This is a genomic window from candidate division KSB1 bacterium (assembly GCA_034521575.1).
Classification (GTDB): domain Bacteria; phylum Zhuqueibacterota; class Zhuqueibacteria; order Residuimicrobiales; family Krinioviventaceae; genus JAXHMJ01.
In genome coordinates this window covers 576716-692058 of record JAXHMJ010000003.1, presented here as the reverse complement: position 1 = coordinate 692058, position 115343 = coordinate 576716, and the positions used below count along the sequence as shown (strand labels likewise).

The window sequence follows — 115343 nt, the reverse complement described above, 5'->3', positions numbered from 1 at the left end:
TGTTTAAACCCAAAATCGATATCCTTGACCCGCACTTGCAGGCATTCGGAAAGCCGCAGTCCGCTACCATAGAGCAGCATGGCCATGATCCGGTTCATGCCTTCCAGATGGTTCAAGACAGATTTTGCTTCTTCACCAGTAAACACCACAGGCAGCCTTTTCGGCTTTTTGGCCCATGTGATGTCGAGTTCTCCAACATCCTGTTTTAGAATATATTTATATAAAAATATTATTGCGCACAGGGCCTGGTTTTGAGTTGATGACGACACGTTTTCCCGTACTGCAAGATGCGTTAAATACTGATTAATCTCTGATTCGCCCAATTTTCCTGGATGTTGAAGGTTATGATATTTGATATACTTTACGATCCAGTTTACATACGTTCGTTCCGTCCGCAAACTATAATGGCGCGCACGCAACACACCCCTCACCTGATCCAGGAGTTTCGGTTGGTTTTGCCCTGTGGATGTGTTCAACCCCAAAGACTGCCCCGCTTTTTTGAGTTTGATTTATTAATTATATTGATTTTTTTGTATACATGCAAGAAAAAAAGTATAAAGTGGTCAAGTAACCTTATAACCCCTATTGTGGACACACTGAAACAGGGTAGAGTAAAACGATGATTGAGAGCGGCAACGATTGGAAAAAAACTGTACTCTGCTCCTTTCATTTGTCGCACCATTGAAAATTGTACGACAAGGGTATGATTCTGACGCACTACAATCCCATCCGGCACGTTGTGAAAACAGAGGGGGGAGCGGAAGACAGGCAGCCGAGCGGCCGGCCGGCGTTTCTCAGACGGACGGTAAACCGGCCCGCGGGGGTGCGGGGATTGAAACTTGTAGCATCCGCTGCGTAATTCGATCGTACCGCGATGGTGAGGCCGGTTTAGCGAGGCGGTGCCCGCCCCGCTCAGACTATCAACTCCAGGCAGTATTGTCAAGAGGCGGGCAGCCTGGCTGCAGCGAGGGGGAGACCTCCCCCTCCTGAACGGGTTTATAATGAAACAACATAAAACTCCCCACTAATACAATTTATAGCAAAATAGTATGGTTGTTGCCTGTACTGACCAACAGAAGGAGGCGCTTTATGAAAGTTTTGATTTTTTTACTGTTGATATTACCATTTAAAAGGGTATTGGAATTTTGACACGGGAAGCGGTTACGATATATTTGATCAAACCGGCAATAACTTGATTTATCTGTTAATTTTGAAAACCGGAAACCATGTTGCCAGGCAAAAGCTGACACTATTAAACCAACAGAACCTGTTATACAATCAAGCAATCCAAAAGCATGGGAATTAAACACTTTCAGAAAACGCACAACCAAACTTGGGGTCTTTAGTGCCCAGCTCGGGATAATGTGCAGCCGGCTTGAAATGCCCCACTCGGAACATCTAAAGAGTTTGCACTTTGAGCCGGCATGCAGTAACTATTCGCCCTTTTTCAGGGTCAGGAGCAACGCGATTGCTATAAGCGCCAGATTGCTGCAAGCACGCGAATACGCCTCGGGTGAAACGCCCAGAATGCGCCCCGACAACAGCACTGATACCACAGCCAGCACAAATGCCAGCGCAGACAAACCGATGAGCAGCCAGGTTAGAATTTTCATCATCCACCTCTCGTGTTTAGGTTTTGGTTAAATGACTATTCGAACGCATCTCCCGCCGCTTTCCGATCATTGGGCTTCCGGTTCAGGACCTAAGGGAAATATTACAAACGCAGTCATGACTCTATCGCCTGCGTCAAAATTTCAGTGAGCTGTGTTTCATTTAATTTGACGGGATTTCCCTGCATGCTGCTGGATTTTTGCGATTGCTTGACCAGTTTGGGAATATCGTTTTTTTGCAGACCGAATTCAGCAAGCCCGCCAATCTGCAGGTCATTGGTAAGGTCGTGGAGCCAATCGGGGACATCCGCTGCCCGCGCATGCGAATCACCGGTGAGAATTTCGGCAATGTCATCATATCGAAGCATAACCTCTTTGAGGGAGGGATCATTTTTAACCGCTTCAATATTCATGCGCGTCACCAGGGGCAAAAGTCGCGCACAAATCATTCCATGCGGCGCATCCAGATACCCGCCCACGGGCCCGGCAAATCCGTGCACTGCGCCCAGCTTGGAATTGGCAAGCGCAAGTCCGCCGAATAAACTGGCGACGCACATGTCCTCGCGCGCCTGCAGGTCATCTCCATTCAGGTAAACGTTGCGCAACGATCCGGCAGCACGGAGCAATCCTTCTTTGCAAATTCCATCCGTCAGCGGATTGGCTTTGTGAGAAACATACGGTTCGATCAGCTGAGTCAAAGCATCCATACCTGTGCTGGCGGTCACGTTTTTAGGCACAGTGAGGGTGAGAACCGGGTCCACCAGAGCGATATCGGGGATCATCCAATTGTGACGCAGACTCACCTTGACTTTATGTTTCTGACTTTTGAGAACGGCATTTTTTGTCACTTCCGAACCTGTACCGGCCGTGGTTGGTATTGCGATATAAGGCAAAGGAGCGTGTTGCAGTTTCTTTCCGCCGCCTATGACTTCGAGATAATCTAAAACACGTCCCGGATGCGTGGCCAGAGCAGCCAGCGCTTTACCGGTGTCGATGACACTCCCCCCGCCGGCCCCGAGTACCACATCAGGTTTTAAATCTCGCAACTGAGTTAAAATATCTTCAATCAGCTCAACAGTGGGTTCTCCCTGCACGCCGGTGCGCGTGACCTTTATGCTGCGTTTCTGCAATTCGGTCACAAGCGGTTCAACCCTGGAATAGCTGCCGCCACTGACCATAAACACCGAATCCCCGAATTCCGATACATAATCCGCTATTTTAGTATATGAATACAGTCCGAATATAATTCGTCCTGCCGTTGCGAATCCAAAATCCATAGCCATCCTCTTTCATCAAACATGAATATTTTTGGTCTGATCCCCGCCGCTGCTTTCCCATCCCTCATCAGCCGGAAACACATTGTTGTACTTTACCGCATAGCGGGGTTCCTGCATCATATCCTTCACCGTTTCGCGCCAGGTTTGATAATGCTCGGTCTCTTTGTGTTTGGCGCTGTCATTTTCCGTGTAATAGACTTCCAGCAAAACAAAATGTGTGGGATCGTCCTGCTGCTGCAGCACATCAAAACGGGCAATGCCGGGTTCGTGTAAGCTATGATGTGCATTGTGTACTGTGGCGGTTTTAAAAGCCTCTATCTGACCCTGTTTGATATGGACATGTACTTTGGCAATAAACATATATCCTCCTCTTGAAAACACAGATTCTTACGCATCTCATTTCTATAGAGTAACACCATTTTTCCCGCAGAACATCCTGGAAAATAGAGTCGCGGCAATTTATCTCATTCGATCATGCGCTTGAGCAAAGAGACCCTCCTCTGAGGAGATTTCACCATGATCAGAGGCGTTTCACGGCGTATGGCCCGGCTCGATGGTTTCATCCTCTGCCTGAAATTATTATTGTATATACATGAGCTTCAAAGTCCGTGAAACAGTCCTGTTTTGCGTCGAGGTGTTCATCCTCACAAGATAGACACCACTGGCAGGCACCCTGCCCTGTTCGTTCAATCCGTTCCATACAATCCGGTGTTCACCTGCGGCCTGCTCTTCCTGAAGCAGAGTTTTGACTGCCTGCCCCCGGGTATTATAGATCACAATATGAACATCGGATGGCTGAGGCAGCTTATAGTGTATCTCGGTCGATGCATTAAAAGGATTGGGAAAAGCCGGATACAGTCTGAACTCTTTGGGAGTTTTGCATTCTTGCGCGATTCCGGTGCGCTCCACAGGCAGCTGAATGATGATACTGTCCTGGTTTTCAGTGACATATACATTACTCAGTGTATAGACCACCTCACTCACATCGACTGTAATATCATAAATGCCTTGAAACGCCGCTGTAATGAATGCTCCCTGATCATCCGTGACTCCGGCGGCGCGTGTGGACCAGTCCTGTTTGACAAGCGTTGTATATTGATTAAAAAGACCGGTGTTTGTCCAATCCTCTTTAAAAAGCGCCGAGTTTGGCGATTGCATTTCCGGTTGCCAGAATCCGGACAATTCAAAACGCTGCACGGCCGGATGACTGAATACAGCAATCATAAAATCCCGCAAATAGTTTTGTTGCATTTTTTGATCATCGATATCAATGGAAACATTGACAATTTGTATCGGCAGACCGGTGGTTTGCAATGCATCTAAAATGGACAGAACACGGGGGATAGGCGTAAGGACCTGACCGAATTGACACTGCAAAGCGATTGCATCGACAGGCGCTTGCTGTTCTTCCAAAACATCCACCAGGCGCAGAAGATTATCCTTTATATATTCATTGCCGTCAAAGGTCAGAACGCCGCTCTCATTGAGACATAATTTTGCATCCGGTGCCTGACGGTGCACATAAGCAAACCATTCGGCAATGACATCATCACCAAGCACATCCATTACATCATGATACCGATAGGGTTCGTTAACAACATCCCATTGACGCACTGCAAACCCACTGCCCTGATGAACCACCTCGTAAAGATGTGACATCAATTCATCCCGCAGGTCAAACGGGCTGTATTTGAGGGTTTCAATAAACGACGGCATCTGCTCCCAACCGGGGGTGAGCAAAGCATGGCCTTTGGACGGAATGTTATTTGTATCGAGCCATCGGGCCATGGCTCGATAGGTCTGCCGCGCTTCCTCGGAACTGGTCCATCCCCAATCATCCGTATTTCCGCCCCAGTGAAACGGTGTTGTTGCGCAGTTGAACAGTGAATCCAGCGCTGCAGCATACAAAGTGGCATCCTCATTATCATCCAGAACCACATCGTCAATAAAAACGCCAAAATCAAACAGATGCCGCGCCATTTTCATATTGACACCGGCTTTGGAAATCGGCAATCCGTTCTTGTTGTGTACAATAACGGTGACCTCTTTGCGCTGCTGATTAATTCTGGCCAGAGCATCCTGTTTCCAGTCCATTTCCGTCTCGTAAGTGAAAACAGTCGGGGGCGGCAGCTCTTCTTCCTGTATGGATGCTCCTAGATTAAATCCGATCCAGCCGCCGATCCGCAGCTGCTGCGGCGAAAAAGCCAGCGACAGATGCTGATAAAGCGCTCCGGCTGGAAAATGTTCCTGGGCGCGGATATAAAAATGACAACGCTGCCAGTCATCCGTTGCAGTTAGCTGCATTTCATGCTGTACGCTCGAATCCGCGGATTTTATGGTTTGCAGCAAGGCTTTGCCGCGTCCACCGTGTCCATCAACCCGACGCAGATATATAATATAAAACAAAATATCGTTTTCCTGAACCGGAACCTCATTCGACGGAGACACAAGGCTCACCGAGTCCGGATTTTCAGTTGCCGTGTGAATAAAAGCGGCATGAGCCAGGGAAAAAACCACATCCCGTCAGTTGGTCAGTAATTCGTGATTGAATCCGCAGGTCCTGCATGGATTGAATAGTCGGCCAGATCAGAACCATCATACAACAGTTCCGGTGACCCCGGAAGCAGGTCACGCTCCGAGTCTGCATAGGTTGAAAAATCCGGATCTACACTCTGGGCAAATAACACAAGCGGAAAAAACAAAAGACAGACAGTTTTATTCATCAATATGCCTCCGATAATCATATTTTTAAAAAATATGATATTTAGTCTTGCTTTTCTAAAAAAAAACGTTATTATTAAATAGAAACAAGCGGTCACAAATGCGAAACGCATTCTTAAGGTAAAGCAAAAAAGTCTTAAATTCAATTGTAAAGGCCGATTGAACCGGTCTATTTCTGACTTGGATTAAACATGTCCTATTCAATCATCGCTGTTGTCATCTATTTGATATTCATTGGATTAGCACATATCCAAACTCCAGATTCCTATGACTGGAAACGCTATCCGGTCGGTCGTCTTTCTGCGCGAACCTATAAAAATTACTGGATACTGATGCTGGGCAACACGCTGTTTTCAGTGATATTTCTGACAGGCATGACATGGAAATTTTTAAACGGAACAATCGACTGGATGGAACAATTGCCGATCGCCTTTTTCGCATTTTCGATTTTTATGAGTTCATTCTTTCGCCCGAATCCGGTATCCAGCGGGCATTATTTTCCCGACCGGCGCGATACGCTGCACAATCTGTTCATTCTGCTGGCCGGTATTTCGTTTCTCATTGGTATCCTTGTTCACTTTGTATCTGTTCCGGATATTACTCAAAAGCTTGTTCATTTCTCTTTTTTAGTTGTACTCAGCATCGCGTTTCTTTCTCATGGTATTTTCACCCGGTTCAGCGGGGTTGTACAGCGTGTCATCCTGCTGATCAGCTGTGCATGGCTGCTATTCTTTTATTAGAAACCATTATCTCATCATTCGCCACGATTTAGGAGACTTGTGACAAACACTACAGAATATCCAGGCAAACAGCCGGCTCCTCTATACCGATGGTCTGTTCTCTTTTTCATCAGTATGGCCATGTTTGGCAATTATTATGTGTTCGACAGCATCAGCCCGCTGGCCGATGTACTGAAAACCCAATTAAACTTTTCCGATGCCAACATCGGTTTACTGAACGCAATATACAGTTTCCCCAACATCATCATGGTGTTGGTGGGCGGATATATCATCGACCGAATCGGCGCGCGCAAAGCCTCGCTTATTTTTTCTGTTCTCTGTCTCGTTGGCGCGGCCATTACCACACTGAAAGGCAGCCTGCCTCTCATGGCTGCCGGACGCCTTGTATTCGGCCTGGGCGCCGAATCTTTGATCGTCGGCATTACCACAGTCATTGCCAAATGGTTCAAAGGCAAAGAGTCGTCTTTGGCCTTTGGGCTTAATCTTAACCCTGTCCCGGCTGGGTACATTCTCTGCGCTGAATTCCCCTTTACTTTGCCCGATCCTTGTACGACCACTGGCAGCATCCGCTGTTTCTGTCAACCGGTGCGGCTGTCATTTCGGTAATCGCGGTGATTGTCTATTATTCTCTGGAAATCAAGGCGGAAAAACAGTATGGCTCGGAGACCCTGAAGAAGTAGATAAAATACGTTTAAGGATATCCTGGAATTAAATCCGGCATTCTGGTATATCAGCCTGCTCTGCGTCACCTTTTATTCAGCCATATTCCCGTTTCAGACATTTGCTGTCAAATTTTTCCAGGATTATCACGGCCTGACCCGGGAAATGGCGGGCTTTACCTCCAGTATTATCACCTTTGCGTCCATGATCGGAACTCCCATTTTCGGTTATATGATCGATCGAATTGGCAAGCGCGCATCTCTGATGATGTGGGGTTCGGTCTTGCTGGTTCCGGTTTATCTGATGCTGGTGTATACACCCATCCATCCGCTTGTGCCGATGGTGATCATGGGCATTTCATTCTGTCTGATTCCCGCCGCGATGTGGCCTTCCGTGGCCCTGGTGGTACGCGAAGGCAAACTGGGAACGGCCTACGGATTAATGACCATGATTCAGAATATCGGATTGTTCGGATTCAATCTCATGATCGGATTCGCCAATGACATTTCAGGCGGGTATACGGCCGGTATGTGGATTTTCTCTGTGCTCGGTTTCGCGGGTATGCTGTTCGCCTGGCTGTTGAAACGCTCGGACGCCAAACACAATGACTCGCGCCTGGAAGTCATGACGGTTTAGAACAGGTTTCCAACGGACATGTATATTGCCAGTTCTTCATAAGCCGAGCGTCCCAGGCTGAGTGAATAAACGGCATCCTTTTTCCAGCGAACGTTAAAGGAACATCCATAAGCTGTATGCAATTCAAAATCCCCGTTATATTTCATCCACACCCGGCCGCTGTCCAGGAACGGCTGGACGTAAAAAGTAAAAGGCTGACGCAGCAACATCAGGCTGAACAATTCGGCGCGCAGCTCAACATTCATCAAAAATTTATGAGGGCCTACAAATAAAAATCGGGGAACCCCTCGCAAACTGGTGGCCCCACCCAGCCCCTGATGCAGTTCGTAAGATCCTGCCAGTACATTCATCGCGTAAAACGGTGGATTTCCAGGCATCGTTTCAAGCAAAACCCGCTGTGCATACACCAGTCCGGGAAACAACTGCCAATAACGTCGGTCTGTGAGTGTGAAACGTCCGTAATTATAATCACTCCCCCACAACGGATGCGACGCCGCGAGCAGACATTCCGTCCACACCCCGGCGGACGGTGTGGCTTCAGCATCGCGTGTATCATAGACCAGGCCGAGGCGCAAATAATTGCCAAAGCCGCCGTCGATTCCTCGGGGTGCATCCCGGTATAGTTTAGACGCTCTATCCGGTTGCGGCACTCTGATATACTGCAATCCGGCGCCTGCCAATACACGCGTATTCCGCACCGGAGCCGGCCATTGAATATCGGCTGTCAAATAAGTCCAGTCGCGTTTGTAGGTATAAAACTGTTCATCAACAAAAGCGGGCGCATCCGGATCGATCAGATTTTGATTGTACTGATTCTGATTACCCAGCCCCACATAATCATCAGCAAGATAACGATTAAATGATGCATACGCGGTCAGACGCGTTCGGTTGCCCAGCGCATGCATTTGATCCCAGAACAGACTCAATTTTTTGCGCCCCACAGTCGAGGCCTCAGCTTCGATGATTGCATTCCAGTTGTAGGGAGATATTTGTCCGTCGCCGTATTGAAACAACATAACGGAAAGTCCGCCTGAAAATCCTTCACCGTCCTTATAAGTAACCGAGGGATATCCTATAAAATTCAATCCGGTCAACGTTTCTTCAGCCGCGCCTGAAAGCGGCAGCATCACCGCGAATCCCAGGCCGATTAAAAAGAACCGCAGCCGGCTCATCCTGCATCTCTCGATGCACCTCAATAACCAAAGGATCACATCATTCATACAATCACACCTCAATTGCCGTAAAATAATGGTAAACATCATACACCGGCTTTTACTTGAATATTACAGAAAAATCCCGCCATTCGCAACCGCTTTCTTTTTGACCTGTACCGGACAATCACCCTATGAGTGAAAAATGGTTTTTATTTTTAACAAAAATTTGTTAAACTATAGCTTGTAACTTCATTGGTTTAACGATTTCCAAATACTCTTAAAACACGGATACGACAAGAAATATGAAAAGAACCTGTTTTTGTATCATTTTGCTCCTGATTTGTAATTCACTTTTTGCTGTCGAACTTGAACCGGTTAGAATCAGCGATTACAGGTCCAAAACAATCAAACGCAGTTTATACTCGATCCGGCTGAATACTCCGGCTCTGGATACAGCATTGTTTGTCCGTAAAGTGCGCGGACTCGATATCAAAGCCCTAAAACCGGTATCGGATCACGAACTGCTCATAATATTCCGCATTGATTCCGGATTTACAGATTTCGATGCCCATCAAATTGCATTAATCGACAGCAGTGGACAAGAACAAAGCATCGCAACGCTGAATGTGTTTTATGACCGGCCGCCGGTCATTGACTCGCTACAGGTACGGAGTTCCGGGCCCACAGCCGGTGATACCCTCACCCTGTCAGGCGGACGAACCACGCTTGCTGTCATGCACCTGTATGGCACCGGATTATTTAAACACACACAGATTGCATTCGATGATCCGGCTGTGCGCGTCAAGCAGGATGCCGGCTGGCGCCGGGTCCAGGCGCCTGATTTGATGCAGATCGGACTGGAAATCGATAATCAGGATGTTCAAATCGGCAAGAAACGATTCCGCGTCAAAAACGAATACGCGATGGAAGGATTCGGCAGCCTGTTCATCAAAGCGGCTCGCCGCCCTCATATCATCTCCAAAATCGAGGGGTTTACAGCAGATGGAACCGTGCGCAACATCACGCTGCACGGAACCCGTTTTCGGCCGGGCATTCAGGCCCGATTGCTGCCCAGGCAGGGAATGGTTCAGGTTGAAACCAGCACCCCGCAGTCAGTGAATCTCTCGCTTCACCTGCCTGTCATGGAGCAGAGCAAAAGTTTTCAGCTGGTGTTGATCAATCCGGATGGTCAGGCGGATACCACCTCTTACTTTACCGTGCGCACGCCGCCTCTTTCGCATGCCCGCATCTCACCGTTGAACGTTGAAACCATATTCCCCGGCAAACGCATTCATGTGCTTGTACATGTGGACACACGCGCGGGGCGCACACTCAATCCCGGAACAGCCTATGATATCAATATAGAAGGCGACCGGTTTCCGGTGTTGCGAGTGGTCAATGACAGCACCTGCGAAGCAGTCATTCAGATATCCAGCGATCAGACAGCGCTGTTATGGGATCAGCATGTATTCACCGTGCAGCCGGCAGATGCCGCTCCCCAATGGCGCGGCACCATAAAGAGTCAAGCGACGCCGAAAATTACCTATACATCCCCCAACCGCACCCTGCATCCTAATGATACCCTGACGATGGTGATCAAAGGAAAACACCTGTCAGATGCTATCGTGCTGATCGAAGAACCGGATATCGTTTTTGATATTACAGAAAATCGGGGAGATCTCGTAAGGCTGCAGGTTCGGGCCGGAGAGCACGTCGAACCCGGCGCTTATCCTCTGGAACTGCGGAAAAATGGAGTATCGTTCCGGTTTCCCGACTATCATCTCACGGTCAAACCGTGGCAGCCGTTTGAACAGTATATCAAACTGCACGTAAATTCAACGGGCATTCATTCCCTCGAGCCCAAAATTACAATCAATTCCAGCGATGTTCCCCGACTGATTATCAATACCGGGGATATTCGCAAAAACCTGGGTGTGCAAAAGCTGCTGATCCATGGCGTACTTTTGGATTCATTGCATACCATCCGGGCAAAATCGGTTACAAACGGGAATATGACGCTCAAACCGGCTTCCGGCACGCAACAATGGCGATGGCGCTCAAACAAGCGCCTGCGACCGGGCGACCGCATCGAGATCACGATATCGAATCCGGGCGGCCGAAATAAAAGAATAATCACTTGTGTTATACAAGCAAAATGGTATGAAAATGTTCACGGCAGTACGTCTTTTGTACTGGCAAAGCTTCCATTTGGCGGCAAACATAAAACCCAACTGCTGAATTCCATTGCCCTGGGTGTCAGCTATCAGCCGTTTGCGAGTAAAGAATTTATAGAATTTGACGGTTCGTTTATCATCGGCAACAGACAGACAAACGATAAGAATGCAGTGCATGTCGGCTTCGGTCTCAGCAGTATCTTTTGGCAGCATGTACAGTTGGGTATGGGAACGAATTTAACGGGACATTCATTCAGTACTTTGTATATGTTTGTCGGAACCCGATTTAAAGTGGCGCTGCCGTTTTAGGAATGAATCGAGGATAGCAATATGGATACAATCAAACATATTCTGGTTCCCAGTGACTTTTCGCAACATGCAGAACAAGCCGCGCTGCACGCTATGGCTGTCGCCTCCCGGTTTGGCGCGAAAATCACTTTTCTGCATATTGTAACCGTGTATGACAACGATCCGAATGCACCGCAGGATTTTTTTCCGGATATCGAAAACTTTTACAAACAGCTGGAAACACGCGCGGATGAAAAATTTCAACAGACCATCGCAACCTATGTGCAGCAAGGACTGCAGACAGAACGGGTGATTCAACGCGGCTTTTCTCCCTATGAAGAGATTTTGACCTATGCAGAAGAGCATGCCGTTGATCTGATCGCCATGGGCACACACGGACGCAAATCATTTGCTCATTTTTTGATGGGGTCGGTCACTGAAAAAATCGTTCACCATGCAGCATGCCCGGTTCTGTGCACACATATCGACGAACAGGAACCGCAACCCATCAAGCCTTATGAACGCATCCTGGTGCCGGTTGATTTTTCGGAACAGAGCAAACGCGCCCTGCGCGCCGCAAAATTGCTGCTGGCTGAAAACGGACGGCTTGATCTGCTGCATGTCATCGAGGACCATATCCATCCCGCGTACTATACATCGGAAACCCATTCGCTGCTGGAGTTTCTACCCAATTTGCACGAACGCGCAGAATCAAGCATTCAGAGAATGGTCCAGGACTATGCCAGTGATATTAAAACAGAAATCACGATTGCGGATGGACATATCGCAAAAGCAATTACAAATTTTGTCCCCGAACATAATTCTGATCTGATCGTAATGGGAACCCATGGTTTGAACGCGTTGGAACAAATTTTCATTGGAAGTGTTGCAAATAAAGTAATTCGAAAGGCATCATGCCCTGTCATGACTGTTAAATAGAGGAATATCATGAACTGTTGTGAAGACATACTGAACAAGTTGTGCGATGAAGTGGCGGAGGATATTGATTCAGAACTCTGCCAGGAAGTGAAAAAGCATTTGCAGGAATGTGAGACCTGCTGCAAAGAGTTTGAAAGCGTCAAGGATACCGTGCATTTGTTTCAATGTCTGGAAAAATCCAGGGTGCCGGATGACATTCACAAACGACTGTTAACCGTACTGAACCTGAACAAATCGGAATCATAAGATTTGACCGGAGCATGCGATGAAACCTTTGACGGCCCGACAAAAACAGGTACTGGATATTATCATTCAATTTATCCGCGAATACAGATTTCCGCCGACTCTGAAGGAAATCACAGATCTGTTGGGCGCATCATCGCGAAACACGGCGGTCAAGCATGTACAGGCTCTGACGAAAAAAGGTTATCTGCATTGGGAAAAAAACAAAGCCCGGAGCATCCGGATACTGGATTCCGGCGGGCAGGAATCAGATAAAACCCAGGTAAGTCTGCCCCTGGTGGGGTCTGTAACCGCCGGATCTCCCATGTTGTCCGAAGAAAACATTGAACGCCATATCACCATTCCCCGACATTTCATTCGCACTCTGGATAAGCATTTTTTACTCAAGGTGCAGGGCGAAAGCATGAAAAACGCAGGCATCCTGGAAAACGATCTGGTCATTGTTCGTTCACAAACCCAGGCCGGCACCGGGGATATCATTGTGGCTCTGCTGGGAAATGAAACCACCGTAAAGCGGCTGGAAAAATCAAATGGAAATTTATATTTAAAGGCGGAGAATCCAGCGTTTTCAGATATTCACCCCACCGGCGAATGGAGTATACAGGGCCGGGTTGTGGGGCTATTGCGGGAGCATATCACCTGATTGTACAGAATGGTATCCGCAGCTTTTTCCCAACCGCAACATGTTTCAAAACCGTGATATCCGCATCTTGTCAACATCAAAATTAAAGCAGAATTATTCAAAACATGGAGTTTAATATGTCAGGATCAAATGAATGGAATTTACATCAAGACCGGCTGTTTAAATCCAATGCGCAGGAGCGCAATATTGCCCGGGAACTGTATGATATGGCAAAAGAATTACCGCTGCTTTGTCCGCACGGACACGTTAACCCGCAACTGTTTGCTGAAAACATTCCGTTTCCGGATCCCACAGAGCTGCTGATCATACCCGACCATTATTTATTTCGTATGCTGTATTCCCAGGGCATTTCCATGCAATCGCTGGGCATACCCCGCATTGACGGCGGTGCGACTGAAACCGATCACCGAAAAATATGGCAAACCTTTGCCGATCATTTTACCTGTTCCGGGGCACGCCCACCGGGTTCTGGCTGAAATCCGAACTGATTGATGTGCTGAACGTCCAGGAACCGCTGAATTCGGAAAACGCCATGGCCATTTACGATCACATCAAGGACGAGCTGGCAAAACCGGAAAACCTGCCGCGCGCCATGTTTGAGCGCTTTAATATTGAAGTGCTGAGCACAACGGATTCACCCATCGATACTTTAAAAGCACATCAAAAAATCCGGGAAAGCAACTGGAACGGCAGAGTGGTGCCGGCGTTTCGTCCGGACAATGTCACGGATTTCGGTTACAAGAACTGGCAGGACAATATCAAACAGCTAAAAACGGTGAGCGGTATCGACTGTTCGTCTTACAAAGGCTTTATTCAGGCCCTGGAACAGCGCCGCGAGTTTTTCAAGTCCATGGGCGCCACCAGCACCGATCACGGCGTCACCACCCCGTATACCGTAGAATTGAGTGACAACGAAGCGGAAACGCTGTACAGCAAGGCGCTGCAGGGCAAGGCCACACCGGACGACGCGCAGCAGTTTACCGGACACATGCTGATGCAAATGGCGCGTATGAGTGTGGAGGATGGTCTGGTCATGCAGATCCACGCCGGGGTATTCCGCAATCACAATCCGCAAATTTTTGAACAATTCGGAGCGGACAAGGGCGCGGATATTCCCATGGCTACGGATTTTGTGCATAATTTAAAGCCCCTATTGGACAAATTCGGCAATCATCCTTCACTGCGGGTGATCCTGTTCACCATTGATGAAACCCCGTATTCGCGTGAACTGGCGCCGCTGGCAGGCCATTATCCCATTTTGCGCCTGGGTCCGGCCTGGTGGTTCCATGACAGCCGCGAAGGCATGATTCGTTATCGGCGTTTGATGACAGAAACCGCGGGCTTTTACAACGGGGTCGGCTTTATCGACGACACCCGCGCCTTTCCGTCCATTCCCGCACGCCATGATGTGGCCCGCCGCATCGACGCGCGCTATCTGGCGGAACTGGTGGCGGAACACGTCATGGATATGCAGGATGCGCGTCAACTGATCCAGGATTTGGCTTATAATCTTGCCAAAGAAAACTATAAACTGTAAGCGCAACCGACCCGGAGTATCCTATGCAAAAGTGGTTCATCATCATATATTGTTGTTGTATTTCAATTCTATTCGCTAAATCCGATACTAACGCCGGCATTGAAAAACGTATTCAGACTCTTTTGGACGGTATGAGCCTTGAAGAAAAAATCGGACAAATGAGTCAGATCAGCATGCACGCTACTGATATACCCGATCCGATCCGGGACGCAGTGGCTGCCGGCCGTCTGGGTTCCGTGCTGAACGCCGGAAATTTGGAGACCAAGCAGGAATTGCAAAAAATTGCGGTGCAGGAATCGCCGTCCGGTATACCGCTCATTTTCGGCCGCGACGTGATTCACGGTTATCAAACCGTACTCCCCATTCCCCTGGGACAGTCCTGTTCCTGGAACCCGGATCTCATAGAACTGGGCGCGCGCATGGCAGCTGCGGAAGCCTCGGCCAACGGAGTGCACTGGACGTTTGCGCCCATGATCGATATCACCCGGGACCCGCGCTGGGGACGTATTGCTGAAACCTGCGGTGAAGATCCGTATCTGACCAGCGTACTGGCGCGCGCCATGGTGCGCGGTTTTCAATCCGATAATCTGAGCGCTGCGGATGCCCTGGCCGCCTGCGCCAAACATTACGTCGGTTACGGCGCCGCCATCGGCGGACGCGATTACAATACCACGCTTATCCCGGAGCGGCAGTACGCGCAATATTTATCTGCCGTCCTTTCATGCTGCTGTTGACGAAGGCATAGCCACTCTGATGAGCGCGTTCAACGATCTCAACGGCATTCCCGCCAGCGGCAATCATTTCACGCTGACCCAAATCCTGCGCGACGAATGGGAGTTTGACGGCTTTGTCGTCAGCGACTGGGAATCCATGGAGGAAATGATTGATCACGGATTCTGCAAAGATATGCAGAGCGTTGCCTATAAATCCGTGACGGCCGGTGTGGATATGGAAATGGTCAGTGATGCTTATTGGACTGAACTCAAAGGTTTGGTGGAACAAGGTGTGGTTTCCGAGGAGCTTGTCGATGAACGCGTCGCCAATATATTGCGTATCAAACTGCGCAAGGGTTTGTTTGACCGTGCGTTTACGCAAAATGACCGGCAGGATGTCATTCTGAGCGAACCGCATCTGCAGCTGACCCGCAAACTCGCGCAGCAAAGTTTTGTGCTATTGAAAAACCGGGACCACACTTTGCCGCTCTCCGATTCTCTTTCCATTGCTATGATTGGGCCCCTGGCGGATGCGCCCCGCGATCAGATGGGCACCTGGGCTATGGACGGACGCGTCGACCGGGTCGTCACCCCGCGACAGGCGTTTCAGGAACGATTGGAGAATGATCGTTTTCATTATGCACCCGGTCTGAGCAGCAGCCGCGATACCTCGCACGCCGAATTTGATGTGGCGGTGACGGCCGCCGAACAGAGTGATGCGGTGGTCATGATCCTGGGCGAAGAGCAAATTCTTTCAGGAGAAGCCAAGAGCCGCGCCTTTCTGGACCTGCCGGGCGCACAGGCTGAGCTGTTTGCGGCCGTGGCAAAAACCGGCAAACCGGTCATCACGGTAATTATGGCGGGGCGTCCGCTTACGTTCGCCGCTATTGCCGAAAAATCCGACGCCGTGCTGTACGCCTGGCATCCCGGAACCCTGGGCGGTCCGGCGCTCGCCGATGTGCTGTTCGGCGATGTCTCACCCTCCGGTAAGCTGACCACCACTTTTCCACGAACCGTGGGGCAGATCCCCATCTATTACAATCACCGCAGCACGGGACGACCGCCGCTCGAATCAGAATTGGGCATTCCCACAGGAACGCCTCAGGATCCACGCAATTTTAGAAGCGACTATCTGGATGTGGATTTTACGCCGGCCTATCCATTCGGATACGGGTTGAGTTATACAAGCTTTCGGTATGATAATCTTGTTCTTTCATCGCCAAGTATGTCCAAAACGGAACAGATTATCATATCGGCCGAAATTACCAATACCGGTTCCATGCCCGGCACAGAGATCGTACAATTGTATATCCAGGACCGGTACGGCAGCATTACCCGGCCGGTGCGTGAACTGAAAGGCTTTCAGCGCGTCACTTTGAATCCCGGTGAATCACAGACTGTGAGTTTTGAATTGAACGCTGAACAGTGCAGTTTTTACGCTATGGACAACACCCCCATTATAGAGCCCGGTACATTTAGCATCTGGGTCGCCAAAGATGCGGCATCCGGATTAAAGGGTTCGTTCCGGATCACCGAAAAATGATCTTTTTAATAAATTGAATGGTATTGTTTTCATCCGGGAGTGAAAAAATCGGCTCTATAACGTTTTGAGTGGGTAAATGTTAAACGCAGAAGCTTAGAGATGCAAAAAAGTCAAAGAGAAAACTGTCTATTTAATTTTTAATTATCTTTTCGTGAATTGATTATCGAAACATTGCACGCAGAGGCGCGAAAGGTCGCAGAGGGAAAAAAACACAAGTGCTCAATAATTAAATGGAATTAAATAAAATTTAGGCCAATAAATATTCCCAACTATTCGAAAATAAATTGGTTTACTCTTGTTTTTCTCTGCGTTCTCGGCGAACTCGGCGTTTCATTTTTTCAGCTGCTATCTTACATCAATCCAATGCAGAGCCCGCGGAGGACGCGGAGTGCCGCAGAGGATTTTGAGGTAAAGTGGTTTTCTTTGCTGTGTTTATCATGTATCGCTCTGTTCTAATAGATGATTATTAAAATTGCTCAACAATAAAGATCAAGCAACACTAGATGATTTTTTGCATTTTGCACTGCTTCCTCGTTTAAAAATTTATTACCCACTCGATTTGTTATAGAGCCAAAAAATCGAAAACGCAAGATCATTGAAAAATCAATCATCCTTTATGCTGCAAATTAATCAAAAGGGATGAAATCATTTTTCATCCAGTCTGCCGTCCGCCGGACGCCCTCTTCAAGGTCCACGTTAGCTGTCCAGTTCAAATGGTGTTTCGCGGCCGATGAATCCAAAGTCAAAGTCTCGACATCAATCTTGCGTCCTTTTTCATAATGCACCGTCGGGGTCCGGTTCAATGTCTTTGCGATGGTTTCTATCAGCTCATTCAGGCTGACTGCGTGCGGACCGGACAAATTCAAGATTCTGTTTCTGCATGAATCGGAAAAAAGGGCTGCCGTCAAGGCCTCGATCAAATCATCAATATAGAAATAATCGCGTACAATGTTTCCGTCTCCCCAGATGTGAATCGGTTTGCCGGTCAACGCATTGTAGGTAAACACGGTAACCGCTCCCTGGCGGCGATTCGGATTTTGAAACGGACCAAAGGGCACCGAGGGTCGGAAAATCGTATATTCAATGGAGTAAAGATACGCATACATCTGCAGATATTTTTCCACCGTGAGCTTGGAAATACCATAGGCGTTAATCGGATTGGTGGCATGCGATTCGATGATCGGCAGCTGCTGCGGCACGCCGTACACGGTGCCGCCGGAAGAGGCATAAATGATGCGCTCGACCTTGGAGTGCACGCAGGCGTCAAACAGGGTCAGGGATGAATGCACATTGACATTGACATCTTCAAGCGGATCACGGGTTGCTGTTTCGTGAATCGTTCCCCAAGCCAGGTGATAAATCAACTCTATGGAATGATCAATAATAATTTTTCGCAAAAGATTACTATCCCGCAAATCGCCCTGAATAAACCGGACTCTTTGCGGTAATTCCATAAAGCGGGGCGGAGCAATATCATACAGAGTGATTTCATATTGCTCCATCTGCGACAATCGGGATATCAAATTGGCCCCGATAAATCCACTGCCGCCGGTGACCAGTATTTTTTTCATGGTTTATCGCCTGAATTGTTTATTTTCACTTGTTTTACAAAGACCAGGCAATTTAATGAAATAAAACCCCATTGTCAATTGATATCATCAGGCACGGGGGGTCTGTCAGACCCGGAGTGATAAAATCTGACTTGTCCTCATGAAAAAATAGGAAAAACAGAAAATCATTATTATATTTAATCCGGATTTATATTGGTATCAAGACTGAAACTCACGGAGAACATGATGTCAGAGTTACAAATTTCGATCGTGATCCCTGTCTATGCAAGCATGGACTGCCTAAAAACTCTGGCGCAGCGATTGAAGGATGTATTAAATCCCCTGAAACGGCGTTATGAAATTATACTCGTCAATGATTGCAGTCCGGATAAAAGCTGGGAAACCATTCTCGGTTTATGTCAGGAAAATCCCTCTATCATGGGTGTGAACTTGCGCAGAAATTTCGGCCAGCACAATGCGGTGATGGCCGGACTGCAGTACGCATCCGGGGAATCGATTGTGATTATGGATGACGATCTGCAGCATGATCCGGTGCACATTCCGGATTTGATTCATAAACTCGAAAAAGGATACGATGTCTGTTACGGGCGATATACGCGGAAAAAGCATTCCTGGTTTAAAAATTTCGGCAGCTGGTTCAATGACAAGGTCGCCAATATCATTCTGAAAAAACCCAAAGACATTTATCTATCCTCGTTCAAAGCGTTAAAAGGCGATGTGGCGGCTGAAATTTTGAAATATGACGGACCCTATCCTTATGTGGACGGACTGATATTCCGGGTGACCCGAAATATCACGCAGATTGATATCGTACATCATGAACGCTTTTCGGGCAAAGGCAACTACACACTCGGGAAATCATTGAATTTATGGCTCAAACTGGCCACCAATTTTTCTATTTTTCCGCTGAGGATCGCAACGTTTTTGGGGTTTTTATCTTCAGGAATTGGATTTCTTTTAGGCCTCTATTATATCATCCTGCATCTCATCGGTATTCAGACGCCGGCCGGCTGGTCGTCGCTTATTGTGGCGGTTCTCTTTATCGGCGGCATTCAACTGGTTTCTCTGGGCATCATCGGCGAATATGTCGGACGTCTTTTCCTGCACAAGAGCGGAGAACCTCAATATACGATTAATCAGGTGATCCATCATTCAAACGAGTAGCCTGGTTTGTTAACATATCATCGGAGTCTAGCATGAAGCGGAGCATTCTTTTGCTGGATCAGCCGGATTGACAGGATCAAAAGCCAAAGCAGAAATCCTGAAAATAAAAACATCAATCCTTCAATCACACCGAGGCATCATGACGCTTTGTTTTGAATTGTGCCGCGACCCCTCGTCTCAAAGCACTGGGGAATGTATTCTGTCCGGGAATACGGGCACTGGACACAGAGTGTCCGGGCTGCATTCCGCCAAGAGATTTCAAACGGTTTTCCACCACATCCTGTGTCCAACTGTCAAAATGTTTGCAGTTGGCGCAGCGGTATGAGGTGTGGAAATAATAGACATTGATTTTATCGAGCGATGTTGCGTCATCCCCGGCAAAACCTGTAGTCATCTAACCCAAAAGCAGCAATAGCATCATTTGTTTCATGGTAACCTCCTGAATGGTGAACTCGTGTTTTGTTTTCAAACTAATGCGAACCGGCATGATCGTTCAAACAACGACATCTTTTTTGCCAGTTTCTCTTTCATTCTCACCTCTTGTCTTTCTTTTATGCATCTCTGTCCAGTGCGTCCGGCAGGGTCTCGACAAAGGCGCGGATCTCGTCGCGCACCCGGCGATAAATCTCCAGTTTTTTCTCCTCGCTATCCACCGACTTGGACAGAAACGGCGGATCGTCAAAGCTTTTATGAACACGCTTGATGTTTCCGGGAAACACGGGACAGCTTTCACGCGCGTTATCGCAGACGGTCACCACGGCATCAAACGAAATATGCATCAGATCATCCACATGCGTGGACGCGTGACTGGAGATATCCACGCCGGCTTCCCGCATCACGCGCACGGCATCCGGATTCAGACCGTGCGTCTCAATCCCGGCGGACCAGACATCGATTTGATCGGACTTTAAAGCGCGCGTCCAGCCTTCGGCCATTTGACTGCGGCAGGAATTGCCGGTGCACAGGAAAAGTAGTTTTAACTTATCCATTTGTGTTTCCTTTTAATTTTTTATATAATCCGGATAATTGGGTTCGATAGATATTTCGAAAATCCGCCTCAGATTCTCCCAGCGGCTTGACCGGAATCAGGTCAACGACCTCATCATACGACAGCCCGGCATCGTACATCAGCTGCAGGGTATTTTCCAGCATCGCTTTGATACCATCGACCGTTTCCTTTTCAGTCATACCGAATTCCAGGGCGAGTTTGTGAAGCTCATTCAACTGCGGCCACAAATACGTCGGGCCCATCGCCGTGACAATAGCATACGCCTCAAGTTTTTCTTCTTCAACCTGCGGACACTCTCCCAAAACATCGAACAGGTGCAAAAGCTGCTTTTTAACCGTCCCGTCAACAGAGTTTGAAAACCACATCGGATTAAACCCGGCGTTGATATAACTTGCTGCTGACGGAATCATACGCACCAGCTTGTTATAACCGTTCAACAACCCGCTTATCTTTTCTGCCGTGAACACCGGCGCCAGCGATACAACCGCTTTTGCCCGGGAAACGGATTCTGCAATGTCCGGCAGTACATTTTTCAACACGGGCGGATGCACGGCCAAAAACACGATATCCTGTCCTGCTGCTTCCGTGTTCGAGCCAGTCGTTACATTCAAAACAGAATAAGCATGGGTCAATTTTTTTAACGCTATAGTGTCCGGATCGCTGACCACAATATGATCAACGTTAACATCTCTGTTTTTCATCGCCTGCAAGAAAACACTTGTGATACGGCCGCCGCCGATAAATCCCAAACTTTTCATGGTTAAATCCTCCTGTTGATTGATAGATAGGCTTAATTGCCGATCATGTCTTTCAACTCGGTATTGCCCGGAATTTTGCCGGAGACTTTGACGTTGCCGTCCACCACCAGCGCCGGGGTCATCATCACGCCAAAGCTGATGATGTCGTTCATATCCTCAACTTTGCTCAGTTCATATTCAATACCGAGTTCATCCGCAGCCTGACGCGCCGCTTGTTCCAGTTTTCGGCATTTCGGGCAGCCGGTGCCTAATATTTGTAGTTTTTTCATTATACCTCCAGAATCAAAAGTCATAAAAAAGTTCAACGTTTAAAGGTTCGACTGTTCAACTCTTGAACAATTAAACCTTTCAACGCTCATCCAGCCATGATTCCGCCATAGATCAGACCTGATATCGTGGCCATCACGACGACCAACAGCACAAACACCGTGGTTTTCTGTGTGCCGATGACACTGCGGATGACCAGCATGTTGGGCAGGGACAATGCCGGACCTGCGAGCAGCAGCGCCAGCGCCGGACCGTCGCCCATGCCGTTGGCCATCAGACCCTGCAGAATCGGAACTTCGGTCAGGGTGGCAAAGTACATAAACGCGCCGACAATGGACGCGAAAAAGTTTGAAAACAGCGAGTTGCCGCCCACCAGCGAGGCGATCCAGCGCGACGGGATCAGTCCGTCAGCGCCCTCGGGAGACCCGAGAAGCAGCCCGGCCACCAGCACACCCGCGCCCAGCAGCGGCAAAATCTGTTTGGCAAAATCCCAGGTGGACGACATCCACTCCGAGCCTTCACCCTGCTGTCGGCTGAGAAGCACGGCCACGGCGAAAATCGCAGCCGAAAACGGGATCAACGGATTCCCCGGGGAAATCACAGCGGTCAGAACAGTGACTGCTGCCGCCAAACCTACATGTTTCCAGCTCAGTTTCAGCACCGTAACCAGGGCAATCGCCAGCAGCACGCCGAATCCGCCGGTAATTATCCACTTTTGTGACCAGATGGCATGCCACAATCCGGATGACGCTACAGGACGTCCCCAGTTGGCAAACACCAGAATGCCGATCAGGGTGACAAACAGAAACAGCGTCTGAATCAGCGGACGCGTCTCTTCCGGTTCCGGCATCACCGCCTGAGCCGCCGCTTTTTCCGCTTCTTCTTTGCGATAGATCAAATGCATCAACAGTCCGATGACCACACTAAACAGCACCGCGCCGATCACTCGCGCCACACCCAGTTCAAATCCGAGAATACGAGCCGTTAAAATGATCGCCAGGATATTGATCGCCGGGCCGGAATACAAAAACGCGACCGCCGGGCCAATGCCCGCCCCGCGTCGATAAATCCCGGTAAACAACGGCAGAATCGTACAGGAACACACCGCCAGTACCGTGCCGCTCACCGAAGCCACCAGATACGCCAGCCATTTTTTCGCACGGGCGCCAAAATATTTGATCACCGCAGCCTGACTGACAAATACACCGATGACTCCGGCGATGAAAAACGCCGGAAGCAGGCACAGAATCACATGCTCGCGCGCGTACCATTTGGCCAGCGCCAGAGATTCGTGAACCGCCTGTTGAAAGCGGCTCTGCTCCACCGGCAAAAAATAGGCGGCCAGAAACAGACCGACCATCCATAGCAGAGGTTTATATTGATTTTTCCAGTTCATGAGTATTCACTTTCCGTGTTATCGAATTGTTTTTCCGCACAGGCCGGCACAGGTCAACCCGATCCGTGGTCTGCATGTTTCTGCGATCCTGATCCACAACCGGATCATCATTGATCCATTCCCGCATCAACGGCAGCAGTTGCTTGATGTACTGCTGCTGCGCAGCCCGATTCAGGTGATAGTTCACCCATTTTCCGTCCTTTTGCTCGAAACTCAGTCCGGCATCCGTCAGAATATGCAAATGCTTTGACGTTGTGGACGCAGCCAGTCCCAGAATTTCGGTGATTTCACACACGCACAGGGGACGCGCTTCCAGCATTTTCAGGATACGTACCCGGTTTTTGTCCGAGAGCGCCTTGAATAGTTGTACGAGTTGTTCCATAGCAGCCTTTTCATTTCGTTAAATTTCGAAAAATAAGTATCCTTTTTCGGAATGTCAAGTCATTTCTCAACAGTGATAACAGCTTTTAAAGCGATTTTTATAACGATCTGATTTCTACAATAATAAAGACAAGCTTTTTATTTTATATAGGTTAACAAATTTATCCGGTGAATTTGTCAGATTATACCTTTTGTTTATTCATGCAATTTTGCAGGAAACCAATGGGTGGTTTTATTGGCAATCCTGACAAGTGTCAACATAACAGGGACTTCTACCAAAACCCCTACTATTGTCGCGAGAGCGACCGGTGAAGTCGCTCCGAAAAGCGAGATGGCAACTGCAACCGCCAACTCGAAAAAATTCGACGCGCCTATCATACCTGCGGGCGCCGCAATATTATGCGGCAGTTTTAATAATTTCGCTGCTGTATAGGCAATAAAAAATATCAAAAATGTTTGAATGGTAAGCGGAATCGCTATGAGTAAAATATGCAGCGGATTCTTTAAAATAATATCACCTTGAAAAGAAAAGATTATTATCAATGTCAACAAAAGCCCGCCTATGGTAATATTGTTGAATTTTGGAATAAATGAATGATTAAAATAATCCAAACCTTTTCTTTTTATTACATTAATCCGAGTGGCAATTCCTGCCGTCAGAGGGATTACGACAAAAAGAACTACAGATAATATCAGCGTTATCCATGGGACGGCAACACCGCCCACACCCAGTAAAAAAGCCACAATCGGAGTAAACGCAATTAAAATAATCAAATCATTAGTCGCTACCTGCACTACTGTATAGGCGGGATGTCCTTTTGTTAAATGACTCCACACAAAAACCATTGCCGTACACGGAGCGGCGCCCAGTAATACTGCCCCTGCCAGATAATCTTTGGCCAGGTCAGGTGGAATGATAGCCTTAAATACCACATAAAAGAAAAATGCGGCTATTCCAAACATCGTAAACGGCTTGATCAACCAATTCGTAATCCATGTTACCAAAAGACCTTTGGGGCTTTTACCCACATTTTTGATGCTTTGAAAATCGACCTTCATCATCATGGGATAAATCATCAACCAGATAAGAATGGCTATGGGAATAGACACCTGAGCATATTCAAATTTGCCAAGAAACTCCGGTATAACAGGAAGAAACTTTCCTATTATAATACCTATCGCCATACAAACAACAACCCAAACGGTTAAATATCTTTCAAAAAATCCAATACCTGTTTTATTACTCATCTTCTCTAGTCTCCTCCTTTGGAATTAACAATACTGAACTATTGGCATGTCGTACAATATTATGGCTGATGCTGCCAACGAACAAGTCGCCAATAAAGCCTCTGCCGTGGGTTCCGGCAACGATTAGTGCCGGTTTGATTTCATCTGCATATTTTAAGATTTCGTTTGCGGGTTTTCCATAGACAACTTTGGTGTTGACTTTTGTATCACTAATCTTTAAAAGTCTTTCTTTTAATTCATCAAGGCGCTTATAATCAATATTATCATATTCTTTTAAAAGTTCTTTGCTAGCTTTAGCTAACGACACCATATCCTGGATGTGAATCAGAGTTACTTTTTTGGCTCCACTTTTTACCAATTTCTCCATATAAAGAAAGGCCTTGTCAGCATGTTCAGAAAAATCAGTTGCATATAATATTGAAGAATGAAAATCCTCACATGACGACGCCAATACACACTGATTCTCTTTTTCATTTTTAGAATTTTCAACTTTCAATCTGACAAGTAATAATGGCTTGGTAATATGATGAATAAGGTCACCTGCCAGAGACCCAAGAGTAATTTCATGCAATAGACTGTGACCTAAAGATGGGACCATAACAGCATCACAATTGTATTCTTTTATCAAACGATTTATTTCAACATGAGCTGTCCCGAAAACTTTTTCGGTTCTTACTTTGAAACCCTGTTTTTCCAGAACACTTTTTTGCTCTTCAAGTATACCATCAACACTTTCAATATCTTCAGCAAGCGCTAATGAGGTGGCTTCAAGTGTTTTAAGACATTCGGTTAAAATAATTTCCTTAGCGCCAAGAGGGATTAATCCTTGGGCACATTTGATCACTTCGTTTGACGCTTTAGAAAGATCGGTGGCTATTATAACTTTCGAAAACATAATAAAATCTCCTAATTATTATCTTTGCAATTTTCCGGCTCTTGTGTTCTTTCAAACTTGAGGCAATATCTCGACAAACGCCCGGATATCGTCCCGCACCCGGCAATAAATCTCAATCTCTTCTCTCTCTGTTTTCGCGAATTTGCCAGATACGGCGGATCTTTGAAACTCTTGTGAATTTTGCTGGCATTCTCAATGGTGATCAATTAATCAGCAGTCATAATAAAAAATGGATCGACTCGAGTCGCCCTGACAATAGGCAAAATACTTGCTGATAACGAAATCGCGAGAGATTATTAAACCTTACACGACATACATGGGTACTGGAAGCACGGGCATCTCCGCCATGATTCCCCCAAAATATACCCGATTAATCCGTCTGCAACTCTGAGTATGATAGCGACAAGATTTGAGGCGAATTGACTGTTTTGCTGCAACATTTCCTCAAACGCTAATTTTCTGATTTTCACGGCTATTCCCTTTTTACCTGGGCCCGCAACAGCCGCTTCCCGCAGTGCAAGCAACCAATCCGTTAATTAAGGTGTCTTTGGTGATGTTTCCTGAATAAACCCCGCCGATCTGACCGGGTGGCACAACGAGAGCTACGGTGGCTTTTTGTAAATTCTTATCCAATTTGCATTGATTTAAAAAATCAGTTATCGTTGCATCCAGTGGATTCTGCTGAATGATATCGACAAAGCCGTTCAACCGTTTATCCGCAGCAAAATCTTCCGCAGCCTGGGTCGCTTGATCATTAAAGGCGGTGTTATCATTTTTTAGTAATACCAATGCCACTCTGTTTGATTGCACCGTTTTTAATAATTTCATCATCAATTCAGAGACGATTGCCTGCTCGAGCCGTTCCCGGCTGATTTGCTGTAATGGAAAACCGCCAGTAACTGCCCCATTCGGCGCAAAAACAAGCAGCAGCGGCAAAGGAGCGCGGTCGACACCGTATTCTTTAATGATATCGGCTTCTTTTAAATCCGTGGTCAGCGCTTTGTAGACCTGAATTTCTTTGGATGATCTGGTTTGAAAATTGGTAACAATATCATCCATTTCCTGCAGCGAAGCATCTTTTTGATTATAAAAAATCAGCGCCAGGTACTGATGATTTTGCTGCGCCATTTCAATCGCTTTGGCGGCATTCGTGGCGCTTTCGTTCGGTGCAGCCATGGCATTTTGAACCAGGACACTTTTTTGCCCGGATATTTCAGTCGTTTTCGCATTTCCATTATTCGGACTGTCGCTTTTTGAACAGAACATCAATACTGAGCTGACGCCGAACATGAAAATCAGCCAGATGAAAAGTTTTATTTTTTTAAAAATCGGACAAGCTTTCATTGGTTCACTCCTTATAATTAACAATTTAACTGGCAGCGCTTGGGGGAAACATAACTTGCTATCCACAGCATCCGGAGCCCGAATTGGGACCGCAACCGCCGGACGATTTAAATGCGGCATTGGCGCTTCCACTCCCTGACTTGAAAAAATTAACACTATTGAAAAGTTGAACCGTGTCTGTCGCTCCACATTTGGGGCAAACAGCTTCAAGTCCGTTCTCTTTTTGACTCATGGAAGCGGATATTTCGAATTTAATGCTGCAATTGAGACAACCATATTCATACGTTGGCATAATATCTCCATCCTATTTTTGTGAAATATTGTTGATTTTTGTTTTGACCATATCAATCGCTTGCTGAACCGTCGGCGCACCCATAGAAACAACTTGATCATCGACAGTAATAATCGGGATAACACCCCAGCCAAACGATCGGGTGAGCTCTAATATTTTTCGATGCGCTTTCATATCCGCGCCGTTTTTCACATTCAACGTTTCTACTGGAATTTCCAGCGCGGTTTCAAGCCCATCCTTAAGCATTTGAAGCTGCTCGTCTGTTTGTCCGATTGCTCCGCAGCAGGTGGAATCAGCGCCGCAGGGAAACTCCTGGGGCATTGAAAAAATACTTACATTGTGCTGTGACATATTAATTACCTCCTAAAACAAGTTAAATAGATATCCTGCAATTACGCAGCCGAAAAAACTGACGCCTAACAGATAGAATGCGGCGACCGTAACAAGATAAAACAATTCTTTCCGGTTTGATTTTTTGTAAAGAGTTTTTTTTGACCGTTGATTGTTTGCGGGCCATCCAACGGGATGGTTGTTTTGATTACTCATTGAATGGTTCCTCATTATCAATCAACATTTATTTTTTTTCTGCAATAAATTGTCCAATTCTTCAGCAGCCACTGAACCGATGGTACAAAGGTCATTTTCCCGCAAGTTCAATCGTTTTTGTAAATACTGCCAGTCCTGCTCAAACTGTGTGTCATTCAAAAAACTGCGCAGAAAAACAAACAATTGGCTGTTTACGGGATTTTCGTTAACCAGAAAATAATAGTTCCACTTTCCCTGTTTTTCACTATTAATAAAACTTTGATGTTTCAGCAATGACAGATGTCTGGAAACCTGGTACTGGGGCATGCTTAAGGCGTCCGTAAGTTCACATACGCATAACGGCTTTTTTGACTGGATAAAAAGATTTAACAGCCGCAGCCGGGTTTCATCAGACAACGCCTTGAATAATTCGCTTTTTTTCACTTTTCTATTCTTGTATTTTTATATGCTCATATGCCTATATGTGCATATATTAATAAATAAAATCTTAAGAATCAAGAATTATTTCATTTTTGTTCAACCTCACTTTAACATCAGCGCTGCCTCTGCAACTCGTTTGCCCAGATTTTTGGCGCTGGTCATGCCGAATTCATCTTTGGTAATGTCATCACTGCCGTCGTTCCACAAGGTGGCGCCTTGAAACGCGCCTGGTTTGCCGCCGACGATTACAGCTTCATGGCAGAGCATGGCCGTTTGAATCTGCTGAACCGCCAATTCCTGGCCTCCGTTCCGGTAACCGCCCACCGACAGCGCGCCAACGGCATTGTTCGCCAGTTGCAATGTCGGTTTTCGCAGCGCGCCCAGCCGCTCCAAAAACGCCGCGCACAGCGAACTCATATTTCTGAAATAAACCGGTGTGCCGATGATAATGCCGCCAAGATTCGGCGATTTAAACGACGGCAGAATCAACTCAAAATCATCCATAACGTTTTGTCCATCGGCCTGCGGTTTCCACCCGGCTATATCCTTGCCGCCCAGGTCGATCATTTCAGTAGTTATTTTGGCATCAACGCTTTGGGCGGCATCCAGCGCCGCCTGCATTGAAGTGGCGGTCGTTTTCCCTTTGCGCGGGCTGCACGCCACGCCAACAATTAAAATCTCGTTTTCAGCGGAATAAACATTCTTTGCTGCTGTGCCGACCAGCGCTGCGGCGCCGGCAGCTTTGATAAAATGTCTTCGACTTGATGACATGATGCTCCTCCTTGTTTTATTGTATGTTGCAGGTCTCTATTATTATCACGCGGTTTTTGTTGATTGAATGGCATTTTTGATTATTTGCGTATAAAATGTGACCAGCGTTCCCATCAAAATAAATAATAGCGCAACATCAAAAACGCTATAAGCGAATCGATTCACTTCGACCAGGCCCGGAATTTTGACCAACATCAATACACCGGAAACAAACAGGACAATAAACGTCGTGACCAACTCGTTTATCCAGAGCCGTTGTTTGCTTTTTTCCGATTTGTTTTGCATCACATTTCGCAACCGATAGACAAGAGCCAGAATGCCGGCCAGCAAAATGACCATAGCAATGGCAAAGTGATTGCTGTCCAGCCAAAAACGCGACGGCAGAATAAAATGAACCAATTGACGGTCGCTCATCATCAACAGCACGGCCACGCTGAGGAATACGACCAGGAGCATCGGCACGTAGGCTAAGATTTTCGGCATGGGATGCGGCCCGTAAATCCAGCGCAAAACAAATTCCCCTGCCAGGACCAGCGGAATCATCAGCAGCAGAAACAAGCCAATGTAAAGCACAGGCTTGAGCCAGGTTTCCCGCCAGATGCCGATGAATGCGCTGAACGACGTCATTTCCATCTCTTTCGATGATGTGTTTTCTTTTGGCGACAGGTAACGATAGAGCGGCGCCGGTGAGCACCAGGAACCGCCGTAATTTCCGGGGGACGACACCCATAGACACCGTTCCACTTGCGCCGAGGCCGGCTCCTCACCGGCGCCCTGAGTAAAGTGATAACCCTGCGTGATCAGGTCGTAATCGTGACAGTCCGCGCCCCCGCACGTTTGCCGGGGGGAATACGGTTTGTCCGCGTTCACGCCCTGAACCGGATTGATGATGGCGCCACTTTCATCCCGTAGAAAAAACGGCGGACACACCGCGTCGACAGATGACTGTTCCGCCGCCATCGCTCCGATAATGATCAAGAGGCTAAAAAGAATCAACAAAATTTTACGATATGTCTGTTCGGTTCCATATCTCCTCCAAACTGTTCTGAAATGATTGATACGCACTGATCAGATTGAGACGGTTCAAAAATGTCATAGCCTGCAATATCGGCATTCAATTAGACGGAAATTCCGCGTTCTCAAGCTTGAAAATATCCTGCTCGGTTAATCCCGCACGATGCGGCTGCCTTGCCATGTCATGCAACGTCCGATATTCCGGGAGTTTGCCAACGCTCATCAAGACGTTATCCAGGAAAATCATTGGGTAGGCATTATCGCCCAGAGCGTTCACGGCCAGCGAGGCAAGCTTGTCGAATTTGACATCAGACTCTGTTTTATCAATGACATTCATCTCTATATTCTTGTCACTCTTGAACCAATTCTCTAATGAAATTCGAACCATATCAGTCGGTAATGTTTTACAGCAGGTTTTTAATCCGCCGTTTAAAAGAACGATTATCTTCATGCAATCTCCTGTACCTTTTGCAGCCAGCACTGAGACGCCATTTGCACCGGATCCCAGGGACTGGAAAGCGGCGGCGTATAGCTTAAATCCAGATTGTTTAAATCTTCAACCTTTATATTTTGATACAAGGCGGCTGCCACAATATCAATCCGTTTCGACACTTCCGTCCCATAAGCGCCGACAAGTTGAGCGCCCAGCAGACGATGGGTTTTCCGGTCTCCGGTCATGCGGACATGAAGCTTTTTTGCGCCGGGATAATAGACCTGGTGATCCCGGGTCTCAAAATCAACCGTCAAAGGATCAAAGCCTTCGAGTTGCGCTTCATCGTCTTTAAGACCGGTTCGCGCGGCCACTCTATCGAAAATCTTTATACTTTGAGTTCCCAACGACCCTGCATATTTACGATCTCCACCCACTGAATTTTCGCCGGCAATGCGTCCCTGCTTGTGCGCCGTGGTGCCCAGAGGCAGGTACATGTTCCTGCCTAACAGCCGATGAAACGTTTCGGCGCAATCCCCGGCGGCATATATATCGGCGATGCTGGTCTCCATTTTTTGATTCACTTTGATAGCGCCTTTGACGCCCAAGGCCATGTTCGCGGTTTGTGCCAATACTGTTTGGGGACGGCTTCCGGTGGCGACCAGCACCATGTCGGATGTCAGCAAGAACCCTTTTTGTCCTTTGACGATCAATTTTTCTTTGTTTGCTGTAATTTCCGTGATCGCGGTTTTTGTAAAAACCTGAACACCGTGCTGTTCCAGTTCTGATCGCACGATTTCTCCCAGGTGTAAATCGAGTGTCGTCAATACGGAAGGCAAGAATTCGACCACATTCACCGCAAGGCCCAAATGTTTCATGGCATCCGCCATTTCCATGCCTATGTATCCGGCGCCGATTATCGTAATAGATTGCGGACGGCGAGTTTTCAGAAATTTTTTGAACGCAAAACTGTCTTTCATCCAGCGTAAAAAAAAGATACCGGGGAGACCGATTCCGGAAATGTCCGGTTGAATGGAAACAGCGCCGGTGGCAATAATCAACTTGTCGTACTCGAATGATAAAATCTGTCCGCTGTTTTGCGCACGTGCGGTCACAGTTTTCGCACCAGTGTTTATGCGCGCTGCACCATGTTCTACCAACACCGAGATACCCTGGCGCTCTATTTCATCCAATGATCGATGCGCCAATGCCTGCCACTCGTTAACCTCACCGCTTATATAAAACGGCAAACCGCAAATGCTGAAATTCGGGTATTGATCGGCCACCAGCATCGTGACCCGGGCAGATGGATCGAGTTCTTTTGCACGCAGGGCGGCGCTAATGCCGGCATCGCTGCCGCCGATGATGAGAATGTTTTGTGTTGAACTCGTATGTTCTCCTGATAGAACTTTAGTTTTGACAAGACAATTACCGCGTTGTCAAATACTCGACAATTTCATCTATTTTTTCTTCGGTCACCGGCGTTTTGCCCTTTACAATCCCAAAATCCGTGGTATGCACATGCTCGAAATTGTGAATACCGCGTTCGTTGAGAATTGTTGCCGCACAATCAATCGGACAGCCGTCAAGCACGACAATCCGGGCGTCTTGCGAACAGCTCTTTTTTTGCGTTTCCGCCCATTTTTCATCCACGGCTAAGCGCGCCAGGCACAGCATTTTGGCATTGCCCGTGGCCATTAATTTACGAGCCACTTTATCCGAGTACGCTCCGGTGTTGGACGCGCCGGAACAGGCAATCAATATTGTTTTTTTATTAGCATTCATAGCATACTCCAATTAATTTTTTCAGATCTACCATTTTTTTAAAATCTTTTTAATCCTGCCAGAAATACATTCCGGCTTCGAGGCTGTCCGGATAGGTTTCGCGTATATCCTTCATCGTCCCTCGAAAGATATTTTTGTCTTTGGTTTTGATATAGTCGGCAATGGCTCGTTGTTTTAGGAGCGTCGGGACTAACGCCGAGTCAGACAGCGAATCCACATCCTGACTCAACGCATTGACCGTCTCATCATAGCGGCCGCGGGGAATCCAGGCTTCCGCCAGGCCCAGCCGCAACATGACGCGGAAATCGACCGGAGGCAGGTAGCCGTTGAAATGATAATAGGATTTCCCCTTGTGATCCAGGACATAAAAAGACGGCGTCCAGTAGGCCGCGAGGTCCCGGCGCATCTCCCGGTCTTTGATCAGGTCGAGCTTGAGCATGACGAACCATTGTTGCATTTCGTCCTGAACCTGTTGATCGCGATAGGTTTCCGCATACAACTTTTTGCAACCGCCGCAGTTTTCCATTTCAAACTGCAAAAGAATCGGTTTCCGCGTTTTTGCGGATTGGTCTTTTGCGTCGTTAAAAGTTGTCAGCCAGTTCATATTTTTCTCCTAAAGGATGTATTATCGCAGAGTAACATTTAACGTGGTGTCCGCTTTAATATTATCCGTGACCGGGCAACGTCGCTCGGTCTCTTCCAGCCAATGTTTTTTTTCTTCGTCGGTCGCGCCGTCAAAATCAGCGTCGACTTTTACCGTTATATTTTGAAATCCGGCGCGTTCTTCAAACGAACAACCGATAAATGTACATGGATTCATGACACCTTCGATCCTGATGTCCATACCGTTTAATTTCAAGCCCTCTTGTCGGGCTATTTCATGGCCGGTCACATTCAAACAACCTGCAAGCGCCATCAACAGTGCCTGAATGGGAGACGGTCCCTCGTCATTGCCGCCCATCATTTTCGGTTCGTCGATTATCATCGTGTGCTTGCCGGAAGTGAGATTGATTTTCGTCGCATTTTCACTTTTTCCGGTTACCAGCACTTTCATTTCTTTTTGCTTTGTATTCATTATATACTCCTGTGTTTATTACGTGTTAAAAGGATCTGCTTTTTCAACATTTTCGGCATCCTTGCGTCTGAGAAGGGCATAGGCATTTTTGCCGCGTGAATTGGGTATGGCTTTTTCATTTAAAAATTCAAGCATGTTGACAATCTCGTTGAATTCCTGAAACGGAAAACCAAGCACGGTCTCGTTCGGTCCGATATCGGTGGCATCGCGGCAGCCGTAGCATCCGAAACTCATGTTGAACTGCTTTTTCACAAAAGGAATCAACGTCGCATCCACACAGGTGGCTTGTAACACCGCCGTGGTGCTTTCAATGCGTTCGCCGCCCTGCAAATTCAGCTTGGCCAGGGCGATCCACATTAATTTTTCGATCTCGTCTTCAATAACCACAATATCTGGCGCAATTGAGGCTTCTTCGAGTGGAAATAAATAGAGCGCCTGCAGCGTGCCCGGCTCCAGGGTGGTCATGCCTTCAAACATTCGTTTGCCCGTTTCGGCCTGTTGAACAATGCCGAACCCCTGCAAGCCCTTGCCGGTCTGCAACCCCTGTGCAAGCGGCTTGAATCCAAATGCAGCCGCCGCCGCAGGACAAGCAATCCCTTCCGCATCGAGCAGCACATGCTCGCCGTGCCTGGCCTTCATCAAAGCCTGACAATAGCGGTGCCGGACCAATCGCCGGGCATCGGCATCAATTGTTTCATCTTTGAGATAAAACTTGACGCCAACAGCAGAACTGTTCAGTCCCAGAATATCTTTTATTGTCCGTGCATATTTTTTTGTATGTGTCATAACAGCACCTTTTTTTTGTTCGTACTCTTGAAATCTCAACAGGTGTGGCGAACATTGATGTTTTCTGTTGCCTTTATATCCTGTTCATAAAAATGATAGTGGTCCAGCCATTGCTTTAACAAACGGAGCATGTGTTTGGTAAAGGGATTCGTTGGCTGGGGATTGATTCGATATTTCACCCAACGGCCATCCCGTTCAGATATAATAAAGCCGGCATCTCTGAGTATGGCAAGATGAGCAGAAATGGTTGAATCACAATGCTGGATCAATCCGGATATTTCACAAACAAACAACTCCCTGTGAAACAGCAGGTTGAGAATCCGTAACCGTGTATGATCGGAAATTGCTTTAAAGGTCGCAAAATAATCATCAGGTGTCGATATCTCGGGAGTTTCCGGGATTGTGTCTGTTTGTATGGTTTTTGGTGAATTCATTTTATTTCATCCATCATTCGATTTGGAATTTGTTCGTGTTATATGCATTTTTCGGAACAAAAGCGCTATTGCTGCTGTTGCCGTTTCCGCTGATCCAGACCTTTTTTAGCGACCTTTAAGACGCCGCGTTTTTTGATTAGCGTTCTTATTCTGTCACTATCCGGAAAACGGATGGCATCATAAACGCACCAGACTTTGCAGGATGTGCACCCTACCATGCACTGGAGCGGTCGGGCAACAACAGCTTTTTTGTGGTCCCAGTCATAATCAAACACATTTCTGCCGCATGAGGTTACACACATTCCGCAGCCGGTGCATAGCTCCGGATCAATGGTCGGCGCCCAGTCAATCTCTTCTCTGGGTATGCCTTTCCAGGTTGCGAATTTATCCGGCAGTTTGGCATTATCGGCTTTACTTTTTGAACAGAACTGCTGCATAAAATGCTTGATTTCATCTTTTGACCAAATGTGCCCCTGGCAGAGAATTTTATCATCGACAATTAAAGCCGGAGTCAGCACAATTTGTTTTTCCTCAATAGCCAAAATTTCGTTAATATTGTGAATAATGTCCAGCTTGCATTCAAGTCCCAATTCATGAATAATATCTTCAACGTATATTTTCAGTTGTCTTTGCATTGGGTTTTCTGTGCCAATGATTGCAATTTTCATCATAACACCTCTTAAAGGTCTTTTGACATTATGTCGTTATTTTTTCGTTGCTTTTTTTTCAAAAATAAAATACAAATTCGGCAGCAACATCAGGGTTACAAACAGCGAGAAAAATAGTCCACCAATGACGGCAATAGCCATGGGCTGCAGCATGTCGCCGCCTTCGCCCAGGTTGATCGCCAGCGGTGTGAGCCCTAAAATAGTGGTCGCCTGGGTCATCAGGATGGGGCGCAGGCGCAGGGGGGCCGCTTCCAGAATCGCTTCCCGCAGTGCCAGGCCTTTGCGGCGGTATTCATTGATAAAAGAGATCAGCACCACGCCCTGGGTAGCAATGCCGCCCGCCATGATGATCACGCCGATGAGTACGGTGGCGCCGGCCGGAAAACCGGTCAGCAGCAAGGCCGCAATCACTCCCGCGAAAGCAAAGGGCACGCCCAGCAAAATCAACAGAGGCTGTTTAAACGAATTGAACTGAATTGCCAAAATCACATAGGCGAAAAACAGAGCAAACACTATAATTTGCAGCATAACGTTCTGGCTTTCCTGCATCAGATAGACCTGGCCGCCAAATTGAAACGAGTAACCTTCCGGCAAGCGAAAATCCGCCAGACTCTTCGTGACTGCCGCTGCCATATCGCCAATACTTGCATCGGCGGTGACGTCACTTGACACGATGATCTGCTTCATCTGGTCTTCCCGGACAATTTCCACCGGCCCCAATCGCGGGATCACTTTGGCAACCGTGCGCAGCGGCACTTTTTGTCCATTTCTGCCGTCTATAAATAAATTTTCTATGTCTTCTTTCGATGTAATTTGCTGTTCGGACACCAGCGCCCTAATGTCGTAATATTCTCCCTGATCCCGATACTGCGACGCCACCGCGCCGTCAATCAGGCTTTTTACAGTATTGGAAACAGATTCGGTAGAAATGCCCAGATCGGCTAAACGCAGGCGGTCCACCTGAATTTGATATTCGGGTTTGGTGATCTGGGTACCCACACGGATATTGGTCAGTCCGTCGATGCGGTTCAGACGACCAACCACCTGATGGGCGATTTCATTCAATCGTTCCAGATCGATGCCGCGCACTTTGATCTCCACGTCCGATTCGCCCATTTTACGGATGCCTTTCATCTTTGCCTGCTTGACAACAAGCTTGGCGCCCGGGATCATGTGGCGCATCACTTCCGGTCTGATTTTCGCGATATACTCTTTGGAGGAAAAGGGACGCTCTGCTTTGGGGACCAGTTCAACATCGATCTGCCCCTCATTGGCGATTTCATAGGTAATGAGCCCCCAAACTTTTCCGCCGGACAGCACAAAATACTTGTCCACATAGCGATCGTCTTGGACGATTTTTTCCAGCCGCGTCATCAGGCTGTCGGTTCGGGCTACGGAGGTACCGGTCGGCAAAATCGCCTTGATCATGACCCGTCCGTCGTCCATTTTGGGCAGGAATTCGCTGCCGATCTTGCCAAAGAAAAAGACAGCGACAACCAGCAACGCCACAAATACAGCTGCCACTATCCAGCGGAACATCAGAAGAACATTAAGTAATCGGCGATAGAAGCGGTCGATCACTTCGATGAAACGGTCGGCAAGGCTGCGATGTTCACGGGGATGCCCCTTGGCAGTGACCAGATAGTGGGTTAACATGGGCGTTACTGTAAGCGCTACCAGTAACGATACAATCACGATTCCGGCAATTGACAGAATCAATTCTTTAAACAACAGTGATGTCAGACCCGGAATGAGCAGAAACGGCAGGAACAAGGCCAAAAAGGTCAAAGTGGACGCCAGCACAGCAAGCGCGACTTCACTGGTGGCCTTGTCTGCTACTGTGTCACTGCTTCTTCCTTTTTCCAGATGCATCCGGGTGATATTTTCGATCACCACGATGGAGTTGTCCAGTACCACGCCCATGGCCACCACCAGGCCGCCCAGGGAAAATATGTTGATGGAAAAATTACCCAGCTTCATCAGGAAAAAATTGAACAGGATGGTAACAGGCAGGGCGATGAGCATCACCAGCACCTGGCGCCAGTGCCCCAGAAAAACAAATATCACCAGTATGACCAGCAGCACCGCAACAATTGCAGAATCCCTCACGCCCGAGATGGCGCCTTTGATGTAATCTGCCTGATTTTCAACGGTATTGAAACGAATGTCCGGCGGGACTGTGTTTGTTAGCTGCCGGGTTAACACATTGACGGCTTCGGCGACATCCACCGTGTTTGCGTCAGCCTGCTTGAGAATGTTTAGTTTAATGGCGGGTTTTCCGTTAAACCGGGTAACGACGCGCTCGTCCCCGTGGCTGTCTTCTACGGTTGCCAGGTCTTTCAAACGCACCATCGAACCCTTGTTATTAACAATAACCACATTGCGAATATCTTCCATGCTATGAAATTCTGCGGTTGTGCGCACAATGAATTCGCGGCTGCCTTCGGTCACCCGTCCTGCCAGGCGCTCAATATTTTCTTCCCGTAGTCGACGGATAATCTGATTCAGGGTCAAATCATAGGCAGAGAGCCTTTCGGGGTCCAAAAGCACCCGGATTTCCCGTTCCAGGCCCCCCACAATTTCGGTGCCGGCCACGCCCTTGACGGCAAGAAACTGATCCTGCAGCACGTTCTCCGTCCAGGTGCGCAGTTTCACCATATCCCTGCCATCTGACTGTACGATGAGCTGCACCACCGGCAACTGCGACGGATCGGCCTTGAACATGATCGGGGGGTCTACATCGGCCGGCAGCTTGCGGGTTGCCAGCCCCATTTTCGCCACCACATCCTGATAGGCCACATCTACATCCGTGCCGTATTCAAAATTGATCAGCAAGGTGTACATACCCTCAATACTGGATGATTCCAGATAGTCGAGATCATCCACAGTGCTTAAAGTGCGTTCCAGCGGATCGGCTATATTGTCATTGATTTCCTCGGGGGTTGCCCCGCGCCAGTAAACATATACCTTAATCATAGGATAGGTGATTTCCGGCAGAAAATCCGTGGGCATGCGGGAATAGCCAAAATAACCGAGCAGTAACGCCGTAGCAATCAATACGATGGTTGCTACCGGACGCTTGATGGCGATAGATGTAAGTTTCATTTAATACTCCATTTTTAACAGCCGCAGAGACACCGAGTGCACAGAGATTTTTTTAATTTTTTTTACCTGGGTTCTCCGTGTTTCGGTGACGCTAAATCATAAGATAAACCTCTTTATACCCTCTTTCAGTAAACGAGAATTAAAATTGATCAATAAACCTAATTTGTAATCCCCCAATTTCATGTAGCTCAAAATCTGTGATTCAAAAATTGGATCGTGTCGTTCCACGCTTTTTATTTCAACAACTACGGCGTTCTCCACCACCAAGTCAATCCTGAATTCTCCGATGGAGTGACCTTTGTAATTCAAGGGAATAACTTTTTGTGAATTAAAATTTAAACCGGCCTCTTTTAATTCGATACAGAGCGCTTTTTCGTAGATGGATTCCAGTAATCCAGGACCCAGCGTTTTGTGCACTTCAATGGCACAGCCGATAATTTTTTCGGTAATTTTATTCAGCTCCATTTTGATTCTCTTTGTTTTTGTTATTTGGTTATTTTAACCATAAGAGCAGAGTTCACAGTGGTTTATAAATATTAATTTCTCTGTGCCTCTGTGGCTATTTATTCACCTGAATCTTCACAACCGTCCCGGTTTTCAATTGCTGTTGTCCTTCGATTACGATTTTATCTCCAGGAGCTACACCGGAAAGAATTTCAAGCCAGCCGTCGGTTTGCAGTCCGGTTTGCAGAATCTTTTCTTCGGCTTTGCCGTTACGGACAACAAAGCAGGTTTTATGCTGCGGTCGCTCGATAATCGCCCGCACCGGTATGGCCAGGGCATTTTCCAGCGTTTGCGTAACAAACAACACCCGTACAAACATCCCTGCCCGCAAATTCGAACACGGATTTTTTAACTTGATTTCCACGATGCCGTTGCGGGTTTGGCTGTTTACCTGGGGATAGATGCGCTGGATGACTCCGTGGAATCGTTTTTCCGGGCAGGCATCCGCCAGTATTTCTGCCGTCTGTCCTGTCTTTAATTTGCGGATATCCAGCTCCGACACCGGCACATCCGCCAGGAGCCTGGCGCTGCTCTGAATCTCGAATAATTTGGTTTTTGCAGGCACCATGTCGCCCAGATCCACCCGGCGCTGGGAAACCACGCCTGCGATGGGTGACGTCACCGGAATTTCTTTGTATTGTTGAAGAGCAAATTGATAGTCCGCTTGCGCCTGTTCCAGTTCTCTTTGCAATTCTGAATTATTGGGTTCTTTTGTCAGCGCCTCCTGCTTTGCCTGAACCAGCAACCGCGCTGAATTGATGATATCTTCGCGCACCAGCGAGCTGAGCATGGCAACCACTTGATTGCTTTGCACACGGTCCCCTTCGCGTACCAATAATTTGGAAATCTTTCCTTCGGCTGTGGCCAGGATATTGGCGACATTTTCGGCACGCAGCGTGCCGGGTAATTTCAATTTTTCAGTCAGTTTCCGCGTTTGAACGGTCTGCACTTTTACCAATTTGGCATTGGATTTTTTGGCTTCTGCCGGGCTTTCCGGTTTTGAGCCGCAGCCGTGAATCAGCCAAAACGATATAAAAACAGCCGTTACTAAAAATATTCGTTTCATATAATCTGCTCCCAGAAGTTAACGAGTTACTCAATACCGCTGTAAAAAAATATCAGCATACTGTCTCTAATTTTGTTGTGGTGCATAGTTTTTCTTTTGTAAAACCGTGCCCAATAATTCCGATGTAAGCAATAGCAGGGGCAAAGAAACCGCCAAACGCAAAAGAGAAAATTTTATTCCTAAAAAGGATGCCTCAAAATTGGTCATGGGGATGCGTACAATGGCAGCCGCACTGATATATGAAAAGATGACTGCCAGGCGAGCGCCCTTGTGATACAATGCGGCAGCTACGGGAAACGCCACATATAATCCACCCACCGTGGTTCCCGCCAGCAGAATGCCCCAGAAATGCCCGCGCAGTCCGGATCGCTGACCCAAATGTTTTTCCACGGTTTCCTTTTTCACCCACACTTTAAAAAGACCGATCAGCACGATGATGGGCAGCGCCTGGGGCAATATCCTCAAGAACGATCTTGTTGCTGCCGTTATGGCTTGTTTGATTTTTTGCCGGTTAAAAATCAGCGATAAAACCAAACAGATCAGGGCAAGCCCGTTGATGAAAATTGCTGTGCTGTTCATAAATTGATCCTCTTAAAAGATACCCATCACCGCCAGCAACCGGGCGCGGGCAATATTATAATCCAGAGTCGCCTGATCCAACGTGAACTGACTGTTGAGCAGAGATTTTTGAATATCCAGCACATCCGTATTGGAACGCCTCCCGGCATGATACTCGATCATGGCCAACCGATAGCTTTGATGCGCCTGCTCCACCGCCTGTTGCTGAATAGCGATTTGCTGCTCTTTTTCTTTGAGCCGTGCGTAACTGTTCCGCACCTGGGTTGCCAGATTTTTTCGAAAATATTCCCGTTGCCACTGGATCTGTTCCAGTCCAGCTTTCGCCTCATCGATCTTTGCTCCGATGACGTTGCCGTCATAGATGGGCACTTCGATGTTCAGACCCCAGAAGTAGCGCTTGTTCTTATCCAGAGAAAAGGATTCAAATCCGAATTCATAACCGTAATACGCCTGGGCAGAAACTTGCGGCAGTCGGGCCGCCTGCTGAAGTTTCACCTTTGCTTCAGCTCTGCGCAGATCGAACTCTAGTTGTTTCCATACGGGATTATGCTCCAGCGCGGTCGGCACCAAAACTTCAAGGTACGGCTCAAAAGGGAGCGCCTGCAGGGAATCCTGTGGCAGCAAGAGCTGAGGCTGCTTTCTCCCCAACAACAGGCCGAGCTCGTAGGAAGCCGTTTGAAAATCATTATCAATTTTAAGAAGGCGGCCATCGCTGCCGGCAATCTCCACACCGATGCGATGCAGCTCCAGTTGCGACATGCGTCCGGCTTGCACCAAAAGTCGGGCGTAGCGCTGCTGGGTCTCCAGTTGCTTTCGATTTTCCAGCAGAATCCGCCTTTGATGAATCAGCGACTGCAATTGAAAATAACGCAGGGCCACGGCCAGCTTGAGATTCAATTGTTCAGTCATAAATGCCTGTTCCAGCGCTTCAACCTCCGCCTCTGCCGCCTGTTTGGCATGCTTTAATTTTCCGCCCGTATAGATGGGTTGACTGATAGAAAGGCTGGGGAATAAATCATGTTGAATATTACCCAGCACCTGTTTTCTGAAACCGGGCACAATATCCAGATAACCATAACTGAAATTGGCGTCAATCGTTGGAAGCATTTCTCCCTCTGCCTGTTGCAGCGATGCCTGACCGGCTTTGGTGCGTGCCGCAGTTTTTTTCAACAGTTCATTATTGGAAAGCGCCTCTTGCAACGCATCATTTAAAGAAATAGCGACAGTATCCGTTTGCATCCGCTGCGCCGGAAGCAGAGCCGGTATAAATACAGCAAATAAAAAGATGACAATTTTTCGTTTCATATGATATCCATTGATTGATGTGATAAAAGCCGGAAACAGAGAATTGTTATCATTTTTCCTCTTTCTCTGTATTTCAACGTATTACATAAGCAGTAAAAGTCAGTTATTTATTAGACGGTCTTGACTTTTGAATACAACTTGTAAATAAAGCGCAATCGAAACCAGCACCAGCATTACATTTTCAATGAGTTTTTTAATCCCGATGCGCGTGCCCTCATTGCCGGTGGAAAAACAGCCGCAGCTGATATCCAGACCCTGCGCCAGCGCCGAACTAACAGCAAAGAGAAAAACCAGATTCAACACCACTAATATGAGCAGGGCTCCATGCAGCCATCTGCCAAAAATCAACAAAAGCCCGCAAAACAGTTCCAGCCAGGGCAGGATTGCCGCGGTCAGGGTGACCAAAAAATAAGGCACCAGGCGATAGTTATCGACCTGTTCAGCGAACGCGGCCGGGTTCATAATCTTTATAAAACCGGAATAAATAAAGAGCAGCGCCACAATCCAGCGTAATGCCAATACGAACCATTTCATCGTTTCACTTTTCAAAATCGCCCGCCTCCTTTCCTTTCACGATCGGATATCGTTTTTTCCAATCATTCAACCCGTCCTGATACACGGCAACCCGGTTAAATTCACGCAGCATCAGCTCGTACGCCAACAACTCGCCCAGGTCACAGGGAGGGCCGTCGCAGTAGCAGACGAGCCATTTATCTTTGGGGAACGCCGTGATCTGGTTTTCATACTCGTAAACAAACTCCACCGGTAAATGTCTTGCTCCGGGAAGATGTCCTGCTGTATATTCAGCCCGGGTTCTCGCATCCAGCAGCACAGCTTGCCCCCGAGAGACAAGCTGCCGCACTTGTTTTGTGCTGATAACAATCAACTCGCCGCTCTGGTTCGGCGCCATGGTCAAAGAATCACTTTGCCCGGCGATATTGTCCGATAAAGGGTCTTCTGTCAGCAGCGAATCAGGTGCATATTCCAATGACGGTCGAGTAAAAGAAAATTGCACGTTTCGAGGGTGAAACGCATTAACTGCCAGCCCGATGATCGCGGCAATAGCAGTTATTGCGATACCTTGTCGGAGTGCGCTTTTCGGAATCCATTTCATGCAACACCTTTTCCTGTTATTAACATAACACATTTGCTTGTTTGACAATGGACAGGAGGACAGAGGCTTTTAGCAGGTAAAATTCAAATCTTTCTATTTCGTCAACCCGTTCTGAACCATAAAGACCCTTGCAAAGCTATCAAACTTTACAAACGAGAATCCTGATTATCCTGTTCACCCTGTCGTCTTACAATCATAACGCAATCCCGTAAGCCAGGTTGATGGCTGACACGAGATTTTTGAGAATAGCTTCCGCTGCCACCCGGTCATTATTCACCACATTGATTGCCAGATCATCTAATTGAGTCGAAAGATTTTTCAGGGCAGCCTGGTATTTTTCACACTGTTTTTCATTATCGGGAGCGGGACAGGGCGCTACCAAAACATTGTTCCGCAGATTTAACAGATCACCTGTCATACCTTTAATCGCTGGCAACCCGGAATCATGCTCTTTATTGATCATCTGTTTCGCCATCTTGCGAAGATGAAACAGCCGGTCCGCCGCGTAGACAAGGTTGTTTTCCTCATGCATTTTTACAAACAAGGCGCAGGTTGCCCCGCAGACTTTAAGGGCTTTTTGATATTTTCCATCCGCAAGATGGTTTTCCATATTCTGCATACCCTGATGAATCGCATCCAATCGGGAACCAAATTTTTCGTCCTGTTGATATTCCGCTGGCGGCTGGCTCTGAAAGTTTTGCTGGACGTTTTCCCATAACGCCGTGGACTGTAGGATATGTTCCAGTCCTTTCGCCTGCTTTTGAGTATCTTCTTGTTTGATTAATTCCTGCACGATGGCGCAATATTTCCGCATCTCCTGCCGGCTCTGCAGCACCATATTGTCGAAATTTTTAAGTTCTGGTGAAACTTTCAGGTTGGCTTGGCTGGTTTGTGCCAAAATTGGAGTAACACTAACGATCGCTAAAACTAAACTCATTGTGAGGAATAAAGTTGAAATTTTGAGAGAAAATGATCTCATATTTGGTTCCTTTCATCTATCAAATTGAAAATGTTCTGCTGTAGACGTCATTTGCCATATCTCAACACCGTTTTGCATTCGCTCAAATCGGAATCCGCATTAGGCGGATGTACGGTCAACACGATCAGATCGGATATGGCCGCCTGGCGATTTTCCATCGTACAGTGTGCTTTTCCGGTTGTGATTATTTTAATGGCGGAATGCCGACAGACATCCGGATCGGCAACAACGATTTTATCAGGCAAATCTCCGACTTTTCAGGCGGATAAGCAACAATGCGGTGCCCCGCCCGCCACCGCTCAATTTCATGAATTTTAGAGTCATGACAAATTCCTGAATTTAAAAAATCATGTCAATACACGCTCCAGATCAGATATATACCTCCCAGGATCACCAGAATCCCGCAGATTTTTTTCAGGATCACCGCACCTTTCGAGCGTTCGTTCCATTGTAGATATTTCTGCACCATGCTGGTGAACGTTCCGGCCAGCACAATAACCGAGCAGTGTCCAACAGCATAAACCAGGATCAAGGAGCCGGAAAAAACCGGACGGGTCGAGGCGACATTGAAAGCAATTCCCAACATAGGCGCCATATAGGCGAACGTGCAGGGCCAAATGCGATACCAAAAAGCAGACCGATCACAAACGCGGCCAGGGCGCCTTTCTTTTTCATCTTTGGTTGATTGGACATGCCCGGAAAAGGCAAATTGATAATTTCAAGCAGATGCAGTCCGATCACAAAAAATATCACAGCTACAATATAATTCCCGGTCTTTCCCACATCACCCATAATACGGCCCATCATTCCGGTGATCAGCCCGATCACAGCAATGGTCAGCAGAATGCCGACAGAAAAGAGGGCTGACAGAATAAAGGCGCGTTTCTTTGTGACAATACCTTGTCCGTTAATAAAGCCCACGATCAGGGGAATACTGGCAAGATGACAAGGACTGAGCAGAATACTCAGGATGCCCCATAAGAAAGAAGCGGTCAATGCCAGCTCTGCTGAACCGCTTAATTTTTCTGATAACCAGACAAAAAGAGTATCCATTACTTTACTCCCTGTTCTTCCAAAACCTTGACCAGCTCCTTTTTCGGAAAAAAACCTTCATGCCGGAAATATTCATTGCCTTCTTTGTCCAGAAAAACCTGAGTGGGAATCGCTCGTATACCGTATTTTTGGGCATAGGGTTGCCCCTCTTTTGTCCAGACATCGTGGAATACGACCTTGACTTGTCCCGCATATTCCGTTTCAATCTCATCCATAATCGGCTGCATCATCTTGCAGGGGATGCATTTTACCGATCCCAGTTCGATGAATGTAACTAAAACCGAATCCTTCTTTACATCCTTTGAGGAAGTGTCCGGCGATAAAGTTTGCGCTTCTGTTTTGGCGACGGGTTCCTCTTGCGTTTTTTCAGAACAGCCAATTTGTAGTAATAGTAAAATCGCGAGAGGATAAATAATTTTACATCTTTTCATTTTCGGTTCTCCTTCAAATTACCAGATTCAATATTCGGATTAACAACCCTAAATCTTCCATTCACCTTTTTTTAGCCGCGACGTGGCTTTTATTGCTTTAAATCCGCTATTGCATGCATACATGGTTTTGGTTGTCACAGCATTCGATTGTAAAACGTTTTCAACCTTTTTGTTCAACGGGGTTTACATTAACATTTTTTTAATCTCATCCACGTCGGGTATTTTACCCGCCACCTTTACCTCACCGTCCACAGCCAGGCCTGGTGTCATCATGACGCCAAATCCCATGATCTCGTTGATATCAGTGACTTTATCAATCTCGTATGCGATGCCAAGCTCTTTGGCCGCCTGTTCCGTCAGTTCTGTGAGCTTTTTGCACTTGGGGCAGCCTGTGCCTAATATTTGTAGTTTTTTCATTATACCTCCAGAATCAAAAGTCATAAAAAAGTTCAACGTTTAAAGGTTCGACTGTTCAACTCTTGAACAATTAAACCTTTCAACGCTCATCCAGCCATGATTCCGCCATAAATCAGACCTGATATCGTGGCCATCACGACGACCAACAGCACAAACACCGTGGTTTTCTGTGTGCCGATGACACTGCGGATGACCAGCATGTTGGGCAGGGACAATGCCGGACCTGCGAGCAGCAGCGCCAGCGCCGGACCGTCGCCCATGCCGTTGGCCATCAGACCCTGCAGAATCGGGACTTCGGTCAGGGTGGCAAAGTACATAAACGCGCCGACAATGGACGCGAAAAAGTTTGAAAACAGCGAGTTGCCGCCCACCAGCGAGGCGATCCAGCGCGACGGGATCAGTCCGTCAGCGCCCTCGGGAGACCCGAGAAGCAGCCCGGCCACCAGCACACCCGCGCCCAGCAGCGGCAAAATCTGTTTGGCAAAATCCCAGGTGGACGACATCCACTCCGAGCCTTCACCCTGCTGTCGGCTGAGAAGCACGGCCACGGCGAAAATCGCAGCCGAAAACGGGATCAACGGATTCCCCGGGAAAATCACAGCGGTCAGAACAGTGACTGCTGCCGCCAAACCTACATGTTTCCAGTTCAGTTTCAGCACCGTAACCAGGGCAATCGCCAGCAGCACGCCGAATCCGCCGGTAATTATCCACTTTTGTGACCAGATGGCATGCCACAATCCGGATGACGCCACAGGACGTCCCCAGTTGGCAAACACCAGAATGCCGATCAGGGTGACAAACAGAAACAGCGTCTGAATCAGCGGACGCGTCTCTTCCGGTTCCGGCATCACCGCCTGGGCCGCCGCTTTTTCCGCTTCTTCTTTGCGATAGATCAAATGCATCAACAGTCCGATGACCACACTAAACAGCACCGCGCCGATCACTCGCGCCACACCCAGTTCAAATCCGAGAATACGAGCCGTTAAAATGATCGCCAGGATATTGATCGCCGGGCCGGAATACAAAAACGCGACCGCCGGGCCAATGCCCGCCCCGCGTCGATAAATCCCGGTAAACAACGGCAGAATCGTACAGGAACACACCGCCAGTACCGTGCCGCTCACCGAAGCCACCAGATACGCCAGCCATTTTTTCGCACGGGCGCCAAAATATTTGATCACCGCAGCCTGACTGACAAACACACCGATGACTCCGGCGATGAAAAACGCCGGAAGCAGGCACAGAATCACATGCTCGCGCGCGTACCATTTGGCCAGCGCCAGAGATTCGTGAACCGCCTGTTGAAAGCGGCTCTGCTCCACCGGCAGAAAATAGGCGGCCAGAAACAGACCGACCATCCATAGCAGAGGTTTATATTGATTTTTCCAGTTCATGAGTATTCACTTTCCGTGTTATCGAATTGTTTTTCCGCACAGGCCGGCGCAGGTCAACCCGATCCGTGGTCTGCATGTTTCTGCGATCCTGATCCACAACCGGATCATCATTGATCCATTCCCGCATCAACGGCAGCAGTTGCTTGATGTACTGCTGCTGCGCAGCCCGATTCAGGTGATAGTTCACCCATTTTCCGTCCTTTTGCTCGAAACTCAGTCCGGCATCCGTCAGAATATGCAAATGCTTTGACGTTGTGGACGCAGCCAGTCCCAGAATTTCGGTGATTTCACACACGCACAGGGGACGCGCTTCCAGCATTTTCAGGATGCGTACCCGGTTTTTGTCCGAGAGCGCCTTGAATAGTTGTACGAGTTGTTCCATAGCAACCTTTTCATTTCGTTAACAATCGAAATATATTTAAATTTTTATGAAAAGTCAAGCCTTAATTTTAATATCGCTTTGAAAACCGATATTCATGATTTATCGGTATATGTACCGATAATTTTTCAAAAAGATCCATCTTGTGCTCTGTATCAATTACGCCATTTTCCCGATCAACAAAATCGCTCAAAAACCGCCCATGGCCTTGAACAGCTGGGATGTGTTTGGCGCTGATGTCAGGGAAAAAAAGTCAAAGTCATGGCCGATTATATGCGGAACATCTAAAACCTTATGGTTACGAATATATCGTCATCGATATCGCCTGATATGCAGCGGAAGCGACTGCTGTGGAGGAGAAATACAAAGAACCCTTTCCCAAACAGCTAATCGACGAGTACGGCAGGCTTATCCCGGCGCCTAACAAATTTCCCTCCTGTACCGACGACAGTTTTAAACCCATCGCCGATGATGTACACGACAAAGGTCGGAATTCGAAACTCAAACAAATGTTGAACCGCTGCCGCATGTTTCAGGGACATACAGGTCCCGGTCACTGGGCGGACTGTAACATGATCCCCCTCGGTGTGATCAATATCTGCGAGAGCGCGGACACGGTGCCCGAACCACGCGTTTCACACGTCCCGAGTAATACACATTGATGACCCTGTGGTCGATTTATCGTTCTCCCCTGAGGCCGGGCATGGACCCGACCCAGCTCGATACGTTTACGCTTTCACTGATCACACAGAAAAAGATGCTGGATATTAATCAAAACAGCACCGGCAATCGCGGACCGATGAACGATGAATTCGGCAACCCCGGCAACGGTCTGTCTAGTGGTATACAGCCGGAGCGCGCAGAACTCCGGGTCTGGCGGTGTGGATGCGGGGACAGCTAACTTGTAAAAATCATAGTTGACCAAACTCGGTCAGGATATAATCATAGACGAAACGGTCTGATTGTGTATCAAATGAGCAAAACAAGGGTTGAATAGCATTTGTAAAACAGAACGTACTATAGTACATACTGCCGGTTATCAAAAAACATTTCACATCCCCGGCCAGAGGCCGGGGACGAAATTGAGACTGACGGAACGATTGAACCAGATCGTGCCGCGTTGGGCGGCCAGAGCTATGGGAGCCCGATTCTTCGCTCCTCTTTGCTAGACTGGCTTTCATAGCCCCGAGCTTTAGCTCGGGGAGAAAAAGCGAACACACACCCACGATCGGGGGCTTTAGCCCCCTGGGTGCCGGGGCGCTTTGGCTTGCGTCGGTCAGAATCTGCAATTTCTTTTGCCGAGAGTTGTAAAAAGCTAACAATCGATTTTCATCTAAAATAAAAAGATTTATTCCCCCTGCATCGCCTGTTTTTCCAATTTAAATATTAAGCTAATTTACTTTTGCAATATCTTGAATAAATTAAGCGTCAAATTTCAGCCTTGTAAAGTTCATATTCATGTACGGTCTTTGACTTTGCGGAGCATCACAGGATAAATATTCCCCCATCCCAAGGTCGCCACCCGTCCCCGGCCGGAGGCCAGGGACGAGATTGCCAGTGATATTATGACAGTACGGACTGCAATTCCTGCAGTCGTTCAATGATCGGCAGTTTCTGCGTGCATTTGCTTTCACAGGTTCCGCATTCGGTACAGCGTTCGATGAGTTCGATGGCTTCATCCGTGCCCAGGTTCCAGTGAAATTTCAGACGCTCACGTACCTGTTTTTTATCCTGGTAGAGAATCCAGTAATTATAGGTATCCATGAGTTTAGACACCGGAATGTTTTCCGGACAGTATTCACAGTATCGGCATCCCGTGCACAAGCTGGAAAAGCCTTCGCGGATTCGGTCTTTATAGGCAGCCAGGTCCGTGTTTTTGACCTGCTCAAAAGATTCGACCGCCTTTACCGCGGTCTGAACATCCTCAATGGATGTGAATCCCACCAGTGCAGCGGTGATTTGTTTATGAAGCAGCAAAAAATGCAGAGATGCCTCCAGCATGGACTGATCGTTCGAGAGTTTAAATTTCTGAAACCGTTCCGCATTGCGCGAATCGGTCAGCAGTCCTCCGCCCAGCGGATTCATGATAAACACACCCAGATCATTTTCGTAAGCGGCATGAACACCGGTTTCTCTATAGTCAAAATTCAGAATATTGTATCCGAGCAGAATACCGTCAAAATGCCCGGTCTGCACCAGGTCGCGAATCTCGTCGCCGTCCTGATGCGAGGATACATTGATATGATCCGCAAGCCCCTGTTCACGGATTTCCATCAGGGCTTTGAGCGCACCGCCCTGCTTGCGTTCCTCAAAAATATCATCGGTGATAATACACCATAAATAATAAAAATCAATTGTATCGCGTCCCAGCCGTTTCAATGTTTTTTCCAGATCACGCCAGACCCCGTCATATGTTTTTGAATTGGTTTTTGAACCGGCGTAAACAGAATAGCCTTTACGCTTGATCTCGGCCAGAGCTGCCCCCATGATGGTTTCGGACTGATCGTTGCAATAATACGGCGCCGTATCAAAATAATTGACGCCCGCTTCTGCAGCCGCCACCGGTATCTGCGCCATTTCGTCTATTTTTTCCGGTTCCGGGAAACGCATTCCGCCCATAGATAGCGCTGAAATTTTTTTTCCTGTTTTTCCAAACTCACGATACAGCATAATCACTCCGGATTCGATTAAATACTTTTTTTATAACATAAGGAAAAAAGAAGAAATTGTCAAAAAAAGAATCAGGCAAGCAAACACAGAAATAAACAGGCTGATTTCAGCATGTCGGCAGTTCCGGAAAACGATTGAACTATAAATATAAAATTGCACGCAAAGGCAAAGATCACTGAGGAAAACCAAAAGAGAGCATCATTTACCTTTTTGTTTTCTTTGCGACCTCTGCTGCTCTGCGTGCACAGATTTTTACACCGTGAATGCGTAAAAAACAAACAACATCAAAATAATCTAAATTCTCTAGTTCCTTTTTCTTACAAGCGCCACCCAATCCTTCGAGTCAGAAGGAGCAGCGACGGGGGCCATCTCATCACCCGTGATCTGAGCAGATTCATTTTCAACCCGCTCGCCGGTGCGCGGATTGAACCAGGTTACGCTGTATTCACCGGATTTGCGTTTCAGGTTCAGTTTCGATTCACCGCCGTTCTTCATGTAAAGCACATAGATTTCACCGGGTACTGCCAGACACCAGTTGTCAGTTCCATCGAGCAGGTCATCGTGCGGCTGCATGTCCCAATAGGGGATATCATTTCCGGTCATGAATTCTCTGGCGATGCGACACTGATCCCAGAACAGATCGCGGGAACGGAAATCTTCGCAGGTCAGATCGGAATGATCATGTTTATAGCCGAAATACCACTCAACACCCCAGGCGCCGCCGATATAAGCGCCCCACAAGGCGTTTTTACGAGCATCATGATGCAGAGAGTCATCCGAATCGGGTACCAGGGCATGCTGCGCATCGCCCGGCTCATCCACGGAAACCGCCCAGGGTTTGCCTGCGGCGCGCGACAACCTGCGCCATTTGATCACCTCGTCATGGACCAGTGAAAAATCCATCCGATGGGTCTGCACGGACGGGCCGGTCAGCTTGCTTTCTTCTCCCAAAAGATCATAAAACGCGTTACCATTATGGATCACAATATGATGTTGATAGGGATCATGATTGTAAAAATACTCGGCCATGGACCGGCGCTGCCATTTGAACTGCGGCGGTGTTTTATGGTTTTTAACCCAGTCGCCGTTTTCTTCTCCGAGGTTCCAGTTCAGCGCCAAATGATGCCCGAATCTTGCTATCAACTCGCGATAATAAAGTTTGCGCTGCATTCCTACCCCCCCGTTATCCAAGAGTCCCTGGTTTTCAGCTTCCTGGGTTTTGAAATGCAGAAAAAGTCCGTTTTCCTGCGCGTGTGTAAACACAATATTCCACTGATCCAGCTTGGATACATCAAACCGGTCATAGGTGTTATAATCCACATAGGGAAAGACATTGCGGTCATCTCCCTCGATATTCATAGTCAGGAATGAAACAGCATTCAGCCCTTTGGAAGCCAGATAGTTCAGGGCGCCGATGATCGCTTTACCCTTTCCCCCCTGCCAGGTGGGATCACCTTCATCCCAGTCCTGCAAATGCGGTTCCCAGGTTTTAACCAGATCATCTTTGTGCCCGTCATTGTGAAACGTGCCGTCAAAGTCGGCGTAGGCGAGAAAATTTTCCGGCGCGTCGACGCCAACCTTGAGAAAATACTCGCCATTTGCCGCACATTTTAAATAGTGTTTTCCGATATATTGCAAACGCCCCCGGCCTCTGAAATCTCGTCCGCTTTTATCAGAGGCTCCAACTGGAAATGAGCCGGTCAGTCCATCAAAGTATCCGCCGCTTTCGCCGGGTTTATTTCGATCACTGACTGCAACCCAGTTGCCTTTACGAAAATCGACCGAATACTTCCATTCGCCCAGTTCGTCCGGTGTAAAATGCACTCTCCATTTAGTTCCGGATGTAGCGGAAGTATTAGCCGCGTTTCCGTCCGCGGCAAAATATCCGGGCACTATATATTCTTTTTTGGTGCGGGTATGCTGAAACATCACGGTCAAACGGTAATTCATAAAAGGATTAAATTTATCCATTTCTGACACCTCGGGCCCCATAAATGTCAAAGTGACGGGATGCCAGGTTTTTAACTCGCCGGCAATTTCGACCTCTGAATCGGCGTGAACAGCGGACAAAGGTATGCCACTGATGATGCCGAGTAAAATTGCAAAATACACTACATTTTTCATAGCATTTTCCTCCAAATGATTGTTAGTGTTAACGTTAACATTTTTAAATAATTTTTTTGACCTTTAGGCTTCCTGTTTGGTCTGTTTCAGAGCCGCCGCAATTTTTCTCAACAACACGCGTTTTTCAAAGGGTTTCTCAAGAATCTGTTCGGGATCACATCCTTTTACGATCTCGGCATCGTACCCGGTGCTGAATAAAACAGGAATATTTTCATTAATTTGCCGTATGTAACGGGCTGCCTGCACACCGGTCATGTGTGGCATAATCACATCGATGAGAACCAGATCGATTTTATCGCTGTATCGGTTGTACGCCTGGACAGCCTGTTTGCCGTCGTGCACCAGCACCACACGGAATCCCGCCTCGTGCAGCATGGTTTTCGCATACTGTGCCACTTCTTTCTCATCTTCTGCAAGCAGAATCAATTCCCCGGAAGGTGTAAAATCAATCTCCGAATCGGCATCAGAGGGTTGGGTAGCGCTGAGCGCCGGCTGAACGGGCAGATACATACGGAATGTCGTGCCTTTATTTTCTTCACTGTACACATGGATAGCGCCGTCATGATTTCTGACAATCCCATATGCCATCGCCAGCCCCAGTCCGGTACCGCGTTCCTTTTTGGTGGTAAAAAACGGCTCAAAAATGCGTTCCTGAACTTTTTTGCTCATCCCCATACCGGTATCAGACACGGAGCACAGCACATATGGGCCGGGCGGCAGATCATAGTACTGACTGTGGCGGCTCTCAATAAAAGTAGATGACGTTGTCAAGGTCAGTTCGCCTCCGTCCGGCATGGCATCCTTGGCGTTCATACAAAGATTCAGCAGCACCTGTTCCAGCTGTCCTCCATCCGCTTTGATATCCGGCAGATCTTTAGCTTCATTGAATGTGATCAGAATATGATCGCCTATCAAACGTTTGATCAGATTAATGAGATTATTGACATGTGAATTGATACTGATAACGGTTTTGTTCAGGCGTGTGTCTTTGCGGCTGAATGCCAGCAATTGTTTGACAGTGGACTTTGCCTGTTGCGCTGAATTGATAATGTGGTCAATATAATCACGCGAGGCAAATGATGTTTTGGCCAGTTCCATCTGCATCAACTCGCTGTAGCCCAGCATGAGTTGCAGGATATTGTTAAAATCATGGGCCACACCGCTGGCCAAAAGCCCAATTGCTTCCATTTTCTGGGCCTGAAGCAATTGTTTTTGTAAACTCCTCGTTTGGGTGAGGTTTTGTAAATACACCACACCGCCGACCAACAGCCGATCCGCATTAAAAACCGGATTGGCATGAATCAGATAATACTGATCGTCATCAGTAGAAATTTCAGCGCTCTGCGGTGAATTAGAAACCAGACAGGCCACCATTGGGCAGTCATTGCACGGTTTATCGAGATCAAAGATTACTTTAAAGCATCTCTCACCGATCAATGTCTTTGGATCGACGCTGTTTTTCTGTGTATCAATCGGGAGTCTATTGATCCAGACGATTCGCATCTGCTTGTCCAGATAAAGAATGCTGTCCGGTATATGGTCCAAAATGATCTTTTTTTCCTCTTCCGATCGCGCCAGCGCTTTTTTGGCTTCCATTTCGCGGTCAATGTCATTGATCGTTCCCGCCAGACGGACAGGCCGTTTTTTATCGTCATAGGCCACACATTGTCCGCGCAAATGAACCCAATGATAACTCTCCCATTTTGTTACAAAACGCACAATAATATCAAGACGACTGCCGGTCCGCATTGCGGATTTTATATGCTCAAAGGTCTTCCAGCGGTCGGCGGGATGAAGCAGGCGGATCAAGGTAATAAAAGAGGAATTGTAATCTTCGCGACGGTAACCCAGCATATGATAACATCGATCACTGACGTATGTTTTTCCACTTGGCAGATGCCAGTCCCAGATGCCGTCATTCACAGCCTGGTTGGCCAGACGAAGACGTTCCTCTTTGGTTTGCATTTCCTCCTGAGTGCGTATACGCTCGGACTGCATGGCGACCAGAAACAAACTGGTAAAGGCAACCACCAGCAAAAACACCTGGAGAATCAAGAGTTCCTGAGGTGCCGCCAGGGATTCTTGCGGTTGAAAATGCGGCAATACCTGAATACGAAGCAGAACAAATCCTGCAAACAAAAATAGAGTAAAAGATCCACCCAAAGCCCCGAAACGGAACACACTGAAAATGACAAACGGAAAAACAAGGTATGACAAACGCAAAGAGTCGGGATCGATACGAACAGTCAGAAGCGCAGTCGCTGCAAACAATAGCAGAAACAGCAGTATTTCAGCGACAATATACTGTCGTTTGCCGGGCGCGGCAGGGTCTTTCCATTGGGAAATAAAACTCAAAATAAAAGGAGTAAAAAACAAATGACCGGCAAAAAAAGCTGAAAATCTGTAGGCAATCATATTGAAATTAAAATCACTCCAGGTGCAATAGGCTATGAGAAAGCAGCTCAAAAGTGACGCAATAATGCCGCCCAGCGCTGCACTGGCTACAAAACCAATGGTATAACGTGTGCGTTCCGAAAACCGGCTCCCGTTGGAAAATCGTTTTATCAATGCAGCGGACAATAGAGTGGCCACAATCAAAAGGATTGCATTAAAATAGCTGACTGCATCATACTGCAGAGTCGCATAATCGACTCCCAGCAAAGCGGCACCGAGCAGGATGATCAAAACCAGCCAATATTTATAGGAAAAAAGCAAAAACCCGGCCAGTAAAATACCGGCTTTAGGCGAAAGCGGCATAATGCCGAAACGTTCAACGGGAAAAGCCAGTCTGGCCGCGTATAAGGCGAGGAAACAAAACATTGAATATACAATCAGAGCCAGCCCGACATGGAATTGGGAAGATTGTTTTCGAGGCAGTAGATATTGCTCGGTTGTATGTTTCATACGGTTTTGATTCTCTTTAATATTTGATATCGGAACAATTCAAACAGAATGCAAACTTGCCCTATACGGGTCAGTTTATAAGAAAGCTCATTTTAACATACGAATTTTAGAAATTCGTTGCAAGGAAAAACAGAGCAATATCTCATACAAGTGAGAGTCGATACCGTAAACAGGATGATTGGTCTATTAAGCATCGCCCATACAAGCGACATTGAGACCGCGATGGATGCTGGAAATGGATATGAACGGCTCCGGCCATTGCATCAACTCTCCTTCAATCTGCAGAGTCAAAGGGGTTGATGAGCGGATAGACAGTTCGGTTGTCGTAAAATGATCTACATTATGAGCGCTGAGATGTGTGCCTTTGGCCACTTTGGGAAGGAATAAAACACGTTTAAAAGCGCTCAAGTCATGCACCATAACAACATTCAGCATCCCGTCCATCACATCCGCGGTCGGTGCGATATGAAAGCTTCCACCATAATATTGCCCGTTTGTCACAGCCAGCATCACCATATCCATCTGATGTCGGTCCGTTTTGCTATGAATATCCAGCGGCAAGGCTTTGTACCTGAATATATTTTTAAACACAGCAGCATAATAAGCAAGTTTTCCGGGAAGATAACTGTATAGCGCCAGGTCCTGGACGACTTTGACATCAAATCCGATACCGATGGCATTGATAAAAAACCGGTCGCCCGCAAGCGCCACGTCAACCGGAAGAGTTTTTCCGGAAAGAATAATATCACAGGCTCGGCTGATACTTTCCGGAATGCCGACCGATTTGATAAAATCGTTACAAGTACCGGCTGGAATAATACCCAGAGCTGCATGAGCGTCCGCTTTCATAATGCCGTTGACAACCTGATTGATCGTACCGTCGCCGCCCACGGCAATAATCATGTCGTAAAATTGTTTCGCTGCAGTATACGCCAGCTGTTCAGCATCCGCCGCATTCCGGGTCTCAACCGCTTTGTATTCTACTCCACAATCTCTGAATCGTTTTTCAATATGTGGAAAATGCTTTTTTGATTCGCCCCCGGCAGCGTAAGGATTTTCAATAATCATATATCGCATCGGCAGCCTCATGTTTCACACCACATCCAATAATCGAATATTACTCTTCCTGCTTCCAGAATATATATTTTATAAAAACCTTGCCTTTGTACAACTGGGTATTGCCGTGCCGGTCAATGACCAGAGGATTTTCTTCGATGCGGATAACCAGCTGAATTTCATCTGCTTCAAGCCGAATCGCCCAGCTGGCATCAAACTCAGCCTGACGAACCCACATATTCTGGTCCCGCATTTGAATCACTTCAATCCGCCCATATCGATGACGGAAAAACTGGGTTACTTTATAAAACGACTCGTCGGTCTCGATGACATACACTTCTGCGTCCGGACCGATTTCCTCCATATCAAGGCGGGCGATATCTTTACGTAACCTGCCGTCAAAATATAAACGTCCGACCCGTTGCTTTAACTCTTCTTTCGACTGGTCCAGTCCCTGAGGAAATTTCACCCGTATAGGATAACGGATAATATACAAATCAATTCGGGTCGGCCAGAAATAACTGTAGGTTTTGGCAATTTCAACCGGGTACACATCAATGCGGGTGGCTGCTTTTCCATCAATTTCAGAAAAAACATAAGTGAAAAAATTGCCGTATTTAAAAAAACGCTGTCCGGACAGTTTTGAATAATAAGACACAACCTGCCGCGGTCGGTCCGTGGTCAAAAAGCTTGCAACCAACAAAGTTCTTGCGTTGGGAAACTGCTGGCGTGAGCGTTTTTCAATAATGCGCGTATACTGTTCATCCTTGACACACCCGGGATACGCATATTCATCAAACGTATTTTCCTTAAAAGGCGTCTGTCCGTGAACAGAATTGCAGGCGAGAATCAGCACAACAAACATAAAGGCTTTTTGAAAAGCATTCAGCATTACCCATCAACCTTCCAGGAAAAACAGGAACGTTTGCCGGTGTGACAGGTGGGACCAAACGGTTGTGCTTTTACCAGAATTGTATCCGTATCGCAGTCTGTGTACATTTCCACCACTGAGATAGTTGCCCGAGGTTTCACCTTTGGTCCAGAATTTTTTTCGGGACCGGCTCCCAGAAGGTCACTTTATTCTTTTCAAATGTCATTTCAATGCTTTCTTTGTTCATATATCCGAGCATCAGGATCGTATTGTCATTAACATCCTGTACAATCGCCGGAATGAGTCCTCGGTCATCAAACGTCAAATGAGCAATAAAATCCTTTTTGATCAACACTTCAATTTCGGACATGAATATTCCTTTCCTGTAAATATTGTTTCACTTCTTCTATAGAGTTTTTTCGATAATGAAAGATCGATGCCGCAAGCGCTGCATCTGCGGCGCCATTGGCAAAAACGTCATAAAAATGTTCCACAGCTCCACAGCCGCCGGAAGCAATGACCGGTATATTTACAGCATGGGAGATCGTCCATGTCAAATCAAGATCAAACCCGTCCTGTGTGCCGTCACGGTCCATGGAGGTAAGCAGGATTTCTCCCGCCCCCCGTTCTTCCGCCTCTAATGCCCATTCGAGGGCATCCCGTTCAACCGGCTCGCGTCCGCCGTAAATATAGACCTGCCAATGGCCGTTCTCTTTGTATTTGGCGTCGATTGCCAGCACGGTGGCCTGTGCGCCAAAGCGTTCCGAACAGTTTGTGATCAGCTGCCGGGTTCAGAACCGCCGCGGTATTCATGGTCACCTTGTCCGCACCGCTTTTAAGCAGCAATTGCGCGTCTTCCGGGGTGCGCACACCGCCTCCGACAGTCAGGGGCATAAACACCTGTTCCGAAGTGCGCCGCACCACATCCAGCATGATATCGCGTTTTTCATGCGAGGCCGTGATATCCAGATACACCAGTTCGTCTGCGCCGAGTTCATCATAATATTTGGCCTGTTCAACCGGATCCCCGGCATCAATCAGGTTTAAAAAATTAATACCCTTGACCACCCGTCCATCCTTGACATCCAGACAGGGAATAATACGTTTTGCCAGCATGTTCAGTTCCTCTGCTTAACGGTAACGCTTGACCAGGTCACTCAAATCAAGCTTGTTTTCGTACAGCGCGGTCCCCACGATTGCGCCTTCGATATTGGGATTATTCAAAGCGTATAATTCTTCAAAATGTTCAAGTTTGGAAAATCCACCCGATGCAATAATTTTCAAGCCGGTGTCACGGCTCAACCGGTCTGTGGCTTTAATATCCGGGCCTGTCAGTTCACCGTCCCGGCGCACATCCGTATAGATAATACGCTGTACGCCTTTATCGCGCATCTCGACGGCGAGAGTCAAAGATTCCGGTATCCGTCTGTTTTTCCCAGCCTTCAATAGCCACTTTATTATCACGTCCATCCAGCCCCACAATAATCTTTTCAGCGCCGTATGTTCGAACAGCCGAGTCGACGATTTCGGGATCTGTAATTGCGACCGTTCCCAGAATGACCCGCGTCACGCCAAGCTCCAACCAGCGCTCAATGTCCTGCATGTTACGGATACCGCCGCCCAGCTCAACCGGGCACGTGACCGCATTAACAATGCTTTCAATGGCCTGTACATTTTCCGCTGCCCGGCCGAATGCGCCGTCCAGATTGACAATATGCAACACCTCTCCTCCCTGCTCTTCCCACAAGCGCGCCTGCTGCACGGGGTCCTCATTGTAGACTTTGGCTGTTTTTTCAGCCCCCTGTTTCAGTCTTACACATTTTCCACCAAGCAGGTCAATGGCCGGTAAAATCTGCACAAACGCCTCCTATAGTTCAATGAAATTTTTCAGGATTTGTAATCCGTATTTCTGTGATTTTTCGGGATGAAACTGCAGTCCAAACACGTTATCCCGCCGAACAGCCACCGCAAATTGTCCATCGTATTCACTTTCACCTGTGACAATATCCTCATCGGCAGGCTGGATATAATATGAATGGGCAAAATAAAAATAACTCTCATCCGGTACCTGGTTCCACAGTGGAGAAGGCTGCTGAATGAGCACATTCCAGCCCAGATGCGGGACTTTGAGCTGATCGGAAAAGCGTTTAACACGCCCTTTAATCACAGAAAGTCCGGTTACGCCCGGACTTTCTTCACTGGTTTCATGCAGCAGCTGCAGTCCCAGACAAATACCCAGGAACGGTTTGCCTTGGTCTATTACCTCCCGGATCGGCTCTACCAGCTGCAGTTCTTTTAGAGTATGCATGGCTTTGCCGAACGCCCCGACTCCGGGAAACACCACTTTATCCGCCTTGCGCATATCATCCGGTTCTGAACTCACTATCGTATTTGCGCCACAGATTTCCAATGCTTTCTGTACACTGCGCAAATTTCCTGCATTATAATCGATGACACAGATCACTTTAATACCCCTTGGTTGACGGTATACCGGTTTCCCGGTCATCCCGGGTGAGCGCCATGCGCAGTGCGCGCGCCGTTGCCTTGATCATCGCTTCCATGGCATGATGATGATTGCTGCCGTCTATCAGTGTGACATGCAGATTGATTCGGGCATTATCCGCAAAAGCGCGCAAAAATTCTGTAAACAATTCGCCGTCAAACCCGCCAACGCGTCTCAGTTCCAGCTCGCTCGAATAGCGGAAAAAAGCACGACCGGAAATATCCACGACCGCTCTGGCCAGGGCTTCATCCAGCGGGCAATAGGCCCAGCCGAAGCGATGGATGCCACCGGCATCGCCCACAGCCTCGGAAAACACCTGCCCGAACACAATCCCGGCATCCTCTACTGTGTGGTGCCCGTCAATATGCAAATCTCCGGCTGCCTTGAGATTCAAATCAAAGCCGGCATGCTTTTGCAGTGCATCCAGCAAGTGGTCAAAAAATCCAATCCCGGTAGAAACCGAACCGTCACCGCACCCATCGAGATTCAGAGACAACTGGATCCGAGTCTCTTTGGTGTTGCGTTCCATATGTGCCTTGCGTTTCATAATACACTCCGTTAGTATGAGTGATATTCCTGCATAACCCTCTGTAAAGCGTCCAGAAACAGATCATTTTCCTCTTTGCAGCCAATGGTGACCCGCTGATGTCCCTGCAGCAGCGGATAAGAACCGACATCCCGCACCAGGATTCCATGTTTCTTCAAGGCTTCAAACAGATCCAGATCATCCGGACCTTTCAGCAGCAGATAATTGGCTGCACTGGGATAAACAGTCACAGTCGAGAGCCGCTGAAGGAGTGCATAGACGCGGTCTCGTTCTGTTTGCAGATACTGAACGTGCTGCATCAAGTCACTCTGATGATTCAGTAATTCCATGGCCACCTGTTCGGTAAACACATTGACGTTATAAGGCAGATTCACCTTGCCAAGCTGCTGAATGACGGGACGCTGTGCGATCAAATAGCCAAACCGCAACCCCGCCATACTGAACGCCTTGGAAAACGTGCGCGAAACGACCAGATTTTCATGGCGCTGTACCAGGGAAACCGCTTCACGATCGGAAAATTCACCATACGCTTCGTCAAACAGCACCAGTCCCGGCGCATTCCGGCAAATGTTTTCAACATCCGGCAGCGAAATTTCCGCTCCTGTGGGATTATTGGGGGAACACACGATGACCAGACGCGGTGATTCATGCTTGATTTTCTCCAGCACCTTGTCGAGAGGATACGATTCATCCGGCGGGTGCATTACCTCGATGATAGAAGCGTCATAAATCTTTGCAAACAACTGATACAGCGAGAACGTCGGCGGTGTCAGAAGAACGCCGTCTCCGGGTGACAGGACAGCGGTTAACAACGTTTGAAACAACTGATTGGAGCCATTGCCGAGCAGTATTTGGTCCGCAGACACGGCATGCCGGGCCGCCAGTTTATCCCGAAGCAGTTGAGAATTGTTGATCGGATAGCGGTTCCAGGCGAGCTGTTCGATGCGCTGTATACAGCGGTTTTTGATTTCCTCCGGCACATCAAAAGGGCTCTCGTTCTGGTTCAGCTTGACTTTGAATTCTTTTTGCGGCGGGGAGGAATAGCCGTCCAGATCTAAAACTGAAGTTTTGAAATACTGTTTCATAATGAATCCATTCGTTTTTCGATGGCGGAGGCATGCGCATCCAGTCCTTCGCTCTCGGCAAATCGTCGAATTTTTTCACCGTGTTTCTGCATAGCGGTTTGGGTATAGGAAATCAAACTGCTCACCTTGACAAAGTCTTCGGTGCGCAAGGGCGAGAAAAAGCGCGCCGACCCATTGGTCGGCAGAACGTGATTGGGACCGGCCCAGTAATCACCGACAGCTTCCGGTGAATAATGTCCCAGAAATATGGCGCCTGCGTTTTTGATGTCCCCCAGCAGCGTCCACGGATCACGGACATGCAGTCCCAGATGTTCCGGGGCCAGCCGGTTGGAAATCTCGACACATTCCTGCATGCTGTCGAGCAAAAGAATGCCCCCGTATTCGGCGAGGGATGAATTCAGAATCTCAACCCGGTCCAGTTTGAGCAGTTGTTGTTCGGTTTCTATGGCCACAGCTTTGGCCACCTCGGAAGAAGGTGTCACCAGAATGGACGAAGCCAGCGGATCGTGTTCGGCCTGCGCCAGCAGATCCGCTGCGGCAAAAGCCGGATCCGCGCTTTCATCCGCGATGATCAATACCTCACTGGGCCCGGCCACCATATCAATACCGCATTGACCATACAGCATTTTCTTGGCAGTGGCCACATAGATATTTCCCGGTCCGACAATCTTGTCTACGCGCGGAATGGTGTCGGTTCCGAATGCCATGCCGGCCACAGCATGCGCACCGCCCACCCGATATACATTCTCAATGCCCAGTTCCCAGGCTGCGGCCAGTATCAACGGATTCATTTTTCCTTCCGCATTACAGGGTGTGGTCACGCAAATTTGTGCAACTCCGGCCACCTGCGCCGGCACAGCCCCCATCAGCAATGAGGATGGATAGGCGGCCAGTCCGCCGGGCACATATACCCCCACTCGCTCCAAAGGCTGCACCCGCCGTCCCAGCACGACACCGTCGTCTTCCCAGGTCAGCCAGGATTGGGGGATGGCTTTTTCGTGATAGCGTTTGATATTATCACGCGAACCGCGCAAAACATCCAAAAGTTCCGGGTCAAGCTGCGCGTGTGCCTGCTGCAGGGTTTCCTCGGGTACACGCAATGGATGCACATTCAGATTTACCCGGTCAAAGCGCTGTGCGTATTCAACAAGCGCCCGGTCTCCATACTGCTGCACGTTCTGCAGGATATCCGCCACCGCTTTTTCAACGTCCCGAGAAATTTCGAGGCGGCGGGATTCAAATTTATGCATAAAATCCGTTAGCTGATCTTTTTGATATATATTCATAACTAGTCCGGTATTAATATATAATTTTATTCAGCGGATATTCAATAATATCTTCTGCGCCCGCCCGTTTGAGGGCAGGGATCAGACGCCGCACCGCTTCCTCTTCGGCAACAATTTCCACAGCCACCCAGTCGCCGCCGTACAAATGCGAAATCGTAGGTTTTTTCATCGCCGGCAGCTGCTTCATGAGTTCATCGAGTTTGGATTCCGGCAGATTCATTTTCAGACCGACTTTATCCTCGGCTGCAAGCGCGGCCTGGATCATTAGATTAAAATTTTCAATTTTCTCGCGTTTTGCCGGATTTTCCCAGCTTTTTTTATTGGCAATCAGCATGGTGCGTGATTCGAGCAATGTATCCACAATCCGGAGATTATTTGCACGCAGCGAACTGCCTGTTTCGGTCACTTCCACAATCGCATCTACCAATGTAGGCGCTTTCACCTCCGTGGCTCCCCAGGAAAACTCGACGGTGGCGTTTACGCCATGGCCGTTCAGATAGTCCCGGGTCAGATTGACAATTTCGGTGGCAATGCGTTTGCCATTCAAGTCCTGAACGGACTGAATATCAGACTCTTTGGGCACGGCCAGGACCCAACGCACCGGCCGACGGGTCTGTTTGGCGTACGTGAGTTCCGCCACTTGATGGACATCGGCCCGGTTTTCAAGAATCCAGTCTTTGCCGGTCATGCCGACATCAAACACGCCGTCCTCAACATATTTGGCCATTTCCTGAGCGCGAATCAAAATAGCCTGAATCTCATCGTCATCGATAGACGGAAAATACGAACGGCTGCTCACTGAAAAATGATAACCAGCCTTGGCCAAAAGCCGAAATGTGGATTCCTGCAGACTGCCTTTGGGCAATCCGATTTTCAAAACATCGTCTGTAAAATCCTTCAAACTTGCCATAAACACTCCTGTTATTGATAATCTCTGATATTGTCTTGAAACAAGGCTCGGAAAGATTCGAATCCGGAACCGATCCTGCGTGTAGTAAATAAAAAAGCCTTCCGTGTGGTTCGGAAGGCTTGAAAAAAAATCAATGTCAATGTACGTTACCCACCTCCCGAAAGGATCTTGCTGTGATGATGATGTGAATGATGGTGGCAGTACATATTTTTCTCCGGTTTAACACCTTAAAGATAAAACAGATTGAAAAAAGATGCAAGGTTTATTTTGATTTTTCATACATTTCCGCGGCCATATGGATAGCGCCGATACTTCCGGCGTCATTGCCCAGTTGTGCCCGTACCACCTGCAGGTCCCGCAGAACAGGTTTCATCGCCTTGCCGTAAATGGCGCGTTCAACACGGGTGATAAATTCGTCCCCGGCCTCGGCTACGCCGCCACCGATAACCAGCACTTGAGGATTAAACACATTAACCAGACTCGCAAAACCGGTTCCAAGATAGTCCACGGTTTCCGAGATAATTTCGTCTGCAATAGGTTCACCTTTGGCTGCACGGTCAAAAATCAGCCTGGTTCCACCGGATTCCGGGGCGGGCCGGTTCATTTCCAGCATACGTTCCTGATAGCGCCGGATCATGGATGTCGCCGAGGCATACTGCTCAAAACAGCCCTGGCCGCCGCAATTGCATAATCGGCCGTTATGCACAATAGAAATATGTCCAATCTCCGATCCCGAATAATGACTGCCTCGGTACAGAGAACCGTTGATCAAAATGCCGCCTCCGATGCCGGTGCCCAGCGTTGCACAGAGGACATGTTTTTACCCCTGGCCGCACCCTGACGCGCTTCACCAAAGGCCATCAGATTGCCGTCGTTATCCGCCCACACCGGAACTCCAAACTGTCCTTGAATACGTTCACCGGATAGGAGCATCTGTCCATTCCGGCATATTCGGAGTGGCTCCCATCAAACGGCAATCCTCAAAATGAATAGCGCCTGGACTGCCCAAACCGACAGCCACGAGTTGGCCATCCCGTTCTTTGGCGCAACGCTGCAAATCCTCAATAGCTGAAAAAATAACATTGAAAATGGCGTCCTGCGATTGATCCGCCTTGCTCGGCGTCTTTTTTTGACCAGCATCCCGTCTTTACGGGTACCCAGGGAATATTTTAAAAAAGTGCCGCCCAGATCCAGTCCTGCAAAAAATTCTCTCTCCTTGCTCATCAGTAAACTCCGCTTTGAATATCTATATCGAATATTTTTTTTGTATCTCCTTGTAAACCGCCAGCGTGCCGATATCCAGCGCCGGCCGGGACATGACATACGCATAGACCGGGGTTTGTTGATACAACCAACTGATGAAATGCCCGGGAGCGTCCGCTGTTGTATGATCGTTTAAAAAGACTTTGTACAGCGGTAATGTCGACTGTTTGTGCATATAAAGCGCCGGACATACATAGGTTGATTGCGGCTTTTGCGGTTTTTCCTCAAATAACGTAATTTTACAATTGGCATCAAAGGACACCACACCGCGTTGTTTGAGCCGTTCCCGATCCTTTAGCTCCTGAACCACAATCGTATCCGCATCATGGCTTTGAAATGTCTCGTGCAGATCTTTAAAATCAAAGCGAAAAATATTGTCTCCCGCCGCCACAATACAATCCTCTTCGATGCCGGCCTGATCGATAGCAAACTGTACGTCAGCAATAGCACCCAGTCTGGATTCATTATCCAGCGATCCGTCATTCAAAACCTCCACCTGAAATCCGGGATGTCGATCGGACTGATTGACAATCCGGGCCCATTCTGCAAAAATCGATGCAAACCTGGCATTGGAAACAATATAGACCCGATCCAATACCGGAATTTGGTTAAATCCTTTTAACAGATAGTCCAGAATGGTCTTTTCCCCGACTCTTAAGAGGGGTTTGGGGCGGTCCTTGGTCAAGGGGTACAAGCGTGTCGCGTATCCGGCTGCGAGCACAATAGCTTTCATATCGGTTTCCGTTGGTTTTGTGTTCAGTGACCCGGCAGGATTTCAAATTCGAGTTCGGGTAAATCCCTGTTTTGTTCAGAAAAAATGCGTTGCAGGGTATCTATATCGGCTTTGGTTTCCCGCAGGTCCGGCTCGACAAACTCTGCATCAGTCCAGGACAGGGTCTGCAAGTCAGCGCGATCGATCTACGATACTCCGTTGAGATGATCGATTTCGTGCTGCAGCACAACCGCCAGCAACCCCCTGGCCTTGATTTCGACTTTATTTCCCTCTTGGTTAAACGCCTCGACCACCACCTTGTCATGTCTTGGGACTTTGGCGTGCAGTCCCGGCAAACTTAAACAGCCTTCATACTCTGCGCTGCGGGTTTCGCTGTGTGCAATGATTTTGGGGTTGATCAGAATATATTCCTGTTCTCCGTCCTGACAGACCAAAAACTGTTTTGACACATTGACCTGCGGGGCAGCGAGCCCCACCCCGTCTTTGAGATACATGGTTTCAATCATATCTTTGATAAATGCCTGATCAACATGATTGACATCGCATTTTTCCGCTTGTTTTCGCAATGTCGGATGCCCGTATGTGATAATATCCATTACTGCCATTTATATCCTCTAATCGTCATTTACTCTTGTTGATTTATACTGCTCGTCGGCATGATAAGAACTTCTGACCAACGGAGCGGCTTCAATATGCTTAATCCCCAGAAAAAGTCCGGATTTTTTAATCTCTCTAAATTCTTGCGGCGGCACATAGCGGTCAACCGGCACATGCTGCACCGTAGGCTGCAGATATTGGCCGACCGTCAACAGTCTGCAGTTAACATCAATCACATCCTGTAGCAGCGTATCAATCTCCTTTCGGGTTTCTCCGAGTCCCACCATGATGCCGGTTTTGCTGGTCATCCCCTTTTCGTGCGCATAGGCCAGTAAATTCAGAGATTGCCGATAATCCGCCTGCGGGCGAACCTGCGGGTACAGTCGTTCTATCGTTTCCAAATTATGATTCAGCACATCCGGCTGTGCCGCAAACACCGTATCCAGCGCGTTTCGGTCGCCTTTGAAATCCGGAATGAGCACCTCAATTTTGCATTCAGGCTGCTGACTGCGGATTTCCCTGATGGTTTCGGCAAAATGCCAGGCGCCGCCGTCCGGCAGATCATCGCGGGTGACGGATGTCACCACCACATACTTTAATCCCAGCGACTCAACGGCGCGGGCAACCCGCTTTGGTTCCTCAGCATCCAGCGGCCCGACTTTGCCGGACGAAACCGCACAAAACCGACAGTTGCGTGTACAGACATCGCCCATAATCATAAACGTGGCCGTTCTGCGGCTCCAGCATTCGCCGATATTGGGGCACCGGGCGCTTTGGCAAACCGTATGCAGCTGACTGGACTGGATCAATTTTCTGACAACCTGCGCTTGTTCTCCGCTGGGCAGTCGGACTTTGGGTTTTGCTTTATGATTCATTCTGATCCCAGATTCTCATTCTTGATGACATATTTTTGAAACGCGTCGTGCGTCCAGGGCATTTTCAGTTGGAAAAGCTCGGCAATCCGATTGGCATATTCCCGAATCTCGTACTGAGCGTGTTCATCCATTCGCAATCTCAAAAAATTCATCAACGCTCTGCAGTTGACACTCCAATAAAATTGGGTATACAACGCCAGCGGCAGGACAATACGCGCATGTTCTTTGGCGACTTTGGCGTTCAGCAATTCCTGATACAGCTCGAATGCCCTCTGGTAATGCTCCTCTATTTTACCCAAAAGCTCGGAATTGAGTTCCTCAGGAACATCAATATATTTGTAATTTTCCGCGGTTTGTGAACGCAGCCGTTCAGGCAGGCAAAATTCTTCTTTCATTTTTGTATAGCGGCCGGACATTTCATTATAACTTGCAATGCGGTGCCGAAACCATTGGCGTGCGACAAACAACGGGCATTTTACATGAAATTTAAATACCGAATGTTCAAACGGAGTTTCGTGTCCGTTTGCCAGCAAAAAAAACAGCAGCTTTTTATCGCGTTCATCATGAGTAATGCCCTTACCATAGGACACACGCGCCGATTGAACCACGGCATAATCGCCGCCCATAAAATCAACCAGGCGAACAAATCCCTGATCCAGCACTTTGTATTCGTGTTCTTGCATGATCCTCCCCGTTTATTTGCTCAATTCGTTCGCCAGTTTTTCTCCGAATTCAATACAAGCCCGGCGCTCTTCCGGCCCCGGGATCAGAACAGCTTTCAGCCCTTCGTGCGGGACCTTGAACTTGAGGTCAGCCAGCCGGGCATCCAGCATTTTTACAGCTTCCCCGCTCCAACCGTAAGACCCGAAACTTGCGCCCAGCTTGCCTTTAACGTCGATAGTAACCAGACTGTTTATCACATCCCAAACAGGTTTAACGGCGTCATTATTAAGTGTCGGAGATCCCAAGACAACCGCATCGGCTGTCTCAATCAGATCAAGATGCGTCTCCGGGTCAAGCCCCTCGGCATTGTACACCTGAACATCCGCCTGTTTTTTAGCGCCCTGAGCGATCAGCTCGGCCATGGTTCCGGTATTGCCGTGAGCGCTGGCATAATAAATGAGCATTTTAGGCGGATCGTTCTCCGGCGACGCGGCCGACCACTCCCGGTAAGCGGAAATATATTTTCCAAGATCACCTTGCAGCAGTGGCCCATGTGACGGAGCAACAGTCTCAAACTCCAGTTCTTTGATCTTTTCCAGAGCGCTGCGCACATTCTTTTTAAACGGTCGCATAATCTTGTCGAAATAGTCTTTAAAATCAGGCCACATATCGCGCGTAATTTTGGTATTCAGCATGCGGCTGTCACAGAAATGAGCGCCTAAAAAGTCGCATGTGAATAATATTTTGTCCTCTGCGCTGTAGGTCATCATGGTATCAGGCCAATGCACGTTGGGAGCGACTACAAACTGCAGGGTTCGGCTGCCGAGTTCAAGCGTTTCGCCATTGCGCACCGGAATAATATCCACATCCCGGTTCACGGTATTTTGCACATATTTCACAGCGCCCCTGGAGCATACAATGCGGGCATTCGGAGCGACATCCATTAATTGAACCAGACTGCCGGAATGATCCGGTTCGTTGTGCTGAACGACGATATAATCCAGGGTTTCCGGGTCGACCAATGTTTTCAAATTTTCAAGATATTGATCCGAGAATTTCAATTTCACGGCATCAATAACGACCTTTTTCTCATCATTGATAAAATAGCTGTTATAGGTGGAACCGTTTTTGGTCTGCATTATGATATCAAACACGCGCAAGTCCGGATGCAGTGCGCCGCACCAGTAAACATCCGATGTTATTTCAAATGGTTTCATAACGAGTTTTACTCCTGTATTAAGCTTATCTGAATTGCGGTAAAATTGATCTCTGCCGTATGCCGGCGACGGCACGGCTCAGGCTGTCAATCACAGTGTCCACCTGTTCCTGAGTATTTCCTTTACCCAAACCAAAGCGCACCGAACAGCGAGCCCGGGCTGCCGGGATTTGAAGCGCTTTGAGCACATAGGAACTCTCCGGCGATGCCGAGGTACAGGCTGAACCTGTCGAAAGCGCCACATCCGGGCATGAAAGGACAAGTGATCCGCCATCCACGCCGGTAAAAGCAATGTTTAAATTATTCGCAAGCCGGTGTTCGGGATGTCCATTCAGCTGTATATCTTTAATCTGCTCCAGCAAACCATTCCACAGCCGCTGCTGCAAAGCGCGCATTGCCCGGCTGTGCTCGTCCAGATTACGCCCGGCAAGTTCAGCCGCCTTGCCCATTCCCGCAATTCCGGGAACATTGTAGGTACCGGAGCGCAATCCGCGTTCATGACCGCCGCCATCCAGCAACGGCGTCAAACGCAAGCCTTTGCGTACATATAATGCCCCCACGCCTTTGGGGCCGTACATTTTATGTGCCGAAAGCGACAACAAATCAATCGAATCCCGGTACACGTTTAGAGGCACACGTCCTGCGGCCTGGACTGCATCGACATGAAAGAGCGCAGGATATTGGCGTACAATAGCCGCAATTTCCGTCAGTGGTTGCAAAGTGCCGATTTCGCTGTTGGCTGCCTGTACAGATACCAGGACTGTATCTGCATTTAGCAGGGAACGCAGATGCTCCAGGTCGATGCGTCCGTATTGATTGACCCGGCAATAGCGAATGTTTACGTCTTCTTTTTCAAGGCGGGCGACAGGGTCCAGCACTGATTTATGCTCGATCGGAAGCGTGATTAAATTGCGCCCGGAACGCTGTTGCGCGGATCGGGCGCTGCCTTTTACAGCCAGATTATTGGCCTCGGTCGCCCCGCTTGTAAATACAATTTCATCGGGAGATGATGCAGCGATCAATTCCGCGATCTGAACCCGCGCCAGCTCAACAGCCTCTCTGGCACGATGGCCATATTCATGTGTATTGCTGGAAGGATTGCCGAATTCCTGAGAAAAAAAGGGCATCATCACATCTAAAACATCCGGATCGACCGGGGTCGTTGCATGATGATCCATATATACTGGTTTCATAAAGCCTCATCTATCCAAACCTAATAAAATAATTGAATTTAGCATTAAAAGCAAGGATTACTGCAATTGCAGAAAAAAAAAGCCCGCAAGAAATAATCTTGCGAGCCCAAAAGATCAAATTTTGATCAGGCGTCAGGCAGCTTCGGCATTCTGTTTTTCTGCCGATTCATCAAACAATTCCGGGTTCTCGAATCGTTTTTCGAGTTTGTGCAGATGATCCTGATGTTCGTCACCCAAACTCCGGAAAAAAGCTCGCAAATCAGCATCCAGAAACCGTCGGGACAGAGTCATATAAAAATCCACCAGCTCTTTTTCATTGCGTTTTGCCGTATTAATGGATTCCCGGCTGTCTTTGCCACAGTGCATGAGAGAATTAAGCCGGTGTTTTCGGTCCAAATTCAAATACAATATCCGTTTTCCGCTTACCTGGCTGTATTGGCTGATACTTTTTTGTCGGTTTTGCAGGCACGCATTCAGCATCTGTTTCAGGGTGGATTCGGCTTCATCGTTATAAAACAATGATTGTGCTTTTTTATAAAACTCTGTCATCTCTTTTTCAGACTGTATAGACATTTTGAGAGCTTCCAGGGGTTCTATGGCATAAATCCTGTGCATATATACCTCCATAAAAACGGACTATATTTAGTAATATTAACGTAAAAGCAAACGAATACATTCCAAAATCGGGATCATTATCCACAAAAAATTAAACGAAATTGGATGGAACAAGTTCCTAAGCAGCAAAAATAAAGGTAGACAACCCCTCAGGCAGAGCCAGACAACGGTAATCCGTTCCGTATTGTTTTTCTATCCGGCTCAATGCCGAACGAATTGAAGAGGTAAAGCACAGTACAGGACCGGTTTCAGAGTCGCTTTGGATGGTTTTCTAAACACCAATAGGAAAATATACGGTTCTATTTTTTAACTTTTCTTCAAGAATTTCAAAAATACCCATCCAGCGTTTCTGTTCCAGAAAAATAGATAAAAAATCTTCCAAAGACGTACATGCGCGGATTTTGGCGTTATCCATCTGATACAGGAGATCGGACAGCAAAACAATACTCCCGTGCTCCCTGACACTCGGCGCAGCATTGCACACAGTTTCGATAAGCAAATACCATTTTTCCACGCCGGTCAGTCCGCTGGTTACCACGGCGGCGTCTGCCGGTTCTTTCAGATTTGCGGTATATTGGGACTGCAAAACAGACTCGGTCTTTTGATACGTATCTTTTATCTTGCCGGAAAAAATATTCATGACGCGTTCCTGAGCGCTCATGAGTATATTGACAATAAAATCGACCTGTGCCAAATCACATATTTCAACAATATCCCGGTGCATCACAGTATCAAAGGTGCCGTTCTCATGAATATCCTGTCGCGCCAGAGCGTACAGAGCTTTCAGGGTATCCGGACTCGTCAATCCGAGTCCCACAACGCTGATAGAATCAAACAAGCCCACTGCAAAATGTGGTATAACGCGTCCTATGGCAATTTTCATCTGGGTGCGCAGAAATCGGCGGTCCATATAAACCGGAGTCTGACGCGACGTGTCTCCGGCGAGCTGATGGTTGGTGAGTGTAAAATTATCATGAAATTCGATATGATACGAATCACGAATATCTTTGCTGACCTTTTTACGAACCATTGACTTTTTAACTTCAAGCGGATATTCTGCTGCAAAAAGAATACAGATATCGGTATAGGCCAATCCGGCAGCGTGCAGCGTTTTAAGCACGGGCCGCAGCACCATATCAAGAATGGGGTTCGGAATCATTGCATCGATCGTCACACACGCGGTATCAACAGATTTTGCCATATCAAACAGTGATCGCTCATATCCAAGCGGCTGCAGCAGGGATTTGATAATAGCAATATAAGTATCCTGTACGAGTTCAAAGTTCTCTGTATTCAGAATACGTGTGTTGTCAGGCAGAGAAATTGTCTGCGGTTTGCTCAGATATTTAAATTCGACATTCATAGTTAATGTCTCTGTCCCATTGTACGCCAATCATTCAGCAAGGCATTCCCTTTTAATACAACATGAAAGGGCAATATCATTCCCCTTTATTATTTTTATCCTCAAATAATTCCGGATGAAAACTCGGATCATTATAGATTTTAAATTGACGGTATACTTTGTGCTTCTTTTGCCCCAAACGCAGCTCTTTGACCAATTCATCCAACGCATGTGCCACGTCCCGGCGCTGTTCCTCAAGGATATTGAGACGGATGCGCATTGTGTTGGTATCATGATCCCTTGATTCGGTTCTTAAACGTTCATTCAAATGGTAAATTTTGAGACAAAGCACAGATAATCGGTTGATAATATTGGCCGGTGTTTCAGAGTGCACAGGTGCATTTTCATCTACTTGGACACCCGCCGTGGTGAGCACATTATCGATCCAGATATCAATTTGTTCCAGCACATCCATGCGAATATGCGTATTTTTATCGATCGCACGTTCAATTTGGGGAATCTTTTCTGCGCTTACATTCTTGTCTCGTATCATTTCTTCCAAATGCCAGACCAGAAAATTCTTGTATAACACCCACTGAGTCATTCCTTTGGGAGACTGGGTATCATTGGGTTTCAAAGGGGCGGTATCGTGCCATAACTCTATGAGATCCGTGAACCATTCAAGCAACCGTTCCCCTTCAAATGGAGCCAGTATTTCTTTTAATGAATTCAATAGTGTTCCTCTCTGTTTAATCCCAGACTGAACAATTAATTGTTATATCAATCCAGTTATACAATGTATCAAAATAGAAAAAAAAACGCAATGTATTTCTGGAGATATTCGGAATAATCAAAAACGGGATGCTGTTCCTTCTTGCAAATAAGCAAAGCATTTAGTATATTAAAATAATCTATAACCCGTTAGGGGTGGTCATTCGACCTGAGATCATACCCTGAAACCTGAACTAGGTAATGCTAGCGTAGGGAAACGGCAGCAAGCGCAGTATTTCATAGCCGCTGTAAGCCTTCCCTGCTCTGGCGAGGCTCGTAGAAAGGAGTTCGCTATGAGAGCAGTCTCACTTTTATTACACTCGTATTTTTAACAATTCCATTGTATTCGTATACCATCACCGGTACGGTCACGGACCAAAAAGACGGCGCTCCGGTGGCGGGCGCCAATGTCACCTTACTGGACAGTAAACAGGGCGCCGCGACCTCGGAACAGGGCCGTTTTCACCTGAACAATGTGCCGACTGGCACCTATACCCTGGCCGTATCACATATCAGTTACCGGGTGTACAAACAACAGATCACAGTTGACGAAAATCTGCAGTTGTCTATAGACATGCAGCCGCAGGTCCTCAAAGGTCAGCAGATCCAGGTGGTATCCAATCGTGCCGTGGAACGCAAATCACCGGTGGCCTTTACGGATATTTCAGCTCAAGAGATCGAACGCGAGTATTTCAGCCAGGAAGTGCCGCTGCTGCTGGACAAGGTCCCCGGTGTATACTCGTATTCGAATACCGGCGGCCCGATCGGCTATTCCGAGATCAAGATCCGCGGGTTTGACGCCACACGGGTGGGCGTCACCATCAACGGCGTGCCGCTGAATGATCCGCAAGATCACATTACTTATTTTTACGATCTACCGGACATCAGCGCCAATCTGGAGGATATTCAGGTGCAACGGGGTGTGGCCAATTCATTGTACGGCACTGCGGCATTTGCCGGAACGGTCAATTTGAAAACCAGCACGGCTGCGGATGAACGCAAAATTCAGTACACGGCGGGATTCGGCAGTTATAACACCCGCAAGCATACCGTGTCACTGAACTCTGGTCTGGTGAATAATACATATACGTTTCACGGGCGTTTTTCAAAAATCAGCACAGACGGCTACCGCGACAAGTCCTGGGTAGACGCCTGGTCGTACTTTTTCAGCGCCAGCCGCTATGATGAAAACGTGAAAACCACCATCAACCTGTTCGGCGGCCCCATGCAAGCGCATTTTGCCTGGAACGGTATTACGCGTGAACGTCTTAAAACCGACCGCACCTACAATTCGTACCAATATGAGGACGCCAAGGATTCGTTCCATCAACCGCATTATCAGTTGATCAATGAATGGACGCCTTTGGACAATCTCGCCATCGAATCGACGTTGTTTTTCATCAAAGGCGACGGCTACTATGAGCAGTACAAAACCGGCAAGTCGTTGACCGATTACAACATGCACAGCGCCGAAATCGACGGTGAAACGGTGACAGAAACAGATCTGGTAGAACAAAAATGGGTGGACAAGCAGCAGTTCGGCTGGATTCCCCAGGTGCACACCAACTGGCGCGAGCATGACCTCACAATCGGCGGCGAATTCAGCACGTTTACATCAAAACACTGGGGCGAGGTCAAATGGGGAAATCGCCTGCCGTCTGATGTACCGCCCAATCATGTTTACTATCGACACAACGGCGCGAAACAATCGTTTGCCCTGTTCTTCAATGACCTGTACAGCATCACTCCCTCTCTGTTCCTGAAATTCGATCTGCAGTACAAGCACCTGTATACAGATTTTGATCAAAAAAAAATGGGGGCGTTCCCGGGACACGAATATGATTTGACCTATGATTTTCTGACACCACGCCTCGGAGTGAATTACAATATCAATCAAGCTCTGAACGTGTTTGTCAATGCTTCCATGGCCAATCGCGAGCCCAAGGACTCGGATATTTACGATGCCAACGATCCGGATGCCGCTCCCCTGTTCCGCACCATGAACCTGGAAAAAGGCGTTTACAAAGACCCCTACATTGAGGCCGAGACCCTGCGCGATTATGAACTGGGCTGGGGCTATCAGACCACTCGTCTGCGCATGAAATTCAACGCATTCTGGATGGATTTTGACAACGAAATCGTGCCCACGGGCGGCATCACAGACGACGGCTATCCCATCTACGGCAACGCCGACCGATCACGGCACCGCGGTATCGAGTTCGATGCCCGAGCTTACATTTCCGGCGATGTGACACTGGCAGGTAATTTCACCTGGAGCGACAATACATTTATCGATTATACGGAATACTTGTGGAACGACGATTATACCGGTTATGATGCGTACAGTCGTGACGGCAACACCATTTCCGGTTTTCCGGAAACTATGGTCAACCTGAGCGCCAGTCGTACATTCGGCCCCCTGTATCTGTCCGTGCACGGCCAGCACATCGGACGCATTTATCTGGACAATTCAGAAACAGAACAATTGTCGATCACTCCATACAACGTGGTCAATGCCACTGCCCGACTGCAGCTGCCGGAATTCAGCGGCGTGAATCTGCTGCTGTCCGTGCATGTAAACAATGTGCTGAACGAGAAATACGAGGTCAGCGGCTACGCCTGGGGCGGCAGCGGATATTATATTCCGGCAGCTCTGAGGAATGTGTTTGTCAGTCTGAAGACGACGCTGTAAGATTCAGCAAAAACCCGGAGCCAGGCGGCTCCGGGTTTTTTATTATTAATGCGTCTATTGGGTCGTGGGGAGTTTTTAGTTTTCCGGGAGCATATTCCATCATGATATCATGCACGTTCAGCGCCAAAAGAGCACATAGAATCCACAGGATTATGTATACTCTATAAAGAACAGAATCAGGAAAGCGGGGTGATGTTTTGGTCGCCGGCATGGCAATTCTCCTTGATTGTATATTGCACTGTTTACAATGATACACCGCAATCGGAGAATTATTCCAGACTGAATCCATTCATATGACCCGAGATTTCGTTCACCTGTCTGAAAGACATGTACGTAATCAACTATCATCTCATTACGTAATGATTGGCTATACGTAATCATTTGATTTATTTATACGTATAAATTTCAACTCTGTATTTGACTGGATTTGGGTTTCGTATTATCAAAAACTACTTTTGTCACTGCATAGACAATCAATAGTCCCAGCGTAAAGAGAAATCCGACGGACAACATATTCAGCATGGCTGCGTGTCTGGATGTCATAGCTCCCTCGGGAAGACCATGAGCGGCTGACATCGCCGCACAGGCTTTACCCCAATCCGCCGCTGCTTTGATCAAAACCGCGAGTAGCGGCAGAAATACAGATACCCGGCACAGGGTGATCAGATTGACTTTTTTGCGTAAAATGATCTGCAGGACACACAGCACGAGTGAAAGAATGGTGAAAATACAGGCAAGTGTCATGGAACTGCTGGTTAAAATCGATTGCCTGGTAGCCTCCCTTTTTTTTGAGAAAACGAATTAATTTCATAGATTTAATATTATCATTACTCCCCAAATAATCTATTCAATCTTTCAAGAATAGCCGGTGCCTCTTTGGCTTGACATAGAGGAGTTAATTGTTCAATTATATAGTGGTAATTAATGTCGGTTTTATTACGAGATATAATTCCCTCAATATCTACCCAGTCTTTATCCCGGTCAGCAAAGGCTTTTAAGACAATCAAATCCTCTGCAGAACAGGTAAGTAATGAATATTCTGGAAGAAATTCAAAATAACTCGCTCTTTCAATCATATTTTCTTCAAATGGCAAGCCTGATAAAGAGATGTCGATTGAAACGCCATTTGAAGCATACAATAAAAGAACCCGGTTTTGAACTGCAAATTGATGGGCATTTGTGAGACGCGAGCGAAATTCGCGTAATAGTGCCCGTACATAGACCTCTTCAGCGCCAAATCCACACATCAGACAAATATCGATATCCTGCGTCATGCGCATTTCTCCCCATCGAATGACAGCCAATCCGCCAATAAAGCAGTAATTCCAGTTCTTCAGTTGAAAAAAGTACTGTAATTCCAAAGCAGCCTTGAATAATGGATTAACGGATAGAGATTGATTATTCATATCGGATCGTTCTGCTTTTCATGAATCAATTTGAAGAAATATTGCTGTTCGACAAGACCGGTTGTTTTACGGACAGTGGCGTGCTCACATGCGTACCACAGCATATCATTTAAAATATCGCGGTTTTTGATATAATAATCCGGAGCGCTGATCTCTTTTTTCCTGATATTCTGCATAGCAGATTCGGCTGCGTTCCAGGTTTTCACCCATTTTTTAATCTGTTCGTCCATAATCATATCCGTTTTTCAAATAGAATTTTTTTCATATCGTAATTCAAGCAAAAAAGCACGTTAAACCAGACGCATGAACCGCTAGACGATCATGCTTTAAAAAACCAACAAACAATAAAGCGCAGTTAATCGTTTGCCGTTGAAATTATTTAAAAGCTGTTGATTGCGTTTCAATCCCGCACGCATCGGATCGACAGTCCGGCGTTAATGTGCAGATTATTCCGGTAAATGTCCTGGCGATCGGGATACAGACGTCAATACATCATGAGATCATTACGGCTCAGCGCTGTATCACGTTAAAATGCAGTTTCGGACCCGCAGCCGATTTATTCTGAGAATCATAAAATGAAGCATGGATAGCACCCAACGGACGCAGGAGCAATCCTTTGGTTGTGCCGTCCAGAAGACGCTGCATCACGGGCCGCGAAATGGTAATGAAATTTCGACTGTCCCTGGTTTCCTGCGGTTCAAAATCATATATCATCTGGCCGTTGAAAACCTGTGACAAGTCTTGCCCATTGATAAAATCGTTATAGGTCACATTCTGCTGCTGCCAGTTTGGATCACCACCCGGAATCTCGATCACCCGGACTTTATCAAATTCCATGCCTAAATCCCATCCATAAGGTGCAATGTAATCACCGCCCCTGAGCACAGAATAGGTTGTGAGTTCCAGCAAACCGGCGTTTTCCGCTCTCTTTCCGGCACAAGAACAAAAATCCCAGCGCAACAACACCCAGTGATCGGCGTCCACAGTTAATACGCGCGCGCTATCCTGTCCACCCACATGCCAGTCATTAAAATTGACATCCGGGAATTCGGAATGAATGACCGCATCCTGTGCCACAGATAAATGTTTGGAAAACGCACTCGTCTCAGGAATGGGTGGGTGATATACCAGGGGTTCTCCTGCGTCTGGCTCAGCTTGATTCACATTCAACACCCGGGCGCGATAATAATCCAGATCCACATGATAACGGCCGACACCCCAATCCGTTACACCCAGCTGCACAAACACGGAATCCCCGGGCACGGCATCAAAATCCTGCGTGGTCATGCTGATGACATGCCAGTCTGTGGTATCAGCAATATCGTACTCCCGCAACTGTTTGTGAAAATTGGTGGTTCTCTGAGTGTTCACCATAAAATTGATCCGCCGCGGGGCACAACTCAAACGCACTTTGGCCTCTACGCGCAGTTCATATCCAGGCTTTTGCAATGATTTCATATCCACATCATCAGCGACATTGCGCTTTATGATCGCCCACCACACGTTGTGCCGATCCTGTGTGGCGTCTACTTTGATACGCGCATACCCGTCTTTCCGGACAAAATCCATAGTTACGGCCCCGTCTCCGGTGAACCAGCTCCAGCCATTCAAGGATGTATTTTGAAAAGACTCTTTGAATTCCGCTTGAGCAGGGTTCAGGACAATAATCATAAAAAGAAAAAACAATACACTTTTAAAACATTGCATACTAACACTCCTAATGACGGATATAAATTCGATCAGCATAAAATTCTTACACCTTAAAGCTCGGGGAAAATCAAATTTTGAGACATTTCTGCCTGCACCGATTCAAGGAATCTGTTGAGCACTTTTTCAGTCTCACAACCGGTACCCGCCGTCCACCACTACAATTTCGCCGGTCACAAATTCAGTGTCCAGTAAAAAATCCAGAGTACGGGTAATGGTATCGGGACTGCCGAGATGCCGCAGCGGTGTCTTGTCGCGTACACGCTGTTCAAAGGTATCATCGCGGTTGGACGGGGACAAGACATGTCCGGGGGCAATACCGTTCACCCGGATATCCGGCGCCAGTTCCAGGGCAGCCATGCGGGTAAGCTCAGCCATTGATTTTTTTGCCAAAAGATATACATTGTACTCTGAGAGATTGTTGTCAATTTCCGTATCCAGCATGTTAATCACATGACCTTTCCCCACACGTCGTGCAAACTCGCGCAACAGGAAATACGGGCGCTTTGAAATTAATGCTGAAATGTTTATCAAAATAATCCGGGTCAGTCTCTACTATTCGTCCTTTTGCAAAGGTCGAGGCGCTGTTGACAAGCAGACCCAGATCCGGAAAATCAGCAAGCGCCCCGGGTATCAGATTCAAGGTCTGCTGCATATCGCAGAGATCCGCCTGATAAAGTCGGCAGCTTACACCGGCGCGTTCTATCTCCGCCTGTGTCTCGCGGGCAGCATCCGCGGAATGGTTGTAATGCAGGGCAATCTGACAGCCCCGGGATGCCAGATGCAGTGCGATGGCGCGGCCGATGCGTTGGGCAGCGCCGGTTACCAGTGCGGTCACAAAAATCTCCTTTTGGTTGATTGTGCGGGCATGGTCCTGCTCGTTTGGTGTTTACGGTCGTATACTCGTAAATTAACAAAAATATCCGGAAAAACAAGCAAACATTCATCAGCAAACCGGCTGTACTCACACACAAAAACCTGGTAATACCAGGGAATAATTCTTATACTTTATTGTCTAATCAATAAAACCATGAGGTAGAATGTCAGCGCCATCGGACCAGGAACTTGTTCAGGCATCCATCAACGGAGACAGTTCAGCGTTTCGACTTTTGGTCGAACGCTATGAATCGCAGATCGCCGCTACTGTCATCGGAATGCTGGGCCCCGGTTCGGAAGCGGACGATGTCGGTCAGGAAGCGTTTATCCGGTTTTATAACAGCATGTCGAATTTCCGCGGCGACTCTGCATTGTCGACCTATCTGACCCGTATCGCGATCAATTTATCCCTGAACGCGATAAAGCGCAGACAACGCATGGAAAAAGTGCATCTGCCTCTGGAACAGGCGCACAACCAGACCGGTGATCCGCCCGATTATGATGCAAAAGAGCGCAAACAGCAAGTACACCGGGCGCTTCAGGCTCTGGATGCCAAACACCGCGCTGTGGTGGTGCTGCGTTATTTAAAAGGATACAGCACCTGGCAAACCGCGGAAATTTTGGACATTCCCCAGGGTACGGTGCTCTCACGACTGGCGCGCGCACAGGAAAAACTCAAAAAAGTATTGGAACCATACATGGGTGAATATAATGCGATATAAATGGCGTAGATTGTTATTGCGGTCTCTTGAAGGCACACTTTCCGACAGAAAGCAGCGCCGGTTAGATGCCGCTTTGGAAAACCATCCGCAGCTCAAAGCGGATCGGGCTATGCTGGAACAAACCCAGCAATGGTTTGATAAAGCGCCCGAGTTCTCATTCCAGCCGTTTTTTGCGCAACGGGTAACCCAGCGGATTTACAAGGCGGTTCAGGACCCGCCCGACCTGTTTGTACTGATTTACAGCAAATTCAAGCGGCTGGCCATCGCGGCTTCGTTGATCATTGCCTTGCTGATATCCATCAATATCATGCAGAACCACTCGTACCCGGTGATCTATAATTATTTGATCTCAAATATGACGGTGGAAGAAACATTTACGCCGAATCTTGCCGAATCTCTGGAGGATTTGCTATGAAAAAACAATCAAAAAGCACATTAATTTTGATTGTCACTTTATTAATCGGCATGGCTATTGGGGTTTTGGGATACCGGGTCTATATGCTGCAGCGTATCCGGGAATTTAAAGACCATCGTGCCGATCTCATGTTCGAAAAGCTGTTCGCGCGGGTGGTTCAGCCCACCCCGGAACAGGCTGATACGCTGCGAGTCATCTGGCAAAAGTACCGTGAACAGCTTGAAAGCAATCATAAACAGGTTTTAAAAGAGACCAAAACCATTCTGGACTCGATGTTCAAGGAAATGAGGCCTCTCCTGACCGAAGAACAGATCAAACGATTGAAAGAACGCCGTCACCGGGACAAACGACCGCATTTTCATAACAGAAAACCGCGGCCGGAACCGGATAGTGGATTTTATAAAGACAAGGACCGGGATAAACCGAGCCCCCCGAATAAACTTTTTTTGGAATAAAACTGAACCAGCTTTGTCAAACCGGTGAATTCATCAGGAACGCGTTCTTTTCTTATTTTAACCAAGGAGCAGGATCATGAAACGATATCATATATTTTTCACAGCGCTTTTCCCCTGATTTTACTGACTGCGGCATTGACCATGGCACAACCGCATCAAGGACGACATTTTCTGAATGAAAATCTGACGGAAGAACAGCAACAGATGATTCGGGAGACCGTACAGAACCTGCGTGATCAGGGCGCCTCGCGCGAAGACATTCACGCGGCGGTGGCCGAACTGTTCGAATCCTGGGGACTAAAACTGCCGGAACGGCCCGGACGAGGTCACGGTCCGCAATTTCATCAGTTGACCGAGCAACAGCGGGAAACGCTCAAATCCACGATACAGGACCTGCGCGAACAGGGCGCTTCACGCGAAGAGATTCACAAGGCGGTTGCGGAACTGTTCGAGTCCTGGGGACTGGAACGACCGAAAAGATTAAAGGATTTGTCCCGAATTGAGAAAAAACAATTGCGGCAATACATCCGGTCTCTGCGAAAGCAAGGCTTGTCCAGACAGGAGATCAGAGCCGCAGTGCGCGAATGGCTTCAGGGATTGAACAAAGCTACAGAGATGAATGACGACAATTTTGAGACGTTTAACGCGCCGAATCCGTTCAATCCGAGCACCACGATCACTTTTTCACTTGATGAACCTTCCGAAGTGCGCATAAAAATATTCAACATCAAGGGTCAGCTGATACAAAGTTTTGATCAGGGTATGCAGAATACAGGTTCTCATCGTATTCTGTGGAATGGCGTAAATGAGACAGGTGAACAGGTGCCATCCGGAACCTATTTGTATCAAATTCAGGCTGGGGATAAGGTTTCAAGCAAACAAATGCTGCTTTTAAAATAAACTCGAGGCAGCGGGCACCTGATCTGCCCGCTGCTGTTTCTTCGCTTTATTCAGCAAAGCTTTTCACAGGCAGAAAAATATAAAATGTACGGCCCGGACCGGACTGAAAAATACATATGAACAGAAACATCATCCACTGTTTAGGCTTCAAAATACACACCGCCTTTTTCCAGAGCTTTATGCAGTTTCGGGTATTTCAGATCTCGGGAACCGATATTCTTTTCTGCGCACAAAGCGGCCGCCGTACCCGCAGCCTGACCCTGCCCCATACAGCTGACAGTGTTGCGCGTGGACATGTGCGCGCGGTGATCCGAGGTGATCATCATGCCCACGGCATACAGATTATCAATACCCCTGACGCACAGAGCGCGGTACGGAATTCCATAGGTGCCGCCGTCCTTGATCTGGTAACGGGGGGCGGAATCGTGGAATCCGTATACAAACGTATCATCATCAAAATGCCGGGCGTTGATCACATCTTCATGCGACAGATCGTAATCGCAGGTCACCTGGCGTCCGCGGCGGATAACCAGCGACGGACTGGTGCGCGCAATAAATGCTTTTTCAAATCCAGGCACAAATTCCCGGTACAGCGCCTCAGCTTTTTCCATGCGCTTGCGGATCTCGATCTCGGCTTTGGCCACATCATCGCGATTGATCACACTGCCGGGGATTTTGTAATTGCACTTGATGTACATCAGGTAATTGTCATGTGTGGTGGTGGTCACCATGGACATGCCGATTTTCCGTGCTTTATCGACAAAACCGGGAATATCCAGACGTTCCGCGCCCATGCGTACAAATTTGCCGTCCTCACCGCTGCGCGGTCCGCGGCACATCTGTCCCACCGCATCGTGCGATTCCAGAAACTTGTGATAATCGTCAATAGACGCATTCGCAAATCCAAAACTGTTGCAACTGGCATAGTCATTGGGAACGGTAAATTCCGCTCCGGCATAGGCGCTCAGATCAGCATATCCGGTGGAATCGATAAAGCTCCTGGCCATGACCGCCTCGCGTCCGGAACGGCTTTCTGTGATTACGCCTTTGATGCGGTCGCCGTCCATAATCGCGTCCACCAGCAGCGTATTGACCGCGACAAACACGCCCGCTTTTTCCAATTTTCGGAACGCCAGAATTTTATACTTTTCCACATCGACGGCCGTACACACCGAGTCATAGCCGCGACCGGTCTCCATTTCCGGATATCCGGTGGCGCCGCCCAGGGCGGTGAGTTCGTCCATAAATTCGCCGGGAATGCCCTGCACGACTTTGCGCCGTTCACAGTTCTCAAACGCGGTATACAGGTTGTAAAAACTGTGAATGGCCGTTCCGCCTTCCACAGCGATACCGCCCACATATCCCTTGGACTCGATCAGCATGGTTTTGGCGCCCTGACGCGCCGCTGCCAGGGCCGCAAACAGTCCGGCTGTGCCGCCGCCGGCTACCACCACATCAAAATGCCGCACCGGCAGCTTTTTAGCGGGTTCGGTATAGGTTTCGCCCGAGGGTTCCTGTGCTCCTGATCTTGCAGCATAACCCAAAGCCGAAGCTCCGACACCCAGAGTCACCATGTGTTTGGAAAAATTACGCCGATTCATAGCTAATCTCCTTTGTTTCAGGTTCGTCGCTCGAGCCCTTTTTATCTGACCAAAGGCTCAACATGCACCGTGGTTTCCATATCCAACTCATCACGGATTCGTTGCTCAATATCCTTGACGATTTCATGGGCTGTCTCAACGGTCATATTATTGGGCAAACGCAGGTGAAATGTAAGTTCCATGTGATCGCCGTATTCGTGTTTGTGAAAATGATGAATAGATTCGGATTTGACGCCGTATTCTTTACAAATATCACGGATTTTTTCCCGAGTAGCCGGATTGACGGCGCGGCCAAGAAACTGATGAATGGAATCACGAATAATCTCAAAGGCGGCATAACCGATCATCAAGGCCACCAAAAAACCGAGGACACCGTCCATCCACCAAAAACAGAAACTGAGAAACATCCCCACCAGCAATGCCGCGGAACTGATGGCATCGGAGCGGTGATGCCAGGCATCCGCCCGGAGAATATTGGATGTCACTTTTTTATTGGCCCGGAATGCAAACTGCGCCAGACCTTCTTTCACGACCACAGAAATCGCGGTTACAGTAATAGCAAGTGCGCCAAAAACCACACTTTCGCCGCCCTGCAGACGCAGCCAGGATTCCCGCAGGAAAGACCAGGCGACCACTACAAGCATCACACCGATAGCCAGAGTGGCAATGAGTTCAGCCCGGCCATGCCCGTAGGGATGTTCGTGATCCGCCGGTTTCTGCGCAACCTTGACGCCAAACAATACGACGATAGAAGACACTGAATCGGAGAGAGTATGCCATGCGTCAGCGATCAGGGCAATAGAGCCCACAACCGTACCCGCCCATAATTTCAAGCCGAACAACAGGATATTGGCGACAATCGCGATTCTGGCTTCAAGCAGCGTCAATTTTACAGATTTTCTCAACAGAGTCTTGACCATCATTTTTTCTCCACAGGAATCGGATAACCGACACTGTAAAGCCTAAAAAATTTACAAATTTTATCCGTTGTTTGACATAGCAAAAGACAATACACCCAATGCCCTGCCTCCCGGTCTTGCATCTTTGATTTTTATCAATGCAAAGTGATCAGAATAGACGATTGTCGGATCAAACGATATGTTTGAAAAGGTCATCTTGGAAGATAAATTCAAGGGCGGGGATCCCCGCCCTTGAATCAAAATCACTCAGTCCGTTCCAAAATCAACTTGTGGGACCGTCTGCGCTTCTTCAGGCGCTTCGAAATACGGACGCTGTTCAAAGCCGAACAGCCCTGCAAAGATATTGGACGGGAATGTGCGGATTTTTTGATTAAAAGCCCGCACCGCTTCATTGTAGCGCCGGCGTTCCACTGCGATGCGGTTTTCCGTCCCGGCGAGTTCATCCTGCAGACGCAGGAAATTCTGGTTGGCCTTGAGCTCCGGATAGCGCTCCACCACGACCATCAGGCGTCCCAGTGAGGAGGACAATGAATTTTGAGCGTTCAGATACTTTTGCATTTGCTGCGGATTATCTGTCATTTGTCCTGCATCCACCTTGGTCTGAGTGGCCTGAGCGCGCGCCTGGATCACCTGGGTCAGTGTTTCCTGTTCAAAGTTGGCATACCCTTTAACCGTTTGAACCAGGTTCGGAATCAAATCCATACGACGTTGTAACACATTTTCAACCTGGGCCCATGAACTGTTCACCTGTTCATCCAATGCGACGAAACGATTATAGGATGAGAACGATGAAAGCAGCACGATACCAAGGATCACGACCAGTACGATAATAAATATTCTTCTCGACATTGTGTCTCCCTCTACCATTTGTCCACGATTTTTGCCAGTTTTCTAATCTCTTCGATATAATGTTTGCAGAGTTGATAAAGTTCATCTTTGCCGGGATTCAGGGCATTGACCTGAATCACTTTATTGAACACAGATTCGTCCAGGCCAAACTCCTGAGCCGATTTCAACAAGGTATCTTTCTTGCGGGCAGGAGGCGTTACATCTTTTAGATGCAGCAACCCCGTGAAAATTGAAGAAAAGGCAGGGACAGTGGCATCCAACAGCTGCTTGAGCAGACGTTTTCTGCCGCCGGTGCGCAAAAATTCTTCCCGCAGATGCAGCAACTTGCCCTTGATCTGTTCTTCGCATTTTAAACGCAGGTCTTTGGGATCAATTTCCAAAGGTTCAAGAACATTTTCACCATAGACCAGATGATTGTATCTCTGCATATTTAAGAACTCGATCGGAAATGCATCCAGAGAAGATTCGATATAGTTCCGGGTTAAAAACAAAGGCGCCGCAACGCCCCGTTTGTCCCATTTTTTCATTAACGGCATATACTGATCAATATTCTGAATACCGGCATCGGTCAACACCACCAGAAAATTGATATCCGAGTGTTTCGGATCATATTCACCTTTGGCGCCGCTACCGTACAAATGAATAGCGACAACCTGTTCAGGAAACGCCTGTTTGATATCATCAGTAAATTCCGCAAATATGTCTTTTGGCGATTTGGGTTTTTTCGCCATAACTGATCCTCCGTAAATTTTAATTTTAATATCCGCCGCCGGCGCCGCCGCCGCCGCTCATACCACCGCCAAAGCCGCCAAAGCCGCCGCCAAAACTGCCACCACCACCGCCGCCAAAGCCGCCGCCAAATCCACCGGTACCGCGTCCCATCATTCCGCCTAACAGCAGCAGCGGCAGCAGTCCACCGCCGCCGCCGCGCCGAAAGATGGAAAACAGAACAAACAATCCGATCAGAAAGCAGATCGGGCTTCCTTTGCGGCCGGTTGACCGGGATGTTGTTTGCTGGACGTTCTGCGCACCCGTTACCGTGATATTATGTTCCTGGGCAACAAGCGCGGCAATAGTCTGAACCCCCGCCAGAAAACCAGGGCCATACTGTCCCTCTGCCAAGCGGGGACGAATAATCTCCCGATAGATATCTCCGGCCCGCGCATCATTCAAATAACCTTCCATGCCATAGCCGACTTCAATCCGGACTTTGCGTACATCTGTCACATTGAAAATAAGCGCCCCTTCATTTGTATCAGAACTGCCGATTCCCCAATGCTCGTAAAGACGAGCGGCATAATCAGTATACTCGTTCATGCCGATGGATTCCATGGTGACGACAACAATTGCCACACCCGCTTTTTGATAAACTTCACGGCAAATTGATTCCATCTGCTCCTGATACCGGCTCGGTATAACATTGGCAAAATCATTCACGGCATTGCCGGTATGATCGGGGAAATCCTGGGCAAATACCGGCAGCACACACAGACAACAGAAAAGTATAACGATATTTTTCATTGGCATATTGAAATCCATATAGTTTAATCAGCTGCAATAGATTACTGTAATTTAACCATTTTACAGGTTTTTACAAAAGACCCGGCTTTTAACGTATACAAATAAACACCGGAGCTCACCTGGGTACCGGATGCATCGGTTCCGTCCCACACAAACCTGTGATAACCCGCCTGTGCGGGTTCACGCACCACTTTGATCATACGTCCCAGCATATCATGAATCACCAGGGTTACCGGTCCCGTTACCCGAGCCGGCAGTTCGTAACGGATAACCGTTTCGGGATTAAACGGATTCGGATAATTTTGTTGCAATGCGAATGCTTTGGGAGCAGAGACCTCAACACGCAGGATTGAACTATAGGAAAACGCTCCATCCGTATCGGTTTGCTTGAGACGGTACTCATAGTGTCCGGTTGTCACTTTATCGATAAATTCATAGTGAACTGTTTTGCTGGTGGTGCCCCGGCCATTGACGAACCGCAGCGTCTGCCAGTCAGAGTCAGTCTGACCGAATTTGCGTCTCTGAACAGCAAATCCGAGATTATTGGTCTCCGATTGCGTGGACCAGCTCAGTACAACCCGGGCATCCGTGACACGAGCGGACAATGCGGCAAGTTCGACGGGAGTGGTTGCCTGCCAGGCTGTATTGGAGATTCCCGACCAATTATTATCATCATCAACGGCTCGGATCCGAAAGTAAAAAGTCACGCCGGACTGCAGTCCGGGCGCCTCAAACAGTTCGGTTTCACCGGCGCCGGCGCTTCCGGTATAGGACAGCTTGTCAGCCAGGGTGTACCAATAATAGTCCATCTCATTCGGCCCCATTTGGCTCGCTGTCGGGGCCTGATCATTGACACAGATCTCATAACGGCTCACGGGTCCGCCGCTCTGGCCGTCATCACCCGGAGCAGTCCATTCCAGAACGGCAGACGTATCTGTTACCGAGTTAACGTTTAGATCCTGCACAAAAGCAGGCGGAATCCTGTCATATTCCTGAAAAGTGACAACCGATTGTAAAGCCAGCCTCTGTTGTTCGTAAAGCGACTCTAATTCGCCGGTTGTTTTGTTTTCGGGAAAATAATAATCGAGAAAACGACCGCCTAAATTCAAAGAGTCATTTTTTTCCACTTCCCAGTCCTGAATGCGCAGACCGTTGACGCCAAACACCTGATAGTCTTCATAGCCATAATCGCCGTTCACCTTTTTATCGAAATAAAACAGAACCGGCGAACGTCCGTCATCGTATTTCAAATACTCTTTAGCGGGAAAGAACATATGCAGAGACGATACCTGATCAACCAGGCTGGAACTATGACCGCTGAATCCGTACCAGAGCGAATCCGGATTATCCCACTCGGCTTCATTTATCTCGTGATCAAAGATATCCAGATTATTGTCATTGATAATATGATCGTCGGTTTCATCCGTAAATTTTAAATCATAATGGTATCCGTGGAACCGCATCTGCAGGGCTGCGTCGTTGAATGCTTTGGAAAATTCCAGGTACGGACCTTTCAGCTTGTCAATATCAGGAAATTCCAGACTGAAATCCGGCGCAAATTCAGTATTATAGGGATAATATTGTATAGTCAACGGCAATTGCGCTTCACTCTCCATCAGGCCGCTGAATTCAACGGTGATGCGTATTTTACGAGTCACCCGCAAGGGGCCGCTGATCAGCTGAGGAGAACCGTCCTGGAAGGCTTTGATGTGAATCGAACCGATGGTGATGCCGCTTTGTTTGATCGTGTAAGACTTGTCAATGGACTCGGTGACATAAAAATCCTGGCTCAAATTAATCGGTATACCCTCAAATGTCGCTTCAATTTTGGTGATTTTAAGCTGAAACCGCCATTTATCCATAAAGTCCACATTGGACTCGCCGATTTTCAGCATCGCGGGCAGTCCGCTTGCGAGCAGACTGTCATGCGCCATCGTATAGGTTCTGCCATACACGGTATCATTGCGGACTGAAACCCATTGTTCTTCACTCGCCGCGAGATCCAAAGTTTGAAAAAAGTAAAGATACCCGACAGAACCGGAATGCGGATCCGTCACCGCCAGTTCATGGCGCTGAGTTACACCGGCTTGCGGCCAGCCTGTTATGTCGGCCTGGTCCCCCAGTTCCTGAGCAGCGATCAGCACCTCATCCGCAGGATCCAGCAAGCCGTTTTTGCTGCTGAAATAGGACGTACCGTCGTCAAGTTGATCAATTTGCAAAGTCGCTGCGGACCAGGTGTCTGTAGCTGATGAATAGGACCAAGCTTTGATCTCCTCCAATGGTTGTTGTAAAAACCGGGGAAAATCATCGCCCGTCAGCATAATCACATCGTACATGCGCGGAAAATCCGCAGATGCCATACCGGGCAGCCACAAGATACCCAGGCATAAAAAAAGCCATTTTACTTTCATCGCAAAAACCTCATGATTACCCCGGAATGCAAAGGGATCAGACAATATGCTGATCCCTGAAACCGATTCATTATTCCTTGTACGCGTCGATCGCTTCTTCTACGCTGTCAAACGCTTCAAATATGGTGATAAGCTTGGTTACAATAAACAGACTTTTTACTTTTTCAGTTGCACGAGCGATTTTTGCGTCGCCACCGGCATTGCGCATGGTTGTCAGCGAGCTCATCAAGGCACCCAGGCCTGTACTGTTCATCCAGGACACACCGCCCAGGTCGATGACAACTTTTTTAACGCCATTTGTGGCCAAATCTTTAACGCGCTTGTGAACTTCGGCTGTTTCCGGACCTCCCATCATCTTTCCTTTCAATTCAAGGACGGAAACGCCTCCCTTCATGCTTTCTTTAATCGCCATTCTGCACTCCTTTTGTTGTTTTATATTACAGAAAAATTACACTATTTTTAACTCGGATGCAAGCATTAATTACTACATATACTGATTAAACAACTGTCCGGTTTTTTCACTTTCGGGATTAAGATCGTATGCTGCTTTTATCATCTTTTTGGCTCGGGGCATCCAGCCGCTTTCGAGAAAAAAATCAATCACTTTAAGATAATAATTTTCAACACCCTGCTTTGAACCGAAAAATTTTAGCAACTGTTCAATATCTATCTCCAATGTGGCTTTTACATAATGCTCATTTTCAAGCAGATAGGACAAGACAATCACGTCATCTTTAAATTTTTTCAAAAAAGGCAGCATGGCCTCTTTGCCGGCATTAAAGAAAAAATGTATTTTTTCAATATAATCGGCAAGCGATGTTTTGATCTGGTGATAATCCTCGGAATCTGTTTGATAAAACTCCACCATATACTTTAACTCCCGGGCAATGGTGGCTTTGTGAAAAAGAACACCGATGTTGTTAATCACTTTAAATTCCACGGAATCGGGATTATAACGGCCGAACTGTCGGGGTTTACCTTTCATAAATGAAGACCGTTTGTAAATAAGACGCAGTTGTTCCTTGGCGTCAAATAAAATGTCGCTCAACTGCTTGAGATGATCAAAGGTTATATTCTGATAGTCGGAACCCTCAAAAGACTGATAGATTTCCTCAAAAAGATTTGCAGCGCGAAGATAAGCAGACAACACATTCTTGATAATCCACGAACGGTTTCTCTCTACATAGGGGCTGGTCTCTTTTTTCATAATTCTTCCATGGTTTATACATGCACAACCTGTTCACCCTGCAGCACGCTTTTCGCATGCCGATGCAAAAGACGAACGCCCAGTTCCACCGACGCAATCTGGCGCATATCAATTGAATGCGCCTGGTCCCTGTTCTGTGTCAGCCAGGAATAGATCAATTCTTCCCGTTTATCTTCCCGGCGTTCCGGTTCAGCAGCCTGCCGAAAAAATGCAGCAAGTTTATGATCAAACTGTTTTTCTTCGGGTTCACCGCAAAATTCAATGACCTGATGACCCGGATTTACAGCGAAAATCTGCACCCGGTTTTTTGTTGACGGGAGCAGGATAAACCGCGGATAGCGTTCCCGGGACCGTTGAGGTCGCGTATTCAGCCTCATCTGCTGATTGATCAGCGGATGATAGAACTCGATCAATTTGCTGTTCCAGTAAAAGCGCCGACAGTTCATTGCCGGTTTCCCGAATTTCAATATCAAAAACCAAATCACGAATGCGTTGTTGTTTTTCATCAAGTATACGGGCATCCGCAAAATAAGAACAAACTCTTTGCCGCAGACATTTCGACTTTCCCACATAAATCACATTGCCGCTGCGATCCCGCATTATATAAACGCCGGGGCGGACTGAAAGATTCTGAATAAAAGCGGCATCGAAATTATAATTCGTAAAATCGGCTTTGCACTGCAAAACCGGCGTCTCCTCCGGCCGTATATCCCGGCTGTGTAAGAGGTGCCAGCAATTTTGCGTCATTTCCTGAAACAGACGGAATCGGACGTCCGGAAGGGCCTGTTCCAGCACCGAAACCCTCAAAATTCGGGCCAAATCAGAGAATGTCGTCACCGTTTGATGCGGATAAAGAAAGTTGACAATTTTCCGCAAACTCACAACAGGCTGCTGCAAAGGTACACCGATGTGATAGAGCAGCTGTCGCAACATAGAGAGCTGATTTCCAACACCGTCCATTACCAGTACGCCGCTGATCCGTTTGAACACACGTTTTAGTTGATGCGATACAGTATCCGAATCAATCTTATAGAGCTCAGGCTGAGAATCCAGACCGGCGCAGCGTATTTCCCGCACTTTTCCCCAATGTTCAACTTGATTGGGAAAAAGCATGCAGAGCGTATATCCGGTTCCGGTTTCAGATTCAGCTTGTATCTCCGAAACCCAGCATCCATCCTTTGTCCGCCGAATCCGTCCGCTTTGGACAGAACCGGCGCGACAAGGCGGTCAGCGACTGCTTGATCCTCGAGTTCCAGTCTTAGCACATTTTTCGCCAGTTCCAGTGACGAGACCGGCTGCCGGCTGTCTCTGACATATATGACAAGCGAATCGCTCATAATTTGGTCCGAATTATTCTTTATCCGTATCCGTGTCATCATCAGAATCAATATGATCCTGATTTTCATGATCTTGAGGGATCGCTCCACACCACTGCCTTGTCAGATTGCTTTTTGGGAACCGGCTGACCGGATTTGGGTTTTCCCCAGATACCGATGCCGATCACCCCGCCGAGCAACCCGAATAATGAGTTGATGACCAGAGAACTGATAAATGCAATCAGTGTAAAACTTTTGGCCAGCATTTCCGGATTGATATGATTCAGCATATTTTCAATATCCGGATCATTCGTGTAATTCTGGATCTGATAAATAATATCCTGGGAAAAGGGCTGAATCACAAGTGAGAGCAACGTGGCCAGGACAGCGCCGAACAAACCGGCCAGCAGTCCCAGCGAAGCGCCTTCCCCATCTTCAGACGGACATTCGGGACCCACCTGCCTGCGATACAAATACACCGACAGGGCGCCACCGATAAGAATACCACTGCAGCAGGCGCAGTTGATAAAATTCAACACCGGGACTCCGCTGAGAATCCCGATTGTGACTCCGCCCCAAACTGCAGGTAAAAGCTTGTCATTGTTACTTTGCATGATACACCTTTTGCTTAAAAATACACACCCAAAGATACGAGTTCATCCTCATCCATCGCATTTAGTGTAAACTGGGGCAATGCCTCTTTCATCGGAACCGTGCGGATGTTCATTCCGTGCACTCCAACCATATACCCGGATTCTCCGGCATGCAGCAGTTCAACAGCCTTGCGTCCGAAGCGTTGACCCAGATTGACATCGTAAGCATTGGGATGCAGTCCGCGCAGCGTAAAACCGACATTAGACTGGCGAACCAGACTCATCTTGACATTCATACCCCCAACCAGGATGCGCTGCAGAATCATTCCAATACCGCCCAGTTTTATATTGCCGTGCGGATCGGTTTCCGGTTTTTCGGTCAGCATGGCTTTCAACACCAGGTCATCTGCATTGTCGGATACGGCTTGTTTATACACCGGATCATTCGGATTGATATTCATGCCTTCAGAGGCAACAATATTGACATAGCCCTGTTGGTCAAATCGTTGTTTTACATCCTGAATCAATGACTGCAGCTGAAATGTCTTTTCCGGCACCAGGATAAAATCAGCGCCGCTTGCGGTACCGGAAAAAAAAGCCAGCCATCCGGCCTTGCGCCCCATCACTTCATTGATCGAGATACGCGAATGGGTTTTGGCGGACACAGACGCGCTCTTAAACGCGCGTGCTGCTGCATCAATGGCCGTATGAGCACCCAGCATCCAGTCGGTGCCGCTGATATCATTATCAATACTCTTGGGGACGGCAATCACCTGAACACCGGATTCATGCGCTCCCAAAGCCGAGAGTACCGTATCATTGCCGCCGGTTGCCATAATCGCATCCACACCGATCTTTTTCAGATTCTCCTTGATTTTATCCGCTGCCGCGCCACTGCTGGCGTTATTATACGGGGCGAATCTCGACGACCCCAGGATGGTGCTGGGAGCATCAAAAAATTCCAGCGCTTTTTGCGGTGTTAAATCCACGGCATAAGCGCTGATATCATCTGCAGCCAGTCCTTCGAATGCCTTTTGTATGCCTACAAACGTATCACCATATTGACCGGCTCCATGCAAAACGGCACGCGCCAAAGCGGAATTGATTCCGGCACAATCACCGCCGCCGGTCACAAATGCTATTTTCATTGACTCCTCCTGTCCGATTGTTGTCAGTTGATTAACTTGCTAAAAAACAACAGGCGTTAAATGTATATTTCGAAACATCCATTGAAAGATTTCCATAAATATAATAATAACAATGAAAATTGAAAACTATTTTTTTCAATTTGATGGAATAAAAAACGGGACTGTTGCTCAACAGTCCCGTCAACGTAAAATCTCCCACAAGAAGATTTCAACCTTGAGGTATGCGCATTTTCCAAAAAAAGGAGAGGCCCACCGCCTCTCCAAACCCCCGTTTCACCGATCTCCCCGTAAATTTAGCTGCATTTCTCAAAAAAATGCCAGAGTCTTTCTAGCTTACCCCCCTAAACCTTACCCCCATCCGGTTTTCATTTTAATAGTACCATTCAGGCTGTCAAAACTCTCAAAAAAATATATTTTTTATGCGTAAAAAAATGTTTATTTTAAGGTTTCGGGAATGGATGGCGGCCTGGTGGCGCCCGCGGTCTTCAAAACCGTTGTGAGGCTGTAAATCAGTCTCGGGTGGGTTCGATTCCCACACGTTCCCGCTATCTTTAACCCCAGGATTCAAATGACCGAACTGTACAAATGCCTGGCGCTGGCCGGAGCCGGTATACTCGCCGGATTTATCAATGTGATGGCCGGCGGCGGTTCTGCGTTTACAATGCCGATCCTGATTTTCGCCGGTCTGGACCCGATCACTGCGAACGGCACCAACCGGGTGGCTATTTTTCTGCAGAACGCATCCGCAATCCGGTCTTTTGTCAATGAAAAAGACTATGATTTCCGCCAGGGCTTTATCTGGTCGCTTTGGACCCTGCCCGGCGCGATCGCCGGAGCGATTATCGCTGTCCATATTGACGAAAACGTGTTCAAGACGATATTGGCCGGCGTCATTATTCTTGTCATCGCCAGCCTGTTCATTCGGGTCGATCACAATGCAACTCGCAAAAACCGACACTATGAGTGGCTAATGATTCCCGCACTCCTGGGTATTGGTTTTTACGGGGGGTTTCTCCAGGCCGGTGTGGGATTTTTATTCATGGCAGCCTACCGCAGCATTCTGAAAATGGACCTAATTCAGGTCAATATGAATAAAATCTTTATCATCCTGATCTATACCCTGCCGGCGTTAATCGTATTCATTGTATCCGGTCACGTCCACATCCTGTACGCTCTATCGCTGGCAGCAGGAACAATGACGGGCGCCTGGTGGTCAGCCAAGCTCTCCATCAAAAAAGGCGACCGGCTCATCCGCATTGTTTTGCTGGTTGCAGCCTGTATTATGGCCTTGAAACTGCTCAATATATTTTAGCGCCGCGTAACCGGACAAGACTGATTATTTTTGTTTGGTATCCGGATCAACCCGGGTATAGTCCTGTTCATTAATGGCATCAAACGAAAGCATCGTGGGGTCTCCATCATAGGTTTCCTGCCAGATATCAGCAATCTCCTGAAAATGAGCATAGACCACCCGTCTCTGACCCACCAAAGCGGCAAGCTGTTTGAATTGATCCGCTAATTTTTCATGTTTGGATTGATCAAAAATAACAGACTGCGGCACCGCCAGGGTCGCCGTGTACAGCTGTCCGGCCGGAATTTTCCCGCGATCAATATAATCCACCAGCACCTCTACATAATCCGCCACTGACGCAAACGGAAAATCACCGCTTTCCGACCAGTCCGTGTGATGTCCGCCGGGTGCAATATAGATCATACGCTTTTCAGCATCATGATTATAAAAATCTTTGCCAAACCCTTTGGGACGCCATACGCCGGAGGTCATGTCATCCTCTGAAAAATCACCGAGATGATGATTAAAATGAACCCCCATGGTTAAAATATCGGGGCTCCAGACAAACTCCTTATGCAACCAGCCTGTTTCTCCTATTCAGGCGGATAAACTGCTCCGGCTGATTCCATATGACACCCCCAACATTTTCCGTGACATGCGAGGTCACTTGCCCTGCAAGAAAGCGGACATCCGCGTAATTTTCCGGACCTTCTTCATATCCTCCGCTTTGATGGGCATCAATGCGGATGTTATATTCAGAAGCAATATAATCAATGACGTTGGTACCACCGGTTTCCGCCTGCATCTCCGGGGTTTCACAATTCAGCGCGCCTTTTAAAAACTGGTAATCGATTTGCAGGTTAAACGGTACCCCGTATTGATGTAAAAGCCGTGCAAATACCAGGAGTTTATCGCGGTATTCTAAATAATTGTCACATTGTGCATAATACAAGCCACCTTCAATGTGTCCGGTGGGAGTGACATAGACCCTTGTACTTTCTTTGGATGGTCCGGTAGAGCCGGTATCACACTGAACTGAAAGCAAGACTGCGGTCATCACAAGAAACAACAATAATGTGGTTCGAGTCATAAAACATCCTTTTCCCATAGTACAAATTTTTTCCTTACACATTCACAAAACTGGACCAAGCATCAGAAGGATATCTCTGAATCTCTAAAATTGCTCCCGTTCCGCCCTCCGGACCGAAACGGGAGCCGATTGGTATAGACTAGGCCAGCGTGTTCACACGCTGTTCATGCAGTTGCTCATATTTCTCAGTGGCCGGCATCTGTTGCATCAAATATCCGAGTTGATCAATACCCTCCAGCATACAATTTTTGGAAAAAGTATCGATGGGGAATTGCTGTGATGTGCCGTCCGGACAAACCACGGTCTGTTCTTTGAGATCAATCTTTAACTCCGGACCAATGCCGTTTTCAGCGGATTCAAACAGTTTCTTCAAAGTCACCGCATCCACTTCTACCGGAAGCAGACCGTTTTTCAACGCATTGTTTTTGAAAATATCTGCAAAACTGGTGCTGATGACCGCCCGGAATCCATAGCCGACCAATCCCCAGGGCGCATGCTCACGGCTGGAGCCGCAGCCGAAATTGTCTCCGGCCACCAGAATCCCGGTTTGTTTGGCTTGCGGTTGATTCAGAATAAAATCAGATTTGGGCGTACCATCGTTTTCGTACCGCCAATCGTAAAACACATTATCTCCCAATCCGTTTTTATCCGTGACTTTGAGGAAACGCGCCGGCATAATCTGATCCGTATCGATATCATTGGAGGGAATAACCACATATTTGCTTTTCAATTCTTTAAAGGGTTGCATAATCACCTCATCATTTCATTAATTATTTATAAAAACGTACGCACATCAGATACCGCACCGTTTACCGCACAAGCTGCAGCGGTCAGGGGGCTGGCCAGAAAGGTGCGGCCGCCTTTGCCCTGGCGTCCTTCGTAATTGCGATTGCTGGTGGATACAGCGTATTCACCAGCTGCAATCTCATCACCATTCATGGCAATACACATGCTGCAGCCGCTTTCCCGCCATTCAGCGCCGGCTTGCTTGAAAATCTGATCCAGACCTTCGGATTCCGCCTGCTGTTTGACCTGCTGTGACCCGGGCACCACCAGCACGCGCACCTGATCGGAGACCTTGCGTCCTTTCAAGATCGATGCGGCCTGACGCAGATCGGTTATACGGCCGTTGGTACAGGAACCGATAAACACAACATCGATTTTTTGTCCGAGCATCGCTTGTCCCGGTGTCAGCCCCATATAACGCAACGCTTTTTCCAGCGTGTTACGCTTGTTGCTATCCTGTGCCGCTGCCGGATCGGGGACCTGGGCGTCCACAGGCACAGCCATATCCGGGGTGGTGCCGAACGTAATCATGGGTACAAGTTCATCGGTATTCAATGCGATTTGCGCATCATATTCAGCGCCGGGATCTGAGGGCAATTGTTTCCACTGCGCCACGGCTTTATCCCAGTCTTTGCCTTGTGGCGCGTGTTTCCGGCCTTTCAAGTATTCAAAAGTTGTGTCATCCGGAGCGATCATTCCGGCGCGGGCGCCGGCTTCAATGGTCATATTACAAACCGTCATACGTCCTTCCATGTCCAGCGCACGGATGGCAGAGCCGGTGTATTCAAACACATGACCGGTGCCGCCTGCCGTGCCGATTTTGGCAATCAATGCCAGAATAATATCTTTGGCCAGCACGCCGTCAGTTAGAGACCCATCAATATTGATTTTCATGGTTTTGGATTTACTTTGCAGCAGCGTCTGGGTAGCAAGCACATGTTCCACCTCACTGGTGCCGATACCAAAGGCCAGGGCGCCGAAAGCCCCGTGCGTGGCGGTATGGCTGTCACCGCAGACAATCGTCATGCCCGGCTGGGTCAGACCCAGTTCCGGGCCGATGGTACATGCACAACCCGCGGTTCTCACTGGCCATACTTTGTAAGGGGATACCGAACTCGCCGCAGTTTTCCTGCATTTTATTAATCTGCGCCGCAGCCAGTTTATCCTGAATCGGGATATTCGGGTCTGTTGTCGGGATTGAATGATCCATGGTCCCCATGGTTTGTGAAGGTTTGCGTACTTTATTGCCTTTATCGCGCAGGCCCTGGAACGCCTGGGGCGACGTGACTTCATGAATAAGATGCATATCGATATACAGAACTCCGGGATAATTGAGTTCCTGCACCACACAGTGCTCATCCCATATTTTTTCGTACATTGTTTTTGGTTTGGACATAATCGGCCTCTTTAACTATTGAACATTTATCATCGCTTAGACATCAAATTCATTAGGATCCAGCCGGTGCAGCAGCATATCGCGCACCGCAGCGCCGCTCGGCACCATCGGAAACACCATTTCTTCCTGCAGAGTCTTGAAAAACAGTTGAGAACCGGTGTATTTTTTCTGTGTCATATCCGTTTCCGTCAGGTTACATGGGTTTCCAGAACCGCCCCGGTGTGCGCGGATGTAACATGCTGCACATAACGCGACAGCCAGCCGGTTTTGACTTTGGCTTTAAACGGCGGCAAAGCTTTGAGCCGTTTTTCAATTTCAGCATCGGACAGGTCCACCTGCAGACGCTGGCGGTTCAGATCAATATGGATCGTATCACCTTCCTGCAGTGCGGCAATGGGTCCGCGTTGCGCGGCCTCGGGACTCACATGCCCGATGCAGGCGCCGCGGGTGCCGCCGGAAAAACGTCCGTCTGTGATCAGCGCCACCTGTTTCCCCAGTCCCCGCCCCATAACCGCAGAAGTCGGTGACAGCATTTCCGGCATGCCCGGACCGCCTTTCGGGCCTTCATAACGAATGACCACCACATCGCCGGCCACCACATCGCCGTCATAGATCGCCTGAATGGCGTCATCTTCGCAGTTATAGATTCTTGCAGGACCGGAAAATTCCCACATGTCCGGATGCACAGCGCCGGTTTTAATGACGCTGCCTTCCGGCGCGAGATTGCCGTAGAGAATAGCCAGACCGCCGGTGGGCGCATAGGGGTCATCCAGGGAACGGATAACCTCACGGTCCAGGACGTTACCGTCTTTGATATTGTTTCCTAATGTCTGTCCCGTAACCGTCATACAGTCAGTCTTTAAAAGCAGCTGCTTTTGCGACAATTCATGCAAAATCGCGGAAATACCGCCGGCCCGGTCCACATCCTGAATGTGAACCGTTTTTGTGGCGGGAGACACTTTGCAGATATACGGCACCTGTTTGGCCAGTTTGTTCAGTTCGCGCAGATCAAGTTCTATGCCGGCTTCCCGTGCGATGGCAAAGGTATGCAGAACCGTGTTGGTCGAACCGCCCATGGCCAGATCCAGGCAAAACGCGTTATGAAACGCGTCCCGGGTCATAATATCACGCGGCTTGATGTCGCGTTCCACCAGTTCCATAATGCGGCCGCCCACCTGCTCGATCAGTTGATCGCGGGCCGGATCAATGGCCAGTATCGTGCCGTTGCCGGGCAGTGCGATACCCAGCGCCTCGCAGAGACAGTTCATGCTGTTGGCTGTAAACATACCGGAACAGCTGCCGCATCCCGGACATCCCGCTTTTTCAAGCTCGATCAGTTTTTCTTCGGAAAGATTCCCTGCCTTGAGTTCACCGACCCCCTCAAACACACTGATCAGATCCGCTTTGCTGCCGTCCGGCAGTTTTCCCGCTGCCATGGGACCGCCGGAGATAAAGATCGTCGGTACATTCAAACGAGCGGCTGCCATCAGCATGCCGGGCACAATCTTGTCACAGTTGGGGATGCAGACCAGCGCATCCAGCTGATGGGCATTGACCACGGTTTCCACCGAATCAGCAATCAGTTCGCGCGACGGCAGACTGTAACGCATTCCGAAATTGCCCATAGCTATCCCGTCATCAACGCCGATCGTGTTGAACTCAAACGGCACACCTCCGGCGGCACGCACCGATTTTTTAACCTTGCGACCGAATTCCTGTAAATGCACATGACCCGGAATAATGTCAATATAGGAATTGCAGCACGCCGATAAACGGCTTTTCAAAGTCTTCATCCTTTAACCCTGTAGCCCGCAGCAAACTGCGGTGCGGCGCTCTTTCAATTCCTTTTTTAACTGTATCTGACCTCATGAGATCCTCTTTTGTTTTATTCAAAGACCCAATCTGAACAACAGAAATTTATCAAATCAGGGAAATTATCGTACAGTGATAATACCTAGGATGGATAGCAGGGATAGCAGTAGAGACACAACAATCCTGTTAGAGGAATTCACAAACTCCCCGTGAATCATCATGATATGTCGTTTATCATAACAGGACATGACTGAACCTCATTCGTAAAATCAATATAACTTACGAAACCCGGTAAAAAATTCCAATAAAAAGGTGAAAAATGAGTAAAAAGTTCGCATCACATAAAATCAACGGGTACGAAAATAAAACATCAGGGGTGAAAAATATTCGCACTGTTCACCAACCATAAGAATTTAAAAAGCATAGTAGCCTGTCTAAATTCCTACAAGTTGTTTATAAACAGTCTATTCCCTTACTGAGAACAAGCAGGCATTCTTGTACATCAGAATATACTGCCATGGCATGATAATTGTATGAATTGTTGGGAGACGGCCTGAAATTGTTTTTTTGAAAAGTCATTAATCATTCAGGAGATGAATGACATGAAAAAAATTTACAGCCTGACTCTTGTCCCCTTTATACTTTTATCGATCTTGCGAATCGCAAAAGCATCATCAGCTATCTCGACGAGCTGATTGCAGATCTGACACAAAACATCAATACCGGCAAAGCCGAAATCCGCTCAAGATCAGAACTCGAAGAATGGCCGTTCTCCGAAAAAATCGATTTAGCAGAGCACTTGCATCAGAACGTAGCGGCAGATAAAGACATTTTTAATCATTTTAAACAGCGCCACCAGCAAAATAAAAATGTTGCTTATTATAAAAACGAATGGATTTATGACATGCACACCAGCGGCGGATATGCTCTGGAATATTCGGAACTGGATACATTTTATCTCTCTGTTCACAACCGAAATCACGCCATTCAATGGCCGTTTGATCCCCCGCTCGCAGATATCAAAGAGACGGGCCTTGTACTGGCAGGATCAGATTATTTCTGGTTAAAGGATACACTGGCACAGACCACATATCCTGTATATTTTATGGACGGTGAACTGCAGACAGGAGAATATGTATACAGTTTGAATTTAAAACACGGCAATAATTTTTAACGAATAGATGCTGCGGAACATCACCAGAATGCACGCGCCCGCGGCACAGAAAAGCTTCCGTGTCCGGTCTGCAATATCCGGACACGGAAAATAAAATGCTGTCATTTTACATCACTGGTCTGCAGCTTTTTCGCTGCGTTTTCAATGCTCTTGACGGTTTGATCAATCCCTGATTTTATTCCCTGCCAGGCGCCGTCACCGGCCTGTTTTAACTGTTCCAAACTTTGTTTCAAATCATAAACCTGCTTTTCCAGTTTCGTGATCTGTTTCTCCAGTTCCTGACGGCGCTTTTCATTGGCCGCGTCAAGCTGCTGTTTGAGACTATCAATCCCTGCATTCATGGACTCGATCTTTTCGTTCAGGGCTTTTTCATATTCCTCGCGCTGCTCCACCGTATAATCCTGGGTGGCCTGCAAAAATTCGCTGCCCTTTTCTTTCACATCACTCAGGCCGGTGCTTTTCTGAGCATCGGACTCACCATCGCCGCAAGCTATAAACATAACGAAAACAGCTGCAATCAACATAAAATGTTTTTTCATACCTTCCTCCACACCTATTGTTTTTAACCAACAATTTTCACCTGGCACTCGTGCTGATAAATGCCGGTGTTTTATTATTCATTCTTTGATTTCAACTCATGCTCTTGATACACCCCTGGCAAACCGATAGTATAGTGCAGAAAATCAGAATTCCCCAATGCACCATGCCCCGGGACCACAATATGCTCATCAGGATAGGCATTCCATGAGAAGCAAAGCGTGCGAATTCAACCAGATGATGCCAGGTTTCATGAACATAAACCGAATCTGTTAGCTGAACAAGCTGGATGTCAGGATTGACGAAAAACGGTTTCGGCCTGTGATCTGCAGGCTGAGCGGCAAACATCTCTATCAAAGCTCCCCAAAAAGCAATCATCAACCCGTAAATCATTCCAAATCCTCAACCGAAACACCAAACATATTCAATTAAAACATATTTTAAAACAATATACAACCCCTGTTGCATTAATACAATATAATAATAAAAATCCCTCCTGCATGCAGGAGGGATTGCTGCGATCAAAATTACTGAATTTCAATCTGCTTGCTCTTGGCTTCCTCAGCTTTGGGTAAGGTCAGCTTTAAGACGCCTTCTGTGTATTCAGCCTTGACTTTTTTGTCGTCAACTTTGCCCGGCAAGGTTACAGACCGCTGAAATGTACCATAGTAGCGTTCTTCAAAGTGAGAGTTTTCATCTTTATTCGTTTCCACTTGTCGTCTCTCGCCTTTCACAGTCAGAACATTATCCTGAATGGAGACATCAATGTCCTTTTTCTCCAGTCCGGGCAAATCCGTCATTACCGTGTAACTGTTTTTATTTTCTTTGACGTCCATCCTTGGCGTCCATACCATGGAATCCTCGGTTTCTCTCAGGAAATCATCAAAAAAACGATCAAACAGTCTCGGGTAACTGGGCCAATTGCGATTATATTTTGTCAGGTTCATAAGATCACCTCCATCTTGTTTTTTACCTCATTTACCTCATTTCACCCTGTTAAAATACAAATCGCATGCCAAATCTTTCAAATCTTCTTATAACTTTGTTTTTAATGTATTTAAAACAAACTATCAAAATACAGCTTTAACTCAAAAATCTGCCACATTTAATTCTTTATATGTCATTATGACATTTCTTTAAGCCATTTGACAGATTCGTGTCAGGTTTAGAAAGAACCAAACTTGAAGGTCAGCACTGCACTCACGCCGCTGACATCACCACGATTCAATCCCTTGAATCCGACTCCGGTCACATAGCGATAACCGGCGCCCAGGTCAGCCCGCATCCATTTAAACACATTGACTTAAAAATGAGCCGACGGTTCGATGAAATAAACCTCAGTCTTTACCCCACTCGTTACCGACGCTTTCAACACTATCGTTCAAATCACCGAATCCCGCTTGTATGGCAGCAGTTTAGTGGAACAGTTCATCCGGATTGGAAACATACTCGAATACCGGGACACAAAGATCCCGGTGCAATGGTTTATCCGAACGGATTTTCAGTGGGATAATATACAGAGGCCGGGAGATTAAAAGACACATCCTGAACGCCCATCATCTTGACGGCGGCAAACAGGGCTTGTCCGGCATGACCGAATGCAACCGCTGTATGATGCGGGAAGCGTTTTTCGATCAATACATGCCGATAAAAGCGTCCCATTTCCGGGATAGCAAACACACCGATACTGCCGAACGATTGGGGATCTATATCAAGAATCTCTCCCTGCGCCACATAGGATTTCAACGCCGTGGAGGCCGTGGACTGTAGCCGGAAAATCGTTGCGTCTCCCGGCAGCAGCTGTCCTTCCAGAGTGCCGCGGGTAATGTCCGGTTGAGACCCGTCTTCCATGAGCCGGTTCATAATCAATTGATACTTCATCTCTGGATCTTTCATACAGGAAGAAGACGCATTGCCGCAGTGAAAGCCCATAAACAAATCCGACAGTTTATAATCTTTCATTGCCTTTTGATTGGCCTCGTACATATCGGCAGGAACTGAATTATTGATATCCAGGATGGCCGGTGGATTTTGCGTGGCACAAATGACCATGTATTCGCTCAGTGCACCATAGATATCCACTTCACAGGCCACCGGTATTCCTTCCCGGGCCAGACGTCCGTTGATAAAACAGGGAACATGCCCGAAATACTTTTCAAACGCCGGCCAGCATTTGTTGGCGAAAACAGCATACGAAGAAACGCCCAGATTGTCATGCATAAATTTACGCAGCGCCACCTCATACTGGGCCAGTTTTTCAATCAGGTCCGGATAATTGTTGCCGGTGCCCAGTTCTTTGGACATATCAGAAGCAATAGCCTTGATTTGTGAATCACCTTTGGCTTCCTGTACAATATCGTACAGATCCAGCTCGCTGTTTTCCATAATCTCGATACCGAGATCAAAGAGCGGTTTAATGGGCGCATTACAGGCCAGAAAATCCTGGGGACGCGGACCGAATGAAAACACTTTCAACTTTGCCAATCCGAGCACGATACGGGCAACCGGGAGAAAATCATTCATCATATCGGCCACCGTCTGAGCGTCGCCGACCGGATACTCCGGGATATACGGATTCAGGCTGCGCAAACCGGTGCTGTAGGATGCATTTAGCATGCCGCAATAGGCATCACCGCGGCCCTGAATCAGGTCATTTTGCGATTCCTCGGCTGCCGCCGCCAGCATAGCGGGACCATCAAACTTTTGTATCAGCAGGGTCGTCGGTCCTTCAGGACCAAAATTCCCGAGATACACAGCAAGTGCGTTCACATTTTTTTCATTGATTTCCTTTAACGCCGCAGGTACATCTGCTTCGCTTTCAATGATCGTCTCAATTTCCGTGACCTCGATTTTATCTTCACAGGCTTTGAGCACAGCCTTTCGGCGTTTCCGGGACAGTTCAATCGGGAAACAATCCCGGCTGACCGCCACAAGGCCCAGTTTCACCTCTGGAATATTCTTCATGGATCACTCCTTTCACAAAACAGCCGCTGTCGTAAACCGGGACAGCGGCTGATTAGAGTCTGATTATTGATTTAATGATTTACCAGAAAATAACGTAAAACGCAACCACCACACCGAGAATGATAACGGTATGGATAACGTCCCATTTGTTCCACTGGCGCGGGTTTCTGCTTTTTGTTCATCTGTAATCGAGTAAAAGGTCATTCCTCTCAGCTGTTCTTTGGACGGCTTTTTGGTAAACAAACTGACAACCAAGACCGTCACAACCGAAAAGACAAATAAAAATTCAGAATAATGCAGCCAGTTAATTTCAACAAACTTGTAAAGCAGACTGCCCTGGGCGAACATGTCACTGAAAATAACCGCCACAAGCCGGATCATACCCAAAACAAATCCGGACACCATTCCCACATAACCTCCGGTGGGTGTCACGCGTTTGGAAAAGATACCCAAAAAGAAAACAGCGGCGATCGGCGGTCCAATCAACGATTGCACTTCCTGCAGGTATTCATAGAGTACATTGGCAATGAGTTTCATCACCGGAATCCAGACAATACCGAGGACCACAACAACAGCGGTAGCAATACGCCCCACGCGCACGAGATGTTTTTCTGTAGATTCGGGTTTGTATTTTTTATAAAAATCCACGGTGAACAATGTCGCTGATGAATTGAATAGCGATGCCAGTGAGCTCATGAGAGCGGCCACCAGTCCCCCGACCACAATTCCTTTGATTCCGGCCGGAAGCAATGTTGAGACCAGAGTTGGAAACGCCTGATCAGCGCTTTCAATATTGATGATCCCTCTTTGATTCAGGGCAAAGGCCACCATACCGGGTACCAGGAAAATGAAAACCGGCAAGAGTTTCAGATAACCGGCAAACAGGGTTCCGCGGCGCGCCTGCTTGATATTCTGAGCGGACAAGGTTCTTTGTACAATGTACTGGTCCGTACACCAGTACCAGAATCCGATAATCGCGGAACCGAACAGCACACCGGTCCAGGGAAATTGTTCATCGGTAGCCGGACGCACCAGATCCAGATTATCACCGACCGCGGATGCCATTTCTCCCCAGCCGCCGATTTTAACCAAACCGACAATGAGTATCACCAGTGAGCCAAAGACCAGCACCGGCGCCTGCAAAACAGAGGTATACAAGACCGCTTTCATGCCGCCAAAAATGGTAAACAGTCCGGTAATAATAACCAGAGATAAAGCGCCGATCCAGAAAAAGTCGATGCCCATAAAAGACTCGATACCCAACACGGTTTTAAAGACAACGCCGCCTGCGTACACCGTTACGGACACTTTGGTCAACACATAACTGACCAGAGAGACAATGGATAAAAAAGAACGCGATTGCGAATTGTAACGCCGTTCCAGAAATTCCGGCATGGTAAACACCTTGCTGTGCGCGTAAAACGGCACAAACACCCAGCCAAGCACCAGGATAATCCAGGCATGCATTTCCCAATGCGCCATGGCCATACCAGACTCATACCCGGCTCCGGCCAATCCCACAAGATGTTCAGAGCCGATATTCGACGCAAAGATCGAAGCGCCGATGGCGATCCATCCGGCATTTTTTCCAGCCAGAAAGTAATCTACGGTATTGGAATCCTTTTGCCGCAGCACCCACCAAATGATGCCGAACAGACCCAGAAAAACAATCCCAATACAAACCAGTCAAGACTTCCAAATTCAACCATTCAATAGTCCTCCACGTTTAATCATATGGTTTGTAAAGCGTGAAATGATTTTATTTACGATGCATATCAATATTTATAATTCGGTAGCAATATAATAAATATATATTAATTTGAAAAATAAAAAGCAAAATAAATGTGGACGTTCACAATTTTATACTTTTCCAAGATCTCGCGCGCCGCCAGACACTGTTCAATACTGATGCCCAGGGGGTTTTCCATATACATGTCTTTGCAGGCGCGCGCCGCAGTTAGAGAAATCGGCACATGCCAGTGATCCGGCGTGGAAATATGCACCGCATGCAGCACATCCGGACGCCAGGAGTTCACGGAAATCGGCATAATCCGAACGTCAATTCTAATTTGCATCATAAATCCAAAAACCGCTCATACCGGCAGTCACCGGATGGCCGGACCGGTTGATACAGACTTTGAAGCAGTGGCGCTTGCCGTGACCGGTTTTGCCTTTATCCCAGATGGCCCCGATTAGCTGCTGATACTCCGGCCAGTCATGAAATGTAGCACCGGCGGAATGAAAGAGCACAAAACCATTACCACGGCGCACAAAATCAAGCAGCGCCTGTTCCGCCTCACGACCCCACTGCCGTCCGTTTACATCCGGCCAGGCTGACCAGGTGCTTAGCACAACATGATACTGTGACAATTGCCGGTGATTCAGGTCATCAGAACGCAGGGTTTTGTCGATTGTGAATCGGGGATGGTCGTTGTAGAGTTTTTCAAGAACCGGTGTTGTCGACTGCCAGTCGTGGTTGTTGCGTCCGGTTATCAGCAGCACGCTTAATGAATCGGATAAAAGCGGACGGCAAAAGTATAATAAAGCCATGCCAAGAATTATTGTTCGAATCATAATAATTGAAACGTTTAAATGAAATGTTTTTACAATTATACAAAATAAATTTGCGATTGTCAAGAAATCAAATATAATAAAAGTCTATCAAGTAAATTTCAGCATAGTAAGTAGTAAGAAGAAAAAGACAAACGAACAAAGACAATGTGGGTTTTTATAATAGGGTTTAAAATTTCTTGCATTCAGGGTTTGAAATGGCTATGTTCATAAAATTTAAAACAATATCAACAGGGAGCGAAGAGATGAAGCGGACAGCACTTGCAGTTATACTGTTGGTCATCGGTTTATTCGTCATGTGTCAGCAGGAAACAGATACGCCGGAAACCAGGAGCGCTGATGTCATTGTTTACGGCGGCACATCCGGAGCCGTGACCACAGCCGTACAGGTCACCCAAATGGGCCGATCGGTGATCATGGTATCCCCGGACAAGCATCTGGGCGGCTTGTCGTCTTCGGGACTGGGATTTACCGATACCGGGGACAAGAGTGTGATCGGGGGACTTTCGCGTGAATTTTATCAGCGCATTTACAATCATTATCAGAATCCGGATGCATGGACCTGGCAGAATAAAGAGAATTACGGCAATGTGGGACAGGGTACGCCCGCGATTGACGGCAGTCAGCGCACCATGTGGATATTTGAACCGCATGCGGCTGAATCGGTGTTTGAGGACTTTGTCAGAGAAAACGATATCACCGTTATTCGTGATGAATGGCTGGACCGCGAAACCGGCGTCCGGATGACAGACGGACGCATCGATTCCATCATCACACTCAGCGGCAACATCTATAAAGGCAAGCTGTTTATCGATGCCACCTATGAAGGCGATCTGATGGCAGCCGCCGGTGTGAGCTATACGGTGGGGCGCGAATCCAATGCAACCTATGATGAAAAATGGAACGGCGTACAGAAAAGCGTTTTTCATCATGGACATAATTTCGGCAATATGAACATCAGTCCGTATATCAACCCCGGCGATCCGAACAGCGGCATGCTGCCGCGGATATCAACCGAGGATCCCGGAGAAAACGGAGAGGGCGATGACAGGGTTCAGGCCTATTGCTTCAGAACCTGCCTCACAAAAGTGGAAGAAAACCGGGTCCCGTTCAAAAAGCCCAAAGGTTATGATGCATCGCAATACGAGCTGCTGCTGAGGATTTATGATGCCGGCTGGCGCAGTACATTTCATAAATTCGATCCCATCCCCAATCTGAAAACAGATGTCAACAACCACGGTCCGTTCAGTTTTGACAATATCGGTATGAATTACGACTATCCGGAAGCCTCGTATGAACGGCGCAGAGAGATCATCAAAGAACACGAGACCTATCAAAAAGGACTGCTGTATTTCATTGCCAACGATCCCCGCGTACCGGAGAAAACCCGGACGGAAATGCAGAAATGGGGACTGGCCAAAGATGAGTTTCAGGACAACGGCCACTGGCCGCATCAGTCGTATATCCGTGAAGCCCGGCGCATGATCGGCGGGTTTGTCATGACCGAACACGAAATCATCGGGAAAAGCCAGGTGCAGGAATCCATCGGTATGGGCTCTTATACCATGGATTCGCACAATGTGCAGCGCTATATCACCGGGGATGGCTATGTGCAGAACGAAGGCGATATCGGTGTACATCCCAAAACCCCCTATCAGATCGCCCTGGGCTCCATTTTACCGAAAAAACAGGAATGCAGCAACCTGCTGGTCCCGGTGGCGGTATCCAGTTCACACATCGCATTCGGTTCCATCCGTATGGAACCCGTGTTTATGATTCTGGGGCAAAGCGCAGGCGCAGTTGCAGCGCTGGCGGTTGAAAAAGACATGCCTGTTCATGACCTGCTGTATGCAGAGATCAAAAATGTTCTTTTGGAATACGGTCAGATTCTGCAGCAGAGACTATAGAATGTATGATTCAGGGCCATCCGACGGCAAAACAAAGAGTTGATCGGCCCGGAGAACATCCGGGCCGTTTTTGCTGAGGGTATAATTTTGGCTTTTCCGATTCACTCCCCCCCTATTTTTTTATCCGTAAAGCAACCATATGCGCAAATTCCGGCAGCATCAGCCTGGTCCGGGATGCGAATTTCTCTATCCCGCTTTTCAGCACTTTGCCGGTGAACGGGGAGACAAAATCATAGTGATACTCCCCTTCGGACAAATCCAGCTTGATCCAGTCATTGCCCACACCGGTGAAAATAACAGCGTACTGTTTTCCCGGTTCCGAGATACCCTGCCACTGCAAACCGGGCGCATGAACCACCGCCTCATGATCCGGTTGCATCCGGATAAAATCGAATGAATGAATAAACTTGCGCAGAACAGCGAGCTGCCGGCGCAGCCGGGGACTGCCGCCGCCGGGCGCATCGTTGTCGCCGCTGCCGGCCTCGGCGCCGACAAAAAACGAGTAATCCAGATTGTTAAACAGCGCGCCGCCGGCCAACATGAACTGCCAGGCCTGACGCAGATAGGTGGTGTCCGAACTGCCGGCAAATCCGGATTCGTCAAATCCGATCGGCCGCTCCCAGGCCATATTCATCCACACCGCCTGCGGCCAGGCATAATGGAAATTGATGATCGAAATCTGCTCATCCACATGCGCAATGGAATGTTTGAAATTGGTATAGTTTTGCGCAATCAGATGCTGTTGGGGCAGGGACTTTTCGGTTTCTACAATGGTTCGCGCCATGACGTTCTGCCATTCAAGAATAGCATCCGAAGCTCGTTCCGCCCATTTGAACCAGTCGCCCTCTCCAGGCCGCGGATCGAGTGAGCGCAGCGTGCGCATCACCCTGACCGGATCATCCGCCCACGGTTCGTTCTGGATTTCGTAAAACACATTGTCGAATTCGTTCAGTTCCGTGACGATCTTTTGCACCAGTTGTTTCTGAAAGCCGGTCAGGGCGCCGTTTTTTAGCGTATTGGATTTTTTCCGCTGCAAATCCGGGGGAATATCATTAATATTGTTGCCCGGATTGAACGGATTGCGCTCCCAGTAAGCGTCCTGATAGGTGGAACAGAACAGAGTCACTTCGACCAATATCCCCAGTTCCTGCGCACGCGCCACAAACGCTCGCAAGCGCCGGAAATAATCCGGATTCCATTGCGAAAGATCAAACTTTTTTTCACCGGCGTACAGTCCGGGTTCCGCCACCCGCTTCCAGGGCGCCAGAAACCGGCCCGTGTCCGGCGCCAGCGTGTTGTTCCCGATGCCGAAACTGCCCGGGATTTCCACATACGAGCCGGTGAATAGTCGCGTATAATTCATGCCGTCATTGTGGAGCGTGTTCAGATAGAGATCATAGTCAAAATCCGCATTCAATACCGCGCCGTAATGTTCCGCCGAGGTGATGAGCACCGTGGGTTCACCGTTATAGATGAAATAATGCGGATTCTCGGGATGCAGGGCCAGCGGAGCGGCGGCGAGTCTGAGAACTGCCAATCCTAAAACCAGTACACATGTCATGTTTTTCCTGGTTTGACCTCGTGTTTGCAACAGCGTTTCATAGTGTCCGAATACAGCGTGAGGCGGGTTGATGATTTTAATAGTAATAAATTTTATCGACATTCAAAAGCAGAAAATCATGGACAGGCGCCTGAGCCAGGCTATCGACACGGATGTCTTTGCGCTCATAACCGGTAAAAACATCCCGCCGCAACAGAAAAATGATATTTTCATTGATATTCGTATTAATTTTGAATAACTTCTTTTAAATACTCGTCATAAACTGCATACTCTCTGGTTTTTGAATCCATATGAGATGCAGCATTTGCTTGCTCACCATTAGCAGGAGAACAATATGACAGACCCATCCAAAGAAAAAAGTATACTGGAAGAATCAAGAGATATAATTTCTCAGCTTAAAGAAATGGAACACTATTCCACAAATAACATAGAAAAGCTATCAGAATTCTGGCTTGTTTTAGATGATAAACTTGACCAGAAAGAATTTGCGGGCAGAATGGAGAAAATTCTATCCCATCAAAATGCTTTCCATGATGAAATCAGCTCTCTTATCGCCGACTATGAGATTGAATGTAATCGCATTGCGCAAGAGACGGAATGATCAACAAACAGGCTGTCCTGAAATTCAATAATACGGACAAGGACATTGAACTCAGATTGTAAAACAGCCGTTTTTTCTCCTCAAACCGCCAGCAGATGGTAACAATACTCCTCCGCACCGGATATCAATGTCCCAACACAGCCCACGACCGGAATCGATATGTCCGATCACAGGATTAATAATCCCCAAGCGCAAGGACCACATACGTCCCCGGCCGGAGGCCAGGGACGAGATGGATGACGGAAATCAGTTGAACGGATCATGCAGGGGCTCTGCCCCTGTCAAGGCAGGTTAATAACCTAATATTAAAAAAATTGACAGAAATTAAAAAAATGAAAATCTCAGGACAGGCTGCGTGACCAAGGTCTCGGAATCTGATGTCTCCGAACAGCTCCCGACCGGGATCGATAGCCCATACGATCAGCACATGAAAAATAACGCGGTCTATTGACCGCCCTTTTTAACAATGCGACCACAATCCCAACAGGTCCGGCATATCCAGAAATACTTTTACAAACCAAGGCTCTTAAGGTACTGTGCAGACAAAAGACAGAAGACTTGAAACTATAATCCGGTCACACAACTGTCGGCGCATTCACCGGATATAATATTTGAAGGAAAAGCACTCTCTAACACACTTGACCAAGCCTTTGAATCCCTGCCCGAACGCCATCACCTCATATTCTATATGAACCGCTATGAGCATTTAGCATATAATGAAATCACCAATTCATGATATTTCCGTCAAAACCGTAGAAACCCAAATGGGCAGGACTTGAATCCTATCGCGAGCAATTAACAAACTATACAATTGCTGTGTAAAGCTCATCTCTCGATTCATTGTCAGGGTAAAAGTGGATTCACGGGTATTATAAAGGTAACCTGTGTTCAACCAACTGTTGGTATCTTGATATGCAACCCCCAATTATCATTCGATACAAAAAACGCAGTACCTCAAATCACCATCCTTGGAACAAGCATTTAATCATCAGAGGTTTCTATTATGCATCATTTAAAAGTGTTTTCTATTTTCCTGATCCTGTTTATTATAACCGCTCTTTATGCCGATCCTTGGCAGGGACTGGAGCATGCCAAAAAGCAGATCGAAACGATACGTAAAGCTGATCTTACGGTCCAGGTTATCGACCGCGAAGGGAATCCCGTAAAAGGAGCCGAGGTTAACGTAACGATGCAGGAGCATGCGTTTCCCTTTGGCAGTGCGATTGCCGCGACGATGGCTTTTACCCCTGACGGACCGAATCCCGAGATGTGGACCTATCTTGAAAAATTTAAACAAAACTTTAACAGCGCGGTCATGGAAAATGCTATGAAATGGTACGGCATGACCCATAATGACGGATCTCCGGATACCGTCTCACGGGCCAAAATGTGGCAATGCGCTTACTGGCTGGAAGAAAACGGCATCGAACTGCGCGGTCATAACGGATTATGGCCGAGCTGGAGGTTCAGTCCGGATTTTATCCATGACCTTCGCCTCCAACCTGAAGCTTTGCGCGCCGAGGTCAATAAACGCATTGACGAAACCGTGAATATGTTCAAGGGACGGCTAACCGACTGGGATTTGATCAATGAACCGGCGCATCATCGGGATATTATCAATATTTTCGGCGAAGATGTGGTCATTGACTGGTACGCCCGCGCGCACCAACTCGATCCGGAAACCCCGATGTATGTCAATCAATGGGCGGTGTTTAATGATGTGTATCATAAAAGCTTTTTAAAATGGGTTGAACTGCTGGCATCCAGCGAACGCGCTTCTCTGGACGGTATCGGGATTCAGGGACATTCCAAAGTCGAGTTTTATCTGCAACCCGGCATGCAGAACTCTATCTGGCAGAAACTCAACACCTATGCGGAATTCGGCCTACCCATCAAGATCACCGAGTTTGATCTGGAAGGGTACAAGGGAGAAGATGTGCAGGCACAGGCACTTGAGAACGCTCTCATCCTGTTTTTCAGCCATCCGGCTGTTGAAGGATTTACCCTGTGGGGATTCTGGGACGGCAAACACTGGCGCAATATGCCACAACATTCCTTTACCGGGAAGAGCGAACAGGCCGGATTCTGGCGTGAGGACTGGACGGAAAAACGGGCGGCCAAAGTCTGGCGACGTCTGATCTTTGACGAATGGTGGACCCGTGAATCCGGTAAAACAAGCGGAGCAGAGGCTGAATTTCAAACCCGCGGATTTTTAGGGTCATACGAAATAACAGCAGCGCACAAACAGCAATCCCAAACTGTCACCGCGAAATTGACCCGTGAGGGTCAAACAGTGGTGATAACACTGCAATAATGAATAAACTCCAGACTGCGAGGCCGATCATGTTTCTGATAAAACACCGCATGCTTTTAGTGCTGTTTGTTTTTCCTGTTGTCACTTTATTTGCCGCCGAACCCTGGACCGGTCTGGAACAGGCGCGTGAAAGAATCAACAAAATCCGTAAAGCCGAACTGGGGGTCAGGGTCTTTGATGCTGACGGCAACCCTCTCCCGGATGCAAACGTGACCGTCAGCATGCAAAAGCACGCCTTTCCGTTTGGCTGCGCCATAAGCGCTACAAATGCATTTACTCCCGAGGGACCCGATCCGGACATGCAAACTTATCTCGAAATATTTCAGGAAAATTTCAATGAAGCGATCATTGAAAACGGCATGAAATGGACCGGGATGAATAATCATGACGGCTCGGTGAATACACTCACACGTATGAAAACCTGGCAGTGTATTTCGTGGCTGGAGCGCAACGACATCCCTCTGCGAGGCACCAATGTGTTATGGCCCAGCTGGCAATGGTCTCCCAAATATCTGCACGACCTGCGGCTGCAGCCGGAAATATTGAAACGGGAAATCGACCGGCACGTGGATGAGGCACTGAATATGTACCGGGGACATTTGATAGACTGGGATTTTGTCAATGAACCGGTGCATCACCGGGATTTTATCAATATATTCGGACGTGACATTATGATCGACTGGTACAAACGAGCCCATGAACTAAATCCGAAGACGAACATGTATGTGAATCAATGGGCCGTGCTGAACGACGTGTATCATAACGGCTTTAAAAAGTGGATCCGCTATCTCCTGGCCCACCCGGAGACGTCTCTGGACGGTATCGGCATTCAGGGACACATGACAGTGGAGCAGTGCACCGATTCCACTACACTTGCCGCGGTCTGGTCAAAGCTTAACGAATATGCCGAATTCGGTCTGCCAATCAAGATCACAGAATACGACGTGGAAGGATTCAGAGGCGAGGACCTTCAGGCAGAGGCGCTGAAAAATGCTCTTACTCTGTTTTTCAGTCACCCTGCTGTACAAGGATTTACCATCTGGGGATTCTGGGACGGTCGTCACTGGCGCAATATGCCGCAATTTTCATTCGCCGGTGTAAATGAAAAAGCAGGGTTCTGGCGCCAGGATTGGAGCGAAAAACCGGCGGCCAAAACATGGCAGCGCCTGATTTTTGATGAATGGTGGACGCAGGTATCCGGCCAGACCGATGAGGATAACGGAACATTCCGTACCCGCGGATTTCTCGGTGATTATCAGATCATGGTCGTTTATAATAACAACATGCAAACAACCTCTTTATCACTTTCGCATGATGGAGCCCGGGTGCGGGTGGAATTTCCGTAAGCATCTCCCGCCTGAAAATCGGACATCAATCCATCAGGCGGGCATTGTATTGTCTCGGGCCCGCCTGATATGCCTTGAATTTAAATCCGTTTCCCCCGGTTTAGTGTAGAGGAATACATAGCGGTCCCAGGGATTATAAACCAGCATTTCCTCACCCCGACTTTTAAAACAATCCACAGGTATACAATGATACCATCCCTGGCGTTTATCTCCTTTTTCCGGCAGCAGACCGGGCAATTCTCTAAAGCGTCTGCCGTCATCGTTCCAAAGCATTCCGCCGTTGATTTCATCCAGACCGTCGCCATCGATATCGCCAACACACGGAATATAAGCAGGACACTGTCTATATTGATCCCAGGGATTCATGTAGGTTCACATGACTTTAAGCTGATCATTGAATGCCAGAACACGGGTGGCGAGTTTGATTACAAAATCGCGTGGCGATCCGGGCGCAAGCAACACAGCGATGAGAATCCGCTGGTGCACCCAGTTGGCGCTGCTGCCGCTATCTTTATTTTTTTCAAATCACCTATCTCAAGCGAACCGGCTGCACCAGAGCTCCATTTGTCGCC

125 protein-coding genes, 1 tRNA gene, 6 pseudogenes and 1 riboswitch (2 of these 133 running past the window's edge) are annotated in these 115343 nt (G+C 47.8%); of the genes and pseudogenes, 26 read left to right on the top strand and 106 right to left on the bottom strand.

Annotated features, from left to right (window positions below):
- The 6 genes from U5R06_11620 to U5R06_11595 all read right to left on the bottom strand — a co-directional run.
- On the bottom strand, window positions 1-431 hold the beginning of the coding sequence (locus tag U5R06_11620; protein MDZ7723424.1) for an integron integrase. The gene continues 502 nt to the left of window position 1, outside the view; 431 of the gene's 933 nt are visible here — the first part of the coding sequence; the start codon lies at window positions 429-431; the stop codon falls past the left edge of the window.
- Window positions 432-1433: 1002 nt separating this feature from the next.
- On the bottom strand, window positions 1434-1616 hold the full coding sequence (locus U5R06_11615; protein ID MDZ7723423.1) for a hypothetical protein: 183 nt from the start codon (window positions 1614-1616) through the stop codon (window positions 1434-1436).
- A gap of 110 nt (window positions 1617-1726) precedes the next feature.
- On the bottom strand, window positions 1727-2887 hold the full coding sequence (locus tag U5R06_11610) for an iron-containing alcohol dehydrogenase (GenBank protein ID MDZ7723422.1): 1161 nt from the start codon (window positions 2885-2887) through the stop codon (window positions 1727-1729).
- Between the two features lie 15 nt (window positions 2888-2902).
- Complete coding sequence (locus U5R06_11605; GenBank protein MDZ7723421.1) at window positions 2903-3247, bottom strand: antibiotic biosynthesis monooxygenase; 345 nt, start codon at window positions 3245-3247, stop codon at window positions 2903-2905.
- A gap of 219 nt (window positions 3248-3466) precedes the next feature.
- Entirely contained in the window at window positions 3467-5404 is a 1938-nt protein-coding gene (locus U5R06_11600) for an endo-1,4-beta-xylanase (protein MDZ7723420.1), read from the bottom strand.
- Between the two features lie 14 nt (window positions 5405-5418).
- Window positions 5419-5610 (bottom strand): hypothetical protein, encoded by a 192-nt coding sequence (locus tag U5R06_11595; GenBank protein MDZ7723419.1) that lies wholly within the window; start codon window positions 5608-5610, stop codon window positions 5419-5421.
- A gap of 189 nt (window positions 5611-5799) precedes the next feature.
- Between U5R06_11595 and U5R06_11590 the strand changes: the two genes are divergently transcribed.
- The 3 genes from U5R06_11590 (at window position 5800) to U5R06_11580 (ending at window position 7644) form a co-directional block, all read left to right on the top strand.
- Window positions 5800-6348: a DUF998 domain-containing protein gene (locus tag U5R06_11590; GenBank protein ID MDZ7723418.1), complete on the top strand. Its 549-nt coding sequence runs from the start codon at window positions 5800-5802 to the stop codon at window positions 6346-6348.
- 39 nt (window positions 6349-6387) lie between these two features.
- Window positions 6388-6954 carry an MFS transporter gene (locus tag U5R06_11585; GenBank protein MDZ7723417.1) on the top strand — a complete coding sequence of 189 codons (567 nt, stop codon included), beginning with the start codon at window positions 6388-6390 and terminating at the stop codon, window positions 6952-6954.
- Between the two features lie 93 nt (window positions 6955-7047).
- Window positions 7048-7644, top strand: a complete 597-nt coding sequence (locus U5R06_11580; GenBank protein ID MDZ7723416.1) for an MFS transporter — start codon at window positions 7048-7050, stop codon at window positions 7642-7644.
- On the opposite strand, the gene U5R06_11575 is transcribed toward U5R06_11580, so the two are convergent.
- Complete coding sequence (locus U5R06_11575; GenBank protein ID MDZ7723415.1) at window positions 7641-8864, bottom strand: BamA/TamA family outer membrane protein; 1224 nt, start codon at window positions 8862-8864, stop codon at window positions 7641-7643. The genes U5R06_11580 and U5R06_11575 overlap by 4 nt on opposite strands.
- A 236-nt stretch (window positions 8865-9100) precedes the next feature.
- On the opposite strand from U5R06_11575, the gene U5R06_11570 reads away from it, so the two are divergent.
- From U5R06_11570 to U5R06_11540, 7 genes and pseudogenes are all read left to right on the top strand, one after another.
- Window positions 9101-11281 (top strand): hypothetical protein, encoded by a 2181-nt coding sequence (locus U5R06_11570; protein ID MDZ7723414.1) that lies wholly within the window; start codon window positions 9101-9103, stop codon window positions 11279-11281.
- Window positions 11282-11302: 21 nt separating this feature from the next.
- On the top strand, window positions 11303-12199 hold the full coding sequence (locus tag U5R06_11565) for a universal stress protein (GenBank protein ID MDZ7723413.1): 897 nt from the start codon (window positions 11303-11305) through the stop codon (window positions 12197-12199).
- 9 nt (window positions 12200-12208) lie between these two features.
- Window positions 12209-12445, top strand: a complete 237-nt coding sequence (locus U5R06_11560) for a hypothetical protein (protein ID MDZ7723412.1) — start codon at window positions 12209-12211, stop codon at window positions 12443-12445.
- 19 nt (window positions 12446-12464) lie between these two features.
- Entirely contained in the window at window positions 12465-13085 is a 621-nt protein-coding gene (gene lexA / locus U5R06_11555; protein MDZ7723411.1) for a transcriptional repressor LexA, read from the top strand.
- Between the two features lie 116 nt (window positions 13086-13201).
- A pseudogene (gene uxaC / locus U5R06_11550) lies at window positions 13202-14622 on the top strand (glucuronate isomerase).
- 23 nt (window positions 14623-14645) lie between these two features.
- Window positions 14646-15356 carry a glycoside hydrolase family 3 N-terminal domain-containing protein gene (locus U5R06_11545; protein ID MDZ7723410.1) on the top strand — a complete coding sequence of 237 codons (711 nt, stop codon included), beginning with the start codon at window positions 14646-14648 and terminating at the stop codon, window positions 15354-15356.
- Between the two features lie 19 nt (window positions 15357-15375).
- Window positions 15376-16878: a glycoside hydrolase family 3 C-terminal domain-containing protein gene (locus U5R06_11540; protein MDZ7723409.1), complete on the top strand. Its 1503-nt coding sequence runs from the start codon at window positions 15376-15378 to the stop codon at window positions 16876-16878.
- Window positions 16879-17504: 626 nt separating this feature from the next.
- Here U5R06_11540 and U5R06_11535 read toward each other — a convergent pair.
- Window positions 17505-18449: an NAD-dependent epimerase/dehydratase family protein gene (locus tag U5R06_11535; protein MDZ7723408.1), complete on the bottom strand. Its 945-nt coding sequence runs from the start codon at window positions 18447-18449 to the stop codon at window positions 17505-17507.
- Window positions 18450-18671: 222 nt separating this feature from the next.
- On the opposite strand from U5R06_11535, the gene U5R06_11530 reads away from it, so the two are divergent.
- Window positions 18672-19613 (top strand): glycosyltransferase family 2 protein, encoded by a 942-nt coding sequence (locus U5R06_11530; GenBank protein MDZ7723407.1) that lies wholly within the window; start codon window positions 18672-18674, stop codon window positions 19611-19613.
- Between the two features lie 124 nt (window positions 19614-19737).
- Here U5R06_11530 and U5R06_11525 read toward each other — a convergent pair whose 3' ends face one another.
- From U5R06_11525 to U5R06_11350, 36 genes are all read right to left on the bottom strand, one after another.
- A complete protein-coding gene (locus tag U5R06_11525) occupies window positions 19738-20007 on the bottom strand; it encodes a hypothetical protein (GenBank protein ID MDZ7723406.1) in 270 nt (89 codons plus the stop codon).
- A gap of 157 nt (window positions 20008-20164) precedes the next feature.
- Entirely contained in the window at window positions 20165-20602 is a 438-nt protein-coding gene (locus U5R06_11520; protein MDZ7723405.1) for an arsenate reductase ArsC, read from the bottom strand.
- A complete protein-coding gene (locus U5R06_11515; GenBank protein MDZ7723404.1) occupies window positions 20595-21380 on the bottom strand; it encodes an NAD(P)-binding domain-containing protein in 786 nt (261 codons plus the stop codon). Before U5R06_11515 ends, U5R06_11520 begins: the two co-directional genes overlap by 8 nt.
- A gap of 32 nt (window positions 21381-21412) precedes the next feature.
- On the bottom strand, window positions 21413-21649 hold the full coding sequence (locus U5R06_11510; protein MDZ7723403.1) for a thioredoxin family protein: 237 nt from the start codon (window positions 21647-21649) through the stop codon (window positions 21413-21415).
- A gap of 86 nt (window positions 21650-21735) precedes the next feature.
- Complete coding sequence (locus U5R06_11505; protein MDZ7723402.1) at window positions 21736-23043, bottom strand: permease; 1308 nt, start codon at window positions 23041-23043, stop codon at window positions 21736-21738.
- Entirely contained in the window at window positions 23021-23425 is a 405-nt protein-coding gene (locus U5R06_11500; protein MDZ7723401.1) for a metalloregulator ArsR/SmtB family transcription factor, read from the bottom strand. Before U5R06_11500 ends, U5R06_11505 begins: the two co-directional genes overlap by 23 nt.
- Window positions 23426-23619: 194 nt before the next feature.
- Window positions 23620-24672, bottom strand: coding sequence for an ACR3 family arsenite efflux transporter (gene arsB, locus U5R06_11495; GenBank protein ID MDZ7723400.1), 1053 nt, complete (start codon window positions 24670-24672; stop codon window positions 23620-23622).
- A complete protein-coding gene (locus tag U5R06_11490; protein MDZ7723399.1) occupies window positions 24665-25567 on the bottom strand; it encodes a universal stress protein in 903 nt (300 codons plus the stop codon). The genes arsB and U5R06_11490 overlap by 8 nt, the downstream gene beginning before the upstream one ends.
- 483 nt (window positions 25568-26050) lie before the next feature.
- Window positions 26051-26911, bottom strand: a complete 861-nt coding sequence (locus U5R06_11485; protein ID MDZ7723398.1) for a hypothetical protein — start codon at window positions 26909-26911, stop codon at window positions 26051-26053.
- Between the two features lie 304 nt (window positions 26912-27215).
- Window positions 27216-27554: a hypothetical protein gene (locus U5R06_11480; protein MDZ7723397.1), complete on the bottom strand. Its 339-nt coding sequence runs from the start codon at window positions 27552-27554 to the stop codon at window positions 27216-27218.
- Window positions 27555-27770: 216 nt separating this feature from the next.
- The gene (locus U5R06_11475) at window positions 27771-28172 is read right to left on the bottom strand and encodes a metalloregulator ArsR/SmtB family transcription factor (GenBank protein ID MDZ7723396.1); all 402 of its coding nucleotides are present in this window, start codon (window positions 28170-28172) and stop codon (window positions 27771-27773) included.
- Between the two features lie 99 nt (window positions 28173-28271).
- On the bottom strand, window positions 28272-28940 hold the full coding sequence (locus U5R06_11470) for a flavodoxin family protein (GenBank protein ID MDZ7723395.1): 669 nt from the start codon (window positions 28938-28940) through the stop codon (window positions 28272-28274).
- A gap of 45 nt (window positions 28941-28985) precedes the next feature.
- Window positions 28986-29900, bottom strand: coding sequence for a hypothetical protein (locus tag U5R06_11465; GenBank protein MDZ7723394.1), 915 nt, complete (start codon window positions 29898-29900; stop codon window positions 28986-28988).
- 154 nt (window positions 29901-30054) lie between these two features.
- A complete protein-coding gene (locus tag U5R06_11460; protein MDZ7723393.1) occupies window positions 30055-30405 on the bottom strand; it encodes a hypothetical protein in 351 nt (116 codons plus the stop codon).
- Window positions 30402-31748 carry an FAD-dependent oxidoreductase gene (locus tag U5R06_11455; GenBank protein ID MDZ7723392.1) on the bottom strand — a complete coding sequence of 449 codons (1347 nt, stop codon included), beginning with the start codon at window positions 31746-31748 and terminating at the stop codon, window positions 30402-30404. Before U5R06_11455 ends, U5R06_11460 begins: the two co-directional genes overlap by 4 nt.
- A gap of 64 nt (window positions 31749-31812) precedes the next feature.
- Window positions 31813-32169, bottom strand: coding sequence for a putative zinc-binding protein (locus U5R06_11450; protein MDZ7723391.1), 357 nt, complete (start codon window positions 32167-32169; stop codon window positions 31813-31815).
- Window positions 32170-32218: 49 nt separating this feature from the next.
- Entirely contained in the window at window positions 32219-32773 is a 555-nt protein-coding gene (locus tag U5R06_11445) for a thioredoxin family protein (protein MDZ7723390.1), read from the bottom strand.
- Window positions 32774-32794: 21 nt separating this feature from the next.
- Window positions 32795-33244, bottom strand: coding sequence for an OsmC family protein (locus U5R06_11440; protein MDZ7723389.1), 450 nt, complete (start codon window positions 33242-33244; stop codon window positions 32795-32797).
- 18 nt (window positions 33245-33262) lie between these two features.
- Window positions 33263-34030, bottom strand: a complete 768-nt coding sequence (locus tag U5R06_11435) for a DUF169 domain-containing protein (protein MDZ7723388.1) — start codon at window positions 34028-34030, stop codon at window positions 33263-33265.
- 35 nt (window positions 34031-34065) lie between these two features.
- Window positions 34066-34464: a metalloregulator ArsR/SmtB family transcription factor gene (locus tag U5R06_11430; GenBank protein ID MDZ7723387.1), complete on the bottom strand. Its 399-nt coding sequence runs from the start codon at window positions 34462-34464 to the stop codon at window positions 34066-34068.
- 65 nt (window positions 34465-34529) lie between these two features.
- Entirely contained in the window at window positions 34530-35132 is a 603-nt protein-coding gene (locus tag U5R06_11425; protein MDZ7723386.1) for a thioredoxin family protein, read from the bottom strand.
- A 36-nt stretch (window positions 35133-35168) separates the two neighbouring features.
- Window positions 35169-38237, bottom strand: a complete 3069-nt coding sequence (locus tag U5R06_11420) for an efflux RND transporter permease subunit (GenBank protein MDZ7723385.1) — start codon at window positions 38235-38237, stop codon at window positions 35169-35171.
- 96 nt (window positions 38238-38333) lie between these two features.
- Window positions 38334-38702 (bottom strand): GxxExxY protein, encoded by a 369-nt coding sequence (locus tag U5R06_11415; GenBank protein MDZ7723384.1) that lies wholly within the window; start codon window positions 38700-38702, stop codon window positions 38334-38336.
- Between the two features lie 94 nt (window positions 38703-38796).
- On the bottom strand, window positions 38797-39807 hold the full coding sequence (locus tag U5R06_11410; GenBank protein MDZ7723383.1) for an efflux RND transporter periplasmic adaptor subunit: 1011 nt from the start codon (window positions 39805-39807) through the stop codon (window positions 38797-38799).
- A 66-nt stretch (window positions 39808-39873) separates the two neighbouring features.
- A complete protein-coding gene (locus U5R06_11405) occupies window positions 39874-40386 on the bottom strand; it encodes a permease (GenBank protein MDZ7723382.1) in 513 nt (170 codons plus the stop codon).
- Between the two features lie 12 nt (window positions 40387-40398).
- Window positions 40399-41691, bottom strand: a complete 1293-nt coding sequence (locus tag U5R06_11400) for a TolC family protein (protein MDZ7723381.1) — start codon at window positions 41689-41691, stop codon at window positions 40399-40401.
- Window positions 41692-41790: 99 nt separating this feature from the next.
- Window positions 41791-42240 carry a MauE/DoxX family redox-associated membrane protein gene (locus U5R06_11395; protein ID MDZ7723380.1) on the bottom strand — a complete coding sequence of 150 codons (450 nt, stop codon included), beginning with the start codon at window positions 42238-42240 and terminating at the stop codon, window positions 41791-41793.
- Window positions 42230-42805: a rhodanese-like domain-containing protein gene (locus U5R06_11390; protein ID MDZ7723379.1), complete on the bottom strand. Its 576-nt coding sequence runs from the start codon at window positions 42803-42805 to the stop codon at window positions 42230-42232. The genes U5R06_11395 and U5R06_11390 overlap by 11 nt, the downstream gene beginning before the upstream one ends.
- Before the next feature lie 193 nt (window positions 42806-42998).
- Window positions 42999-43784, bottom strand: a complete 786-nt coding sequence (locus U5R06_11385) for a hypothetical protein (GenBank protein MDZ7723378.1) — start codon at window positions 43782-43784, stop codon at window positions 42999-43001.
- Between the two features lie 47 nt (window positions 43785-43831).
- Entirely contained in the window at window positions 43832-44029 is a 198-nt protein-coding gene (locus tag U5R06_11380) for a hypothetical protein (protein ID MDZ7723377.1), read from the bottom strand.
- Window positions 44030-44136: 107 nt separating this feature from the next.
- Window positions 44137-44370, bottom strand: a complete 234-nt coding sequence (locus tag U5R06_11375; protein MDZ7723376.1) for a hypothetical protein — start codon at window positions 44368-44370, stop codon at window positions 44137-44139.
- Window positions 44313-44837 carry a cytochrome c biogenesis protein CcdA gene (locus U5R06_11370; GenBank protein MDZ7723375.1) on the bottom strand — a complete coding sequence of 175 codons (525 nt, stop codon included), beginning with the start codon at window positions 44835-44837 and terminating at the stop codon, window positions 44313-44315. Before U5R06_11370 ends, U5R06_11375 begins: the two co-directional genes overlap by 58 nt.
- Window positions 44837-45268: a thioredoxin family protein gene (locus U5R06_11365; protein ID MDZ7723374.1), complete on the bottom strand. Its 432-nt coding sequence runs from the start codon at window positions 45266-45268 to the stop codon at window positions 44837-44839. Before U5R06_11365 ends, U5R06_11370 begins: the two co-directional genes overlap by 1 nt.
- 183 nt (window positions 45269-45451) lie before the next feature.
- Window positions 45452-45685: a thioredoxin family protein gene (locus U5R06_11360; protein ID MDZ7723373.1), complete on the bottom strand. Its 234-nt coding sequence runs from the start codon at window positions 45683-45685 to the stop codon at window positions 45452-45454.
- Between the two features lie 86 nt (window positions 45686-45771).
- The gene (locus tag U5R06_11355; protein MDZ7723372.1) at window positions 45772-47079 is read right to left on the bottom strand and encodes a permease; all 1308 of its coding nucleotides are present in this window, start codon (window positions 47077-47079) and stop codon (window positions 45772-45774) included.
- On the bottom strand, window positions 47057-47461 hold the full coding sequence (locus U5R06_11350; protein MDZ7723371.1) for a metalloregulator ArsR/SmtB family transcription factor: 405 nt from the start codon (window positions 47459-47461) through the stop codon (window positions 47057-47059). Before U5R06_11350 ends, U5R06_11355 begins: the two co-directional genes overlap by 23 nt.
- 347 nt (window positions 47462-47808) lie before the next feature.
- Here U5R06_11350 and U5R06_11345 point away from each other — a divergent pair, with 347 nt between their 5' ends.
- Window positions 47809-48120 (top strand): hypothetical protein, encoded by a 312-nt coding sequence (locus U5R06_11345; protein MDZ7723370.1) that lies wholly within the window; start codon window positions 47809-47811, stop codon window positions 48118-48120.
- 41 nt (window positions 48121-48161) lie between these two features.
- Window positions 48162-48359: a hypothetical protein gene (locus U5R06_11340; protein MDZ7723369.1), complete on the top strand. Its 198-nt coding sequence runs from the start codon at window positions 48162-48164 to the stop codon at window positions 48357-48359.
- A gap of 662 nt (window positions 48360-49021) precedes the next feature.
- On the opposite strand, the gene U5R06_11335 is transcribed toward U5R06_11340, so the two are convergent.
- From U5R06_11335 to U5R06_11200, 28 genes and pseudogenes are all read right to left on the bottom strand, one after another.
- Complete coding sequence (locus U5R06_11335) at window positions 49022-50128, bottom strand: aldo/keto reductase (protein MDZ7723368.1); 1107 nt, start codon at window positions 50126-50128, stop codon at window positions 49022-49024.
- A 303-nt stretch (window positions 50129-50431) separates the two neighbouring features.
- Window positions 50432-52252: a DUF5060 domain-containing protein gene (locus U5R06_11330; protein ID MDZ7723367.1), complete on the bottom strand. Its 1821-nt coding sequence runs from the start codon at window positions 52250-52252 to the stop codon at window positions 50432-50434.
- A gap of 63 nt (window positions 52253-52315) precedes the next feature.
- On the bottom strand, window positions 52316-55156 hold the full coding sequence (locus tag U5R06_11325; protein MDZ7723366.1) for an ATP-binding protein: 2841 nt from the start codon (window positions 55154-55156) through the stop codon (window positions 52316-52318).
- A gap of 186 nt (window positions 55157-55342) precedes the next feature.
- The gene (locus U5R06_11320; protein ID MDZ7723365.1) at window positions 55343-56233 is read right to left on the bottom strand and encodes a diacylglycerol kinase family protein; all 891 of its coding nucleotides are present in this window, start codon (window positions 56231-56233) and stop codon (window positions 55343-55345) included.
- Between the two features lie 40 nt (window positions 56234-56273).
- Window positions 56274-57104: a hypothetical protein gene (locus U5R06_11315; GenBank protein ID MDZ7723364.1), complete on the bottom strand. Its 831-nt coding sequence runs from the start codon at window positions 57102-57104 to the stop codon at window positions 56274-56276.
- Window positions 57104-57211, bottom strand: coding sequence for a phosphoribosyl-AMP cyclohydrolase (locus U5R06_11310; GenBank protein ID MDZ7723363.1), 108 nt, complete (start codon window positions 57209-57211; stop codon window positions 57104-57106). The genes U5R06_11315 and U5R06_11310 overlap by 1 nt, the downstream gene beginning before the upstream one ends.
- A gap of 29 nt (window positions 57212-57240) precedes the next feature.
- A complete protein-coding gene (locus U5R06_11305; GenBank protein MDZ7723362.1) occupies window positions 57241-57453 on the bottom strand; it encodes a hypothetical protein in 213 nt (70 codons plus the stop codon).
- Window positions 57440-58199: pseudogene (hisF, locus tag U5R06_11300) on the bottom strand (imidazole glycerol phosphate synthase subunit HisF). The gene U5R06_11305 and the pseudogene hisF overlap by 14 nt, the downstream one beginning before the upstream one ends.
- A 15-nt stretch (window positions 58200-58214) precedes the next feature.
- Window positions 58215-58493, bottom strand: a complete 279-nt coding sequence (locus tag U5R06_11295) for a HisA/HisF-related TIM barrel protein (GenBank protein MDZ7723361.1) — start codon at window positions 58491-58493, stop codon at window positions 58215-58217.
- Window positions 58465-58941, bottom strand: coding sequence for a HisA/HisF-related TIM barrel protein (locus tag U5R06_11290; GenBank protein ID MDZ7723360.1), 477 nt, complete (start codon window positions 58939-58941; stop codon window positions 58465-58467). Before U5R06_11290 ends, U5R06_11295 begins: the two co-directional genes overlap by 29 nt.
- A 9-nt stretch (window positions 58942-58950) precedes the next feature.
- Window positions 58951-59547 carry an imidazole glycerol phosphate synthase subunit HisH gene (gene hisH / locus U5R06_11285; GenBank protein MDZ7723359.1) on the bottom strand — a complete coding sequence of 199 codons (597 nt, stop codon included), beginning with the start codon at window positions 59545-59547 and terminating at the stop codon, window positions 58951-58953.
- A gap of 1 nt (window position 59548) precedes the next feature.
- Window positions 59549-60133, bottom strand: coding sequence for an imidazoleglycerol-phosphate dehydratase HisB (gene hisB, locus U5R06_11280; GenBank protein MDZ7723358.1), 585 nt, complete (start codon window positions 60131-60133; stop codon window positions 59549-59551).
- An 11-nt stretch (window positions 60134-60144) separates the two neighbouring features.
- Window positions 60145-61218, bottom strand: a complete 1074-nt coding sequence (hisC, locus tag U5R06_11275) for a histidinol-phosphate transaminase (GenBank protein MDZ7723357.1) — start codon at window positions 61216-61218, stop codon at window positions 60145-60147.
- Complete coding sequence (gene hisD / locus U5R06_11270) at window positions 61215-62504, bottom strand: histidinol dehydrogenase (GenBank protein ID MDZ7723356.1); 1290 nt, start codon at window positions 62502-62504, stop codon at window positions 61215-61217. The genes hisC and hisD overlap by 4 nt, the downstream gene beginning before the upstream one ends.
- Before the next feature lie 13 nt (window positions 62505-62517).
- Window positions 62518-63414: an ATP phosphoribosyltransferase gene (hisG, locus tag U5R06_11265; protein MDZ7723355.1), complete on the bottom strand. Its 897-nt coding sequence runs from the start codon at window positions 63412-63414 to the stop codon at window positions 62518-62520.
- 262 nt (window positions 63415-63676) lie between these two features.
- On the bottom strand, window positions 63677-64186 hold the full coding sequence (locus U5R06_11260) for an ROK family protein (protein MDZ7723354.1): 510 nt from the start codon (window positions 64184-64186) through the stop codon (window positions 63677-63679).
- A complete protein-coding gene (locus U5R06_11255; protein ID MDZ7723353.1) occupies window positions 64183-64347 on the bottom strand; it encodes a hypothetical protein in 165 nt (54 codons plus the stop codon). The genes U5R06_11260 and U5R06_11255 overlap by 4 nt, the downstream gene beginning before the upstream one ends.
- Window positions 64331-64471, bottom strand: coding sequence for a hypothetical protein (locus tag U5R06_11250; GenBank protein ID MDZ7723352.1), 141 nt, complete (start codon window positions 64469-64471; stop codon window positions 64331-64333). Before U5R06_11250 ends, U5R06_11255 begins: the two co-directional genes overlap by 17 nt.
- Window positions 64472-64660: 189 nt before the next feature.
- Window positions 64661-65410, bottom strand: a complete 750-nt coding sequence (locus U5R06_11245) for a nucleotidyltransferase family protein (protein ID MDZ7723351.1) — start codon at window positions 65408-65410, stop codon at window positions 64661-64663.
- Between the two features lie 23 nt (window positions 65411-65433).
- The gene (locus U5R06_11240; GenBank protein MDZ7723350.1) at window positions 65434-65580 is read right to left on the bottom strand and encodes a hypothetical protein; all 147 of its coding nucleotides are present in this window, start codon (window positions 65578-65580) and stop codon (window positions 65434-65436) included.
- A gap of 15 nt (window positions 65581-65595) precedes the next feature.
- Complete coding sequence (gene def, locus U5R06_11235) at window positions 65596-66015, bottom strand: peptide deformylase (protein MDZ7723349.1); 420 nt, start codon at window positions 66013-66015, stop codon at window positions 65596-65598.
- Between the two features lie 9 nt (window positions 66016-66024).
- Entirely contained in the window at window positions 66025-66882 is an 858-nt protein-coding gene (gene lipA / locus U5R06_11230; protein ID MDZ7723348.1) for a lipoyl synthase, read from the bottom strand.
- Window positions 66879-67565, bottom strand: coding sequence for an FAD-dependent thymidylate synthase (thyX, locus tag U5R06_11225; GenBank protein ID MDZ7723347.1), 687 nt, complete (start codon window positions 67563-67565; stop codon window positions 66879-66881). Before thyX ends, lipA begins: the two co-directional genes overlap by 4 nt.
- Window positions 67566-67577: 12 nt before the next feature.
- Window positions 67578-68762: an FprA family A-type flavoprotein gene (locus tag U5R06_11220; protein MDZ7723346.1), complete on the bottom strand. Its 1185-nt coding sequence runs from the start codon at window positions 68760-68762 to the stop codon at window positions 67578-67580.
- A 25-nt stretch (window positions 68763-68787) separates the two neighbouring features.
- Entirely contained in the window at window positions 68788-69954 is a 1167-nt protein-coding gene (locus U5R06_11215; protein MDZ7723345.1) for a cysteine desulfurase family protein, read from the bottom strand.
- A 132-nt stretch (window positions 69955-70086) separates the two neighbouring features.
- The gene (locus U5R06_11210; GenBank protein MDZ7723344.1) at window positions 70087-70569 is read right to left on the bottom strand and encodes a hypothetical protein; all 483 of its coding nucleotides are present in this window, start codon (window positions 70567-70569) and stop codon (window positions 70087-70089) included.
- Window positions 70570-70840: 271 nt separating this feature from the next.
- Window positions 70841-71932, bottom strand: coding sequence for a lactate racemase domain-containing protein (locus U5R06_11205; GenBank protein MDZ7723343.1), 1092 nt, complete (start codon window positions 71930-71932; stop codon window positions 70841-70843).
- 76 nt (window positions 71933-72008) lie between these two features.
- Window positions 72009-72644, bottom strand: coding sequence for a DUF4254 domain-containing protein (locus U5R06_11200; GenBank protein ID MDZ7723342.1), 636 nt, complete (start codon window positions 72642-72644; stop codon window positions 72009-72011).
- A gap of 180 nt (window positions 72645-72824) precedes the next feature.
- A riboswitch (TPP riboswitch) is annotated at window positions 72825-72915 on the top strand.
- 107 nt (window positions 72916-73022) lie between these two features.
- Between U5R06_11200 and U5R06_11195 the strand changes: the two genes are divergently transcribed.
- Entirely contained in the window at window positions 73023-75374 is a 2352-nt protein-coding gene (locus U5R06_11195; protein ID MDZ7723341.1) for a TonB-dependent receptor, read from the top strand.
- Window positions 75375-75779: 405 nt separating this feature from the next.
- Here U5R06_11195 and U5R06_11190 read toward each other — a convergent pair whose 3' ends face one another.
- From U5R06_11190 to U5R06_11170, 5 genes and pseudogenes are all read right to left on the bottom strand, one after another.
- Window positions 75780-76118 (bottom strand): hypothetical protein, encoded by a 339-nt coding sequence (locus tag U5R06_11190; protein MDZ7723340.1) that lies wholly within the window; start codon window positions 76116-76118, stop codon window positions 75780-75782.
- 83 nt (window positions 76119-76201) lie between these two features.
- Window positions 76202-76780 (bottom strand): nucleotidyl transferase AbiEii/AbiGii toxin family protein, encoded by a 579-nt coding sequence (locus U5R06_11185; protein ID MDZ7723339.1) that lies wholly within the window; start codon window positions 76778-76780, stop codon window positions 76202-76204.
- On the bottom strand, window positions 76777-77010 hold the full coding sequence (locus U5R06_11180) for a hypothetical protein (GenBank protein ID MDZ7723338.1): 234 nt from the start codon (window positions 77008-77010) through the stop codon (window positions 76777-76779). Before U5R06_11180 ends, U5R06_11185 begins: the two co-directional genes overlap by 4 nt.
- Before the next feature lie 280 nt (window positions 77011-77290).
- Complete coding sequence (locus U5R06_11175) at window positions 77291-78487, bottom strand: hypothetical protein (protein MDZ7723337.1); 1197 nt, start codon at window positions 78485-78487, stop codon at window positions 77291-77293.
- Between the two features lie 184 nt (window positions 78488-78671).
- Window positions 78672-79325 (bottom strand): annotated as a pseudogene (locus tag U5R06_11170) (SDR family oxidoreductase).
- 202 nt (window positions 79326-79527) lie between these two features.
- On the opposite strand from U5R06_11170, the gene U5R06_11165 reads away from it, so the two are divergent.
- The 4 genes from U5R06_11165 (at window position 79528) to U5R06_11150 (ending at window position 81855) form a co-directional block, all read left to right on the top strand.
- On the top strand, window positions 79528-80085 hold the full coding sequence (locus tag U5R06_11165) for an RNA polymerase sigma factor (protein ID MDZ7723336.1): 558 nt from the start codon (window positions 79528-79530) through the stop codon (window positions 80083-80085).
- On the top strand, window positions 80075-80500 hold the full coding sequence (locus tag U5R06_11160) for a hypothetical protein (GenBank protein ID MDZ7723335.1): 426 nt from the start codon (window positions 80075-80077) through the stop codon (window positions 80498-80500). The genes U5R06_11165 and U5R06_11160 overlap by 11 nt, the downstream gene beginning before the upstream one ends.
- Window positions 80497-80955, top strand: a complete 459-nt coding sequence (locus U5R06_11155; protein ID MDZ7723334.1) for a hypothetical protein — start codon at window positions 80497-80499, stop codon at window positions 80953-80955. The genes U5R06_11160 and U5R06_11155 overlap by 4 nt, the downstream gene beginning before the upstream one ends.
- 141 nt (window positions 80956-81096) lie before the next feature.
- Window positions 81097-81855, top strand: coding sequence for a FlgD immunoglobulin-like domain containing protein (locus U5R06_11150; GenBank protein MDZ7723333.1), 759 nt, complete (start codon window positions 81097-81099; stop codon window positions 81853-81855).
- A 140-nt stretch (window positions 81856-81995) separates the two neighbouring features.
- On the opposite strand, the gene U5R06_11145 is transcribed toward U5R06_11150, so the two are convergent.
- The 13 genes from U5R06_11145 to U5R06_11085 all read right to left on the bottom strand — a co-directional run bounded on the left by U5R06_11145 (window position 81996) and on the right by U5R06_11085 (window position 93421).
- Entirely contained in the window at window positions 81996-83456 is a 1461-nt protein-coding gene (locus U5R06_11145; protein ID MDZ7723332.1) for an FAD-dependent oxidoreductase, read from the bottom strand.
- 41 nt (window positions 83457-83497) lie between these two features.
- Window positions 83498-84379, bottom strand: a complete 882-nt coding sequence (locus U5R06_11140) for a cation diffusion facilitator family transporter (protein ID MDZ7723331.1) — start codon at window positions 84377-84379, stop codon at window positions 83498-83500.
- 243 nt (window positions 84380-84622) lie between these two features.
- Window positions 84623-85225, bottom strand: coding sequence for a LemA family protein (locus U5R06_11135; protein ID MDZ7723330.1), 603 nt, complete (start codon window positions 85223-85225; stop codon window positions 84623-84625).
- Window positions 85226-85236: 11 nt separating this feature from the next.
- Window positions 85237-85956 carry a nucleotidyltransferase domain-containing protein gene (locus U5R06_11130; protein ID MDZ7723329.1) on the bottom strand — a complete coding sequence of 240 codons (720 nt, stop codon included), beginning with the start codon at window positions 85954-85956 and terminating at the stop codon, window positions 85237-85239.
- A gap of 25 nt (window positions 85957-85981) precedes the next feature.
- A complete protein-coding gene (locus U5R06_11125; protein MDZ7723328.1) occupies window positions 85982-86752 on the bottom strand; it encodes a TPM domain-containing protein in 771 nt (256 codons plus the stop codon).
- A gap of 35 nt (window positions 86753-86787) precedes the next feature.
- On the bottom strand, window positions 86788-89157 hold the full coding sequence (locus U5R06_11120) for a FlgD immunoglobulin-like domain containing protein (protein MDZ7723327.1): 2370 nt from the start codon (window positions 89155-89157) through the stop codon (window positions 86788-86790).
- Window positions 89158-89227: 70 nt separating this feature from the next.
- Window positions 89228-89569, bottom strand: a complete 342-nt coding sequence (locus tag U5R06_11115; GenBank protein MDZ7723326.1) for an STAS domain-containing protein — start codon at window positions 89567-89569, stop codon at window positions 89228-89230.
- Between the two features lie 72 nt (window positions 89570-89641).
- Entirely contained in the window at window positions 89642-90364 is a 723-nt protein-coding gene (locus U5R06_11110) for a hypothetical protein (GenBank protein MDZ7723325.1), read from the bottom strand.
- A 14-nt stretch (window positions 90365-90378) separates the two neighbouring features.
- Window positions 90379-90663, bottom strand: coding sequence for a hypothetical protein (locus U5R06_11105; protein ID MDZ7723324.1), 285 nt, complete (start codon window positions 90661-90663; stop codon window positions 90379-90381).
- Window positions 90623-91441 carry a nucleotide excision repair endonuclease gene (locus U5R06_11100; protein MDZ7723323.1) on the bottom strand — a complete coding sequence of 273 codons (819 nt, stop codon included), beginning with the start codon at window positions 91439-91441 and terminating at the stop codon, window positions 90623-90625. Before U5R06_11100 ends, U5R06_11105 begins: the two co-directional genes overlap by 41 nt.
- Window positions 91360-91701, bottom strand: a complete 342-nt coding sequence (locus U5R06_11095) for a hypothetical protein (GenBank protein MDZ7723322.1) — start codon at window positions 91699-91701, stop codon at window positions 91360-91362. The genes U5R06_11100 and U5R06_11095 overlap by 82 nt, the downstream gene beginning before the upstream one ends.
- Before the next feature lie 65 nt (window positions 91702-91766).
- Window positions 91767-92294 carry a hypothetical protein gene (locus tag U5R06_11090; GenBank protein MDZ7723321.1) on the bottom strand — a complete coding sequence of 176 codons (528 nt, stop codon included), beginning with the start codon at window positions 92292-92294 and terminating at the stop codon, window positions 91767-91769.
- 14 nt (window positions 92295-92308) lie between these two features.
- Window positions 92309-93421: a 6-phosphofructokinase gene (locus U5R06_11085; protein ID MDZ7723320.1), complete on the bottom strand. Its 1113-nt coding sequence runs from the start codon at window positions 93419-93421 to the stop codon at window positions 92309-92311.
- A 450-nt stretch (window positions 93422-93871) separates the two neighbouring features.
- Between U5R06_11085 and U5R06_11080 the strand changes: the two genes are divergently transcribed.
- Both U5R06_11080 and U5R06_11075 read left to right on the top strand, forming a co-directional pair.
- A tRNA-Sec gene (locus U5R06_11080) sits at window positions 93872-93966 on the top strand.
- Window positions 93967-93989: 23 nt separating this feature from the next.
- Window positions 93990-94733 (top strand): sulfite exporter TauE/SafE family protein, encoded by a 744-nt coding sequence (locus U5R06_11075; GenBank protein ID MDZ7723319.1) that lies wholly within the window; start codon window positions 93990-93992, stop codon window positions 94731-94733.
- A gap of 24 nt (window positions 94734-94757) precedes the next feature.
- On the opposite strand, the gene U5R06_11070 is transcribed toward U5R06_11075, so the two are convergent.
- The 6 genes and pseudogenes from U5R06_11070 to ilvD form a co-directional block, all read right to left on the bottom strand.
- Complete coding sequence (locus U5R06_11070; GenBank protein ID MDZ7723318.1) at window positions 94758-95291, bottom strand: hypothetical protein; 534 nt, start codon at window positions 95289-95291, stop codon at window positions 94758-94760.
- Window positions 95284-95802 carry a hypothetical protein gene (locus tag U5R06_11065; protein ID MDZ7723317.1) on the bottom strand — a complete coding sequence of 173 codons (519 nt, stop codon included), beginning with the start codon at window positions 95800-95802 and terminating at the stop codon, window positions 95284-95286. The genes U5R06_11070 and U5R06_11065 overlap by 8 nt, the downstream gene beginning before the upstream one ends.
- Window positions 95803-95941: 139 nt before the next feature.
- Window positions 95942-96550: a 3-isopropylmalate dehydratase small subunit gene (gene leuD / locus U5R06_11060; GenBank protein MDZ7723316.1), complete on the bottom strand. Its 609-nt coding sequence runs from the start codon at window positions 96548-96550 to the stop codon at window positions 95942-95944.
- Window positions 96551-96576: 26 nt separating this feature from the next.
- A pseudogene (gene leuC / locus U5R06_11055) lies at window positions 96577-97984 on the bottom strand (3-isopropylmalate dehydratase large subunit).
- Between the two features lie 36 nt (window positions 97985-98020).
- Window positions 98021-98161 carry a hypothetical protein gene (locus U5R06_11050; GenBank protein ID MDZ7723315.1) on the bottom strand — a complete coding sequence of 47 codons (141 nt, stop codon included), beginning with the start codon at window positions 98159-98161 and terminating at the stop codon, window positions 98021-98023.
- Between the two features lie 11 nt (window positions 98162-98172).
- A pseudogene (ilvD, locus tag U5R06_11045) lies at window positions 98173-99853 on the bottom strand (dihydroxy-acid dehydratase).
- A 742-nt stretch (window positions 99854-100595) separates the two neighbouring features.
- Here ilvD and U5R06_11040 point away from each other — a divergent pair.
- Entirely contained in the window at window positions 100596-100970 is a 375-nt protein-coding gene (locus U5R06_11040) for a hypothetical protein (protein MDZ7723314.1), read from the top strand.
- Window positions 100971-101071: 101 nt separating this feature from the next.
- Here the strand turns inward: U5R06_11040 and U5R06_11035 are convergent, their stop codons facing one another.
- The 7 genes and pseudogenes from U5R06_11035 to U5R06_11005 all read right to left on the bottom strand — a co-directional run bounded on the left by U5R06_11035 (window position 101072) and on the right by U5R06_11005 (window position 107045).
- Window positions 101072-101509 carry a hypothetical protein gene (locus tag U5R06_11035; GenBank protein ID MDZ7723313.1) on the bottom strand — a complete coding sequence of 146 codons (438 nt, stop codon included), beginning with the start codon at window positions 101507-101509 and terminating at the stop codon, window positions 101072-101074.
- Between the two features lie 91 nt (window positions 101510-101600).
- Entirely contained in the window at window positions 101601-101900 is a 300-nt protein-coding gene (locus U5R06_11030) for a hypothetical protein (GenBank protein ID MDZ7723312.1), read from the bottom strand.
- A gap of 134 nt (window positions 101901-102034) precedes the next feature.
- Complete coding sequence (locus U5R06_11025; protein ID MDZ7723311.1) at window positions 102035-102454, bottom strand: Hsp20/alpha crystallin family protein; 420 nt, start codon at window positions 102452-102454, stop codon at window positions 102035-102037.
- A 538-nt stretch (window positions 102455-102992) separates the two neighbouring features.
- Window positions 102993-104471 (bottom strand): fucose isomerase, encoded by a 1479-nt coding sequence (locus U5R06_11020; protein ID MDZ7723310.1) that lies wholly within the window; start codon window positions 104469-104471, stop codon window positions 102993-102995.
- Between the two features lie 79 nt (window positions 104472-104550).
- A pseudogene (locus U5R06_11015) lies at window positions 104551-106180 on the bottom strand (sodium:solute symporter).
- A 105-nt stretch (window positions 106181-106285) separates the two neighbouring features.
- A complete protein-coding gene (locus U5R06_11010; protein MDZ7723309.1) occupies window positions 106286-106549 on the bottom strand; it encodes a hypothetical protein in 264 nt (87 codons plus the stop codon).
- Window positions 106536-107045 (bottom strand): ThuA domain-containing protein, encoded by a 510-nt coding sequence (locus tag U5R06_11005; GenBank protein ID MDZ7723308.1) that lies wholly within the window; start codon window positions 107043-107045, stop codon window positions 106536-106538. Before U5R06_11005 ends, U5R06_11010 begins: the two co-directional genes overlap by 14 nt.
- Before the next feature lie 293 nt (window positions 107046-107338).
- On the opposite strand from U5R06_11005, the gene U5R06_11000 reads away from it, so the two are divergent.
- A complete protein-coding gene (locus U5R06_11000) occupies window positions 107339-108949 on the top strand; it encodes an FAD-dependent oxidoreductase (protein ID MDZ7723307.1) in 1611 nt (536 codons plus the stop codon).
- A 112-nt stretch (window positions 108950-109061) separates the two neighbouring features.
- Here U5R06_11000 and U5R06_10995 read toward each other — a convergent pair whose 3' ends face one another.
- The gene (locus tag U5R06_10995) at window positions 109062-110510 is read right to left on the bottom strand and encodes a hypothetical protein (GenBank protein ID MDZ7723306.1); all 1449 of its coding nucleotides are present in this window, start codon (window positions 110508-110510) and stop codon (window positions 109062-109064) included.
- 70 nt (window positions 110511-110580) lie between these two features.
- Between U5R06_10995 and U5R06_10990 the strand changes: the two genes are divergently transcribed.
- From U5R06_10990 to U5R06_10975, 4 genes are all read left to right on the top strand, one after another.
- Window positions 110581-110748: a hypothetical protein gene (locus U5R06_10990; GenBank protein MDZ7723305.1), complete on the top strand. Its 168-nt coding sequence runs from the start codon at window positions 110581-110583 to the stop codon at window positions 110746-110748.
- A gap of 96 nt (window positions 110749-110844) precedes the next feature.
- Window positions 110845-111111 (top strand): hypothetical protein, encoded by a 267-nt coding sequence (locus U5R06_10985; GenBank protein ID MDZ7723304.1) that lies wholly within the window; start codon window positions 110845-110847, stop codon window positions 111109-111111.
- 1003 nt (window positions 111112-112114) lie between these two features.
- Entirely contained in the window at window positions 112115-113425 is a 1311-nt protein-coding gene (locus U5R06_10980) for an endo-1,4-beta-xylanase (protein ID MDZ7723303.1), read from the top strand.
- A 29-nt stretch (window positions 113426-113454) separates the two neighbouring features.
- Window positions 113455-114771 (top strand): endo-1,4-beta-xylanase, encoded by a 1317-nt coding sequence (locus U5R06_10975; GenBank protein ID MDZ7723302.1) that lies wholly within the window; start codon window positions 113455-113457, stop codon window positions 114769-114771.
- A gap of 33 nt (window positions 114772-114804) precedes the next feature.
- Here the strand turns inward: U5R06_10975 and U5R06_10970 are convergent, their stop codons facing one another.
- Entirely contained in the window at window positions 114805-115137 is a 333-nt protein-coding gene (locus U5R06_10970) for a hypothetical protein (GenBank protein MDZ7723301.1), read from the bottom strand.
- 163 nt (window positions 115138-115300) lie between these two features.
- Window positions 115301-115343: the final stretch of a hypothetical protein gene (locus tag U5R06_10965; GenBank protein ID MDZ7723300.1), read on the bottom strand. Its footprint extends 2237 nt past the window's final position; the window shows 43 of its 2280 coding nt (coding positions 2238-2280); the start codon falls outside the window, past its right edge; it ends in the stop codon at window positions 115301-115303.

Bases quoted from the DNA above. Each gene is read 5' to 3' on its own strand.
- U5R06_11420 (MDZ7723385.1), bottom strand. From the start codon at position 38,237: ATGAAACTTACATCTATCGCCATCAAGCGTCCGGTAGCAACCATCGTA.
- U5R06_11095 (MDZ7723322.1), bottom strand. From the start codon at position 91,701: ATGAGCGATTCGCTTGTCATATATGTCAGAGACAGCCGGCAGCCGGTC.
- U5R06_11185 (MDZ7723339.1), bottom strand. From the start codon at position 76,780: ATGAATAATCAATCTCTATCCGTTAATCCATTATTCAAGGCTGCTTTG.
- U5R06_11255 (MDZ7723353.1), bottom strand. From the start codon at position 64,347: ATGCTCCTATCCGGTGAACGTATTCAAGGACAGTTTGGAGTTCCGGTG.
- U5R06_11385 (MDZ7723378.1), bottom strand. From the start codon at position 43,784: ATGAGATCATTTTCTCTCAAAATTTCAACTTTATTCCTCACAATGAGT.
- U5R06_11520 (MDZ7723405.1), bottom strand. From the start codon at position 20,602: ATGGATAAGTTAAAACTACTTTTCCTGTGCACCGGCAATTCCTGCCGC.
- U5R06_11175 (MDZ7723337.1), bottom strand. From the start codon at position 78,487: ATGCAATGTTTTAAAAGTGTATTGTTTTTTCTTTTTATGATTATTGTC.
- U5R06_11430 (MDZ7723387.1), bottom strand. From the start codon at position 34,464: ATGAATTCACCAAAAACCATACAAACAGACACAATCCCGGAAACTCCC.
- U5R06_11330 (MDZ7723367.1), bottom strand. From the start codon at position 52,252: ATGAAAAATGTAGTGTATTTTGCAATTTTACTCGGCATCATCAGTGGC.
- U5R06_11075 (MDZ7723319.1), top strand. From the start codon at position 93,990: ATGACCGAACTGTACAAATGCCTGGCGCTGGCCGGAGCCGGTATACTC.
- U5R06_11460 (MDZ7723393.1), bottom strand. From the start codon at position 30,405: ATGAAGATAATCGTTCTTTTAAACGGCGGATTAAAAACCTGCTGTAAA.
- U5R06_11545 (MDZ7723410.1), top strand. From the start codon at position 14,646: ATGCAAAAGTGGTTCATCATCATATATTGTTGTTGTATTTCAATTCTA.
- U5R06_11120 (MDZ7723327.1), bottom strand. From the start codon at position 89,157: ATGAAAGTAAAATGGCTTTTTTTATGCCTGGGTATCTTGTGGCTGCCC.
- U5R06_11605 (MDZ7723421.1), bottom strand. From the start codon at position 3,247: ATGTTTATTGCCAAAGTACATGTCCATATCAAACAGGGTCAGATAGAG.
- U5R06_11365 (MDZ7723374.1), bottom strand. From the start codon at position 45,268: ATGAAAAGATGTAAAATTATTTATCCTCTCGCGATTTTACTATTACTA.
- U5R06_11435 (MDZ7723388.1), bottom strand. From the start codon at position 34,030: ATGACACATACAAAAAAATATGCACGGACAATAAAAGATATTCTGGGA.
- hisD (MDZ7723356.1), bottom strand. From the start codon at position 62,504: ATGAATATATATCAAAAAGATCAGCTAACGGATTTTATGCATAAATTT.
- U5R06_11325 (MDZ7723366.1), bottom strand. From the start codon at position 55,156: ATGAAACATACAACCGAGCAATATCTACTGCCTCGAAAACAATCTTCC.
- U5R06_11355 (MDZ7723372.1), bottom strand. From the start codon at position 47,079: ATGAACTGGAAAAATCAATATAAACCTCTGCTATGGATGGTCGGTCTG.
- U5R06_11370 (MDZ7723375.1), bottom strand. From the start codon at position 44,837: ATGGATACTCTTTTTGTCTGGTTATCAGAAAAATTAAGCGGTTCAGCA.
- U5R06_11035 (MDZ7723313.1), bottom strand. From the start codon at position 101,509: ATGAAAAAACATTTTATGTTGATTGCAGCTGTTTTCGTTATGTTTATA.
- U5R06_11140 (MDZ7723331.1), bottom strand. From the start codon at position 84,379: ATGATGGTCAAGACTCTGTTGAGAAAATCTGTAAAATTGACGCTGCTT.
- arsB (MDZ7723400.1), bottom strand. From the start codon at position 24,672: ATGAGTAATAAAACAGGTATTGGATTTTTTGAAAGATATTTAACCGTT.
- U5R06_11215 (MDZ7723345.1), bottom strand. From the start codon at position 69,954: ATGAAACCAGTATATATGGATCATCATGCAACGACCCCGGTCGATCCG.
- U5R06_11515 (MDZ7723404.1), bottom strand. From the start codon at position 21,380: ATGAAAAGTTTGGGATTTATCGGCGGCGGCCGTATCACAAGTGTTTTC.
- U5R06_11595 (MDZ7723419.1), bottom strand. From the start codon at position 5,610: ATGAATAAAACTGTCTGTCTTTTGTTTTTTCCGCTTGTGTTATTTGCC.
- U5R06_11320 (MDZ7723365.1), bottom strand. From the start codon at position 56,233: ATGCGATATATGATTATTGAAAATCCTTACGCTGCCGGGGGCGAATCA.
- U5R06_11205 (MDZ7723343.1), bottom strand. From the start codon at position 71,932: ATGAATGTCGAATTTAAATATCTGAGCAAACCGCAGACAATTTCTCTG.
- U5R06_11005 (MDZ7723308.1), bottom strand. From the start codon at position 107,045: ATGATTCGAACAATAATTCTTGGCATGGCTTTATTATACTTTTGCCGT.
- U5R06_11050 (MDZ7723315.1), bottom strand. From the start codon at position 98,161: ATGACACAGAAAAAATACACCGGTTCTCAACTGTTTTTCAAGACTCTG.
- leuD (MDZ7723316.1), bottom strand. From the start codon at position 96,550: ATGCAACCCTTTAAAGAATTGAAAAGCAAATATGTGGTTATTCCCTCC.
- U5R06_11375 (MDZ7723376.1), bottom strand. From the start codon at position 44,370: ATGTTGGGAATTGCTTTCAATGTCGCCTCGACCCGTCCGGTTTTTTCC.
- U5R06_10975 (MDZ7723302.1), top strand. From the start codon at position 113,455: ATGTTTCTGATAAAACACCGCATGCTTTTAGTGCTGTTTGTTTTTCCT.
- U5R06_11570 (MDZ7723414.1), top strand. From the start codon at position 9,101: ATGAAAAGAACCTGTTTTTGTATCATTTTGCTCCTGATTTGTAATTCA.
- U5R06_11190 (MDZ7723340.1), bottom strand. From the start codon at position 76,118: ATGACACTTGCCTGTATTTTCACCATTCTTTCACTCGTGCTGTGTGTC.
- lexA (MDZ7723411.1), top strand. From the start codon at position 12,465: ATGAAACCTTTGACGGCCCGACAAAAACAGGTACTGGATATTATCATT.
- U5R06_11465 (MDZ7723394.1), bottom strand. From the start codon at position 29,900: ATGGCGGCGGAACAGTCATCTGTCGACGCGGTGTGTCCGCCGTTTTTT.
- U5R06_10980 (MDZ7723303.1), top strand. From the start codon at position 112,115: ATGCATCATTTAAAAGTGTTTTCTATTTTCCTGATCCTGTTTATTATA.
- U5R06_11135 (MDZ7723330.1), bottom strand. From the start codon at position 85,225: ATGTCGAGAAGAATATTTATTATCGTACTGGTCGTGATCCTTGGTATC.
- hisG (MDZ7723355.1), bottom strand. From the start codon at position 63,414: ATGGCAAGTTTGAAGGATTTTACAGACGATGTTTTGAAAATCGGATTG.
- hisC (MDZ7723357.1), bottom strand. From the start codon at position 61,218: ATGAAACAGTATTTCAAAACTTCAGTTTTAGATCTGGACGGCTATTCC.
- U5R06_11485 (MDZ7723398.1), bottom strand. From the start codon at position 26,911: ATGAAAGCTTGTCCGATTTTTAAAAAAATAAAACTTTTCATCTGGCTG.
- U5R06_11150 (MDZ7723333.1), top strand. From the start codon at position 81,097: ATGGCACAACCGCATCAAGGACGACATTTTCTGAATGAAAATCTGACG.
- U5R06_11575 (MDZ7723415.1), bottom strand. From the start codon at position 8,864: ATGAATGATGTGATCCTTTGGTTATTGAGGTGCATCGAGAGATGCAGG.
- U5R06_11335 (MDZ7723368.1), bottom strand. From the start codon at position 50,128: ATGCTGTATCGTGAGTTTGGAAAAACAGGAAAAAAAATTTCAGCGCTA.
- U5R06_11480 (MDZ7723397.1), bottom strand. From the start codon at position 27,554: ATGTCACAGCACAATGTAAGTATTTTTTCAATGCCCCAGGAGTTTCCC.
- U5R06_11490 (MDZ7723399.1), bottom strand. From the start codon at position 25,567: ATGTTTTCGAAAGTTATAATAGCCACCGATCTTTCTAAAGCGTCAAAC.
- U5R06_11500 (MDZ7723401.1), bottom strand. From the start codon at position 23,425: ATGGAACAACTCGTACAACTATTCAAGGCGCTCTCGGACAAAAACCGG.
- U5R06_11510 (MDZ7723403.1), bottom strand. From the start codon at position 21,649: ATGAAAAAACTACAAATATTAGGCACCGGCTGCCCGAAATGCCGAAAA.
- U5R06_11245 (MDZ7723351.1), bottom strand. From the start codon at position 65,410: ATGAAAGCTATTGTGCTCGCAGCCGGATACGCGACACGCTTGTACCCC.
- U5R06_11530 (MDZ7723407.1), top strand. From the start codon at position 18,672: ATGATGTCAGAGTTACAAATTTCGATCGTGATCCCTGTCTATGCAAGC.
- U5R06_11180 (MDZ7723338.1), bottom strand. From the start codon at position 77,010: ATGGACGAACAGATTAAAAAATGGGTGAAAACCTGGAACGCAGCCGAA.
- U5R06_11390 (MDZ7723379.1), bottom strand. From the start codon at position 42,805: ATGAAATGGATTCCGAAAAGCGCACTCCGACAAGGTATCGCAATAACT.
- U5R06_11020 (MDZ7723310.1), bottom strand. From the start codon at position 104,471: ATGAAGAATATTCCAGAGGTGAAACTGGGCCTTGTGGCGGTCAGCCGG.
- U5R06_11125 (MDZ7723328.1), bottom strand. From the start codon at position 86,752: ATGCCAATGAAAAATATCGTTATACTTTTCTGTTGTCTGTGTGTGCTG.
- U5R06_11165 (MDZ7723336.1), top strand. From the start codon at position 79,528: ATGTCAGCGCCATCGGACCAGGAACTTGTTCAGGCATCCATCAACGGA.
- U5R06_11115 (MDZ7723326.1), bottom strand. From the start codon at position 89,569: ATGGCGATTAAAGAAAGCATGAAGGGAGGCGTTTCCGTCCTTGAATTG.
- U5R06_10970 (MDZ7723301.1), bottom strand. From the start codon at position 115,137: ATGAATCCCTGGGATCAATATAGACAGTGTCCTGCTTATATTCCGTGT.
- U5R06_11560 (MDZ7723412.1), top strand. From the start codon at position 12,209: ATGAACTGTTGTGAAGACATACTGAACAAGTTGTGCGATGAAGTGGCG.
- U5R06_11220 (MDZ7723346.1), bottom strand. From the start codon at position 68,762: ATGAAACCATTTGAAATAACATCGGATGTTTACTGGTGCGGCGCACTG.
- U5R06_10990 (MDZ7723305.1), top strand. From the start codon at position 110,581: ATGATTTTAATAGTAATAAATTTTATCGACATTCAAAAGCAGAAAATC.
- U5R06_11440 (MDZ7723389.1), bottom strand. From the start codon at position 33,244: ATGAATACAAAGCAAAAAGAAATGAAAGTGCTGGTAACCGGAAAAAGT.
- U5R06_11540 (MDZ7723409.1), top strand. From the start codon at position 15,376: ATGAGCGCGTTCAACGATCTCAACGGCATTCCCGCCAGCGGCAATCAT.
- U5R06_11210 (MDZ7723344.1), bottom strand. From the start codon at position 70,569: ATGCACAGGATTTATGCCATAGAACCCCTGGAAGCTCTCAAAATGTCT.
- U5R06_11400 (MDZ7723381.1), bottom strand. From the start codon at position 41,691: ATGAAACGAAAAATTGTCATCTTTTTATTTGCTGTATTTATACCGGCT.
- U5R06_11145 (MDZ7723332.1), bottom strand. From the start codon at position 83,456: ATGAATCGGCGTAATTTTTCCAAACACATGGTGACTCTGGGTGTCGGA.
- U5R06_11445 (MDZ7723390.1), bottom strand. From the start codon at position 32,773: ATGAACTGGCTGACAACTTTTAACGACGCAAAAGACCAATCCGCAAAA.
- U5R06_11410 (MDZ7723383.1), bottom strand. From the start codon at position 39,807: ATGAAACGAATATTTTTAGTAACGGCTGTTTTTATATCGTTTTGGCTG.
- U5R06_11155 (MDZ7723334.1), top strand. From the start codon at position 80,497: ATGAAAAAACAATCAAAAAGCACATTAATTTTGATTGTCACTTTATTA.
- U5R06_11350 (MDZ7723371.1), bottom strand. From the start codon at position 47,461: ATGGAACAACTCGTACAACTATTCAAGGCGCTCTCGGACAAAAACCGG.
- U5R06_11025 (MDZ7723311.1), bottom strand. From the start codon at position 102,454: ATGAACCTGACAAAATATAATCGCAATTGGCCCAGTTACCCGAGACTG.
- U5R06_11030 (MDZ7723312.1), bottom strand. From the start codon at position 101,900: ATGATTTACGGGTTGATGATTGCTTTTTGGGGAGCTTTGATAGAGATG.
- U5R06_11160 (MDZ7723335.1), top strand. From the start codon at position 80,075: ATGCGATATAAATGGCGTAGATTGTTATTGCGGTCTCTTGAAGGCACA.
- U5R06_11010 (MDZ7723309.1), bottom strand. From the start codon at position 106,549: ATGATGCAAATTAGAATTGACGTTCGGATTATGCCGATTTCCGTGAAC.
- hisB (MDZ7723358.1), bottom strand. From the start codon at position 60,133: ATGAAACGCAAGGCACATATGGAACGCAACACCAAAGAGACTCGGATC.
- U5R06_11415 (MDZ7723384.1), bottom strand. From the start codon at position 38,702: ATGGAGCTGAATAAAATTACCGAAAAAATTATCGGCTGTGCCATTGAA.
- U5R06_11405 (MDZ7723382.1), bottom strand. From the start codon at position 40,386: ATGAACAGCACAGCAATTTTCATCAACGGGCTTGCCCTGATCTGTTTG.
- U5R06_11470 (MDZ7723395.1), bottom strand. From the start codon at position 28,940: ATGTCATCAAGTCGAAGACATTTTATCAAAGCTGCCGGCGCCGCAGCG.
- U5R06_11340 (MDZ7723369.1), top strand. From the start codon at position 48,162: ATGGACCCGACCCAGCTCGATACGTTTACGCTTTCACTGATCACACAG.
- U5R06_11450 (MDZ7723391.1), bottom strand. From the start codon at position 32,169: ATGAATGCTAATAAAAAAACAATATTGATTGCCTGTTCCGGCGCGTCC.
- U5R06_11065 (MDZ7723317.1), bottom strand. From the start codon at position 95,802: ATGACTCGAACCACATTATTGTTGTTTCTTGTGATGACCGCAGTCTTG.
- lipA (MDZ7723348.1), bottom strand. From the start codon at position 66,882: ATGAATCATAAAGCAAAACCCAAAGTCCGACTGCCCAGCGGAGAACAA.
- U5R06_11590 (MDZ7723418.1), top strand. From the start codon at position 5,800: ATGTCCTATTCAATCATCGCTGTTGTCATCTATTTGATATTCATTGGA.
- U5R06_11565 (MDZ7723413.1), top strand. From the start codon at position 11,303: ATGGATACAATCAAACATATTCTGGTTCCCAGTGACTTTTCGCAACAT.
- U5R06_11425 (MDZ7723386.1), bottom strand. From the start codon at position 35,132: ATGAAAATTGCAATCATTGGCACAGAAAACCCAATGCAAAGACAACTG.
- U5R06_11535 (MDZ7723408.1), bottom strand. From the start codon at position 18,449: ATGAAAAAAATACTGGTCACCGGCGGCAGTGGATTTATCGGGGCCAAT.
- U5R06_11505 (MDZ7723402.1), bottom strand. From the start codon at position 23,043: ATGAACTGGAAAAATCAATATAAACCTCTGCTATGGATGGTCGGTCTG.
- U5R06_11525 (MDZ7723406.1), bottom strand. From the start codon at position 20,007: ATGACTACAGGTTTTGCCGGGGATGACGCAACATCGCTCGATAAAATC.
- U5R06_11110 (MDZ7723325.1), bottom strand. From the start codon at position 90,364: ATGAAAAAAGAGACCAGCCCCTATGTAGAGAGAAACCGTTCGTGGATT.
- U5R06_10995 (MDZ7723306.1), bottom strand. From the start codon at position 110,510: ATGACATGTGTACTGGTTTTAGGATTGGCAGTTCTCAGACTCGCCGCC.
- U5R06_11360 (MDZ7723373.1), bottom strand. From the start codon at position 45,685: ATGAAAAAACTACAAATATTAGGCACAGGCTGCCCCAAGTGCAAAAAG.
- U5R06_11610 (MDZ7723422.1), bottom strand. From the start codon at position 2,887: ATGGATTTTGGATTCGCAACGGCAGGACGAATTATATTCGGACTGTAT.
- U5R06_11615 (MDZ7723423.1), bottom strand. From the start codon at position 1,616: ATGATGAAAATTCTAACCTGGCTGCTCATCGGTTTGTCTGCGCTGGCA.
- U5R06_11130 (MDZ7723329.1), bottom strand. From the start codon at position 85,956: ATGGCGAAAAAACCCAAATCGCCAAAAGACATATTTGCGGAATTTACT.
- U5R06_11315 (MDZ7723364.1), bottom strand. From the start codon at position 57,104: ATGCTGAATGCTTTTCAAAAAGCCTTTATGTTTGTTGTGCTGATTCTC.
- U5R06_11305 (MDZ7723362.1), bottom strand. From the start codon at position 57,453: ATGTCCGAAATTGAAGTGTTGATCAAAAAGGATTTTATTGCTCATTTG.
- U5R06_10985 (MDZ7723304.1), top strand. From the start codon at position 110,845: ATGACAGACCCATCCAAAGAAAAAAGTATACTGGAAGAATCAAGAGAT.
- U5R06_11000 (MDZ7723307.1), top strand. From the start codon at position 107,339: ATGTGTCAGCAGGAAACAGATACGCCGGAAACCAGGAGCGCTGATGTC.
- def (MDZ7723349.1), bottom strand. From the start codon at position 66,015: ATGGCAGTAATGGATATTATCACATACGGGCATCCGACATTGCGAAAA.
- U5R06_11085 (MDZ7723320.1), bottom strand. From the start codon at position 93,421: ATGAAAATAGCATTTGTGACCGGCGGCGGTGATTGTGCCGGAATCAAT.
- thyX (MDZ7723347.1), bottom strand. From the start codon at position 67,565: ATGCAAGAACACGAATACAAAGTGCTGGATCAGGGATTTGTTCGCCTG.
- U5R06_11310 (MDZ7723363.1), bottom strand. From the start codon at position 57,211: ATGTACACAGACTGCGATACGGATACAATTCTGGTAAAAGCACAACCG.
- U5R06_11090 (MDZ7723321.1), bottom strand. From the start codon at position 92,294: ATGCAAAGTAACAATGACAAGCTTTTACCTGCAGTTTGGGGCGGAGTC.